At 34.5% G+C, this 115343-nt stretch carries 99 protein-coding genes and 4 pseudogenes (2 of these 103 running past the window's edge); 79 read left to right on the top strand and 24 right to left on the bottom strand.

Annotated features, from left to right (window positions below):
* From R8749_RS06990 to R8749_RS06945, 10 genes are all read right to left on the bottom strand, one after another.
* Positions 1-1805, bottom strand: partial view of a beta-glucoside-specific PTS transporter subunit IIABC gene (locus R8749_RS06990; RefSeq protein ID WP_317695355.1) — the 5' portion only. 10 nt of this gene lie to the left of the window's left edge; 1805 of the gene's 1815 nt are visible here — the first part of the coding sequence; the start codon lies at positions 1803-1805; its stop codon lies beyond the left edge, outside the window.
* Between the two features lie 11 nt (positions 1806-1816).
* Positions 1817-2647 carry a PRD domain-containing protein gene (locus tag R8749_RS06985; protein ID WP_317695353.1) on the bottom strand — a complete coding sequence of 277 codons (831 nt, stop codon included), beginning with the start codon at positions 2645-2647 and terminating at the stop codon, positions 1817-1819.
* A 364-nt stretch (positions 2648-3011) separates the two neighbouring features.
* Positions 3012-4268: an FAD-binding oxidoreductase gene (locus R8749_RS06980; protein ID WP_317695351.1), complete on the bottom strand. Its 1257-nt coding sequence runs from the start codon at positions 4266-4268 to the stop codon at positions 3012-3014.
* 1 nt (position 4269) lies between these two features.
* Complete coding sequence (locus R8749_RS06975) at positions 4270-4962, bottom strand: flavodoxin (RefSeq protein ID WP_317695349.1); 693 nt, start codon at positions 4960-4962, stop codon at positions 4270-4272.
* 171 nt (positions 4963-5133) lie between these two features.
* Positions 5134-5454, bottom strand: a complete 321-nt coding sequence (locus R8749_RS06970) for a carboxymuconolactone decarboxylase family protein (protein WP_317695347.1) — start codon at positions 5452-5454, stop codon at positions 5134-5136.
* A 1-nt stretch (position 5455) separates the two neighbouring features.
* The gene (locus R8749_RS06965; RefSeq protein ID WP_317695344.1) at positions 5456-6475 is read right to left on the bottom strand and encodes an aldo/keto reductase; all 1020 of its coding nucleotides are present in this window, start codon (positions 6473-6475) and stop codon (positions 5456-5458) included.
* Positions 6472-7161, bottom strand: a complete 690-nt coding sequence (locus R8749_RS06960; protein ID WP_317695341.1) for a carboxymuconolactone decarboxylase family protein — start codon at positions 7159-7161, stop codon at positions 6472-6474. Before R8749_RS06960 ends, R8749_RS06965 begins: the two co-directional genes overlap by 4 nt.
* Positions 7154-8092: an amidohydrolase family protein gene (locus tag R8749_RS06955; protein ID WP_317695339.1), complete on the bottom strand. Its 939-nt coding sequence runs from the start codon at positions 8090-8092 to the stop codon at positions 7154-7156. Before R8749_RS06955 ends, R8749_RS06960 begins: the two co-directional genes overlap by 8 nt.
* Positions 8080-8727 carry an NAD(P)H-binding protein gene (locus tag R8749_RS06950; protein ID WP_317695336.1) on the bottom strand — a complete coding sequence of 216 codons (648 nt, stop codon included), beginning with the start codon at positions 8725-8727 and terminating at the stop codon, positions 8080-8082. The genes R8749_RS06955 and R8749_RS06950 overlap by 13 nt, the downstream gene beginning before the upstream one ends.
* A 1-nt stretch (position 8728) precedes the next feature.
* The gene (locus tag R8749_RS06945) at positions 8729-9469 is read right to left on the bottom strand and encodes an SDR family oxidoreductase (protein WP_317695334.1); all 741 of its coding nucleotides are present in this window, start codon (positions 9467-9469) and stop codon (positions 8729-8731) included.
* Between the two features lie 109 nt (positions 9470-9578).
* Here R8749_RS06945 and R8749_RS06940 point away from each other — a divergent pair, with 109 nt between their 5' ends.
* The 13 genes and pseudogenes from R8749_RS06940 to R8749_RS06880 all read left to right on the top strand — a co-directional run bounded on the left by R8749_RS06940 (position 9579) and on the right by R8749_RS06880 (position 23084).
* Positions 9579-10457 (top strand): LysR family transcriptional regulator, encoded by an 879-nt coding sequence (locus R8749_RS06940; protein ID WP_317695332.1) that lies wholly within the window; start codon positions 9579-9581, stop codon positions 10455-10457.
* 214 nt (positions 10458-10671) lie between these two features.
* Positions 10672-11559, top strand: a complete 888-nt coding sequence (locus R8749_RS06935) for a LysR family transcriptional regulator (RefSeq protein WP_317695330.1) — start codon at positions 10672-10674, stop codon at positions 11557-11559.
* A 99-nt stretch (positions 11560-11658) separates the two neighbouring features.
* Positions 11659-12492, top strand: coding sequence for an SDR family oxidoreductase (locus tag R8749_RS06930; RefSeq protein WP_317695328.1), 834 nt, complete (start codon positions 11659-11661; stop codon positions 12490-12492).
* 49 nt (positions 12493-12541) lie between these two features.
* Positions 12542-13909: pseudogene (locus tag R8749_RS06925) on the top strand (NAD-dependent succinate-semialdehyde dehydrogenase).
* A 150-nt stretch (positions 13910-14059) separates the two neighbouring features.
* Complete coding sequence (locus tag R8749_RS06920; protein WP_317695326.1) at positions 14060-14836, top strand: carboxymuconolactone decarboxylase family protein; 777 nt, start codon at positions 14060-14062, stop codon at positions 14834-14836.
* The gene (locus R8749_RS06915) at positions 14823-15200 is read left to right on the top strand and encodes a nuclear transport factor 2 family protein (RefSeq protein ID WP_317695324.1); all 378 of its coding nucleotides are present in this window, start codon (positions 14823-14825) and stop codon (positions 15198-15200) included. Before R8749_RS06920 ends, R8749_RS06915 begins: the two co-directional genes overlap by 14 nt.
* A 13-nt stretch (positions 15201-15213) precedes the next feature.
* Positions 15214-15822 carry an NAD(P)H-binding protein gene (locus tag R8749_RS06910; protein ID WP_317695322.1) on the top strand — a complete coding sequence of 203 codons (609 nt, stop codon included), beginning with the start codon at positions 15214-15216 and terminating at the stop codon, positions 15820-15822.
* A 2-nt stretch (positions 15823-15824) separates the two neighbouring features.
* On the top strand, positions 15825-16481 hold the full coding sequence (locus R8749_RS06905) for an NAD(P)H-binding protein (RefSeq protein WP_317695320.1): 657 nt from the start codon (positions 15825-15827) through the stop codon (positions 16479-16481).
* 11 nt (positions 16482-16492) lie between these two features.
* Positions 16493-17314, top strand: coding sequence for an SDR family oxidoreductase (locus R8749_RS06900; protein WP_317695318.1), 822 nt, complete (start codon positions 16493-16495; stop codon positions 17312-17314).
* Position 17315: 1 nt separating this feature from the next.
* Complete coding sequence (locus R8749_RS06895; protein ID WP_317695315.1) at positions 17316-18353, top strand: zinc-dependent alcohol dehydrogenase family protein; 1038 nt, start codon at positions 17316-17318, stop codon at positions 18351-18353.
* A gap of 191 nt (positions 18354-18544) precedes the next feature.
* Complete coding sequence (locus R8749_RS06890; RefSeq protein ID WP_317695313.1) at positions 18545-19393, top strand: PRD domain-containing protein; 849 nt, start codon at positions 18545-18547, stop codon at positions 19391-19393.
* 118 nt (positions 19394-19511) lie between these two features.
* Complete coding sequence (locus R8749_RS06885; protein WP_317695310.1) at positions 19512-21398, top strand: beta-glucoside-specific PTS transporter subunit IIABC; 1887 nt, start codon at positions 19512-19514, stop codon at positions 21396-21398.
* 219 nt (positions 21399-21617) lie between these two features.
* Positions 21618-23084 (top strand): glycoside hydrolase family 1 protein, encoded by a 1467-nt coding sequence (locus tag R8749_RS06880; protein WP_317695307.1) that lies wholly within the window; start codon positions 21618-21620, stop codon positions 23082-23084.
* A 28-nt stretch (positions 23085-23112) separates the two neighbouring features.
* On the opposite strand, the gene R8749_RS06875 is transcribed toward R8749_RS06880, so the two are convergent.
* Positions 23113-24216 carry an SLC13 family permease gene (locus R8749_RS06875; protein WP_317695304.1) on the bottom strand — a complete coding sequence of 368 codons (1104 nt, stop codon included), beginning with the start codon at positions 24214-24216 and terminating at the stop codon, positions 23113-23115.
* A 143-nt stretch (positions 24217-24359) separates the two neighbouring features.
* Here R8749_RS06875 and R8749_RS06870 point away from each other — a divergent pair, with 143 nt between their 5' ends.
* Positions 24360-25514, top strand: coding sequence for an oxidoreductase (locus R8749_RS06870; RefSeq protein ID WP_317695301.1), 1155 nt, complete (start codon positions 24360-24362; stop codon positions 25512-25514).
* Between the two features lie 63 nt (positions 25515-25577).
* Entirely contained in the window at positions 25578-26150 is a 573-nt protein-coding gene (locus tag R8749_RS06865; RefSeq protein ID WP_317695300.1) for a methylated-DNA--[protein]-cysteine S-methyltransferase, read from the top strand.
* A 52-nt stretch (positions 26151-26202) separates the two neighbouring features.
* On the opposite strand, the gene R8749_RS06860 is transcribed toward R8749_RS06865, so the two are convergent.
* The 3 genes from R8749_RS06860 to R8749_RS06850 all read right to left on the bottom strand — a co-directional run bounded on the left by R8749_RS06860 (position 26203) and on the right by R8749_RS06850 (position 29413).
* On the bottom strand, positions 26203-28026 hold the full coding sequence (locus tag R8749_RS06860; protein WP_317695298.1) for a glycerophosphoryl diester phosphodiesterase membrane domain-containing protein: 1824 nt from the start codon (positions 28024-28026) through the stop codon (positions 26203-26205).
* A complete protein-coding gene (locus tag R8749_RS06855; RefSeq protein ID WP_317695296.1) occupies positions 28023-28829 on the bottom strand; it encodes a Cof-type HAD-IIB family hydrolase in 807 nt (268 codons plus the stop codon). The genes R8749_RS06860 and R8749_RS06855 overlap by 4 nt, the downstream gene beginning before the upstream one ends.
* Positions 28830-29044: 215 nt before the next feature.
* Positions 29045-29413 (bottom strand): EXLDI protein, encoded by a 369-nt coding sequence (locus tag R8749_RS06850; RefSeq protein ID WP_317695293.1) that lies wholly within the window; start codon positions 29411-29413, stop codon positions 29045-29047.
* A 246-nt stretch (positions 29414-29659) separates the two neighbouring features.
* On the opposite strand from R8749_RS06850, the gene R8749_RS06845 reads away from it, so the two are divergent.
* The 7 genes from R8749_RS06845 to R8749_RS06815 are packed head-to-tail and all read left to right on the top strand — an operon-like array spanning position 29660 to position 38299.
* Positions 29660-30106 (top strand): dCTP deaminase/dUTPase family protein, encoded by a 447-nt coding sequence (locus R8749_RS06845; protein ID WP_317695290.1) that lies wholly within the window; start codon positions 29660-29662, stop codon positions 30104-30106.
* 1 nt (position 30107) lies between these two features.
* Positions 30108-31475 carry a DNA repair protein RadA gene (gene radA / locus R8749_RS06840; protein ID WP_317695287.1) on the top strand — a complete coding sequence of 456 codons (1368 nt, stop codon included), beginning with the start codon at positions 30108-30110 and terminating at the stop codon, positions 31473-31475.
* A 52-nt stretch (positions 31476-31527) separates the two neighbouring features.
* Complete coding sequence (gene gltX, locus R8749_RS06835; RefSeq protein WP_317695284.1) at positions 31528-33015, top strand: glutamate--tRNA ligase; 1488 nt, start codon at positions 31528-31530, stop codon at positions 33013-33015.
* A 12-nt stretch (positions 33016-33027) separates the two neighbouring features.
* Entirely contained in the window at positions 33028-34440 is a 1413-nt protein-coding gene (cysS, locus tag R8749_RS06830) for a cysteine--tRNA ligase (RefSeq protein ID WP_317695281.1), read from the top strand.
* A complete protein-coding gene (locus R8749_RS06825; RefSeq protein WP_317695278.1) occupies positions 34437-34838 on the top strand; it encodes a Mini-ribonuclease 3 in 402 nt (133 codons plus the stop codon). The genes cysS and R8749_RS06825 overlap by 4 nt, the downstream gene beginning before the upstream one ends.
* Before the next feature lie 12 nt (positions 34839-34850).
* Entirely contained in the window at positions 34851-35591 is a 741-nt protein-coding gene (rlmB, locus tag R8749_RS06820) for a 23S rRNA (guanosine(2251)-2'-O)-methyltransferase RlmB (protein WP_317695276.1), read from the top strand.
* Positions 35592-35605: 14 nt separating this feature from the next.
* Positions 35606-38299: a transglycosylase domain-containing protein gene (locus tag R8749_RS06815; protein WP_317695274.1), complete on the top strand. Its 2694-nt coding sequence runs from the start codon at positions 35606-35608 to the stop codon at positions 38297-38299.
* A 60-nt stretch (positions 38300-38359) separates the two neighbouring features.
* Here R8749_RS06815 and R8749_RS06810 read toward each other — a convergent pair whose 3' ends face one another.
* A complete protein-coding gene (locus tag R8749_RS06810) occupies positions 38360-39355 on the bottom strand; it encodes a LacI family DNA-binding transcriptional regulator (protein ID WP_317695271.1) in 996 nt (331 codons plus the stop codon).
* A gap of 164 nt (positions 39356-39519) precedes the next feature.
* On the opposite strand from R8749_RS06810, the gene R8749_RS06805 reads away from it, so the two are divergent.
* From R8749_RS06805 to R8749_RS06795, 3 genes are read left to right on the top strand one after another with little or no spacing between them, the layout of a single operon-like run.
* The gene (locus tag R8749_RS06805) at positions 39520-40650 is read left to right on the top strand and encodes a thiolase family protein (protein WP_317695269.1); all 1131 of its coding nucleotides are present in this window, start codon (positions 39520-39522) and stop codon (positions 40648-40650) included.
* Entirely contained in the window at positions 40647-41876 is a 1230-nt protein-coding gene (locus R8749_RS06800; protein ID WP_317695267.1) for a hydroxymethylglutaryl-CoA reductase, degradative, read from the top strand. The genes R8749_RS06805 and R8749_RS06800 overlap by 4 nt, the downstream gene beginning before the upstream one ends.
* Positions 41873-43030, top strand: a complete 1158-nt coding sequence (locus R8749_RS06795) for a hydroxymethylglutaryl-CoA synthase family protein (protein WP_317695265.1) — start codon at positions 41873-41875, stop codon at positions 43028-43030. Before R8749_RS06800 ends, R8749_RS06795 begins: the two co-directional genes overlap by 4 nt.
* 27 nt (positions 43031-43057) lie before the next feature.
* Here R8749_RS06795 and R8749_RS06790 read toward each other — a convergent pair whose 3' ends face one another.
* Together R8749_RS06790 and R8749_RS06785 are read right to left on the bottom strand one after the other, a co-directional pair.
* Positions 43058-44050 (bottom strand): LacI family DNA-binding transcriptional regulator, encoded by a 993-nt coding sequence (locus R8749_RS06790; RefSeq protein ID WP_425613227.1) that lies wholly within the window; start codon positions 44048-44050, stop codon positions 43058-43060.
* Between the two features lie 11 nt (positions 44051-44061).
* Positions 44062-45501, bottom strand: a complete 1440-nt coding sequence (locus R8749_RS06785; RefSeq protein ID WP_317695261.1) for a sucrose-6-phosphate hydrolase — start codon at positions 45499-45501, stop codon at positions 44062-44064.
* Between the two features lie 156 nt (positions 45502-45657).
* Here R8749_RS06785 and R8749_RS06780 point away from each other — a divergent pair, with 156 nt between their 5' ends.
* The 3 genes from R8749_RS06780 (at position 45658) to R8749_RS06770 (ending at position 49992) form a co-directional block, all read left to right on the top strand.
* Positions 45658-47625 (top strand): sucrose-specific PTS transporter subunit IIBC, encoded by a 1968-nt coding sequence (locus R8749_RS06780; protein WP_317695257.1) that lies wholly within the window; start codon positions 45658-45660, stop codon positions 47623-47625.
* Between the two features lie 59 nt (positions 47626-47684).
* Entirely contained in the window at positions 47685-49346 is a 1662-nt protein-coding gene (locus R8749_RS06775; protein ID WP_317695254.1) for a glycoside hydrolase family 13 protein, read from the top strand.
* 61 nt (positions 49347-49407) lie between these two features.
* On the top strand, positions 49408-49992 hold the full coding sequence (locus R8749_RS06770; RefSeq protein ID WP_317695251.1) for a VanZ family protein: 585 nt from the start codon (positions 49408-49410) through the stop codon (positions 49990-49992).
* Between the two features lie 39 nt (positions 49993-50031).
* On the opposite strand, the gene R8749_RS06765 is transcribed toward R8749_RS06770, so the two are convergent.
* Together R8749_RS06765 and R8749_RS06760 are read right to left on the bottom strand one after the other, a co-directional pair.
* Complete coding sequence (locus tag R8749_RS06765; RefSeq protein ID WP_317695249.1) at positions 50032-50877, bottom strand: 3D domain-containing protein; 846 nt, start codon at positions 50875-50877, stop codon at positions 50032-50034.
* A 136-nt stretch (positions 50878-51013) separates the two neighbouring features.
* Positions 51014-51487 carry a nucleoside 2-deoxyribosyltransferase gene (locus R8749_RS06760; protein WP_317695247.1) on the bottom strand — a complete coding sequence of 158 codons (474 nt, stop codon included), beginning with the start codon at positions 51485-51487 and terminating at the stop codon, positions 51014-51016.
* Between the two features lie 86 nt (positions 51488-51573).
* Between R8749_RS06760 and R8749_RS06755 the strand changes: the two genes are divergently transcribed.
* From R8749_RS06755 to R8749_RS10815, 12 genes and pseudogenes are all read left to right on the top strand, one after another.
* Positions 51574-51870 (top strand): hypothetical protein, encoded by a 297-nt coding sequence (locus tag R8749_RS06755; protein WP_317695243.1) that lies wholly within the window; start codon positions 51574-51576, stop codon positions 51868-51870.
* Position 51871: 1 nt separating this feature from the next.
* Positions 51872-52666 (top strand): RecX family transcriptional regulator, encoded by a 795-nt coding sequence (locus tag R8749_RS06750; protein ID WP_317695240.1) that lies wholly within the window; start codon positions 51872-51874, stop codon positions 52664-52666.
* A 71-nt stretch (positions 52667-52737) separates the two neighbouring features.
* On the top strand, positions 52738-53778 hold the full coding sequence (locus R8749_RS06745; protein WP_317695237.1) for an SGNH/GDSL hydrolase family protein: 1041 nt from the start codon (positions 52738-52740) through the stop codon (positions 53776-53778).
* Between the two features lie 12 nt (positions 53779-53790).
* Complete coding sequence (locus R8749_RS06740) at positions 53791-54243, top strand: GNAT family N-acetyltransferase (RefSeq protein WP_317695234.1); 453 nt, start codon at positions 53791-53793, stop codon at positions 54241-54243.
* A gap of 89 nt (positions 54244-54332) precedes the next feature.
* Positions 54333-54866: a DUF402 domain-containing protein gene (locus tag R8749_RS06735; protein WP_317695231.1), complete on the top strand. Its 534-nt coding sequence runs from the start codon at positions 54333-54335 to the stop codon at positions 54864-54866.
* A 126-nt stretch (positions 54867-54992) separates the two neighbouring features.
* A complete protein-coding gene (locus R8749_RS06730; RefSeq protein ID WP_317695228.1) occupies positions 54993-55394 on the top strand; it encodes a pyridoxamine 5'-phosphate oxidase family protein in 402 nt (133 codons plus the stop codon).
* Positions 55395-55595: 201 nt separating this feature from the next.
* Positions 55596-56297 carry a GntR family transcriptional regulator gene (locus tag R8749_RS06725; RefSeq protein WP_317695226.1) on the top strand — a complete coding sequence of 234 codons (702 nt, stop codon included), beginning with the start codon at positions 55596-55598 and terminating at the stop codon, positions 56295-56297.
* A gap of 73 nt (positions 56298-56370) precedes the next feature.
* The gene (locus tag R8749_RS06720) at positions 56371-57546 is read left to right on the top strand and encodes an AgaS family sugar isomerase (RefSeq protein ID WP_317695224.1); all 1176 of its coding nucleotides are present in this window, start codon (positions 56371-56373) and stop codon (positions 57544-57546) included.
* A 36-nt stretch (positions 57547-57582) separates the two neighbouring features.
* Positions 57583-58740 carry an N-acetylglucosamine-6-phosphate deacetylase gene (gene nagA / locus R8749_RS06715; protein ID WP_317695222.1) on the top strand — a complete coding sequence of 386 codons (1158 nt, stop codon included), beginning with the start codon at positions 57583-57585 and terminating at the stop codon, positions 58738-58740.
* A gap of 253 nt (positions 58741-58993) precedes the next feature.
* Positions 58994-59668, top strand: a pseudogene (locus tag R8749_RS10900) (hypothetical protein); the annotation flags it as partial.
* A 156-nt stretch (positions 59669-59824) separates the two neighbouring features.
* A pseudogene (locus tag R8749_RS10820) lies at positions 59825-59935 on the top strand (maltodextrin glucosidase); the annotation flags it as partial.
* Positions 59936-61612, top strand: a complete 1677-nt coding sequence (locus tag R8749_RS10815) for a glycoside hydrolase family 31 protein (protein ID WP_486684823.1) — start codon at positions 59936-59938, stop codon at positions 61610-61612.
* Positions 61613-61692: 80 nt separating this feature from the next.
* On the opposite strand, the gene R8749_RS06705 is transcribed toward R8749_RS10815, so the two are convergent.
* Both R8749_RS06705 and R8749_RS06700 read right to left on the bottom strand, forming a co-directional pair.
* Positions 61693-63972, bottom strand: coding sequence for an ATP-binding cassette domain-containing protein (locus R8749_RS06705; protein ID WP_317695218.1), 2280 nt, complete (start codon positions 63970-63972; stop codon positions 61693-61695).
* Between the two features lie 13 nt (positions 63973-63985).
* On the bottom strand, positions 63986-64279 hold the full coding sequence (locus R8749_RS06700; protein WP_317695215.1) for a hypothetical protein: 294 nt from the start codon (positions 64277-64279) through the stop codon (positions 63986-63988).
* 218 nt (positions 64280-64497) lie between these two features.
* Between R8749_RS06700 and R8749_RS06695 the strand changes: the two genes are divergently transcribed.
* The 3 genes and pseudogenes from R8749_RS06695 to R8749_RS06680 all read left to right on the top strand — a co-directional run bounded on the left by R8749_RS06695 (position 64498) and on the right by R8749_RS06680 (position 68510).
* Positions 64498-65625 carry an AI-2E family transporter gene (locus R8749_RS06695; RefSeq protein ID WP_317695214.1) on the top strand — a complete coding sequence of 376 codons (1128 nt, stop codon included), beginning with the start codon at positions 64498-64500 and terminating at the stop codon, positions 65623-65625.
* Positions 65626-66920: pseudogene (locus tag R8749_RS06690) on the top strand (hemolysin family protein).
* A gap of 27 nt (positions 66921-66947) precedes the next feature.
* Positions 66948-68510: a peptide chain release factor 3 gene (locus R8749_RS06680; protein WP_317695206.1), complete on the top strand. Its 1563-nt coding sequence runs from the start codon at positions 66948-66950 to the stop codon at positions 68508-68510.
* Positions 68511-68618: 108 nt separating this feature from the next.
* On the opposite strand, the gene R8749_RS06675 is transcribed toward R8749_RS06680, so the two are convergent.
* Entirely contained in the window at positions 68619-68897 is a 279-nt protein-coding gene (locus R8749_RS06675; RefSeq protein ID WP_317695204.1) for a DUF1827 family protein, read from the bottom strand.
* 46 nt (positions 68898-68943) lie between these two features.
* On the bottom strand, positions 68944-71145 hold the full coding sequence (locus R8749_RS06670; protein ID WP_317695202.1) for an ATP-dependent Clp protease ATP-binding subunit: 2202 nt from the start codon (positions 71143-71145) through the stop codon (positions 68944-68946).
* 213 nt (positions 71146-71358) lie between these two features.
* On the opposite strand from R8749_RS06670, the gene R8749_RS06665 reads away from it, so the two are divergent.
* From R8749_RS06665 to R8749_RS06510, 32 genes are all read left to right on the top strand, one after another.
* The gene (locus R8749_RS06665) at positions 71359-71541 is read left to right on the top strand and encodes a hypothetical protein (RefSeq protein ID WP_317695199.1); all 183 of its coding nucleotides are present in this window, start codon (positions 71359-71361) and stop codon (positions 71539-71541) included.
* 144 nt (positions 71542-71685) lie between these two features.
* The gene (locus R8749_RS06660; RefSeq protein WP_317695197.1) at positions 71686-71952 is read left to right on the top strand and encodes a phosphocarrier protein HPr; all 267 of its coding nucleotides are present in this window, start codon (positions 71686-71688) and stop codon (positions 71950-71952) included.
* Complete coding sequence (gene ptsP, locus R8749_RS06655) at positions 71952-73682, top strand: phosphoenolpyruvate--protein phosphotransferase (protein WP_317695195.1); 1731 nt, start codon at positions 71952-71954, stop codon at positions 73680-73682. The genes R8749_RS06660 and ptsP overlap by 1 nt, the downstream gene beginning before the upstream one ends.
* 129 nt (positions 73683-73811) lie before the next feature.
* On the top strand, positions 73812-76346 hold the full coding sequence (gene mutS, locus R8749_RS06650; RefSeq protein ID WP_317695193.1) for a DNA mismatch repair protein MutS: 2535 nt from the start codon (positions 73812-73814) through the stop codon (positions 76344-76346).
* Positions 76336-78327, top strand: coding sequence for a DNA mismatch repair endonuclease MutL (gene mutL / locus R8749_RS06645; protein WP_317695191.1), 1992 nt, complete (start codon positions 76336-76338; stop codon positions 78325-78327). Before mutS ends, mutL begins: the two co-directional genes overlap by 11 nt.
* A gap of 31 nt (positions 78328-78358) precedes the next feature.
* Positions 78359-79225 (top strand): undecaprenyl-diphosphate phosphatase, encoded by an 867-nt coding sequence (locus R8749_RS06640; protein ID WP_317695189.1) that lies wholly within the window; start codon positions 78359-78361, stop codon positions 79223-79225.
* 29 nt (positions 79226-79254) lie between these two features.
* Positions 79255-79842 (top strand): Holliday junction branch migration protein RuvA, encoded by a 588-nt coding sequence (gene ruvA, locus R8749_RS06635; protein WP_317695186.1) that lies wholly within the window; start codon positions 79255-79257, stop codon positions 79840-79842.
* Between the two features lies 1 nt (position 79843).
* A complete protein-coding gene (ruvB, locus tag R8749_RS06630; protein ID WP_317695183.1) occupies positions 79844-80854 on the top strand; it encodes a Holliday junction branch migration DNA helicase RuvB in 1011 nt (336 codons plus the stop codon).
* A 4-nt stretch (positions 80855-80858) separates the two neighbouring features.
* On the top strand, positions 80859-81908 hold the full coding sequence (queA, locus tag R8749_RS06625) for a tRNA preQ1(34) S-adenosylmethionine ribosyltransferase-isomerase QueA (RefSeq protein WP_317695181.1): 1050 nt from the start codon (positions 80859-80861) through the stop codon (positions 81906-81908).
* A 14-nt stretch (positions 81909-81922) separates the two neighbouring features.
* Positions 81923-83071, top strand: a complete 1149-nt coding sequence (tgt, locus tag R8749_RS06620) for a tRNA guanosine(34) transglycosylase Tgt (protein WP_317695179.1) — start codon at positions 81923-81925, stop codon at positions 83069-83071.
* A gap of 35 nt (positions 83072-83106) precedes the next feature.
* A complete protein-coding gene (gene yajC, locus R8749_RS06615; RefSeq protein WP_317695177.1) occupies positions 83107-83523 on the top strand; it encodes a preprotein translocase subunit YajC in 417 nt (138 codons plus the stop codon).
* A 21-nt stretch (positions 83524-83544) separates the two neighbouring features.
* A complete protein-coding gene (gene zwf / locus R8749_RS06610; RefSeq protein WP_317695175.1) occupies positions 83545-84999 on the top strand; it encodes a glucose-6-phosphate dehydrogenase in 1455 nt (484 codons plus the stop codon).
* An 18-nt stretch (positions 85000-85017) separates the two neighbouring features.
* On the top strand, positions 85018-85968 hold the full coding sequence (locus R8749_RS06605) for a DHH family phosphoesterase (RefSeq protein ID WP_317695173.1): 951 nt from the start codon (positions 85018-85020) through the stop codon (positions 85966-85968).
* Positions 85969-85981: 13 nt separating this feature from the next.
* Positions 85982-87283 (top strand): DEAD/DEAH box helicase, encoded by a 1302-nt coding sequence (locus tag R8749_RS06600; RefSeq protein ID WP_317695171.1) that lies wholly within the window; start codon positions 85982-85984, stop codon positions 87281-87283.
* The gene (locus R8749_RS06595; RefSeq protein ID WP_317695169.1) at positions 87270-88253 is read left to right on the top strand and encodes a hypothetical protein; all 984 of its coding nucleotides are present in this window, start codon (positions 87270-87272) and stop codon (positions 88251-88253) included. The genes R8749_RS06600 and R8749_RS06595 overlap by 14 nt, the downstream gene beginning before the upstream one ends.
* A gap of 16 nt (positions 88254-88269) precedes the next feature.
* Positions 88270-90912 (top strand): alanine--tRNA ligase, encoded by a 2643-nt coding sequence (gene alaS, locus R8749_RS06590; protein ID WP_317695167.1) that lies wholly within the window; start codon positions 88270-88272, stop codon positions 90910-90912.
* Between the two features lie 21 nt (positions 90913-90933).
* Positions 90934-93270, top strand: a complete 2337-nt coding sequence (locus R8749_RS06585) for an LTA synthase family protein (RefSeq protein WP_317695165.1) — start codon at positions 90934-90936, stop codon at positions 93268-93270.
* 90 nt (positions 93271-93360) lie between these two features.
* A complete protein-coding gene (locus R8749_RS06580; RefSeq protein ID WP_317695163.1) occupies positions 93361-94332 on the top strand; it encodes an AEC family transporter in 972 nt (323 codons plus the stop codon).
* A gap of 14 nt (positions 94333-94346) precedes the next feature.
* Positions 94347-95546, top strand: coding sequence for an MFS transporter (locus R8749_RS06575; RefSeq protein WP_317695160.1), 1200 nt, complete (start codon positions 94347-94349; stop codon positions 95544-95546).
* 51 nt (positions 95547-95597) lie between these two features.
* Positions 95598-95963, top strand: coding sequence for a PTS glucitol/sorbitol transporter subunit IIA (locus tag R8749_RS06570; RefSeq protein ID WP_317695157.1), 366 nt, complete (start codon positions 95598-95600; stop codon positions 95961-95963).
* A gap of 3 nt (positions 95964-95966) precedes the next feature.
* Positions 95967-97136, top strand: coding sequence for an AI-2E family transporter (locus R8749_RS06565; protein ID WP_317695155.1), 1170 nt, complete (start codon positions 95967-95969; stop codon positions 97134-97136).
* 2 nt (positions 97137-97138) lie between these two features.
* Positions 97139-97645 (top strand): tRNA (uridine(34)/cytosine(34)/5-carboxymethylaminomethyluridine(34)-2'-O)-methyltransferase TrmL, encoded by a 507-nt coding sequence (trmL, locus tag R8749_RS06560; RefSeq protein ID WP_317695153.1) that lies wholly within the window; start codon positions 97139-97141, stop codon positions 97643-97645.
* 19 nt (positions 97646-97664) lie between these two features.
* Positions 97665-98111, top strand: a complete 447-nt coding sequence (locus R8749_RS06555; protein WP_317695150.1) for a DUF1149 family protein — start codon at positions 97665-97667, stop codon at positions 98109-98111.
* Between the two features lie 83 nt (positions 98112-98194).
* Positions 98195-100540, top strand: coding sequence for an FtsK/SpoIIIE family DNA translocase (locus tag R8749_RS06550; protein WP_317695147.1), 2346 nt, complete (start codon positions 98195-98197; stop codon positions 100538-100540).
* Positions 100524-101789, top strand: a complete 1266-nt coding sequence (locus R8749_RS06545; protein WP_317695145.1) for a M16 family metallopeptidase — start codon at positions 100524-100526, stop codon at positions 101787-101789. Before R8749_RS06550 ends, R8749_RS06545 begins: the two co-directional genes overlap by 17 nt.
* Positions 101789-102802, top strand: coding sequence for an insulinase family protein (locus R8749_RS06540; protein WP_317695143.1), 1014 nt, complete (start codon positions 101789-101791; stop codon positions 102800-102802). The genes R8749_RS06545 and R8749_RS06540 overlap by 1 nt, the downstream gene beginning before the upstream one ends.
* A complete protein-coding gene (locus tag R8749_RS06535; RefSeq protein WP_317695139.1) occupies positions 102769-103017 on the top strand; it encodes a hypothetical protein in 249 nt (82 codons plus the stop codon). The genes R8749_RS06540 and R8749_RS06535 overlap by 34 nt, the downstream gene beginning before the upstream one ends.
* A gap of 82 nt (positions 103018-103099) precedes the next feature.
* Positions 103100-104008 carry a helix-turn-helix domain-containing protein gene (locus R8749_RS06530; protein WP_317695137.1) on the top strand — a complete coding sequence of 303 codons (909 nt, stop codon included), beginning with the start codon at positions 103100-103102 and terminating at the stop codon, positions 104006-104008.
* Entirely contained in the window at positions 104008-104583 is a 576-nt protein-coding gene (gene pgsA, locus R8749_RS06525; protein WP_317695135.1) for a CDP-diacylglycerol--glycerol-3-phosphate 3-phosphatidyltransferase, read from the top strand. The genes R8749_RS06530 and pgsA overlap by 1 nt, the downstream gene beginning before the upstream one ends.
* Positions 104584-104651: 68 nt before the next feature.
* Positions 104652-106361 carry an ABC transporter ATP-binding protein gene (locus tag R8749_RS06520; RefSeq protein WP_317698537.1) on the top strand — a complete coding sequence of 570 codons (1710 nt, stop codon included), beginning with the start codon at positions 104652-104654 and terminating at the stop codon, positions 106359-106361.
* A gap of 4 nt (positions 106362-106365) precedes the next feature.
* Complete coding sequence (locus R8749_RS06515; RefSeq protein ID WP_317695133.1) at positions 106366-108147, top strand: ABC transporter ATP-binding protein; 1782 nt, start codon at positions 106366-106368, stop codon at positions 108145-108147.
* A 19-nt stretch (positions 108148-108166) separates the two neighbouring features.
* Positions 108167-109114, top strand: coding sequence for a glycosyltransferase family 2 protein (locus R8749_RS06510; RefSeq protein ID WP_317695130.1), 948 nt, complete (start codon positions 108167-108169; stop codon positions 109112-109114).
* A 34-nt stretch (positions 109115-109148) separates the two neighbouring features.
* On the opposite strand, the gene R8749_RS06505 is transcribed toward R8749_RS06510, so the two are convergent.
* Complete coding sequence (locus R8749_RS06505) at positions 109149-110366, bottom strand: glycosyltransferase family 2 protein (protein WP_317695128.1); 1218 nt, start codon at positions 110364-110366, stop codon at positions 109149-109151.
* Positions 110367-110732: 366 nt separating this feature from the next.
* On the opposite strand from R8749_RS06505, the gene R8749_RS06500 reads away from it, so the two are divergent.
* The 4 genes from R8749_RS06500 to R8749_RS06485 all read left to right on the top strand — a co-directional run.
* On the top strand, positions 110733-112004 hold the full coding sequence (locus tag R8749_RS06500; RefSeq protein WP_317695126.1) for a hypothetical protein: 1272 nt from the start codon (positions 110733-110735) through the stop codon (positions 112002-112004).
* A 58-nt stretch (positions 112005-112062) separates the two neighbouring features.
* A complete protein-coding gene (locus R8749_RS06495; RefSeq protein ID WP_317695124.1) occupies positions 112063-114000 on the top strand; it encodes a M13 family metallopeptidase in 1938 nt (645 codons plus the stop codon).
* A gap of 80 nt (positions 114001-114080) precedes the next feature.
* Entirely contained in the window at positions 114081-115163 is a 1083-nt protein-coding gene (gene serC, locus R8749_RS06490; RefSeq protein ID WP_317695122.1) for a 3-phosphoserine/phosphohydroxythreonine transaminase, read from the top strand.
* 2 nt (positions 115164-115165) lie between these two features.
* Positions 115166-115343 carry the start of a 3-phosphoglycerate dehydrogenase family protein gene (locus R8749_RS06485; protein ID WP_317695119.1) on the top strand. It continues 995 nt past the right edge of the window, so only the first 178 of its 1173 coding nucleotides appear in the window; the start codon lies at positions 115166-115168; its stop codon lies beyond the right edge, outside the window.

Genomic DNA, 115343 nt, shown 5'->3' with positions numbered 1-115343 from the left:
GAAGAATTAATTTCAGTGATAAAAACTTGTTGATCGTTTATTTCAATCTGATCATCTTTGGTATTAAGAGCAGCTAAAATTACAGTCGGATCAAATCCTTCATTGCGAATTAAGTCAAAGTCGACATTTATCAATGGGTCTCCAGAATTAACACGTTGATCTTGTTTTACTAAAGTGTTAAATCCTTTTCCTTTTAACTTAACGGTATCGATGCCCACATGAATTAGAAATTCCTGTCCATTATCATCGGTTAACCCAATTGCATGTCCGGTTGGATAAACCATGGTAACAGTGGAATCAACTGGTGCAACAATTGTATTACCGTTGGGTTCAATTGCGACGCCGCTTCCTAAACTTCCACTCGCAAATACTTGATCATTAACTTCGGATAAAGGAATTACTTTTCCGTCAATGACATTTTTTATCTTTTTAGGTTCATTTGTTTTAACAGGAGTATTTACAACACCGAAGAAATAAGTAAAAACAAATGAAAGTACGACAGCAATTACACCAGTTATACAAGCATTGATGAAGTTGTTAGGGTTTTTACCGATAAAAATCGGCAGCGTAAAGATTCCGGGAGCACCAAATGAGTAACGAACAACTTTGGTAATTCCGGCGTATAAACCAGCAATACCTCCGGCAGTCATTACACTAGCTAAAACTCGTTTATATTTCAAAGTTATCCCATAAAGAGCAGGTTCGGTAATTCCTGAAAAAGCAGTAATAGTTGCAGAAACAGCGACTTCACGAGCCTTAAGATTTTTTTCTCTAAGCGATACAGCCAAAGCAGCACCAGCTTGAGCCAAATTACTTGCTAATGACCCGGGACCAGAAATGCTTTCATATCCATACTTAGTAAAAGATGCGGTTGATAGAGGTAAAAGAGAAATATGCATTCCGACCATTACCATTAAAGGATTAAAAGTTCCAATTAATAAAGGAATTAGCCAAGGTGAGTACTTATCAAGGAAGTTAATAATTGCAAATAATCCGTCACCGAGCCATGAACCAATTGGTCCGATAATAATTAAAGCAACAGGTGCTGTTATTACCACAATCAATAATGGCTTTAAAATGGTTTTAACTACATTTGGAATAAATTTTTCTGCAAAACGATCTACATAACTCATAAACCAAACTACCAAGATAATCGGGATAACGCTGCTGCCATAAGAAACAAGCCTAATCGGTGCTCCAAATAATGAAATCGGATTTTTAGCAGCGATCATCGCAGAAAAGGCGGGATGCAGCATTACTCCTGCCATCATCATCGCTAAATATTGGTTGGTACGAAATCTTTTGGCGGCGCTGCTTGCTAACATAAATGGCAGGAAATAAAAAGCTGCATCTGCCATGAAATTCAATATTTGGTAATTTGTGCTTTGCTTATTCATTCCAAATAAAGTGAAAATTGCTAAAAGAACTTTGAACATTCCGCCGGCAATTAAGACCACAATAATTGGTGACATAATGCTCACAATTGCGTTTAAGACTCTTTTAAAAATGTTAGTTTCTTTTCTATCTTCATTAGAATTATTTTCGTTATTATCCTGAATATGATAATTTTTCATAATTTCTTGATAGTAACTTCCAACATTTCCCCCAATGACGATCTGAGCTTCTTCACCTGAATCTACAGCGCTTAATACCTCAGGCATTTTCTCTAACGCGGGAATATTAAATTTGCTTTTGTCAATTAAATTAAAGCGAAGACGGGTTGCACAATGGTATAAATTAGTTACGTTATGTACACCGCCGACGTACTCCATAATTTTGTCGGTAACTTCTTTGTTTGAGCTCATTTTTTTCTCCTTTAATGGGTTAAAACTCGGTGAATATGAATAATCAGATAAGCAATTTCTTCATTGGTAATTTTACGGTCATAGATTGTTTCAACTGTTTTTTGAATCTTCAGTGCCATTTTAGAAGCATCTGGATAGAGCTCATATGCCATTTTTAATAAATTATTATCATCTGAAAGCATCTTATTGCTTAAATAGCGTTCAGCAAAAAATTTTAAATGGGTAATGAAGCGCTCATAATTTAGACCATTATCATTAAGACTTCCTTTGGTTAAAACGCGCAGAATTTGCAGCATATTATCAACTAATTGAGTTGCTTCAATCACGTTTGTCTTGACTGAGGATTTACTGGTGTTGTTAATAATATGAAATGCAATATTTGCAGCTTCTTCTCTCGGCAGTTCAATTTTAAGCAGCTCTTTTACAACAGATAGGCCGTAATTACCGATTTCAAACATTTCAGGATAATAGGTTTTAACTTCCCAATAAATTCGATTACCTAAGACCTGTTTTGTGTTGTAACGAGCGACTGCAAAATAAAGATGATCAGTTAAAGAATAATAAACACTGCTTATTAACGTTTCATCTAATTTTTTTTCAGCATAGTCAACGATTTTTGCCGTGACATCAATATAAACGGGAGGAATTTTATTTAATGATTCAATCATTTCCTTTTTTCGACTATCGTCGATTGAAATGAATTTTTTGGAGATTTGTTCAGGCGAGATAAGATTATTTACTTTCTGGTGGTAACCGATCCCTTTTCCAAAAACTATAAATTCCTGATCGTTTTCTTTGACCATTACAACATTAACATTGAGTACTTTTGTAATCTTAAACATGTAATCCTTAATAAAAAAACAGGTAAAATTTAGTAAAAACTCTAAACTAAATAGAGTCCTGACTAAGTCTTGCCTGCATTACCAGTAACATTCGCTTATTGATATTTATTCACTTAACCGAGACTATATCATATGCTTTATTTATTTGCAATTCAATTGTTAAGATAGGTAAAGAAAGTCTCTAGAAGCATGATGAAAAATTTAATAAAAATAAATCACTGCAAATTATTAAGTTAAGTTGGATATTTATAAATTGATTAAGTTGATTGCAATTGTTTAAGATACATTCACTAATTGTTCTTTAGAATCATTTTCATTGAAGACTGCTTCTTCAATTCTTTGAAAAAGATACATTTTTTCTCCTCTACATGGTGATTCTCTCATCGAGAATATGATCACGAGCTACGCCTTTTTTACTAAGAATTTTACGAGTGCTTAAAACACCAGTACTGGGACCGACAATTACAAATAACGCCTGGTCAAATTCAGAATGACTAATTAATTTATTTAATTGTTCAAGATTAAAATGACCGATCTGATGATGGTAGATAAGATTATTGTTAGTCATTTTGGTGAGTTCTTCATCGTAGTACAAATCGGACTTTTGATGAACGCACCAAAGAATTTTGATGGGATGAGTATAATTAAACTTTTGAGCAAGACTTAAAAGAGGTGAGATGCCGGTTCCCATTCCAATGAAAACCATTTTTATATTCGGATGCCTTTTAATTGTCGGTGCAAAATGCCCGAACGGACCTTCTAATTCAACTTGATCTTGTAGATTTAATTGAGACAATTTCTTCGTGTCATCGCCAAGAACGCGGATGGTAAATAATACTTTACCTTTATCATTACTGGGTTCAGTCACCGAAAATGGTCGCGCTTCTTTAACCGTCTTACTTTTTAAAAAGTAAAAATCGCCAGCTTGATAATTTTTAAAGGGTTTTTCTAATTTTAAATTTAGCTGAAACGTCGTTTCATTAAGCCATGCCTTTTTAGTAACAATTGCTTTAGTTTGTTTAGGAAATAAAAGATTCCATAAATACCAGCCTAAAATGCCGAAAGTGTAGAGATCAAACAATGTCATAAATACAAAGTGAGCATTGATTCGGCCGATTAAATGGACGTGCAGCCAAATTAAGATAATGGCAATGAGGTTTAATCGATGAAGCCAGATGGTAATCTGATGTTTGAAAACATGTTCAAGGAATCTTTTTAACTTTGCAATAATTCTAAAACGGTCAACTAACCAGCCGGAAAGAAAAATAACTGCATAAATCATACTGCCAAGACTAAGATACCATGCCCAGTCACCGGTTAAATGGATTAGCTGCCCCATTGTAATTAAATTATGACGATGTAAAAAAGCGAGAGCGAGTGAACCAACTCCTAATATTCCATGCAAAAAATAAAGAGATGGCATACTCATTCTTTGAACCAGCCAATTTGGTCTGGTCGAAAGAAAAGTTGCAGATAACCACCAGCAATAGGCAGTAATTCCTGCGTCATAATAAATGAAATTTAAAAAGTTACCGGTTATTGCTTGGTTGAACAAGAAAATTAAAGGTAAGGGAAAGCAAAAGACTGCAAGATAAACTGCAGTTTTTTGTGAAAATTTCATTTTAGTAACCAATTGATTTCAGCCAAGAATTGACTTTGTTTTTAGCCCCGGCTGCTTCAGACCCAGCGATCTCAAATCCTTCAAGGAATTTTGACTTTGGAGCAGCCTTCTTCAAGATTTCAATGCTGTCGCCAAAACCTGACCCAGCATTTGTATCAAAAGGGACCACCTTTTTGTTTTTTAGATCAACTTGTTCGAGAAATGTAAGAACAATCATTGGTGGTTCACTCCACCAAATTGGATATCCGATAAAAATCGTTTCATATTTTGAAACATCCGGCATCTTATTTTTAATTTTCGGCCGATCATTGCTCTGTTGTTCTTTTTGAGCCTGAGCAGTGGTAGCATCATAAGTTTTTGGGTAATCTTTGGCAGGTACTATTTCATAAAGATCACCGCCGGTTCTTTCAGCAATAAAATTAGCAATTCGATGAGTATTACCAATTTTAAGGTTTGATCCGCCATAATTTTGACCGGTCCGAGAAAAGAAGACGATCAAAGGTTTGTTGCTTTCGGTCGGTGTTTTTTTGCTTGTTTGACTGGCAGAACTGCTCGAGCTGTTTGAGCTATTAGAACTGCTTTTTGAGATCGATTGTGTTTGAGGCCGAGCTTGTTGGTGCTGATAGATATTCCAGCCGATGATTACTGCACAAACTCCCACAATTGCAGCGATAATTCCAATTTTTTGATTCATTTTTGAACTCCTGTTTTTTGATTATTTGGTTAATATTTGCCATTAAAACTAAAGATAATAGTCTTAATTTTATTTATACATTTTCAAATAACCAATTCAAAAAAGGGGTTTATTTATTAGTTTTACTTATTAGTAATAAAAAACGCAGAAAAAATTCTGTGTTTTCAACGCTTAATCTTTAAAAATCTCTTTAGCCAAACTAAATGCTGACCACGCTTTCGGCCAACCGGCGTAAAAAGATAAATGGGTGATTAATTCAACCATTTCGTCTTTGGTGACCCCGTTTTCCTTTGCAATCTTCATATGAGCTTCTAGTTGAGGGGAAAGTCCTTGAGACATTAAGCTCGCACAAGTGATCATGCTTCGGTCACGAGCAGATAATTTATCTTCTCTTGACCACACTTCTCCAAATAACACATCATCATTTAATTCAGCAAATTTAGGAGCAAAATCTCCTAATTGTTCGCGTCCTGCAGTTTGTTTTTTTGCCATTTTATCTTCTCCTTTTATCTTGTAAAGTCTTGGTCGTTGGGGTTAGCGGCCCAACTAATCGATGCGTCTGATATGGTTCAGCAAGATAATTTAAATCATCTGCTGTTAATTTCAGATCAACTGCTTTAGCCGCACTAGCGAGATGATCTGGGTTAGTTGCTCCCATGATCGGAGCAGCCATCTGAGGTTGATGTAAAAGCCAAGCGAGGGCAACTTGAACTTGAGGGACATTGTACTTAGCGGCAATTTCGCCGACCCTTTTGACAATTGGTAAATCAAGCTCTTTATCGGCATCGTATTTGCCCTTTGCAACGGTATCAGTTTGATATCTTAAAGTATCACCACTCCATTGACGGGTTAAGCGCCCGGATGCTAAAGGACTGTAGGGGGTTAACGCAATGTCCTGATCTTGACAATATGGAATCATTTCCCGTTCTTCCTCGCGGTAAAGGAGGTTATAGTGGTTCTGCATCGAAATAAATTTAGTCCAATTGTGTTTTTCAGCAACGTTTTGCGCCTGTTCTAACTGCCAAGCAAACATCGCTGATGCACCTAAGTAACGAACTTTTCCGGTTTTAACTAAATCATGTAGCGCTTCCATTGTTTCTTCGATTGGAGTGTTATAATCCCAACGATGAATAATGTATAGGTCAACATAATCCATTTTTAGCCGCTTTAAACTTTGGTCAATCTGATACATGATTGCCTTACGGGAAAGGCCGTGTTGGTTCGGTTCATTACCAGGTGTGTAGAAGACCTTCGTAGCGACAACGATTTGGTCTCGTTTAGCTAATTTATTAAGAGCATTTCCGAGATATTCTTCGCTGTCACCATGAGAATAGATATTAGCTGTATCAAAAAAGTTGATTCCGAGATCTAATGCTTTAGCGACTACTGCTTCACTTTTTTGTTGATCGATCGCCCAAGGGAACATGCCCGATTCAGGTCGGCCAAACCCCATTGTTCCTAGACAAATTCTTGAGACATCGAGACCACTATGGCCTAATTTGGTATATTTCATTTTGTTTCTCCTAACTCAACAGCAGATTTGTGAATTACTTGGGCGCTGTTGACTACAAAAGGGAATCCAACATAAGGCAGAAGTTGAATAACCGACCATATCAGTTCACTTTCAGAGTTTCCAGCCTTAAGACTGCCCCGAGCGTGGGCTTTGATTTGAAAATCGACATTTAAAGCAATTAGTCCTAGTAAGCCGTAGCGTTCCCGGTCTTTGACTGATAAAGCTTCTCGACCGTAAAAATCGTTAAAGAAATGTTCTGTTAAGGCTTCAGGAATAAAATTGCCTGACTGATCTGGTAAATCATGAAGGAGGTTTTTGATTTCAGTTCCATAAATTTTGGCTTGGACTTTGGCGCCAAATTCAGGATCTTCATCAATAGTTATTTTTTTTAATTCAATGTTTTCTTCATCGAAAGCCTTTTGGACTTCGATTAAAGATTTTTGAACTCTTAAAATTCCAGTCCCTGGAGCGAGCTGATAAATTACTTCGACAATTACTTCCGGTTTAATCCCAGCTGCCAGAGTTTTTTTAGTTTGTTCTTTGATTGAGGTAGTAACACCTTGAACCGTTCCGGCAATTAAAGGGATGAGGAACCGATCGTTTTTAAGATGTACTGCACAATGAGTGTCGACGTCTTTTACCCAAGAAGAGATGACTTCTTGAAAATCAGCTTCGATATTATTCATTAGTTATTCCTTTCTGCATTTGCTTCCAATTTTGATGAAAAATCTTTTCTAAATCATTTTCTTTTAAGTTTGTCTGCGTTAGAGCATCTTCAATGGTTTTGGTTGCGCCAATTGGCGGAATCCCGAGTGGTGCATCGGTGCCGAATAAAACATGGTCAATGCCAAAGAAATCAACCGTTAGTTCCAAAGCTTTGGGATTACCTAAAAGAGCAGTGTCAACAAAGAATTTTTTGAAATCTTGATAATTCTGTTCGTTTTGGGTGTAACGAATTCTTTCGGCAAAAAAAGGAACCATCGCGCCTGCGTGATGAACAATAATTTTTAAATTAGGATATTGTTCAAAATATTGAGCCTGCACGATTGAGTTCATCGCAATGGTTAACTCATATTCCCAACTAAAAGTTACATTATTGTCAGGTTTTCGTTTATCAAACACCGGGTGAAGCCAAATTGGTTTGTTAATTTGATTCATTAACTCAAAAATTGGCTGATAAGCAGGGTTGGTGATGGAATGACCCAAAGCGCGAGTAAATAATTGAATACCCGCAAAAGTCGAATCTTTAGCAACATCTTCTTCAATTATTTGACATGCGCCATCAATATTATTCATTGGAATCATCGCCACTGCTTGTGGAAAATATTCTTGGTACTGACTAACTATGCTTTTTAACTCGGTATTAGCTTGGCGGCATAAATTTAATGATTCAGCTGGTCCAACATAATCTTCGGGATTTAAGTTAACTACTGAAATAATTTCTTGATGGCCTTTTGCAATGGTATCTACCCGTTTTTGTAAATTGGACAAAAGCGGATGTTCCATCCAGGCGTTTTCTTTAAGTGCATCCGGCACAATTTCTAACATTTTATTCTTAAAAAGCGGCGGCAGAACATGAGCAAAAACATCAATAAATTGTTCCATTAATTTAACCATGATGGGTGATCCCCATCAGTACCGGGTTTATTAATTCCAACGCTGGTATTTGGGTAAAGGGTTGGATCCTTAATTAGTTTGACTACAAAATCAGCCACGCTTTTACGTGATACTTCGGTACCTTTAAAATGTTCATTTCTTGAAGTAATCTCGTAATTGATCTCATCTTTATCTGTCAGCCAAGCCGGTCTAAATTCAGTAGTATTGATTTGATCTTCGTTTTCAATGAGTTCGTGGGACTCACGAAATCCTGGTAAATAGGGGGCGATTGCCTGTTCATTCCAAGTACCAAATTTACCAGGAACCTCATATAAAGCACCAAGTGCACTATAAAATAACAAGCGATTACAATCAGATTCTTTCATTGATTCAAGTATTTGTTTAGTTGAGGCAGCCAAATCAATGCCCCCAATGTTAGAATAAACTAGATCAACATTCCTCATTGCCCGTTGTAAAGTCGAACGATCTTGGACATCTCCGTCAATGATCGAAATTTTTGGTTGAGTCTGATATTTTGATAAACGAGTAGAGTTACGTAAATACAATTTAAGATTGTAAGAGGTTTCCTCTAATAATCGTTGGGTAACAATTTGAGCGGTTGCTCCGTTTGCCCCTAAAATTAAAATTGTTTTCATTTTAATCTCCTTGACCCAAAGGTCTTACTAAAATTTCATTAACATTAACATGTTGAGGAGTATCAATGGCGTATAGCAGAGCTTCTGCGACATCTTCAGGTTTAAGTGAACTATCGTCATTTTCGTGCCATGATTCAATTAAACCATTGGCCATCACTGGATCTGGATTACTGCGATATAGTTCAGTATCAGAAGCGCCTGGAGAAATAATAGTAGTTTTAATGCCGTTAGAATGTTCTTCTTTTCTTAAACCGTCCATGATTGCGCGAACAGCAAATTTTGTCCCGCAATAAACGGCATAACCAGGAAATACAACATGACCTGCTACTGAATCAGTTGTTATAATCTGTCCTGATCCTTGTTTATGCATAACAGGAATTACAGCAGAGATCCCATTTAATACGCCCATCACATTGGTTTGAATCATTGATTCCCACTCGTCATGATGATTAGCACTTAAATTGGCAATGGGCATAATTCCTGCATTATTGAAAAGCACGTCAATTCGGCCAAAAGTATTTACTGCTAAATCAATTAAACTTTGAACTGAATTTTGTTCACGCACGTCAGTTTTTTGAAAAATTGCCTGTTTTTCAAAACCTTCAGTTAATAATTGAAGCCGTTCAGTACGACGGGCGCCTAAAACTAAGTGAGCACCACTTTTTAATAATAATTTCGCACTAGCAGCGCCAATGCCGCTTGAAGCACCAGTAATGACGACAACTTTATCTTTAATTGTCATTTATTCACCTACTTTCTAATAAAAAGTTTATGGTTGATGTTAAACAATGTAAAATACTAATATCTGATTAGTAACAATGCTTATAGAGCATAGAAAAAAGGACAGACAAATGGAGCTAGAAGAATTACAAAATTTTGTCATGATTGCAGAGACCGGAAACATTACAAAAGCCGCTAAGAATCTTCATATTTCTCAACCTGCCTTATCACGTCATCTACAGTCGCTGGAAAATGAATTAGGAGTTAAGTTAGCCGACAGAGGCAGTCGGCAGCTTAGCTTAACTGATGATGGGACCTATCTTTTACAGCGGGCCAGAGAAATTCTAAGTATGGTTACCAAAACTAAAAATGATTTAAACGATCAAAAGTCAATCAGCGGGGATATTTATTTGGGTTGCGGAGAAACTCAAGCCATGCATCCAATTGCGAAGGCAATTAAATTAATGCGTTCCCGTTATCCAGAAACTCATATTCATCTCTATAGCGGCAGCGGCGACGAATTACGTTATAAGATAAAATCAGGATTTTTAGATTTTGCTTTACTAATAGATCCAACCAATACTGCTGGTTATAATTTTATTTCAATGGATTCTAAAGATACTTGGGGGATCTTAATGCATCCGACCAATCCTTTGAGCACTAAAAAAGTTATCACAGCTCAAGACGTTGAACAGATGCCAGCAATTTTTCCGCGTCAAAACTATAATTTTAGTCAAATCGAAAATTGGTTTGGTCATCCGATTCCGGCGGAACAAATTATTGGAACTTATAATTTATTGTTCAACGCAGCAGTGATGGTGGAAGAAGACGTGGGGATGGTTTACTGTATAGATCGCTTAATTAGAGTTGTTGATATTCCAAATTTAGTTTTTCGACCTCTAAGTCCTGCATTAAGTACAGAGATTAATTTTGTTTGGCGAAAAAATCGTACTTTATCTAATGCGGCTGATGCTTTTTTAAAAATAGTTCAGGAAGTGGTTAAAGGTTAAGGAGGATGGAAAAATGGCTATAGCTGCGGGATTAGTTTTGATAATTTTTAGCGTGATAGTCAATAAACGGCTCCAATACCGTAAACTAATCACGTCTGATCCCCACCAAAACATGATCAAACAAATGAGATTTTTAAAGCAATTGACCATTTTTTAACAGGAACCATTGTTTATAAGTTAGATTGAGATTTTTTTAGAAAGGGAAGCATCAATTATGTTTCAACAAATGAAGTATTTTATTTCAGTAGTTCAGCATCATAACTTTACGCGTGCTGCTGAAGAATGCAATATTTCACAATCAGCTATTTCTCAACAAATTAAAGAACTTGAGAATACAATCGGGACAAAATTAATTGAACGTAAAGGTCGGAGTTTTGAACTGACTGAAGCTGGGAAATACTTTTATCAAGAAGCACAAGAAATTGTTCGCAATGTTGATCGAGTAGTTGTTTCGACTCAAAGATTAGCAGAGCACCAAAAAGATGCGTATATTTTGAGACTTGGTTACTTAGTTAACTTTGGGGTACAGGAATTTTTGCAGGCAGTTGCTCAATTTTCAAAACAATATCCAGAAGTTAATGTTCAAATTACCAATGGGATGCATGAGACTTTATTTGGACTGCTACGAAGTGATCAGATTGATTTAAATTTTTCTGATCAACGTCGAGCACTATCAGATGAGTATAATAATGAATTTTTAACCGAAACTGACTTTATTGCGATTGTAGCTAAGGAAATTGTTCCAAAAGATCAGCTCCAAATTGATGCTGCAGAATTACGTAATTTACCATGTATTTTAATTGTTGATCCACCACAACGATCTGAAGATGAAAAATATTATCAAGAAGTCTTGGGAATAAAAAGTCAATTTAAAGTTGCTAAAACTTTTGATGAAGCTCAGCTTTTAGTGGCTGCTAATCAAGGATATTTAGTTGCTAATAGTCGAACAGCCCGTCAAATAGATCATCAAATTAATCGAGTTTTGCCTTTGTATAACGGGAATACACCTCTTCACCAAAAGTATTATGCATATTGGAAAAAGGATAACTCTGGCTATTATATTGAAACCTTTGCCGAACTTTTAAAACAACAATTTGATTGATGATAAGAAAATCTTATTAATAAATTTTGATTTTAAAATTGGTTCCCGGATTAAGAAGTTTTACGATATTTCCATAATAAACTTAGTGGAGGAACTACAATGAGTAAGACATGGTTAATTACAGGAATCAGCAGTGGGTTTGGTAAAGCTTTAACAGAACAGCTGCTTGCAAACGGAGATACAGTAATTGGAACCGTTCGTAAGGACAACAAAGACATTAGAGATTTACAAGAAAATTTTCCTGATACATTGGATGTCTCTCATCTTGATGTCACTAATCTTGATGAAATTCATCAAGTAGTGAAAGATGCATTTTCAAAACACAAACAAATTGATGTTTTAATTAACAATGCCGGATATGGACTTTTTGGAGCTGCCGAGGAATTAAGTGACGATGATGTTAATTTAATTTTAGCAACTAATTTAACGGGTTCTATTCAGATGATTCGTTCATTTATTCCATATCTTCGTAAGCAGGGTCATGGCCGTATTATTCAAATTTCATCATATGGCGGTCAGGTTGCTTACCCGGGTAATTCAATGTATCATGCAACCAAATTTGGGATTGAAGGTTTTTGTGAAGCAGTTGCCCAGGAGTTGAAACCGTTTAACATTGGTGTAACAATTATAGAACCAGGTGGTGCAAGAACTGAATTTCGTTACGGCAGTGCTCATGTTGCTAATTTAATGCCTGAATATGACCAAACTCCGACTCATGATTTTCTTAAAATGCTTGATCCAGCAAATGGTTTAGCACCTGGCGATCCTTCTAAAATGGCGAGTCGGATTATTGAAACCGTAGATCAAACCCCGGCTCCTTTGCATGTTGTCCTTGGTTCAAAAGCATTACGAGAGACAATTTTGCGTTTAACAGATAGATTACATGAATACCAGTCTGAAACAGACATGGCAGCATCTACTGATATTGAATAACGATCATAGATACAAATTCTAGTCAATTTTTTACATTGGAGGAAAAACAATGGCATATAAAACAATTTATCCTTATAGCAATGAAATTATAAAGGAATACAAAAACGCAACTGATGAAGACCTAAATAAGGCAATTACAGTTGGTCATCGGTTATATCAAGAGTGGCGTGAAGAAGAACCAAAGAGCCGCAGCAAAATTTTACAAAACATCGCAGATTTGATGAAGACAAAACGCGAAGATTTGGCAAAAGCGATGACTTACGATATGGGTAAGCTTTTGACCGAATCAGAAGGAGAAGTCGATTTATGTATCTGGATTGCTGAATATTATGCAGAACATGGGGCAGAATTATTAAAACCTGTAAAATTGGATACTAAATTAGGAGACGCTTATTATTTAAAGCAAGCTACTGGCGTGATTGTTGCAGTAGAACCTTGGAACTTTCCGCTTTATCAAGTAATGCGAGTTTTGGCTCCTAACATCATGGTCGGAAACCCGATGATTTTGAAGACAGCTTCAATTTGTCCAATGTCTGTTAAAATGTTTGCGGAACTTGTTGAAGAATCTGGTGCTCCAGCTGGAACATTAGCAAATTTGTTCTTAAATTATGATCAAGTGGCATCAGCGATTAACGATCCACGGGTTGCAGGGGTTTGCTTAACAGGCTCTGAACGCGCGGGAACCTCAATTGCTTCAACTGCTGGTAAAGCTTTGAAGAAATCTACGTTAGAATTAGGCGGCAATGACGCATTTATTATCCTAGATGATGCTAATTGGGAAGATGTAAAGAAAGTTGCTCCGCAAGCTCGTTTATACAATGCTGGACAAGTCTGTACTTCTTCAAAACGGTTTATTGTAATGGATTCGCTGTATGATCAATTTTTGGAAATGTTGAAGGATGCCTTTTCGAAAGTAAAAATGGGTGATCCGATGGATCCAGCAACAACGTTAGCACCGCTTTCTTCTAAAAGTGCCAAAGAAAAGCTCCAATCCCAGGTGGATTCAGCAATTAAAGGAGGAGCAAAGGTCTATTATGGCAATGAACCTATTGATTTGCCGGGACAATTTTTCATGCCAACCATTTTAACGGACATCGATCATGATAACCCGATCTTTAACTAAGAATTATTTGGCCCAGTTGCTTCTGTTTACCGAGTTAAAGACGAAGCTGAAGCAATTCAATTAGCCAACAATTCTAGCTATGGGTTAGGGGGTACAGTATTTTCAAGTAATCTTGAACATGCTGATCAAGTGGCAGCCCAAATTGAAACCGGCATGTCATTTATTAACGCCGGATGGTCATCAACTCCTGATATGCCGTTTGGCGGAATCAAGAACTCTGGGTATGGTCGAGAGTTAAGTGCTTTGGGAATTGAGGCTTTTGTTAATCAGCATTTGGTCATTAATCCTAAATAAAAATTAAGCTCCTAGTGCTAAGGCATCGGGGGCTTTTTTGCTGTCAAAAAATTGATAAGCAAAACTAATGGTTATTAACAATTTTTAGAATTGGTTTCAACAATTTCAAAATCTAAAATAACGGTAGTAAAAGAATAAGGAGATACAAAAATGGCAATCAGTGATCAAGCAAAAAAATATCATGAGAGAATGTTTCCAGGTTATGAATCGAAGTTTTTAAAAACCGATCCAGAATTCATTGAAAGATTTGATAATTTTGCATTTGATGAAGTTGTTAATCACGATGATCTCGATGACCGCACGCGTCTTATTTCTAATTTAGCGACCCTGATTGGTTGTCAAGGAATTGATGAATTTCAGATGATGCTTCCAGCAGCTTTAAATTTAGGAGTTACTCCAGTCGAAATAAAAGAGATCGTTTATCAAGCTGTTGCATACCTTGGAATTGGTCGAGTTTTTCCTTTTTTAAAAGCTACTAATACAATTTTTGAAAAACAAGGAATCGAACTTCCACTAGAACCGCAAGCTCAAACAACAACTGATAATCGTTTAGCAGCAGGCGAAAAAATCCAAGTTGAAATTTTGGGTGATCATATGAAAGGCTTTTGGAAATCAGGACCCAAAGAGAGTCAGCACATAAATTATTGGTTAACTGATAATTGTTTTGGAGATTATTATACTCGTAAAGGATTAAGTAAAGAACAGCGTGAAATGATTACTTTTTGTTTTTTAAGTGCACAAGGAGGCGTTGAACCCCAACTTACATCTCATGCTAAGACAAATATGAAAATAGGTAATGATAAAGAGTTTTTAATTAAAATTATTTCGCAGAATATACCATTTATTGGTTATCCAAGAAGTTTGAACACATTACGTTGTGTAAACAATGCTGCATCAGAGTTAGAGGAAGCCAATGGCAAAAACTGATGAGAAACAAATCATTGACCTTTACCGCAAGGAAAATGAAGCAATGGTTGCTAAAGATATTACAACTTTAAATAAAATTTTGGTGCCTTCAATGCACCTGCGTCATATGACAGGTTATGTTCAACCAAAATTAGAGTGGATTGACCAAATTCAAAACGGAGGATTTCAATACTTTTCATCAGTCGAAGAAAAAATTAAAGATATTAAAATAAATGATAATAATGCTAGTTTAATAGGACAGAATAAAGTTAAGGCAATTGTTAACGGTGGAGCAGTGCATACTTGGCCGCTGCAGATGAAAATGTATTTTGTTAAAGACCAAGGACGATGGTTTATAACTGATCAAGAAGCAAGTACATATTAAAGAAAGAGGATTTATGACAAAAAAAGTTTTAATTATTGGAGCGACAGGGACTGTTGGAACAGCGGTTACTAAAACGTTACTAGAAGAAACGGATGATCAATTGACGCTTTTCGCTCGTTCGGCGGCTCAGATTGATGCAAGTGATCGTAAGAAAATTATTGCAGGCGATGTTCTAAAAAATAATGATCTTGATCAAGCAATGAAAGATCAAGATGTAGTTTTAGCCGCTTTAACAGGTGACTTGGGGAAATTTGCTGAGAACATTGTTGAGGCGATGGATCGAAATCACGTTTCTCGATTAATTTTTATTTCTTCGATGGGGATCTATAATGAGATTCCAGCTTTGGTTGGAGCAAGCGGTAATCTTAGCACAAACCCAATCTTAAAAACGTATCGTGAAGCTGCCGATGTGATTGAAGGATCTGATCTAAATTATACGGTTATTCGGCCCGGATGGTTTACCAGTGGACCAGTTGAATATGAGGTTACAAGAAAGGGAGAACCCTTTGGCGGACACGATGTTTCAATTAGTTCGATTGCAGATTTAGTAAAAAAACTTGTTAGAGATAATAGCTTGTATGCAAGAGAGAGTGTTGGAATTAACACGCCAACAAAGAGGTAAAAATGAGAAAGATTGCTGTTTTAGGTGCTAATGGACAAATTGCCCGTTTATTTGAAGAACAAATATTAAATGCCCCACAATTTTCGGATGTTGAATTAACTTTATTTTTAAGAAATAAAAGTCGATTAGAAAATTTAGAGAACAACCCGCAAGTTAAGTTAATCGAGGGAGATATAAGAAATGAAGAAGAAGTTTTTGAAGCTTTAAAGGATCAGGATTTTATTTTTGTAGCGACAGTCGATCATGAATCAGATAATTCGATTACTAAAAACGTCATTCATGCAATGAAGTCAAATGGTAAAGGTCGAGTTGCGGTAGCTAATGTGCTTGGAATTTACGATGAAGTTCCTGGAGCTTTTGGCCAATGGAATGCTGAACAAATTGGTCCCAAAGGATTAGCAACAGCTCGTAATTCTGATCAGCTTCTAGCAGAATCAGGTGTTAAGTATACGACTTTACGTTTGCCGTGGCTTAATGACCGCGACGAAATTAAGTACTCAATTACAACACGAAATGAAATTTACAATGGAGTTTCAGTTTCAAGAAAAAGTGTTGCTGAGTTTATTTTAAAACTGATCGATGATCCAAATTTATATGTTAAAGAAAGTATAGGAATTGCAGATCCTGATACCCAGGGAGAAAACAGACCCGTTTATTAAAGGAGATTAAAATGAAGAAAAAAGTAATGTTAGTTGTTGGTGCTGGTCAAATTAGTATGGCGATTGCCAGAAGAATTGGCGCCGACCAAAAAATTATTTTAGGTGATAAAAATATTAACAATGCTCAAACTATTGCAAAAGTAATGGAAGAAGCTGGTTTTGATGTCGAAGCAATTGAGATGGATCTATCATCTCGTAGTTCAATTAAAAAGATGATAGATAAAGGTCAAGAATACGGTGAAATCTCAACTTTAGTTAATGGCGCAGGATTATCTCCTAGTCAGGCCTCAATTGAAGCAATTTTAAAGGTTGATTTATATGGTACCGCGGTATTGTTAGAAGAAGTAGGAAAAGTTATTGCCGAAAATGGCGTTGGGGTTACAATTACTAGTCAGTCAGGTCACCGCATGCCAGCATTAACGCCCGATGAGGATCGATTACTAGCCTTAACCCCGACTGAGGAGTTGTTGGATTTAGATCTATTAAAGCCTGAAAATGTAAAAGACACGCTTCATGCTTATCAGCTGGCTAAACGCTGCAATGAAAAACGTGTCATGGCTGAAGCTTTAAATTGGGCTAAAAGAGGAGCCAGATTAAATGCAATTGCTCCAGGAATTATTGTTACGCCATTGGCTTTAGATGAATTTAATGGCATTCGCGGTGATTTTTACAAGGAAATGTTTGCTAAATCACCTGCTGGTCGTCCAGGAATTGCCGATGAAGTGGCAAATGTGGCCCAGTTATTAATGACTTCAGCAGGTGCGTTTATTACCGGCTCAACTTTTTTAATTGATGGCGGAGCAACAGCTAACTTTTATTATGGAGATAAATAAGATGAAAACAGCAACTTTTATTGAACCAGGCAAGATTGAATTAAGAGATTACCCAATGCCTGAAATTAAATCAGAGCATGATGCAATTATCAAGGTTGTCAGAGCCTGTGTCTGCGGGTCTGATCTTTGGTGGTATCGGGGAATCTCTAAGCGAGAAAAGAATACTCCGGTTGGACATGAAGCTATCGGCATTGTCGAAAAAATCGGTTCGGCAGTCAAAAATGTTCAAGTAGGTGACTTTGTAGTTGTACCTTTCACCCATGGTTGTGGTCATTGTGCAGCTTGTCTTGCCGGATTTGATGGGAATTGCTTAACAAAAATTGATGACGAAGTAATTGGTTACCAAGGGGAGTATTTAAGATATAAAAACGCTTCTTGGGGACTAGTTAAAATTCCAGGACTTCCTAGTGATTATAGCGATGATGAGCTAAATGATCTTTTAGCTTTGGCAGATGTTATGGCGACAGGATTTCATGCAGCAGATAGCGCTGAGATTAAATCAGGGGATACAGTAGTTGTAATTGGTGACGGAGCCGTTGGACTTTGTGGAGTTATTTCAGCTAAGCTTCTAGGTGCTAAAAGGATTATTGCGATGAGTCGTCACGAGGATCGCCAGCGATTGGCAAAAGAGTTTGGTGCGACCGATATTGTTGCTGAACGTGGTGATGAGGGTGTTAAAAAGGTTATGGATTTAACTAATGGGAATGGTGCTGATGAAGTTTTAGAATGTGTTGGAACTGAACAATCAGTTGATACTGCAGTTAAAGTCTGCCGTCCTGGTGCCGTTGTTGGGCGCGTAGGAGTTCCTCAAAAAAATGAAATGAATACCAGTAATCTATTTTGGAAGAACATTGGTTTACGAGGCGGAATCGCCAGCGTTACAACTGATGATCGTAAAGTATTGTTAGATGCAGTTTTGAATGGAAAAATCCACCCTGGTAAAGTCTTTACTAAACGTTTTAAACTTGATCAAGTTGAGGATGCTTATGAAGCAATGGATCAGCGTGAAGCGATTAAATCGTTATTGATAATTGATTAATAACAAAAAAGTGTTAGGTTTTTAAATTCCCTAAAATCAAAAAAGTGTTGACAACGGTTTCACAGACTAATATAATATTGTTCGTAAAAGGTGTGTTACCGATTGAATTTGGGCATAAACCTATCTTTTAATGTATCGAATTTCATTAAAAGGTAGGCTTTTTGTTTGCCTTAGCCAGGGGGATTAAAAGATTGATTTTTGTTAAAAATTTTAATAATAATATTGCTCTGGTTAAGGATCAAAATAATACAGAATGGGTGGTGATTGGAAACGGGATCGGCTTTGGGAAAAAACCGGGAGATCAGGTTGACCAAAGTAAGATTTCTCGTCGTTTTGTAGCAGCAGATGAGGATAGTTCGGTACTTGATACTTTATCGGATATCTCTGATCAAACAGTTTTAATTACGAATGAAGTTGTTAAAATGGTTGAACCGATTTTAAATGCAAAATTTAATAGTTATCAATATTTGGTTCTAGCAGACCACATTGAATTTACAATTCAGCGTGCGGGGACCGCTTTAGATTTAGCAGACGGAACAACTCGCTGGAGTGTTAAAAAATTATTTCCTCAAGAATACGAGGCAGCCCAAAAAGCGGTTAGGTTGATTGAAAAAATGTCTAAGCTGAAGCTTTCTAGCGGTGAAGTAGTTTTTATCACATATCATTTCTTGAATTTAAGATCTGATGCTCCAGGACTTCACGATACCATTAAGATTACTAAACTAATTGAGCAAGTAGTTGAAATTGTTCAATATGAATACGGCATTAATTTAGATAGTGATTCGTTTAACTTTAATCGCTTTATTACTCATTTACGTTCTTTTATGATTCAGCATTTAAGAAAAGCTGAAGGGCAAAGCGATGATTTAGATCCAGCTATTTTAAAATTAATGATTGCTAAGTATCCCCATGCTTACAAAACTGTTGAACGGATCGGAGATTTTTTACAAAATAAAACAGGCTGGCAGCTGCAGCCGGATGAAAAAGTTTATCTAACTTTACATATTTGGCGTGTTACTCATCGCCATATAAGTGAATAATCATCACATTGGTGTGTTACTGATTCGATCAGGCATTAACCCGTTAATTGTTATTTTCTAGAATTATTTTAATTCTAGTATTTAGCAATGGCGGGTTTTTATATTTTAGGAGGAAAAAATGGCTTACGAAGAATTAAGCAAACAAATTTTTGACAATGTTGGAGGCGATACAAATATTGATACTGCCTGGCATTGCGCAACAAGACTAAGATTTATTTTAAAAGATGAAAGCAAAGCAAATACTGAAGCAATTGAAGCTTTAGATGGTGTTGTAACTGTTGTACAAGCGGGCGGACAATACCAAGTCGTAATTGGTAATAACGTCGGCGAGGTTTATGATGCACTAGTTGCTCTTGACCCTCGTTTGGGATCAGTTGATGAAGAATCAGCCCCAACTGAAAAAAAGAAATTAACAGCAAAGGGCGCATTTGATTCCTTTATTGGTTTCATTTCTGGTTCATTTACGCCATTTCTTGGTGCCATGGCAGGAGCCGGAATTTTAAAGGGTTTGTTATCGCTATTTGTCGTTTTACATTGGATGACACCTAATACAGGAGCTTATCAGGTTTGGTATGCAGCAGCGGACGGAATTTTTTATTTCTTACCAATAATTTTAGCTTTTACTTCTGCAAGACAGCTAAAAGTAAATCAATTTGTTACAGTCTCAATTGCAATGGCATTGGTTTATCCGACGATGGTTGCATTAACAAGCAGTCATAATCAAATAAATTTTTTTGGAATTCCAATTGTAGCAACAACTTATACGAGTACCGTTATTCCAATTTTGTTAGTGGTATTTTTGCAAAAGTATTTAGAACCGCTGTTTAATAAATTATGGCACGAATCGGTCCGTAATATTTTGACACCGCTTTGCGTGTTAATGATTTTAGTTCCTTTAACTTTTATCGTTGTTGGACCAATCAGTACAGCAATAAGTAACGCTTTAGCAGGTCTTGTTTTAATGCTTTATAAGAATGTTCGAATTATTTCTGGACTTGTTTTAGGCGGTTTCTGGGAAGTCTTCGTAATATTTGGTGTTCATTGGGCCTTTGTACCGGTTATGATGAACAATTTGACAAAATGGGGCTATGATCCTTTGGTTCCAATTCTTTTGCCAGCTGTTTTAGCCCAAGCAGGGGCAGCGTTTGCGGTTTTCTTAAAAACCAAAGACGAAAAAATGAAAGGTTTAGCTGGTTCTAATACAATTACTTCAATCTTTGGGATTACTGAACCAACCGTTTACGGGATTACTTTGAAAATGAAAAAACCATTCTACTGTGCAGCAATTGCAGGAGGAATAGGAGGAGCCATCGTAGCGGCTTCAGGAGTTCATGCAAATTCAGTTGGATTAGTTAGTGTGTTAACAATTCCGACATTTATCAGTAAAGGATTTGGTATTTCTTTAATCGGTGATGTTTTAGCATTTATTTTAGCAACAGTATTCACAATAATGTGGGGAGGCATCAATGATAGTAAACAACCTGCAGTTGCTGCATCAACCGCAGGAGTTAAATCAGAGAGTAAAAATCAGGTTAGTTCTACTCCTCAAAGTAGGGCAGAAACAATTCTTAGCCCTTTGACAGGACAAGTCATTTCTCTAAAAGATGTTAAAGATGAAGTCTTCTCATCTGGTGCAATGGGTGCTGGTATTGCAATCGAGCCGACTGAAGGGGTTGTTGTGGCACCTGCCGATGGTACGATTCAGATGGTATTTCCAACTGGACATGCAGTTGGACTTTTAACCGATAACGGAGCTGAAATTCTAATTCATATTGGAATGGATACAGTTCAATTAGATGGTAAAGGTTTTGAAATTTTAGTTAAAAAAGATGAACATGTAAAAGCTGGTCAGATACTAGTTAAGTTTGATATTCAAACAATTAAGGATGCAGGTTTACAAATTACGACGCCAATCGTTATTACTAACAGTAAGAACTACGATGAAGTTAATGTGATGGCTAAAGGCGAAGTAAAACAAAAAGATTTACTTTTGGACTTGGAGTAGTTAAAAAACACCCAATTTATAGGGAAAATGATGAAACATAAAGTAAGAAGAGTATTGGGAATTACAAGCTCATTGATAGCAATTATATAAAGGAGCACCAATTAAAAATGATGGTGTGACAATATTAGTTTATAAAGATGGAAAGTTTACTTTAACTAGTTCAATAGGTTCTTTGAAGTATTTTATTGCAGGAAAAAAGGAATGGAAGGATATTAAGTAATGTATTCAAAAGATGTGCCGACGGGATTTCCTAAAGGTTTCTTATGGGGAGGAGCGACGGCTGCTAATCAAATAGAAGGTGCTTGGAACGTTGACGGCAAAGGATTAACAACGGCCGAAGCAGTAAAAAAGGCCCAAAATCATTTAGTACTTTCGATGAATGATGTTTCAAAAAGCAGTATCGAAGAAGCAATTGCTGATCAGACTGATGAAATGTATCCTAAGAGGCGTGGAATTGATTTCTATCACCATTACAAGGAAGATATTAAATTATTTGCTGAAATGGGATTTAAAGTGTTTCGAATTTCAATCGCCTGGGCTCGAATTTTTCCTAATGGTAATGATGCTGAACCGAATGAAGCTGGACTAAAGTTTTATGATAATGTTTTTAAAGAATGTCATAAGTATGGAATTGAACCTGTAGTAACAATTTCTCACTATGAAATGCCTTTAAATTTAACTGTCCAGCAAAATGGTTGGGCAAGTCGAAAAACTATTGAAGATTTTACTCGTTATACAAAAGTTCTTTTTAATCGTTATCGTGGAGTTGTAAAATACTGGATGACTTTTAATGAGATTAATGCCATTATTGGCGGTTATACTGGAACTGGTGCTGTCGACAATGAATTATCTCTAACTGAACAAGGACAATTACGTTATCAAGCTGTTCATCATCAATTTGTTGCAAGTGCAATGGCTGTTAAGCAATGTCATGAAATTGATCCCGAAGCTAAAATTGGCTGTATGCTAGCTCGAATGCAGACGTATCCGAAATCATCTAATCCATCAGATGTTCGAGCAGCACAATTACAAGATCAGTTGAATCTGTTCTTTACTGACGTGCAAGTTCGAGGTGCATATCCGGAATATATGAATCGTTATTTTAAAGAAAATGGAATTGAAATTAAGATGGAGCCGGATGATGAGAAAATTATTATGGCAGGTAAGGTTGATTATCTTGGCTTCAGTTATTATATGACAAGTATCACTACTGCAAGTGAACATGTTGAAAAGTTTACTGGTAATTTTGTTGCAGGAAGCGAAAAAAATCCATATCTTGAAACAAGTGATTGGGGTTGGCAGATTGATCCGATTGGTCTTAGGATTACATTAAACGAGTTTTGGGATCGCTATCGAGTTCCGTTATTCATAGTTGAGAATGGTCTTGGTGCTGAAGATAAAATGACACTTGATCATAAGGTCCATGATACTTATCGAATTGCATACTTGCGCAAACACATTGAACAAATGAGAGAAGCAATTAAAGATGGTGTTAAATTGATGGGTTATACCACATGGGGCCCAATTGATTTAATTAGTTTTTCAACTTCTGAGATGTCAAAACGTTACGGCTTTATCTACGTCGATCAAGATGATGAAGGTAATGGAAGTTTGAAACGCTATAAAAAAGATTCCTTTTATTGGTATAAAAAGGTGATTGCTTCCAATGGCGAAGATTTAGATTAATTTAAAACGAGTCTCTATGGCTCGTTTTTTAGTACAAAATAATTAATAGGCAACCTAAAAATCCAAGGATTAAGAGCATTAAAACATTCAATCCTGTAAATTTAATAAGGTAATGTTTATTTTGACGCTTGAAATTAAGTTTGTATTGTTTATAAGCAAGAAGATTGGCAAGTGATGCAACTAAAGTTCCAAGACCTCCAATGTTGGTACCTAAAAATAAAGCATAAGACTTTTTAGTAAATGGTGCGAATAAAATAGCAGTTGGGACATTACTTAAAAATTGACTTAATCCAATACTTGAAAAATAGACTTCAATGGCATTATTTCCAATCGATTTTAATGAATTAACGAGAATATCAGCATGACTAATATTACTTACGGCAACGAAAAAACAAATAAATGTCAATAAAAGCGAATAATCAACATTTCCAAATATTTGCGGGGAAATTATTAAAGCACTGATAATAGCAATCAGAATTCCAATTGTTAAAGGAATTAATTTAAGGATGCTTAATAAAACAATTAATGAACTGATTCCTGCAATCCAGACTTTTTTAGAATTTAATTTATTTAATCCTAATTTCTGTTGAACGAGTGGTTGAGGCTTAATGAGATAAGTTAAAGACTCAAGGAGGATAAAACTTAATAGACAGATTGGTAATGCCATTTTGAGAAAGTTTATAAAGGATAAATTGTAGTGGACAAATAAAAATAGATTTTGAGGATTACCAATCGGTAAAAGGATACTTCCTAAATTAGCAGCGAGGCAAAGCAAAATAACTGGTAATTCCGGGGCAACTTTAGTTTGTTTAATGCTGATTTTCAGTAAAGGAATTAAAGTGATTATTGCGACATCATTGGTCAAAATCATTGAACTAAAAAAAGCAATTAAAATTAAAATTTGAATGAGGAGTCGTGTATTCACAATTTTATAAGTTAAATTATCAGCAATAAATTGAAAGACCCCCAAAAATTGAAATGATTGGACCATAATCATCAGAGCAAACAAAGATCCGATCGTTCGCCAATCAATATCACTATTACGAGGGCGACCTACAATAAGAGTAATAACAGCTACTGCTAAGCTGATCAATAGTAATTTGTCAGTAAAAGTTTTTTTTAATATTTTCATTGTTTCAATGACTATTTTAAGGTTTAAAATTTCAAAATTAAAGCGATTTTTATGTTTTAAAATCTATTTCAATAAAAGCGCTTTTTTATAAGCTGAATGATTTATAATTAAGTTGAAAATATAAAAATTGGATGGAGGAAACAATGCAAGAAAAATATCAGCCGCTTTTTGAAGAACTTAGATTAAATAATGGAGTAACTTTGACTGATCGATTAGGAATGTGTCCGATGTTGGTTTTTGCTTCAAATGATGACGGAACTCCATCTCAGTTAGATTTAGACTATTTTAAATTACGTAATGAAGTGGGACAAATTTTAATTACAGGTGCGACAACTTTTCAGCCTCATACTAAATGTGGACCTCATCAACTATCAATTGAAAATGATGAAGCAATTGAACCTTTTAGTAAGTTAGCAAGTGTTATGAAAGAACACGGAAATAAAGCGATTGTTCAGCTTCAGCATCCGGGTCGTGAAGCATCGGTCGGATATGCCGAAACTGGAAATGCTTATGCCCCTAGTGCAATTGATTTTCCTTTTTTGAATTATCCGGTTAAAGAACTCACAGATGGACAAATTAAACAAATTATTACTGATTTCGGCAAGGCAACTGAGCGCTTAATTAAAGCTGGTTTTGACGGGGTTGAAATCCATGGAGCCAATCATTATTTAATTCAGCAATTTTTCTCTGAATATTCTAATCGACGAACAGATTTTTGGGGCGGCAGCTTAGAAAAACGGATGAATTTCCCGATCGAAGTAACTAAAGAAGTTATTTCAGTCGCCAGAAAATTAAAACCCGATTTTATTGTCGGATATCGTCTTTCACCTGAAGAAATCCACGGAGAAAATGTTGGTTATACGATTGATGATACTCTTAAATTAGTTGATAAATTATCAGATTTAGATATTGATTATCTTCATACTTCAACGTATGGCGGTGGTAATTTTGGTAAAGATGCCTATAAAGCCTATGCATTAAAAGGGAACCAAACCAAGCCCGTTAATGCTCTTATTAAAGAGAAAATTGCCAAAAGAGAAGCAATGATTGTTTCTGGTTCAGTTAAAACGCCGGATGATGCATTAGATGCTTTAAATTATGGTGATATAGTTGCAATGGGAGTCGTAGCATTAAGTGATCCAGAGTTTACTAATAAAATTATTAACGATCAGATTGATCAAATTAATTTAAATGTTAAGGATCGGTTAAAAGAATTAGTGATTCCAGAAGCACTAGTTGAAGTTTATAAAGCCGGAGCACCATTACCGCCACTAGAAGGACTAGATTTAAGTAAATAAAAATATTCAAAAGGGGCTGTAAAATGCAGCTCTTTTGTTTTTTATATAAAAAGGGAAAATAAAATGAATGAGACAGGTGCTGCTAAAAAGATTGATCTATTGACTAAGTTAGTAGAAGAAATAAGCAATAAAAATTTTACTCCCTTATTTTATTCAATACTTAAAACTAAGTTGGGCCCAATGATCGTTATTACTGACAACCATGCGGTTTATTTACTAGAGTTTGTTGATCGAAAAGGGCTTGAGAGTGAAATCCATAACTTTAAAAAACGACTTAAAGCAAAAATTTTACCTCGAAAAATTTCAATAGTTAATGAACTGGAACATGAATTAAATGAATACTTTTCCACAGGTAAATCAATTTTTACAGTTCCAATTAAAATGACGGGAACTAATTTTCAAATTAAAGTTTGGCAAGAGCTTCAAAAAATTCCCACAGGTGAGACAATTTCATATCAAGAATTAGCAGTTAGAATCGGCAATAAAAATGCCAGCAGAGCGGTTGCAAGAGCAAATAGTACTAACAAAATCGCGCTTATTATTCCCTGTCATCGAGTCATTAATTCTAACGGTAATATTGGGGGATACGCTGGCGGAATTGAGCGCAAAAAATGGCTTTTGGTAAATGAAAAGTAGTCTACTATATTGTAAAAAAATTGAAGTTGTTATTTATGCTATATAGATAACCCTAATTTTCTATCGTTGAAAAGTCGAAAATAGAATTTTCCTTCGCATAAAGCCAAATTCTGTGCGCGTAAGTTGTACGTTTGTTATTGGTTTTAATGCTTTTTTTAAGTTTGGACAGTTCATTGGTTATAATTCCGTTAACTCCGATAAACTGCATGCGGTCCATGTCATCTGGATCATCGACAGTCCAGGCGTAAACCTGTTTGTTCTCATTTTTTGCTCCGAAAATAAAACTTTCATCGAGCGTTGCTTCTTCCATCGTGTAGGCGTTCGCTTTTGTGTTAGGAAAGATTAGGTTGTAAGGCATAATATAACTAACGAAAATTTTAGGAGCTTTCTGTTTGATTCCATCAACTATTCGATAGTCTAGTGAATGAACTCGATCATGATTATTAACAATTATTCTTCCATACTTTTTTAAAAAAATGTCTAACATATTTTTGCTGTCATGAGGAGTCGTCTTAATTTCAATCAGTAAATGTTGGTGAATTTTACGAGCCGTTTGATAATAATCGTCAAAACTAGCCATTGGCGCACTTTGTCCATTTTCTCGTACTTTTAGCTTCGTTAATTGTTTTAGAGTTAATTGATAAGGCTCTTTGTTAAGGCCAGTTAATTGCTTTAAATTGGCGTCATGCATTACAATAAATTGATGATCTTTCGTTTCGTGAATGTCCATTTCAACATAATCGGGTTTTAATTTAGCAGTTTTTTTAAGAACGGGAATTGTGTTTTGAACACCGTTATTTCCGTCAACCCCACGGTGAGATATTTCTAAAATTTTTGTGTTGTCGTGATTGTTAATAAAAAGTGCATAATTTCTAAAATTAACAATTGAAATTATTAGAATTATTAAGGCAGAAATCGTATAACTGCCTTTTCCTAATTTTTTTTTGAAATGTATTTCTGTATTTTTATAAAGTGAGGAATTTGTAATTTTCTCGTCTTGATAAAAGTCCACAACGACTATTAAAGCGCTAAGAGCTGAGGCCCAAATTCCAAGTAATAATTGAATAATTTTAATTAAAGAAAGATTCCCAATTGCAAAATAAAAAGCAATATTTTTTTCAAGCATTAGATCAAGAAGCCGCTGAAAAGAGACAATAAAACCAATTACTGCGAATTTAACTAGAGAAGCTATTAAAATCACCAATATAAAACGCACAATAATTTTCCAAAATCGAGGTCCAGTATTGTGCCAGCTGTTTTTAATAGCTTCTGTAATTTGGTTATTTTTGATAAAAATTAATGGTAACACTTGAATTAAGCGAATTGCCAAAAAGGTAATTATTAAAATGAAAGCAAGATAAATAAATGTCATCCACCCATTGCTTAAAAAGAAATCCTCGATAAATGTAGGTATTTTAACTTTGTCAAGCAGTGGGGAGCCCAATAAAATATTAGATAAAGGCACAACTATGATTAGGTAACAAATAAAAAAAGGGAAACTTGAAAATTTAAGATTATGAATTTTGCTCCAGCTTTTCTTAAGTATTTCCCAAATGGTTTGATCATAATCTTGTCGCAATTGATCAATTCCAATAAAAACAAAAGCAAATTGTAAATAAACTAACATCAAAATGATGATTAGCAGAGCAATTAGTTCCAAAACAGCCAGCGGATTTTTGGTGACTATTGAAGTGAAATTGTCGTAACCTAGATAAGGAATTTTATTGATCCAAAGTATTCCTTGCGCAGTTAAAGCGAGAGCAGGAATTATAAAAAAGTTAATCAAAATATGGAGAGTTAAAAATAAAATTAAAAATGTTTTTCCTTTTTGGAAAAAGAAATGGGTAGCATTTTTAACAAATTTCCAGCTTTTCATCTATGTAGTCCATATTTTTCAATTGCATGAGCGACTCCGTCATGGTTATTATCATTAGTTTCAACTTCAGCAGCTTGTTTAATGATAGAAATTGCATTTCCCATTGCAACTCCAATACCGGCTTGATTAATCATTGATAGATCATTTAGTTGATCACCGATTGCCATTGTTTCTTCAATTTCAATGTTTAATTTTTTGGCCAGAGCAGCCATTGCATTCCCTTTTGATGATTGTTTATTCAAATACTCTATATTATGTCTGGAAGAACGAATAACAGTTAATTTATTATAAAATGATAATGGAATTTTCTTTTCGATCTGATCAAGAACTTTTTGATCATCATTAGTCATGGCCTTGATATAATTAATGTCTTCAGGTAATTTTCCATGTTCTTTAATGTAAAGAGGGAGACGAGTCATATAATTTTCGAAACTTCCATGCCAATTAATTTGATGCCAAGTTGTATAAGCACTGCTTTCGGTTTGAAATTCAACATAAGTTCCAAGGTTTCGATTAAAAAGATCAATTTCTAAAACGCTAGAATAGGGAAGACTGAATTGTTGAATTGTGGTTCCATCAACTTTTTGAATTAATCCACCATTGTATGTTATTACGTAGTCTTCAGAATTTAAATCCAGCCGGTCAATTATAGAATATACACCTGTTAATGGACGGCCGCTCGTGATTACAATTTTAATCCCAGCATTACGGGCTTCAGTGATTACATTTTTGGTGTAATCGGTTATTTGTAACAAATCATTTAGAAGCGTTCCATCTAGGTCAATGCAAATTAATTTAGTCATAGTAATTCCCCCAATTCTCATAATATAACAGGTATTTGGGTAAAATAAAAATTCGATGAGGGGAGATCACCGAATTTCTTGGGAGTTTATAAGTTGTTAAGGTAATTAATTAAATCTCTTGGGAGGAGTTATTAACTAATTTCTACAATGTTAATACTACATTGTAGATGTGAAGAAATTTTGATTTATCTGTCAAATTATTGTAAACAAAAAAATCAAATATCTAATTCCTCAACAACTTCACCGGCGGTTAATTTGGTCTGAAGTTTTTGAATCATATTTTCATCAATATAATTGTTTAACGAAGATAAAGTAGGTACAACCTTAAAAATGAAATTAGATTTTATTTCACTTGGATCAAAATTAGATTTGTAGTGTGATTTATCGTTCCAGTAATTCCAGTTAACATCAGATCTTTCATAATAAACAAAATTTTTCCTTGGAGTTTGATAGATTCTTTTATAAGTTATTGTCCTATCATTATTAGATTTATTGATCGTACTATAAATTTTATAGCCTAAAAAGGATTTATATTCATTAATGCCGTCGTTACTAACTTTTAGCTGTACTTTTTTATATTCCATTTTATCAACCTCTTGCATAGCATTGTATACTTAAAGTAATTATAATTTATGGATTAGAAAATTAAAAAACTCGATCAGGGAGGCCGATCGAGTAATTTTTTGGGAGTTTGTAAATTATTTATGAAAATTAACTAGATCTCTGGGAGGAGTAGTAATTAATTTCTACACTTATTAGATTACTATCTGATTGTGAAGAAAGTTAGACCTAATTGTAAAAATAATATGTTGATTGGATAAAGGAGAATCATGCGAGGATTTAAGTTAGTAAGTAAATATCAGAATCAAAATATAAATTTGCCAGAACGCAGCAGTGTTGGGTCGGCAGGATATGATTTTGAAGCAGCATCAGATGTTACAATTAAAGCTCATCAAAGCGAACCAGTTTTAATTCCAACCGGGATTAAAGCTTATATGGAATCAAATGAGTTTTTACTTTTAGTAAATCGTTCCGGCAATCCGCGAAAAAAAGGATTGATTTTACCGAACGGAGTCGGGATTGTTGATAGTGATTATTTTGATAATCCTGGTAATGAAGGAGAGATTTTTTTCCAAGTATTAAACATAAAAGATGAAGACGTGACAATTAAAAAAGGTGAACGAATTGGTCAGGGGATTTTTATGCCGTTTTTAATGGCAGAAAATGATCTTGCTGATGGTAAGAGAATTGGAGGATTTGGTTCTTCCGGAGATTAAAATGGTAAAAACGAAAACTATCTATGTGTGCAGCAACTGCGGATACGAATCAGCAGTTCAATACGGGGTTTGTCCCAACTGTCATGAATTTGACACAATGGAGCCGCTGGTTAAAAAATCACAGGAAACCTTAAAGAAAAAAGCGAAAATTGGTGAACAAGCAGTTGCTAAGTCAATCGATGAAATTTCGATCAATGATCTTGCAAGATTAAAAACGGGGGTTGATGAGTTTGACCGAGTTTTAGGGGGCGGACTTGTTCCGGGCTCTTTGGTTCTTATTTCGGGAGATCCAGGAATCGGTAAATCAACAATTTTGCTGCAAATTGCCAGTAAAATTGTTTCTCAAGACCAAAAAGTCCTCTACGTGTCTGGCGAAGAGAGCGCATCTCAGATTAAAAGAAGGGCAGAACGTTTGGGGGTAAGAGGTAAGGAATTAATAATTCTTTCTACTAGTGATTTTGATGAAGTAGAGTCACTTCTTGGTGAGGTTAAGCCCGATTTGTTGGTGGTTGATTCAATCCAAACAATGGAACTTTCAGACATCGACGGAGCAGTAGGAAGTGTTTCTGTTGTGAAAGAATTGACAAGTCGTTTAATGAAGATTGCTAAAAATCAAAATATTACGACTTTTATCGTTGGTCATATTACAAAAGATGGCACTATTGCTGGGCCCAAAATCTTAGAGCACATGGTTGACACGGTAATTTATATTGAAGGGGACAAATTTCATCTTTACCGGATTATGCACACCGTAAAAAATCGATTTGGCTCTACTGATGAAATTGGTTTGTTTGAAATGCATGAAGACGGACTTAAAGAAGTTACCAATCCTTCAGAAATGTTTTTGCAGGAAAGACTAGAAGGGGCAAACGGTTCAGCAGTTGTTGTCTCAATGGAAGGGACACGCCCTATTTTAGTAGAAATTCAGGCGTTGTTAACCCCGACTCTTTTTGGCAATGCAAGGCGGACAGCAACGGGCATTGATTATAATCGAGTGTCTTTAATCATGGCAGTGCTGGAAAAAAGAGCCAATATTTTACTTCAAAATCAAGATGCTTATATTAAAGTTACTGGGGGAGTTCGCTTAGATGAACCAGCAATCGATTTGGCCTGTGCAATGGCGATTACTTCAAGTTTTAAAAATAAAGAAATACCCGCAAGTGTCTGCTTTATTGGAGAATTAGGACTTGCTGGTGAGGCCCGCAGTGTTAATCGGATTGAGTTAAGAATCGCTGAAGCTGAAAAATTGGGATTTAAAAAGGTATTTGTACCAGCAAACAACTTAAAAAATTATCATGACAAACCAAAAATTGAGGTGATTGGAGTAAAAACAATTGCTGAAACAATCAAAAAAGTTCTTGGATCGTGATAAGTGATATTATAATTAGAGATTTTTAAAAACACGGAGGATGTCAGTAATTTTGGAAACAGAAAAAGTTAGAGTACGTTATGCGCCAAGTCCAACAGGACATTTACATATTGGAAATGCGCGAACTGCATTATTCAATTATTTGTTTGCCCGTAACATGGGCGGATCTTTTGTAATTAGAATTGAAGACACTGATACAAAAAGAAATGTTGCTGATGGTGAAGCATCTCAGTTAGATAATTTATCGTGGCTTGGCATTGATTGGGATGAAGGCCCTGATGTTGGGGGAGAATACGGTCCTTATCGTCAGTCAGAACGTAATGAGCTTTATCATAAGTATATTCAAGTCCTGCTTGATAAAGGTCTTGCTTATGAATCCTATCTTACTGAAGATGAGTTGACTGCAATGCGTGACCGTCAGCAAGAAGAGGGCGTTATGCCTCATTACGAGTATGAATTTGAAGGAATGTCGGAATCTGAAATTGAATCGGTAATAGCTGAAAAACAAGCTAAAGGTTTAAAACCGGTTATTCGAATTCGTCTGCCAAAAGATCATATTTTTCAATTTGATGATATTGTGAAAGGTCATATCGAATTTAATAGCGATACGCTTGGCGGCGATTTTGTCATTATGAAAGAAGATGGGCAGCCAACTTATAACTTTGCAGTAGTTATTGATGACCATTTGATGGAAATAACTCATGTTTTAAGAGGTGACGATCACATTGCTAACACTCCTAAACAATTGGCCGTTTATGAAGCTTTAGGATGGGATGCACCAAAATTTGGACATATGTCACTTATCATTAACCAAGCTACCGGCAAAAAACTAAGTAAGCGTGATGAAACGATTTTGCAGTTTATTGAACAGTATCGCAGCTTTGGATATCTTCCAGAAGCGATGTTTAATTTCATCACTCTTTTGGGCTGGTCGCCAGTTGGTGAAGAAGAAATATTTACAAAAAAACAATTTATTAAACAATTTGATCCAAAACGCTTGAGCCGCTCACCTGCTAAATTTGATGAGAAGAAGTTAGAATGGATTAATAATAAATATGTTAAAGCAGCTCCTTTAAGCCGGATTGCTCATATGTGTCTATTGGATTTAATCAAAAATGGTAAAGTCGAAGAAAATCCGGATGAACAAAAAATTGCTTGGGTTAGATCTCTTGTTGCTCTTTTTAAAGACCAGATGAGTTATACCAACCAAATTTTGGATCTTTCTGACCAATTCTTTCACGATATTTCTGAACTAGGTGAAGGTGAGCAAAAAGAATTGCAGGACGCTTCTGCAACATTTGTCATTGATGATTTTTATAGTAAAATTAAGGATCTAACACCATTTACTTCTGTTGAAATTGCAGACGCTATTCAAAGCGTTAGAGAAGACACCGGTACTAAAGGACGTCAACTATATATGCCGATTAGAATTGCATCGACTCGTTTAATGCATGGACCTTTTTTAACGGACGAATTAGAAGTAATTGGTAAAGAGAAAGTTATTGAACATATTAAATTAACTTTACAACAAATGTCTTAAAGAGGCGTCTACTTGCTAAAAATCTACAATACTCTTAGTCGAAAAAAAGAAAATTTCACCCCAATCTCTAAAAATCAGGTTACGATGTATGTCTGCGGGCCAACTGTTTATAATGACATTCATATTGGTAATGCTCGTTCAGTAGTCGCTTTTGATACCGTGCGCCGTTATTTAATGTATCGAGGTTATCAGGTAAAGTATGTTTCCAATTTTACTGATGTTGATGATCGAATGATTGATCGGGCAGCTGAGGAAAATGTTACAGTTTTTCAGTTGGCAGATCGAGTTATTAAAGGTTATGAACATGATGTTTCGCAAATTAATGTCCTGCCAGTAACCGTTCGAACCCGGGCAACTCAATTTATCCCGCAGATAATCGATTTTATCTCTCGTTTAATTGAAAAAGGTTACGCTTATAAAAGTGAAGGGGATGTTTATTTTCGGACACGAAAATTTCAAACTTACGGAGAACTATCAGATCAGAGTATTGCTGATCTTGTCGTTGGAGCAAGTGAGCATGTTAATTTAGAAGAACAAAGCCGAAAAGTTGATCCGTTAGATTTTGCGCTCTGGAAAGGTCAAAAAGGTGATGAAATTGCCTGGGATTCGCCTTTTGGAAAAGGTAGGCCGGGCTGGCATATTGAATGCTCGGTCATGTCAATTTCTGAACTTGGTGAGACTATTGATATTCATGGCGGAGGGGAAGATTTAAAGTTTCCCCATCATGAAAACGAAAGAGCTCAAAGTGAATCTTTAACTGAAGAACCTTTTGTTCATTACTGGATGCATAATGCTTTTGTTACTACAGCAGGTGATGAAAAAATGAGTAAATCGGCCGGCAATTTTATAACTTTGCATGAAGCATTAAAAACTTATGATGCAAATTTTTTACGCTTTTTCCTCGTTCAGACTAATTATCGTAAGCCACTGCAATATTCAAAGGATTCAATTGCTCAAGCTAAACGAAATTATGATCGAATTGCAGAGACTTCTCGTAACCTAAAAGCTTACATTGACGGTATCGAGCCGACAAAAACTGATAAGTCCAATGGCTCTTCATTAGTAGAAGACTTTAAAAAACGATTTGTTGAAGCGATGGATGATGACTTTAATATTCAAAATGCCTTAACAATAGTTTTTGAATATTTAAGGTGGATCAATAAAGAAGTTATAAATCAGTTATCCAGCTTAGATGAGTTAAATAATATCCAAAATTTATTAATCGATTGGCTTGGCATCTTGGGATTAAGCGAACCAAAAACTGAAGAAATTACCGACCAGGAAATTTTAGATTTAATTAATCAAAGAGATGCTGCTAGAGAATCTAAAGATTTTAAATTAAGTGATGAATTGCGTGATCGGCTTTTAAATTTAGGAATTTCAATTGAAGATACTAATAATGGAACGAAGTATACGAAAAAATGACAAATGTTAATCAATTAAACGGGTTAATTCTTGCATACTTAGGTGATGCAGAAATAGAAGAAAAAGTTCGCTACTATTTAGTGATGAATAAGCATTGTTCGGTTAACGAACTCTATATGCTGGCAAAATCATATGTTTCGGCCAAAGCCCAAACGGCTTTTTTTAATTTAATGTCAAAAGAAGAAATTTTAACAGATGAAGAATTTAGCGCATTTAAGTTAGGAAGAAATGCAAAAAGTCATACTCATGCAAAAAATACTGCTATTTCGATTTACCGAATTTCTACTGGTTTTGAAGCATTATTTGGTTATTTAAAAGTTACAGGACAGGATGATCGGATTCAAGAATTAATGGATTTTTGTTTTAAAAATATTGATAATGTAGAAATAATTGAATGAGGGTAAATTCATTTGCAAAATAAAGAAGACCATTTAGAAACAAATCAAATATTTGGCCGGCATTCAGTAATAAATGCTTTAAAACAATTACAAGCCAGCCAAATTAACCAGCTTTTAATTCAAAAATCTTTAAAAGGCAGTTTTTTTAACGAAGTAATAAAACTGGCTAAAGAAAAAAGAATTCTAATCAAGTATGTGCCGAAAGAAAAACTGGATAAGCTGACTAATAATAGCACTCACCAAGGAGTGGTTTTAGAAAATGCTCCGTTTTCTTATTCCGAGCTGTCAGATTTGAAAGACAGCAACTTTCTTTTGATGTTAGATAACATTATGGATCCGCATAATTTTGGTTCATTGATTCGTTCAGCAGATGCAGCAGGAGTTCAAGGAATTATTATTCCAGAGCGGCGCAATGTTCAAGTTACTGATATTGTTTGGAAAGCTTCAACGGGAGCAGCATCTTTTGTACCTATTGTTCGGGTTACAAACCTTAGTTCAACTATTAAAACGTTAAAAGAAGATGGATTCTGGTTTTTTGGAGCTGACATGCAGGGTACCAATTGGTTAGATTGGCAAGTAAATGGTAAAATTTGTTTAATTGTAGGAAATGAGGGAAGTGGAATCTCGCAAGGGATTCGTGCTAAGATTGATGAATTTATTAAAATTCCGATGTTTGGTCATGTGGATAGTTTAAATGCATCAGTAGCTGGTGGGTCTTTACTAATGCTGGCGGCTGCCAAACGTAATCAATAACAATTTATGTTCAAATGGATAAACTAAAAGAATTTTTTATAAGTTTTGGAAACAATTTAAAAGCATTAAATAAGGAACAAATTTTTCATCAGATTGATTTAGGTTTACAAATCATTAGAAAAGTTGTTTTGAATTTTATGGCTCTGGGCATTTTAGCTCTAGGTCTTCTTTTTGGTATTGCAGTTGGTTATTTTGCGTCAATCTTAAATGAAGAATCGATTCCTACAGTTTCTCAAATTGATAAGTTAATTCATGATGTTGATCAAAGTTCGACCCTTTATTTTGCCGATAATTCTTCTCTAGGAGAAATTCAATCTGATATCGTTAGTTATAAGGTAAAATCCAACCAGATTTCTCCGTGGATTAAAAAAGCTATTGTTGCTTCAGAAGATGAAGATTTTTATATCCATCGAGGAGTAATGCCTAGAGCAGTTTTTCGCGCGGCACTTTCTGACATTTTTGGACTTGGGGCTCAAACAGGCGGCTCAACTTTGACTCAGCAATTGGTAAAAATGCAAATTTTGTCTTCTGAAACAACTTTTAAGCGTAAAGCTACTGAAATCTTTTTAGCGATGAGAGTAAGTAAGTTTTTTAGTAAAGACGATGTTCTAACTTCATACTTAAATGCAGCCTCATTTGGTCGAAATAACAAAGGTGAAAACATTAATGGGATTGGGGCTGCTGCTCAAGGCATTTTTGGAAAAAACTGTCATGACCTTTCGATTGCACAATCTGCTTTTGTAGTTGGGTTGGTTCAAAGTCCATTTGCTTATACACCATTTGATAATAAAGGTGCAATTGATAAAAATACTGTTAAATATGGTTTAAAGCGGTCAAAAATTGTTCTTTTTAGACTTTATCGTGATGGTAAATTAAGTAAAGAGCAATATCACAGTGCTTTGAAGGAAGATCTGAGCAAAGAATTTTTAAAACCAGCGGCTTCGACTAAACATATTAATAATAATGGTTATACATATAGCGCTGTTAAAGAAGAAGCACAAGATATTTTAGCGAATGTTTTAATGGATGATGATGGGATTGATTCTGATAAGGTTAAAGAATCGACTTATAAAAGATATTATGACGCTGCTAGGCTGAAATTGTCGCAAAATGGATATAAAATTTATTCAACTATTAATCCAAAGATTAATAACAGTATGCAGCAAATTTTGACAAATAGTCGCGATCTTTTTAGTGAAACTCATACTGATAGTGTGTATGATCAACAAAAAAATGATTTTGTCGAATTATCGGAACCGGTTCAACATGGGACAGTTGTTTTGGATAATAAAAGTGGTGGAGTTTTAGGGTTTATAGGAGGTGTAGACTTTAAACTTAATGAGTTTAATCATGCGTTTAACAATCGTCGTTCTCCCGGCTCTTCAATTAAACCGCTGTTAGTTTATGGTCCGGCTATTGATTCCGGGATTATCGGTTCTCATTCAGTGTTAGCAGATTTTCCGGCTAAATATGGTAATTATGAACCAAGTGATTATGATCAAACTTTCCAAAATCGTTTTGTATCAGCAACTGAATCCCTTGCTCAATCATACAATGTTCCAACTGTTAATCTCTATCAGGCTCTTCGTCAAAAAGATACAAATTTAGCTAAGAGCTACATGGATAAGATGAATATTGAGCTAACAGATAAAGAATACAATGAGCTCGGAATTTCATTGGGAGGAACGGATCATGGACTTTCGCCCCTTCAAGAAGCGGGAGCTTATGCAGCATTTTCTAATGATGGTGACTATCAAAGACCATATGTAGTTTCGAAAATTCTTGATCCAACTGGTCGAGTAGTCTATGAACATAAAACTAAAAAAGTTAAAGTATATTCAGATGCCACTTCATATATTATGAGAAAAATGATGCAGGAAGTTGTTCAAAATGGTACCGCGACTCTATTAGGTTCTAATTTAGAATTTGATTCGGATAAACTTTATGGAAAAACAGGTACAAGTAATGATAATCGTGATTATTGGTTCACAGGTTCAACTCCAGGAATAACGATTTCCTCATGGATTGGCTATGATAATCGATCAGGCAACTCATATAATTTACAAATGAGTGATTCAGATAGTAACTTACGTTATGTGGCTAGAATTTTAAATAGAATTTATGAAAATAATCCAGACTTCTTAAAGTTAAATGAGCAAAAATCTAAGCCAAAAAGTGTTAAAGAATATAATGTTCTTCTTAAAACGGGGACTTTACCTGGTACAATCAATACTAATTCTTCTAGCTTTACGATGAGGGGTCAAACTGTTGAAAGCCTTTATGCTAAAGGTGAACCAAAAGAAATATCTGTCAACTTTGGAATTGGCGGATATGCGAGTGATTATAGATTGTTTTGGGCAAATTACTTTGGACAATATAATGGCTATGGGATTGTATCGAGTGCATTTAAAGGGATGGAATATGATACGAGTAATCCAAAAGAATATTTCTCTTACTATGAGGCTCCTCGTAATAGTTCTTCTAATAACTATTATAATTCGGTAAATAATAATCAAGGTTATTATAATCAGAGTGGTAATGAAAATTACTATCAAAACTATAATCAAACTGGAAATTATGGCGGCTTAAATAATAGCAATGGATATAACCAGAATCAGCAAACTAACCAGTACGGAGGAGAGGATCAGAACAATAATCAAATAAATCAAAACCAATCAAATAATTATAATAATGGAAATGGTCAGTAAATATAGCTAAACAAAAAAGCAAATCAATTTTTAGATTTGCTTTTTTAATCTGAAGAACTATTAAATTCTGGTGCTGCCTCGATGGATAATATCATAGTCAAGAAAAACTTGTTTGTCTTGAACTTTTTCATTGTTCATGATTTTTGTTAAAATTCTCATAGCGACAGCTCCAATATCGTATAAAGGCTGAGAAATTGAAGAAATCATTGGACGAGCGTATTTTGTGACTACAGTATTGTTGCTGGTAATAATTTGGAAATCATCGGGAATAGATTTACCTAATTGAAATCCTTTGTTTAATAACATTATGGCAACATCATCACTGTAAACAACAGCTGCAGTGGCATCGCTGTCATAAATGTCTTGAAGCATTGGATTACTAATGCTGTTGTTGTCGCGATATTCAAAAATTAAATTTGGATCAAAGCTAACTCCGTATTTCTTCAAAGCATCTTGATATCCTGGAATCCGATAATCACTATTAATAGAATAATTTTTATCGTTGATAACTAATGCAACTTTTTGTTTTTGTTTCAAAAAGAATGATGTGGCATCGCAAATTGCTTTGCGGTAATTAATATTGACACTCGGCGTCCCTTCCTGATCTACAGATCCTGCTAAAACTACGGCAGTCCCATTGTCTTTGGTAGATTTTTGAAAATGTTCAGTTTGATCTCGGCCCATATAGATAATTCCATCAACCTGTTTGGCTAAAAGATTATCAACAATTTTATTTTCTTTTTCCGTGTCCTCACTTGAGTTTGCAATAATAATGTTATAGTTATACATTAAAGCAATATCATCAATTCCTACCGCTAAATTAGCAAAATAATCATTGGCTAGGTCTGGTAAAATAACACCAATTGTTGTTGTTTTTTTGCTAGCTAAACCCTGAGCAACAGCATTAGGGTGATAATTCAAGTCGTGGATAACTTTTAGGACTCGTTCTTTTGTTTCCTGTTTAACTTTAGGATTTCGGTTCATTACGCGGCTGACAGTAGCCATTGATACATTAGCTGCGTTTGCTACATCATAAATTGTTACTTTAGGTTGCATATTTAAATATTCTCCTGATTTTCTGTAAAAATGTAATATTTTTCATTGTAACTCAACTCAGCTAAAAAATAAAGCGTTTCCACGATTTTTTTGGAAGAAATTAAAATTTTTTAAAATGAAACTGAGAAAAATCAGAAATCAAATTTAATATATAAAATGAAAATATGCAGAAAAAAATAACAAAAATTATCGATGCTAAAAGAAGTCCGATCGGAAAAAAAGGTAAAAGTCTTGAGCAGTTATCGGTTCAGGAAATTTCTTGTCAGGTAGTTAAAGATCTAGATATTGATTTAACACTAGTTGATTCTTTGATTATGGGAACAGTCTTACAGACAGGTCTGGGTTCTAATGCTGCACGGCAAGTTGCTCTTAAATCAGGGATGAACGATACTTCTACAGCTCAGACTGTAAATATGGTATGCGGTTCTGGAATGTATGCACTTCATCTTGCTGATAGTAAAATTAAACTTCAAGAAGCTAATTTAATAATTGCGGGTGGTGCAGAAAGTATGTCCAACGCACCGGCATTTGGTTTAAAAAATAAGCCAACTCTTTTAAATGATGCTTTAGAAGATCCTTTTACTCATGATCATATGGGAGTTACGGCAGAAAATGTAGCTAATGAATATCATGTAACTCGAAAAGAACAAGACGAATTTGCCCTTTTGTCTCATCAAAAGGCAGGGAAATCTTGGGAAAAAGGAGATTTTAATAAAGAAATTGTTCCAATCAAATCGGGCAGTGAAATTCTTTTAAGTAGCGATGAATGTGTCAGAGTGGATTCTAGCTATGAAAAATTAAGTCAATTAAAGCCAGTTTTTTGTGAAAGTGGAACAGTTACAGCGGGGAACTCTTCACCTTTAAGTGATGGAGCTAGTTTCTTAGCCTTAGCCAGTGAACAATTTGTGGATGATTATAATTTAGATGCAAAAGCTGATATTGTTGATTACGTGGAAATCGGTTTTAAACCTGAATTGATGGGATATACTCCTTATTTTGCGATCAAAGAGCTACTAAAGCGAAATGGATTAAAGATTCAAGATGTTGATCTTTTCGAAATTAATGAAGCTTTTGCCTCTCAATGTTTTGCAGTCAGCCGCGATCTTTCAATTCCACTGGATAAACTTAACATCAGCGGCGGGGCGATTGCTTTGGGGCACCCGTTAGGATCCAGTGGAGCCAGAATTGTGACGACATTAGTTCATAATCTGCAACGAAAAAATCTGGAATTAGGAGTTGCATCTTTATGTATTGGAGGCGGGATGGCTTGTGCCATGCTGATTAAAAATAATTGAAAAAATTTTATGAACTTGCAAGATTAGAGCGGGTTAAAGAACTTTTAAACAGTAAACAAATAACCCATGATTTAGCAGATCGATTAGTAGATGCTGCAAATTTGACTGACCAAGAATTAGAAATTTTCACTGAAAACTCGATAAACCAGTTTCATATTCCAATTGGCTTGGTTCATGGGTTAAAGGTTAATGGGGAAAGTTATGAAATTCCGATTGCAACTTATGAGCCTTCAGTTGTCGCAGCTTTAAATAAAGCAACTCATTTTGTTAACGAAGACAAAGGAATCGTTGTTACTGGGACAAAGCTGCCGACTACCGGACAAATTTTTGTCACATATCAAGGTGAAGCAGAAGCAATTAAAAGTGATATCATCTCAAAAAAAGATTTATTAATTGCAAAAGGAAACGAAGCCGTCTCTCATTTAATTAAACGTGGCGGTGGAATTAAGCAATTAACGTTTGATTTTGAACAGGAAATTATGATTTGTACCGTTCAAGTTGATACAAAAGAGGCAATGGGTGCAAATTTAGTTGACACGATTGTTGAAAAAATTGCACCTCTAGTTGCAAAAATTATCAATGGTGATGTTATCAGTGCAATTTTATCTAATCTACCAATTGGCGAACCTTTTAAAGCAAGGGCAAATGTTCCGGTTTCACTAATTGGCATTGAAGCGGCGGAAAAGTTAGTCCAGCTTTCAACAATTTCAAGTTTTAACGAAGCAAGGTCAGTAACTAATAACAAAGGGGTTATGAATGGCTTAATTGGAGCAGTGATTGCAACGGGTAATGATGATCGGGCTGTCAGCAGCGCCATGTATAGTTATCATTCAAAACCGCTTAACCGCTCATTTACGAATTGGATTATAAAAGATCAAGAACTAATTGGAGAATTTGTTGGTTATTTACCTCTTGGAACGGTGGGAGGAGCAATCTCAACTCACCCTGACGCCAAAAAATGTCTATCGCTTTTAAACGTTCAAGATAGCACTGAACTAGCACATGTTTTAATGGCAGTGGGACTGGCAAGCAATTTTTCGGCGTTGTATGCGTTAGTTACGGATGGAATTCAAAAAGGTCATATGCGTCTGCAGGCAAAATCTATTGCTAAAAGTGTAGGGGTTAGAGATCAAGATCTTAGTTCAGTAGTAGATGAAATGGTAAAGCGGAAAAGCTTTGATACGATTACAGTACAAAAAATTTTAAAAGAGAGAAGAGACAAATGATCGGTATTAATAAAATAGCTTGTTATATTCCTCAAAATTACCTTAAAATGACTTCTTTAGCATCAGCTAGGGGAGTTGATCCTAAAAAGTTTTTAATTGGAATTGGGCAGGAAAAAATGGCTGTTGTCGGAGGAAATGAAGATTCGATTTCAATGGGGCTTAATTCAGCTCGTCGATTATTAGATTCATTAACCTCAGAAGAAAAAGAATCGATAAAATTAGTAATTTTTGCAACTGAAAGCAGTGTTGATGAATCCAAAGCAGGATCATTGTTTTTTCAGCAATACTTGGGACTTTCATCAGATGCGCGTTATTTTGAAATAAAAGAAGCGTGTTATGGGGCAACGGCGGGTTTGGATTTAGCAATTGATCGGGTGACACTGCACCCGGATGAAAAGGTTCTAATAGTAGCTAGTGATATTGCGCGCTATGGTCTTAATTCTGGCGGTGAGGTAACTCAAGGGGCTGGAAGTGTTGCAATGCTGGTTGAAAATAGTCTTGAAACGGCATTTGAAACCGTCTATCGACCATCCTACTATGCTCAAAATGTTCCTGACTTTTATCGCCCAATGGGTTGCGAAGAAGCTATTGTTGATGGACCGCTTTCAAATCAAACTTATTTGCAATTTTTTAAACACGTATTTGAGGACTTTTTTAAATCTAAACCAATTATGCCTGAAGATTTAAAAATGATTAATTTTCATATGCCTTATACCAAGATCGGTCTTAAAGCCTTAAACGAGATTAAAGATCAGATTAATATTGATAAATTTGAAGAATGGGTTAATTTGTTTAATCAAGGAAAATCATTAAATGCAGAAGTTGGAAATATTTATACGGGTTCCTTATATTTAAATCTTTTATCAAATGTTTTAGCAGGAAATCTCAATAAAGAAGATTTAATTGGAATGTATAGCTATGGATCAGGTTCACAAAGTGAATTCTATGTTTTAAAAGCTCATGCAATTCCTGATTTAAGCTCACTAAGCGATCTGTTAATTAATCGTCAGGAAGTTGAGATTAAGACTTACGAAAAAATGTATCAAGAACGATCTGATGAGTTAAATCAACAATTTAATTCAGAAGGCATTCGTTTAGGAGATTTTTACTTAAAAGAAGTCGTTAACGGAAATCGAATTTATGATCAAAAATAGCCAATAGCTGAATGTTATTGGCCATTTTTATCTGCTGGTATTACCTTTAATTAACTTGTTGGGTAAAATAAAATGTTTATTTTCGTAATGATCGTGATTGTCAATCTGTTTAAATAAGGTGTTGATGAGAAGTTCTGCAATATCGCTGATAGGTTGAGCAATCGTGGTGAGTTCAGGATAATAATCTTGAATAAATTTCGTTCCATCAAATCCGATCACTTTTAAATCATTTGGAATGGTGATTCCTAGTTCACGTGCGACATTAATTGTTAAGAGTGCGGTAAGATCATCAGTAGTCATAATTCCATCAATATTTTGATTTTTCTGCAATAATTCCCGAATCATCATATGTTTGATGTTTACTGATATTTCAGTTGACAGCGGTAGAAAATTTGGAGTTAACTGATGTTCAGCTAATGTTTTTCGAAATGCAATCTCTCTTTGATCTGTAGGCTGAAGATCCCGTCCGGCATGCACGTTCCCTAAAAAATAAATGTTAGAAGCCCCGCTATTAATAAGTTCTTCAGCAGCAAGAGCTGCTCCTTGGTAATTATCACTGCCGACAATCGGAATTGAGTCTGCTAAATAACGATCAAAAGAAACGATGGCTTGTTTGATTTCTTGATATTCTTTCAAACTTTTTGAATGGGTACCGACAATAATTCCATCGACTTGGTTAGATACCAGCATATTGAGGTAATCACGCTCTTTATTTTGATCATTTGAAGCGTTGCAAAGAATTGTTTTATAGTGTGATTTAAAAAGCTGATCTTCAATTGTAGCAATTAGTTCAGCATAAAAAGGATTGGTAATCGATGGAAAGATTAAGCCAATCAATTGAGTTTTTTTACCCTGCAGTGATCGAGCCAAAGAGTTCGGTTGATAATTGAGCTCTTTCATTGCAGTGTGCACTTTGTTACGCGTGTTTTCACTAATCGCACCGTAGTTATTAATAACTCGAGATACTGTAGTGGGAGAAACTCCCGCTTTTTTTGCAACGTCTTCTAATTTTGCCACGATTAACCTCGTAATTATTTTTTTAATTCCCAAACGTTGATTTGGTCATACGAACCGGTTAAATCAATTGTATTAGCATCTGGTTCAGAAAAATAACGTAAAGTTTGAACCTTTAAACCGTTGTTTATAAATATTTCGCAGATCGTATTGTCAACAAAAATATTTAATTGAATCTCTTGGTGGGCTGTTACAGTTGATCTTCTAATTTCACCGAATTCTTTATTTAACGGAAATTTAGTTCTAGAACGATCTACCGTAACTATACCATTTAGTGCATTGATTGTGATTTCTAAATAATTATGATCAGTTTTAAATAATTTTAGACTAGTCCGCTGATTGGCGGGAACTGTTAGTTCAAGTTCAAAATTCTTGCCTACTTGTTCATTTTGAAAATCTATTTTCTTTTGACGAAGCATTTTGGTTTCAGCAATTGGATATTGATAAAGCTGCTTATTTTTAATCGTTAATTCCTTAATAAGGCTTAAACTGCCAGTCCAGTCATCTTGATCATTTGGATAAATAAGATCGGGTAAATTAATCCAGCCAACGCTCAGACTGCGTCCATCGGGAGCTTTTAAAACTTGTGACGCGTATAAATCAAAACCTTCGTCAAGATTGTTGATACTTGATGGTTCTTTGACAGTGTTGTTATTCCAATCAAGATCTTGTCCGATAACGTAACAGTTGGGATATATATTTTGATAATCCAAGATTTGATGGTCTAAACCTTGAGGGCAAAAAATAATTACTGGCTGTCCGTTTACTTCGATTAAGTTAGGACATTCAATCATAAATCCGGTTGGATTGTCGGTGAAGTTTAAAAAGCCTGTAAAGTGAAGACTGTGTAATTCTTTTCCTTGATAAACGGCAATTTTACCATGTTCGTCTGATGTTTGAGAACCGATTATGACTTGATAATTGTCCTTAATTTTCATAATCTGGGGATCACGAAATTCAGAAGTGCAGTTAGTAGGAGGTTCTTTAATTAAAGGGACTTCCTCTTTTTTAATTTTGTCGTTTTTATCCATCCAGGCAGCATCTTGGTAAGCAAATCGTTCGCCTTGCTCGTTTCGAACGTTTCCTGTATACATTAATAGCAATTGTTCATCGATTGACAATGCAGATCCTGAATAAACCCCATGCGAATCGTATTTAGTATCTGCCTTTAAAGCAATGCCTTTATTTTCCCAGTGAATTAAATCTTTTGATGTTAAATGGTACCAAGATTTTAATCCATGAACGGCACCAAAAGGATAGTACTGATAAAACAAATGATATTCATAATTAAAAAAAGAGAACCCGTTAGGATCGTTTAATAGCCCGAAGTCTGGTTCAATGTGATATTTTGAATGCCAGATGGAATTTGATCCTCTTTCTTTTAACTCTGAGATGTATTCATTACTCCAGTCGGAATATTTTTTATAGCGTAGTTCACGTGTCCAATTTGTAATCATCTTTACTCCATTGATAAACGTTTTTATTTAATTTTAATTGTTTTTATAAACTTTTAAACCCAAAATTTAAAAATAATTGTTAAACGTTTGACATTTTCTGAAAATAGTATAACATATTTTGGTGGAAGGGCATACAATTTTTAAAAGGAGAGAAAAATGGATTATAAAAAAGTAGCCAAAGACGTCATCGATGCTATTGGAGCAGATAATCTTCAGGCAGCGGCTCATTGTGCGACTCGCCTTCGTTTAGTTGTAAAAGATGAAGGCAAAATTAATCAAAAAGCTTTAGACAGTAATTCTGATGTAAAGGGGACATTCAAGACCAATGGTCAGTATCAAGTTATTATTGGACCAGGTGCGGTGGATTACGTTTATGATGAATTAATCAAACAGACCGGGTTAAAAGAAGTAACTCCTGATGACTTGAAGGAAGCAGCGAGTCATGGGCAGAAAACCAATCCGTTCATGGCATTTATTAAGCTGCTGTCTGATATTTTTGTCCCAATTGTTCCAGCTCTTGTAGCTGGTGGTTTACTGATGGCCTTAAATAATGTCTTGACTGCTGAGAATCTATTTTCTGCTAAATCTTTAGTAGAGATGTATCCGCAGATTAAAGGTGTTTCAGAAATGGTTAATTTAATGGCTTCAGCGCCATTTACCTTTTTACCAATTCTGATTGGCTTTTCGGCAACCAGAAGATTTGGCGGTAATCCTTATCTTGGGGCAGCAATGGGAATGATTATGGTAATGCCAAGTCTTGTCAGCGGCTATAACGTTGCAGTTGCAATGAATACTGGCAAGATGCCTTATTGGAACCTATTTGGTTTCAAGGTTGCCCAAGCTGGATATCAAGGACAAGTTATTCCCGTTCTCGCAGTTGCATTTATTCTGGCCACGCTTGAGAAATTTTTCCATCGGCATATTTCAGATGCCCTTGATTTCACATTCACACCAATGCTTTCAATTATCATTACTGGATTTTTAGCATTTATTGTCGTTGGTCCCGTTCTTAGAGTTGTTTCTGATGGCTTAACAAATGGTTTAGTTTGGCTTTATAAGACAACTGGATTTATCGGAACCGGTATATTTGGTACATTCTATTCTTCTATTGTTATTACCGGACTTCATCAAAGTTTCCCAGTTGTGGAAACCCAATTGTTAGCGAATATTGCTAAAACTGGAGGAAGTTTTATTTTCCCAATTGCCTCAATGGCAAATGTAGCTCAAGGTGGGGCATGTTTAGCAATCTTCTTCTTGACTAAAAGCGAAAAAGAAAAAGGTTTAACTTCTTCATCTGGAATTTCTGCTTTACTAGGAATTACCGAACCAGCAATTTTTGCTGTTAACCTAAAATTGAAGTTTCCTTTTGTTTGTGCGATGATCGGATCAGGAATTGCGAGTGTTTGGATTGGTTTAATGCACGTATTAGCAAGTGCAATGGGATCTGCTGGGGTGATTGGATTTATTTCAATTCCGACAAAATATTGGGTTTCCTTCTTAATTGGCGTTGTAGTTAGTTTTGGAATTGCGTTTATCTTAACAATGGTTTACGGTAAACAGCATTACACCGTTTTTGCTGATGAAGAACCTGCTGCAGATGCTTCTTCAGTAACCACTGAAGTAAATGATTCAACTTTAGAAGATGCAGTAATTTTAGCACCAGTCAGCGGTACGCCTGAATCACTAAATAAAGTTAATGATCAAGTATTTTTGGCAGAAATTATGGGAAAAGGTGCAGCAATTGTTCCAAACGATAATAATGTCTATGCTCCGCTGTCAGGTACTGTAACCGCTGATTTTGAAACCCACCATGCTTATGGAATTACGGGTGATGATGGAGCTGAAGTTTTAATCCATTTAGGCCTTGATACTGTTAATTTAAAAGGAGAATATTTCACTAGCAATGTAGTGAAAGGCGAAAAAGTAAAAGCAGGAGATCTGCTTGGCACTTTTGATTACCAAAAAATTAAAGAAGCGGGTTATGATCCGACTGTAATGGTCGTCGTTACTAATACAATGGCTTATGGAGCCGTTGAAATGATTGACAGTAACGAGGTCAAATCAGGAGATCAATTGGTTGCGTTAACGGTTGGGACAAAAAATAATTCTAGCGCAATGAAATAAAAACAAGTTTAAAATAGAGATCAGTGATCTCTTTTTTAATTTATTCAGGAGGATACAAATTGGAATATAGTGATTGGTGGAAAAAAAGTGTTGTTTATCAGATTTATCCTAAAAGTTTTCAAGATACAAACGGTGATGGGATCGGTGATCTGCAGGGTATTATTGAGCATTTAGATTATTTAGAAAAGCTAGGCGTAGATGTTCTTTGGTTAAATCCAGTGTACAAATCTCCTCAAGTTGATAATGGATATGATATTGCTGATTATCGGGAAATCGATCCAATTTTTGGAACGATGGAGGATTTTGATCAACTTTTAGAATCTGCTCACGAGCATCATTTAAAAATCGTCATGGATTTAGTGGTTAATCATACATCTTCCAAACACCCATGGTTTAAAGAAGCAAAGAAAAGCCGTGAAAATAAATATCATGATTATTTTATTTGGCGTGAATCAAAGAATAATCAAGAACCTAATAACTGGGGAGCATCGTTTGGCGGATCTGCTTGGGAGTATGTTGATGAAGTTGCACAATATTATCTCCATTTGTTTGCTAAAGAACAGCCAGATTTGAATTGGGAAAATCCTAAAGTAAGATTTGAAGTTTATGATTTGATGAAATATTGGCTTAATAAAGGCATTGATGGTTTTCGAATGGATGTCATCAACTTAATTTCTAAAAGCAGTTATGATGATGTTACGCCAAAACCAGGACAGAAATACAGTGACTATCGTCCAAGAGTAGCAAATGGTCCAAAAGCACACGAATACCTGCATGAGATGAATCAAGAAGTTTTGAGCAAGTACGATATTATGACAGTTGGGGAAATGCCTTCAACTTCGCCTGCGGAAGCTTCAAAATATACAAATCCAAAAAATGAAGAACTTAATATGATTTTTGAATTTGAGCACATGGGGATTGATCGTGATCCAGTTTATGGTAAATATACCGATAAAAGATTTAAATTAATTGATCTAAAGAAAGTTCTTAGTAAATGGCAGATGGAATTAGCTGATAAAGGTGGCTGGAATAGCCTTTATTGGAGTAACCATGACCAGCCAAGGGCAGTTTCCCGTTTTGGCAGCGAAAAATATCGGGTAGAGTCTGCAAAAATGTTAGGAACTCTTCTTCATTTTATGCAAGGAACACCTTATATTTTTGAGGGAGAAGAAATTGGAATGACAAACGTTCATTTTCCTTCAATTAGTGATTACGATGATATTGATACTTTAAACGCTTATAAGGTCTTAAGAGAAACTCATGGATTGAGTAATGAAGAGGCGATGAAGGGAATTTATGCGCAGTCGCGTGACAATGCTAGAACACCAATGCCGTGGAATAGTCAAACTAATGGTGGTTTTACAGGTGGAAAGCCGTGGTTACAATTAAATCCTAATTATAATGAGATTAATGTTCAAAACACTTTAGCTGATCCTAATTCTATTTTTTACTATTATCAAAAATTAATTCAGCTTCGACACGATCTAGCAATTATTACAACGGGCAATTATACATTGTTAGATCCAGATAATCCGGATTTGTTTATCTATACAAGAGAACAAGATTCAGAAGGACTTTTGGTTGTCTGTAATTTTTCTGAAAAAGAAATTAATTACGAAATTCCACCAGAATACAAAAATGGTTCAATTTTGATTGGAAACTACTCAGATTCCGCTATGGGACATCTTAAACCGTATGAAGCAATTGTAATTAAAAAATGATGCTTTTTTTGCCGAAAACCTCTCAATCCAGTAAAATTACTGTAAAGAGAGGTTTTTATTTATGTTTGTTAATTTATCCAATGGCAAGAGTTTTTCAGGTGGATCGCTAAATCCTGAGATTATCTTACCGATTATTTTAATGATTGCAATTGTTCAGACAGTAAAATTAGTACGGAATCATTCGTCTATTGTAAAAATTATTCTGGTTTGGGCGTTTTATTTTTATCTTTATAAAGTTATTTCTCTCACATTATTTCCAATCGGTTGGTTTGACAGTAATAGTGCTATCCATAATTATCCATTCGGTATGCAAAATATGACTGAACTCAATCCGATGAAGTGGTTGAGTTATTCTAAATTTCAAATTTTTGGAAATATTTTGTTATTGATGCCTTTAACGTTTATTGGTGGAATAATCTTTCCTAAAATGCGAAGTTTATCCAAAGCTGTCACTGTTTCCTTTTTGGTTTCTCTTTTGATTGAGATAAGTCAATTGACATTAAATTATTTTTATTTAGGTAATCGGAGCTTTGATACGGGAGATTTATTGTTGAACACCATTGGAGGATTAATTGGATATTTGTTTTTAAAATTATTTTTTAAAGTTTTTCCTGCAAAAACCGTTAATAAAATTTTGAGCAAATAAAAAACTTAAAGAACTAAATCTTTAAGCTTTTTAATCTAATTAACTTATTACTCTTACAGTAACAGTTTGGCGGCCAAACTGAAGTGCTTGAGAATTTGGCATTGCAATATCCAATTGATTAGGATTTGAATAAGCAAATCCACCAGTATCACGAACTACATAATTTTTAGTTGTGCCATCTTGGAAAGTAATTGCTAAACGTGTTCCGCGAGGAAATACGCTTAAATTAGCAGCTACTGTGTCATACCCAAATGTATAATTTCCAAGAACTCTTGGATCATAAGCGGTAGCAACCATTGTACGACCAGCTGATTGAACAACTGGTTGACTCCAACTCATGTAATCTCCTTGAACCCATTGGTTAGCACCAATTTTGATAAAGTGTTTACCGTTAGTAGTGGTTGCTTCTTGGAAAACTTTCCAAGCACTGCGATGAGGTAAATATTGACCAGTCAATTTTGGTGAATTAGCAGGTGCTGAATAAACAGCAATTGAAGCATTTTGTTTGTAATTGACATACATTACACCGCTTAAACCTGAAGTTGCACTAATATCAGGTTTAACTCTTGACATATAGGCAGCTTGGACCCATTGGTTCTTTCCAACTTGATAGTACCATTTTTTATTTACTAAAGCTTGTCTTGAAACTTTCCAAGCTGTTCCATGCTGTAAAAATTTTCCAGTTGTTACAGGTTGATCTGCAGGTTCTTTATATACTGCAATTGAATAACCAGGATAATTAACATAAAATGTTCCGCTTTGAGCAGAATAGGCAACTGCAGCAGCAGCTTGAACGGTTTCTATCTTAGTTTCAGATACTGCATTTGCAATTCCTGAAACAGATGTAAGTGCGATTAAAGAAATGATTGTTTTTTTAACTCTCAAAAAATTCTCCTTTGTCGTCCTTTTGAACAACAATAGGTTATAACGATGACCACCTAAAAACAATCAAAACCGATAGACCGAAAACTTATTGTAATCTAAATGTTGGGGGATGTAACATCGTTGAAATATTGTAATATTAAATTTTTTCGGCGATTTTCCGCGTCAAATCAGCCTCCGTGGCAACAATCGATCCATTTAATTTAATCAAACCCACTACATATAGATTAAGATAGAAGAACTGATTTTCAGCGACATCGTTTAATGCCTCAACTTTTTGTTTATTGCTGGCACCTTCCTGACGAGAATCCGAATAAAGGCCAATGATCGGAATTCCTTTACCGTAAGCAACTCCAATTTCAGCTGCCACGCCGGGGTCGAGAATTACGCCGTCTAAGATAGCAACCACTAAATCACTTTTAACCAATTGTTCTGTATCGCCTTTTGCAATCATTTTTGAATCGGCATAAAGACTTTTATCGTTAATTTCTTGATTTTCCTGCGGTAAATATAATTCTATTGAAGGATCAATTGCGCGGATTTTTTCTGCTAGCTGAGCATTAAATGTTTGTTCAGCAATAGTAAATAGTGCGTTTGCAAAATATATTCTCATTTTTTAACTTCTTTCTTTTATAATGTAAATTAAAATTTAGTAAAATAAATGCTATTATAAATTATATCTAAAATATCGAGGTTTTTATGACTGAAAAAAATAGTTCAGATAAAAAGCATCTTTCCAAATCCAGCAGCAGTACCATAAAAATGTTGTCTTGGTTAATTGTAGGCCTATGTTTAATTTTTGTCATCATCGGTTTTACGCTCCACAAAAATGTTTATATGCCAATACTAGTAATGGTATTAGTATCGACAGTCTCTTTGTATAACTTGGAACGAGATGATCTTAAAAAATCTGATTATTACAATCTTTATTTGGCTGCAGCTTTAGATGTAATCGCATTGGTCCTTTATTTTTTGCAGTCAATGGGAAAGCTCTAAAATGTCTGTCATCACTAAAATAGTTAAATCAAAAAAAGGTAACGACTATGATCTCTATTTAGATGATCATTTTTTTTTAACTGTAAGTGATAATCTTTTAGTAGAGTTACAATTAATTAAAGGTAAAGATTTATCAGAAACAGTGGTTCGTCAGTTAAAAAGCCAGCAAGAAGTCTCGGTAGCTTATAATATTGCTTTAAACAAGCTGAGCTTTTCAATGCGGACGGTAGGCGAAATGCGACAAGCATTGAAAAAGTCTGATATTCCTGTAAACATAATTAATCAGGTGGTTGATCGTTTGATTGAACAGGGATATCTCGAAGACCAGAAATTTGCACATATTTATATGAAAGAATTAATTAAAACCAGTCATTATGGACCAAATACAATTCGTCAAAAAATGCGGCAAAAATTTTTATCAGAAGATTTAATTGAAGAAGAATTATTGAATTTTGATTCTGGTCTGCAGGAAGATCGAATTAGAAATGACATTATTAAAACGTTAAATAGAAAAATGTCTCGAATATCTGCTAATAAATTTATTGAGAAAGAAAAACTTAAGTTGGTTCGCTGGGGTTACGATTTAGATTTAATTAATCATATTGCATCTGAGTTTGATTTGAGCCAACTTAAAGAAGAAGAAAACGATTCGTTAGTAAAAGAGGGAGAGCGACTTTTAGCAAGGTATGAAAAATTGTCCCCCGCTGATAAAAAGCAGAAAATAAAGCAAACTTTGTATCGGAAAGGATATTCGGGCAGTAACATTAATTCTTTTTTAGATCGTTTCAATCTTTAATATAAATCTAATCTCAATTTGAACAAATTTTTATTTAAAAAATGAGATTATTAATAGTAGAAAAGGTTCAAATGGATGTTATGACAAAAAAAGGATTGCAATTATTATTACAATTAGCAACAAGAATTATGATCTGTGCTTTCTTGCTCTTTTTTTCGCTCACCTTGATTGCTCAATTTCATAAACCTCTTCATACATATGAAAAAACAAGTGTTAATCCGATTAGAAACCAAAAAATTGTAATTTTTGGCGATTCGGTTTCATATGGTGAGACAAGACAAAATGTGATTAGTAAATACAATTATTTGCCTTTAGCTGCAAAATATTTAGATGCCAAAAGTGTCAAAAATTTTTCGATTCCCGGATCTGGTATTATGGTAAACCTTGGAGAAGGGTATACTTGGCAAAATATTTTATATGCGATTAAGAAGAACAAGAATAAAGTAAAAGAGGCTGATATAGTTATTATTTCTGCAGGGCGCAATGATACAGTTGTTCCTAATTTACATAAATACCAGTTGGAAACAAATTTACAAAACGATATTAACGAGATTAAGAAGATTAATAAAAGCGCTAAAATATATGGTATTTTGCCTTGGGATGGGTTAGCAGAAGTTGATCAGGTTAAAAGTGATTATAAAATTAAAAAAAATCCAAATGGATTCACGTTGACCAAAGTTGCTGACATTCTTGCTGAAGTTTACCAAAAAAATAATATTTACTTTTTTGACCCAAGAAAATCAACTGAGGAATGGGAAAATACGAGAAGATCCCAATTTGGTGATGGCAGAACGCATCCGACGGATCTTACGTATAAAAAAATGGCTTCAACGATGATTAATTGGTTAACGATTGGTGGGACAATTAAAATTGATCATCAGGTAAAGATTAAGAGCAATGCAAGATTATATCAAACTGCCTATGATGCTTTGGTTAAAAATGAAAATGAGTCGAAACAAATAAGTTCAGAAAAAACAATGTATTGTTCCAATAATATTCAATATAATGGTAAATACATTATTACCGTTTATAAAAACAAAAGTGATTGTGAGTCTGCAAAGAATGGACTTTACGTTAATGCAGACGAAACAGATGTAATGGAGAGTAAATAATTTAACAAGCAGATGGATAAAATTACAATATTAACGAAAAAAACGGATGAATTATCTAGTGATGAATTACTACAAATCATGCAGGAAAGGGTAAAAGTTTTTGTTGTTGAGCAGAACTGCCCTTATCAAGAAATTGATGATAAAGACTTTCAAGCTCATCATATGATGCTATTTTTAAAAGACCAATTAGCCGCATACTGTCGAATTATTCCACATGATGATGTTCAGTACATGAGTATCGGCAGAGTTTTAGTTGTAAAAGAATTTCGCGGATATCATTTTGCCAGCCAAATGTTAAAAAAAGCAATTTTAGAAACGTTAAAAATAGGAAATAATAAAGATATAAAAATTGCTGCTCAAAGTTATCTTCAATCTTTTTATCATAGTTTAGGTTTTAAACCAGTTTCAGATGTTTATTTGGAAGATAATATTCCTCATTTAGATATGATTTATTCACCTTCTTAAAGATCTATTGGACAATATTTCAATAATAGATCAATAAGTATGATATAATTTTTCTTGGATTTAAAACTTGAAAGTGTGGGTCACGTTCCATGGTATTACCCAAAGAAGGTGATTATATCGCTATCCAAAGTTTTAAGCATAATGGACTTTTACATCGAACCTGGAAAGAATCAATGGTTCTTAAAGTCAGTGAAGACATTCTCATTGGTGGAAACAATCATACGCTTGTGACTGAATCCGATCGACATCGATGGATTACGCGTGAACCAGCAATTATCTATTTTCACAAGCATTATTGGTTTAATGTGATTGCGATGATTAGGGAAACTGGTGTGGTTTATTATTGTAATCTTGCTTCTCCGTATGTAATCGATCGTGAAGCGCTAAAGTATATCGATTACGACCTGGATGTAAAGGTTTTTGCTAATGGTGAGAAGAGGTTACTTGACCTGAATGAGTATGAAGAAAATAAAAGAAAATGGCATTATTCTAAAACGACTGATGAAATTCTAAAATATAATGTCAAGGTCTTGGTTTATTGGATTAACCATCAGTTAGGCCCTTTTTCAAAAGAATTTATTGATATTTGGTATGGACGATATATAGAGTTGCTTCATAAATGAAGATAGCTGATATGATCCGAACCTAGCTCGTAGGATGTTTTAAGTCCTACGGGCTTTATTTATTTAAAATTGGCTAATTATCTATATAAGATGTAGAATTAGATTAGAAAGTAGGAGGTATTAGAAATGGTAAAATTAACTTCCGACATGAAAGAAATGTTGAAAAGTCAGTTGAGCTTTTTATCAACAACTGATGGAAAAAATAATCCGCAAGTTGGTCCAAAAGGAACAATGCGTATTTTAGATGATGAACATTTACTTTATGATGAGCATACTGGTAAGCAAGCATGGGAAAATATTCATGTTAATCCTAAAGTTGCCGTAGCAGTTGCGAATCATGAAGCTTATAAAGGATATCGGTTCGAAGGAACGGCTGAGATTCATCAAGGCGACCAAATTTATGCAGACGCAGAAAAGTTTGCGAGTGATGGGCACTTGCCTCATCCAGTGGCAGCAATTGTAATTAATATTGAACGTATTTATTATCTTGATGCAGGTCCTAAAGCAGGCGAACTTGTAGAGGAATAAAGCTAAAAAAACACAGTTTTAATTTTATAAAACTGTGTTTTTTTTTACATAAATAAGGTTAATAAATTCTTTACAGGAAAACGGAATCATGTTATTTTATAGGTGGTAGTTACCAGTGATGATGGGGACATTACCATGGTGATAATTCCAACTGCTTTATTTGTCGTTTTTATTAAAATATTGAGGAGGTGATTATTACTAGTGCAGCAAGAAAGTTTATCTCAGCAGGTTTTTCTAGGAATGCGCGATATGATCATTAAAGAAAAATCTTCAGGTGATCAATTACCTTCTGAACGAGAGTTGATGAAGATGTTTAATGTAAGTCGAACCACTGTAAGACAGGCAATGAATAGATTAGAATTGTCAGGTTTAATTAGTAGAGTTCATGGAAAAGGAACTTTTGTTTCTTCCCAAACTGTATATTCGATTAATCTTGCAGATGAGTATAGTTTTACTGAACATATGAAACAATTGGGAATTCATCCTACTAGTAAAATTCTTTCTTTAAAAAAAGAAAAACAGGAGATCGATAGTCAAGTTGGAGATTTTTGGAAGATTAAACGAATTCGGTTAGCCGGAGATAAACCAGAATTATATGAGGTTACTTATCTTCCAATGGAATTGATTCCAGAATTAACGATTGAGGAATTGAATAATGCTTCTTTATACGGCTTGATTGAAGATAAATTTCATATAAAATTGACAACTGCTCATGAAAATTGTATTGCAAAGTTAGTCAACGAAAAAGAAGCAAAATATCTAAACTTAAATGTTGGAGATCCTTGCTTAGGATTGACGAGACACAGTTATGATGATCAAGATCGATTAATTGAATTTACTAACTCAACGGCAAATTCTAAGGATTTTTCCTATAAAACGGTTCATGTTTTAAAAAGAGAGTAAAGCCATCTCTTCATCTGGTTTTACGTCGGATGATAAATCATATATTTAATTTAAAAATTTATGGAGGAAACTAATGTTTAACAAAAGTGATTCAGAATTAAAAGAACAGGGCGCAGTTATTACTACGCGTGAAATTCAGCAGGAACCAGATTTGTGGTTAGAGACGCTTGATATATATCATAGAAACAAGGAAAAATTAGATGCATTTTTAGATCAAATTAAAGCTCAGAAAGATTCACTTCCGATTAAAGTTATTTTTACAGGTGCGGGCACTTCAGCTTATGTGGGTGATACAGTAGTTCCATATTTAAATCAGTTTGGTGATACCGATAATTTCGAATTTGAATCAGTTCCATCAACTAGCATTGTTTCTTATCCGCAGGCTTATTTGAATCCAGATCGTTTAACAATTTTAGTATCGTTTGCCAGGAGCGGAAATAGTCCTGAGAGTGTTGCTGCGGTTGATGTTTGTGAAAAATATATTAAGAATCTTTATCAAATTGCAATCACCTGTGCGCCAAAAGGTCAGTTAGCTTTAAAAGCAGAAAGAGAAGAGAAAAATTTCTTATTGCTTCAGCCGGCAAGATCAGAAGATCAAGGTTTTGCTATGACAGGTAGTTTCAGCTGCATGTCATTATCAACTATTTTGACTTTCGGCAAAGAAAATGCTTCTAAAAAGGACGAATGGGTTCACTTAATTGCTAAAGCTGGAGAAGAAGTTATTGAACGAGAAGCTGAGATTCAAAAGATTGTCGATCTTGATTATGATCGAGTTGGGTATTTAGGTTCAGGAGCATTAGCTGGCTTAACACGGGAAGCTCAATTAAAAATCTTAGAATTGACAGCAGGTAAAATTGCGACAATTTTTGATTCATCCATGGGTTTTCGTCATGGTCCAAAATCCTTTGTTGACAACAAGACAATTGTTTTTGATTTTCTGTCTCACAATGAATATACCGAACAATATGATGTTGATATTTTAAATGAGATGGCAGGAGATGAAATTGCGGCTGGAATTTACGCAATTGGAACTCAAAAAGATTCTGCTAAATTTAAAAACGGATTTTTCTTTAAATCAGAATTAGATCAGCTTCCAGACGGCTATGCTGCATTGCCTTATGTTATGGTAGCTCAGACATTTGCTTTACTGAGTTCAATTAAAATTGGCAATACTCCAGATACGCCATCACCAACAGGACAAGTAAATCGAGTAGTTGCTGGGGTTACGATTCACCCATTCAGTGCTTAGTTTGAATTATTTTTAATAAATTTAAAGGAGAGTAATATGACATATTACATACATGCAAATAAGTTTTTCTTAAATAACACGACAGAAAATGGGGGTTACTTAGAGGTCACTGATAACGGTGATTTTGGCGAGTACATTCCAGAGGACAAAAAACCGTCTGGCAAAATTGTTGACTACAGTGACAAATGGATTGCACCTGGTTTAATTGATACCCATATTCATGGGATTGCCGGGAAAGACGTCATGGATAATGATTGGCAAAGTATTGAGACAATGTCAAATGCATTACTTAAATGCGGCGTTACTTCATGGCTTCCAACAACAATTACAGGTTCATTTGAACAGTTGAATGATATTTGTAAAACAATTGGCGGACATTATGGTGAAGAAACAGGGGCTAAAGTTCAAGGAATTAATTTTGAAGGACCTTTCTTTACCGAAAAACATAAGGGTGCTCAAAATCCCAAGTACTTTACGGATCCCGATTTGAAGGAATTTGATGAATGGCAGAAATCTGCCAAGGGACATTTACGTCAAATTACTGTGGCACCTGAAAGAAAAGAAGCAGTAGAGTTTGTTAGTAAAGTTGCTCAAACTGGTGTGACTGTGGCATTAGGTCATAGTGATGCAACTTTTGAACAGGCTAAAGCTTGTGTTGAAGCAGGAGCAACAGTTTTCACTCATACTTTTAACGGGATGAGTCCACTTAATCACCGTGAACCAGGGATGGTCGGAGCTGCAATGAGTTTGGATAACGTGAATGACGAATTGATTTGCGATGGTCATCATATTAACCCTTATGTTGCAAAAATTTTAATTGATAAGAAAACACCGGAACATGTAATTTTAGTAACTGACTGTATGTCAGCTGGACTGATGCCGGATGGTGATTATATGTTAGGTGAACTGCCAGTAGTGGTTGGCGGTGGAACAGCAACTTTGAAAGAACCGCCTCATAGTTTAGCCGGCAGCATCTTGAAATTAGACTTGGCAATCAAAAATGTTGTGGACTGGAACCTTGTAACACCTGCAAAAGCTGTCATGATGGCTTCTTGGGTTCCAGCAGTTAGTGCTAAGATCTCTGAAAAATGTGGCGCAATTTTACCAGGCAGAGCTGCTGACTTTATTGTTTTAGATCAAAGTATGAATTTATGTGAAACTTATGTTGATGGAGTTTCTCGTTATAAGGCTTAATTTTTAGAAAAAAAAGCCACCATGTTAAAGCTATAAACCGCGAAATTTATAGAAAGCTAACACTAGCGACGTTTTATATAATACCACGAATGTTAAAAAAATAATTATTGAGCTATAATATTTTAATTATTTTTATATTTTAAGCAAAATTATGGTTATATTTAACGGCGCTGTTAGTGATGTTAATGAAAGGAGATACAATACGTAATTCCTTAATAAATCATGAACAGGCATTACGTGATGTAACCATATTATGAAAAAAAGATTTATTTTAAGATTTGCTGTAGCAATGGGAGCTGCAGCGTTAGCGATAGGAACTAATATGTCGATTTCAAAAGCACAGGCGGCAAGTGAAAGTTCAGTTACGGTTAATTTGCCTGACGATTATAAAGAAGAAATATCTTTTGTAAAAGAAGATATCCCCCATGTGATTTGGTATAAGGGATCTAAACCAAGCAACAAGCCAACGGTTATGAAGAATAGCAGTGCAAGTTCTGGAGGAGATCAAACTGTTGCAACGGGAAATATTAACAAGGATAAAGTACCAAACTTTATTACTAAAAAATCAACCATTAAATTTGATGTAACCGAAAATGATAAGAGTTATAAACTTCAAACCAAGAAGGTTACTTTAAAAGTTAACAAAAAGAAGGGGAGCATTGAATTTTACAAACGGGGTGAAAAGAAACCAATTTTCACTCAAAATGCCCCTTTTATCGAGGATAGTAACGTTGTAACGAGTTTAAAAGTAACGAATGATGCGGCTAAATATTTTGGCGGTGGAATGCAAAATGGAAGTTACGATCATACTGGAAACGTCATTAAAATCGAAAACTTAAATGATTGGTTAGATCGCGGCGTATCATCACCGACTCCATTTGTTTGGTCTAACGTTGGCTTTGGCGTTTTAAATAACACTTATACAAAGGGACAATATGATTTTCAAGATCCAACCAATGTCATTTTTAGCTTTTTAGACAGTAAAGCCGATAACTACTATATTATTGCTTCTAAACCACAAAAAATTTTAAAATCTTATTTCTCTTTAACTGGTAAACCTTTGTTATTACCAAAATTTGCATGGTATCCGGCACATTTAAATGCGTATAATCGTGATACTTGGATTGAAGTAACAGCTGATTCAGCGGGCGCTCGTAAATTTGAAGATGGTAAGTATTATAAAGAGTATCAGCCAATCAATCCGAAGAGTTTCAATGTTAATCGTCCTGATAAAATTAAAGTTAACGGCGAATATTTTGTTCCTTCAATTCGGCGGGGAACCGGCGAAGTAACGTTTGTTAAAGATTCAGCTGGAAATTACCATACCCGCAAAGAGTCGTTAAATGGTGAGAAAGATAATTATCAATTCTCAGCTCGTCAGATTATTGATCGATATAAGAAAAATAACACCCCTTTAGGCTGGTTCTTACCTAATGATGGTTATGGTGCTGGATATGGTCAAACTAAGAGTTTAGATAAAAATATTGATAATCTTCGTGAATTCTCAGAATTTGCAGCGAAGAATGGGGTAAAAACGGGATTATGGACGCAAGAAAATCTGCATCCGAAGAATCCAAAAAAGCCAAAAGCTGATGAACGAGATTTTAAGAAAGAAGTTCAAAAGGCACATGTTGCAGCAATTAAAACTGATGTAGCATGGGTTGGGGACGGTTATCAAGCAGGAATCGGTGCTTTACGTGATGCAGCACACTACATGGTTAAATATGGTAACAACGAACGTCCTTTTGCATTGACAGTTGACGGCTGGGCTGGAACTCAAAAGTACGGTGCAGTCTGGACTGGGGATCAAACTGGCGGTACTTGGGAGAATATCGGTTATCAAATTCCAACTTATATTGGAAGTTCACTTTCAGGGTTATCTAATGTTGGTGCTGATATTGATGGTATTTATGAAGGCGGCAAGCCAATTATTCAAACTCGTGATCTTCAGTGGAAGTCATTTACGCCAATCCAGTTAAATATGGATGGCTGGGGTTCTGAGAATAAGACCCCATTTACCTTTGGCGGACGTTATGCTGATATTAATCGCTTTTACTTGAAGTTAAAGAGTCAATTGCTTCCTTATATGTATTCGGCCGCTTATCGTAATACTTTTGAGGGAATTCCTTTATTAAAACCAGTTGTTTATAATAGTGATTTAAAAATTGCAAAACGACCTGATTTAACTCATGAATTTTTAATAGGAGATGACATTTTAGTTGCTCCAATTTATAAGGATACACAGGTAGATGTAAACGGAAATGATGTGCGGCATAATATCTATTTACCAGGAAAATCAACGACTTGGATTGATTATTTTACTGGTAAAGAATATGCTGGAAATCAAGTTGTGAATCATTTTGCGGCCCCACTTTGGAAAACACCCGTCTTCATTAGAAAAGGTGCGATTATTCCAGAAAATAATCCAAATAATAATCCTAGTGAAATTGATCAAACAACCCAATATGTCAATATCTATCCTGATAAAAAATCATCATCAACTGTAGTTTATGATGATGATGGAGTTAGTGAAGACTATCTAAAAGATGATTACGTTAAGACAAAAATTGATAGTAGTCAGGAATCAGGCAGTACAGTTATTAATATTAGTAAAACTAAAGGTAATTTTGAAGGCTTTGTGCCAAACAAAAAGACCGTCATTAGATTAAAAATTAATCAAGCTCCGAAGAAAGTTTTGGTTAATGGCAAAGAACTTGCAGCTTCTAGCTATAAGTTTGAAGCAAAGCATCAAATTCAAACTTTCTCTAATGATCGTGAATTATCAAATATTTTCGATGGAAGCTGGTTGACAATTAACATTCCGATTAGAAATGTTAAAACAACAGAACTCAAGGTCGAAGTTGTTCAATAATTTGAAAATCCTCAGCAATGAGGATTTTTTGTTTGAAAAAAATTTACAAATATTAGTTATTTAAAAAAACGTCCCTAGAATTAAGGACGAATTATCTGATTATATTGAGCTAGAGCTCGACCAGTTTTTGAATTTGTATTGTTTAATGAATTTTTGGGAGTTCCTTCATAGACGACCTTACCGCCGTAAATTCCAGCATCCGGTCCCATATCAATTAACCAATCGGCTTGGCTGATCACAGCTAAATTGTGTTCGATAATTATGAGACTGTTGCCCTCGCTAACTAAGCGATCAAATAATTTAGTTAATTTAGCAACATCCTGCATGTGAAGTCCAGCAGTTGGCTCGTCTAATAAATAGATTTCTCCTTCATTGTGTAATTCCTCCGCTAATTTTAACCGCTGGAGTTCCCCGCCTGATAATGTATCAAGAGATTGTTCCAAGGTTAGATAACTTAACCCAACTTGTTCCATATTTTTGAGTTTTTCTGCGATCTCGGGGATCTCCTCAAAAAAAGAAATTGATTTAACAATTGAATTGCTGAGAACTTCATAAATATTTTTACCGTGATATTGAAAGCTTAGGGCTTCATCGTTATAACGCATTCCATGACACTGTTCACAAACTTGAATAATCGGATCCATAAACGCCATATTGGTAATAGTGACTCCTTTTCCTTTGCAAAGAGGGCAGGCACCTTTGCCGTTATAACTAAAAAGAGTTGTTGATACGTGATTAGTTTTCCCGAATAGTTTTCTAATTGGATCTAATATTCCAAGATAAGTTGCAACTGTTGAGCGAATATTACCAGTAATGGATTTTTGAGTCATATCGATGTAGTCATAGTGCTCAGAAACTGTCTCTTTTAAGGCTGCAACAAGAGTAGATTTTCCAGAACCAGCCACGCCTGAAATTACTGTTTCTATCCCTAAAGGAATCTTAACCGAAACGTTTTTTAGATTATGGAGATTAATATCAGCAAGAACGATTTCTTTGGATGGCTTTCTAACGCTTCTAAACTCAAGTTCGTGATTCAGCCAACGATTCGTTAAAGTGTCTGATTGTCTTAGACTTTGATAATCGCCTTCAAAAGTAATTTCTCCGCCCTTTTCGCCGGGAGTAGGGCCAATTTCAACCACGTAATCTGCCAAAGTAATCATTTCTGGATTGTGTTCGACAATTAAAATTGTGTTTCCCTTATCTTTAAGTTTAATCAAAGCGTTTTTAATCAGTTTAATATCAGACGGGTGCAGTCCAACGCTGGGTTCATCAAGAATATAAACAAGATCAACTAGCGAGCTGGTTAAAAACTTGGCAATTTTAATTCTTTGAGATTCACCGCCAGAAAGAGTGCCAGTATCACGGTTAAGCGTTAAATACCCGAGTCCAATATCAATTAAAGACTGAATTTTTACTTTTAGCTCTCTCGTGACTTCTGAGGCCAATTTATCATCAATTTGATTGAGAAATTGAATCACATGGATCAGATCAAGATTACTGACATCTGCGATATTTAGTCCATTTATTTTGCATTTTAGAGCATCTTGATTAAGTCTTGCTCCGAGACATTCTGGGCATTCGATTCTTTTAACGACCTTGCTGATCGCTTCTTTGTGGTGCTCAGCTTCTTTTTTACCTAAAATTGACCGCTTAATTCGAGGAACCACCCCTTCGTAAAGTGCCGTTCTCGGCCACTTGCTAGGAGCATTTTTTATTTGCTGCTGTGGGGCATACAGTAAGAGATCCATTTCTTCTTTAGTGAAATTTTTTAAAGGTTTGTTATTATCAAATAGACCGCTATCAACATATCGGCGCCATCTCCACGTATCAGGTCCAAAACTGACAAAAGTAATTGCACCTTCGTTTAAAGATTTATCAGGATCGATCAGCTTCTTAACATTTAAATCGTCAACGTAACCGAGTCCCTGACATTTTGGGCACATTCCCTGAGGTAAATTGAAAGAAAATGTGTCTGAATATCCGACCCAGGGTTTACCAACTCTTGAAAACAAAAGCCTGAGCAAAGAATAAATTCCCGTGTAGGTTGCTAGAGTTGAACGGGCGTTAGACCCCATTCTTTTTTGGTCGACCACAATTGCGACCGGTAAGTGATCTATTTCTTGCACGTGAGGCTGACCGTATTTAGGTAAATATTGCTGAGTAAAGCTCGGAAAAGTTTCGTTAAGTTCTTTTCGAGAAGAAGCTGCAATTGTGTCGAAAACTAAGGATGACTTACCAGCACCAGACAAGCCCACGAAAGCAGTAATTGCATATTTTGGAATCCTGATTGAGACATTTTTAAGGTTATTTTGATAAGCGTTTTTAACGTCGATTGAGCCTTTTTCAAAAAGATCTGTCAAGTTTAAAAACCTCCTATTCGTTACTGCCGGTATCTTCAACAACTGCAAGGCTTGGCTTAATCAAATTTCCGATTAACAGCGAGATAAATAAAGCTGCAAAAGAGACTCCGACAAAGTAATTTACGACAACGTTGTGCGGGACAGTTTCTCTAACCAAAATGATGATTAAAAATCCAACGAAAACATCTATTATGAAATTCAAAATTTTATAAATAATTGGTTGTTCACTTTTAGATTTGTCATTGGTTGACCAAAGAACACGTAGATTTTCGCGCGGGTATTCAACCGCAATGCGAACAAAATACATAAAGATAGCGAACAAGAAAGCACACAGTAGTATTCGCCATAAAGAATGCGTATGAATGATGATTGAAAGAAATATTCCAGCGAACACAAAAGCAGAACATAGATATGGAATGATAAACATTAGAAGGTATTTAAAAAAAATGCGGATTTTCATTAGAGGTCTCTTTCGTTTTATTATTGTATTATAATTATAGTTCATAAGATAATTTGAAGGATACTATGTTTGCAAAAATAAAAAAATCCCCTTTGTTATATTGGTCATTAGAAGCTTTAATAGTGGTCAGCGCGATTTTTGTGTTTACAAAAATCAGTTTTATATTTTCACCGATAATTCAGTTTATTTCAATTGTGTTTGTTCCAATTGTGATTGCCGGATTTCTATTTTTTTTGCTGAATCCATTAGTTAAGTGGCTTACAAAACACAAAGTTCCCAAATCGTTAAGTATTTTTCTAGCAATCTTGCTTTTGATTGGCGTAATTGCTTCTTTAATTATTGCAATTGTCCCTAATATTGTAACGCAGGCTTCCCAAATTATTGGGCATTTGCCTCGAATAATTTCAGAAGCTCAAAAAAGTTATCATCAGGTGCTTCAAAATAAGTTTGTGCAGAAATATCACCTCTATGATAGCTTTAATAAATTTGATTTAAGAAAAGTTATTAATGGAGTTTTTAATTTTGCAACCACGAGTGGGGTGCAGGTGGTAACGAGTATTGGCGGCATAATCTTCACAATTTTTGCCATTCCGGTGATCTTAATTTATTTTTTAATTGACGGAGATAAATTTACAGGAAGCGTGACAAAACTTTTTCCTAAATCGCTTAGAATTTATGTCAGCGGCTTACTAAGTAAAATGGGTAATACTATTCAAATGTATCTATTTGGTCAACTAATAGAAGGTCTATTTGTCGGCATCTGTATTTTTATTGGTTATTCAATCATTAAAATGCCTTACTCATTTTTACTTGGTTTTATTGCCGGAATTTTTACTTTAGTTCCTTATGTCGGTCCGATGATTGCGATTATTCCGGCTTTAATCATTGCTTTAACCGTGTCATTTAGAGAAGTATTTGCAGTTATGATCGTAGTTACAATTGTTTCACAGATTGATGGTAATTTTGTTTATCCAAACCTAATTGCTCATAATCTTAAGATTCATCCATTGACAATCATTCTGTTGCTTTATGTGGCAAGTAACATTTTCGGATTTTTAGGTACAATGTTTATTGTTCCAGCTTATGGGATTCTTAAGACTTTGGTGGTATACATTTATACAGAAGTTAAGAATTACCGAGCGCGTAAGAAAAATCAACAATTATCTCTTTTTAAAAATGATCAAGGAGTTTAAATGAGCCGTTCAACCGGAGCAATAATTGAACAATTAATATTCATTGTTATTCTAACGATAATAAATGCAATTTTTTCAGCAGCGGAACTAGCTGTGGTATCGGTAAATAAGAATAAATTGGAATCAGGTCCCAAAGATAAGAAAACTAAAGCTTTGCTTAAAATAGTTCAGGATTCAAGTGACTTTTTAGCAATTATTCAAGTTGGGATCACCTTTGCAGGATTTCTTTCTTCAGCTAGTGCAGCGACTGGTCTTGCAGAGTACGTTCAGTTTATTTTTGGAAATGCTAAATGGGCTCACGAAGCTTCAATTGTTTTGGTAACCGTTCTTCTATCTTTTTTTACTTTAGTATTTGGCGAGCTTTACCCTAAACAAGTAGCAGTTCGTAATACGGAAGGAGTTGCACGGGCATTTGTGCTGCCGATCTCTTTTGTCGGTCAAATTTTTCGACCATTTGTTTGGTTGCTTTCTGAAACGACTAATATTTTGTTAAAACTTACAGGCCAGTATAATAAAAAAGAGAGTGAAGTTTTAACTCGTGAAGAAATGATTAATTTGATTGAAAGCGGTCGTCAAAGCGGGACTTTAGAATCAGATGAGTTTAGCATGATGGAAGGAATTTTTAGTCTTCAGACAAAAATGGCGCGTGAAATTATGATTCCGCGTACTGATACTTTTATGGTCAATATTGATGATTCTGCAGGAGAAAATATCAGTAAAATTTTAAAAGAAACGTATTCTCGTGTGCCCGTTTATCGTAAAACTCGTGATGATATCATTGGAATTATTACTGTTCGATCCTTACTAGATTGTGGATTTACTGATGGTTTTGATGATATGAAAATCGATCAGCTGATGAATAAACCGTACTTTGTACCAGAAACGATTCATATTGATAAATTGTTAGAAAATATGCGTGAATCTAAACAGCAAATGGCAATTTTGCTGGATGAGTATGGGGGGTCACAGGAATTTTAACAATTGAAGATTTAGTTGAAGAAATTGTAGGGGAAATTAATGATGAAAATGATCCTACCGATACCTTAATTCGTCAAGTTGACAGTAGTCACTATTTAGTTAAGGGTACAATGCCGTTAGATGACTTTAATGAGTTGTTTGGTGTAAGTTTTGAAGCAGAAGAAGTCGATACGATCGCTGGCTTTATCATTACAAAATTGGGCAAAATTCCAAACAACTCGCAGCATTTATCAGTTGTAGAATCGGGATTAAAAATTACGACAGGAAGAGTTTCCGGTTCGCGCCTGCTTAATTTACAAGTAGAAAAACTTCCGTAATCTAAAAAAAGTGAAACGAGAGAATAAATGGTAAGTGATTTAGAACAAGAAGTACAAAAAAGAAGAACATTCGCAATTATTTCTCACCCGGATGCAGGGAAGACCACGATTACGGAGCAATTTCTTTTAGCCAGTCATGTAATTAGAGCAGCAGGAACTGTTAAAGGTAAAAAAAGCGGCAAATTTGCTCAATCTGATTGGATGGAAATTGAAAAAAAACGTGGAATTTCAGTTACAAGTACTGTTTTAGAGTTTAATTATCATGATTGTAAGATTAATTTATTAGACACTCCTGGGCACGAGGATTTCTCTGAGGATACTTATCGGACACTATCAGCGGTTGATTCAGCGGTAATGGTAATTGATTCAGCCAAAGGTATTGAGGCTCAGACTAAAAAACTTTTTCAAGTTACAAAACAACGTGGAATTCCGCTTTTTACGTTTATGAATAAACTGGATCGAGAGGGCAGAAGTCCAATGGATTTGGTTGATGAAATTGAGAATACCTTAGGAATTGAAGGATATCCGATGAATTGGCCGATCGGGATGGGGAAGAACTTTCGGGGTGTTTACAATATTGCTGCTCAAAATGTGGAGTTAAATCTGCCAAATAATAAAGTTGAAGTTATTTCTTTAAAGGATGGAATCCCAGACGATCCCATGTTTAAAGAACCCATTTTCGAAGAAGCTTTTTCAGAAGTTGAGTTATTAAGAGAGGCTGGAAATAGTTTTGATCCTGAAAAGATTGCGGCCGGTCTTCAGACCCCGGTTTTCTTTGGATCAGCCTTAACTAATTTTGGTGTCAAAACATTTTTAGATGAATTTGTAAAAATGGCTCCAAGTCCCGCAGATCATCAAAGTGTCGAGGGAGAAGAAATTAAACCTACTAAGTCAGAATTTTCAGCTTTTGTTTTTAAAATTCAGGCCAATATGAATCCTCATCACCGCGATCGAATTGCTTTTGTGAGAATTTGTTCTGGTGAATTTGATAAAGGCATGGAAGTATTAAACGAACGTAGCGGGAAGCAATTAAAACTTAACTCTTCAACAGTCAATCCAACTGGAGAAAACGAACAGGTCGAAAAGGCAGTTGCGGGAGATATTATTGGACTTTTTGATAATGGAAATTACCAAATTGGAGATACGATTCATTCAGGTAAACAAAAATTAGAATTTCCAAAATTACCGACTTTTACCCCAGAACTATTTTGCCGGGTACGAGCAAAAAATGTTATGAAGCAAAAGTCTTATCACAAAGGAGTAAATCAACTTGTATCTGAAGGTTCGGTTCAGCTGTTTACTGAGGTGTCGACGGGAGATTATATCTTAGGAGCTGTTGGTCAGCTGCAGTTTGAAGTTTTTACTTTTAGAATGGAGAATGAATATAACAGCGAAATTGAATTAGTTCCCATGGGACAAAGAATTGCCCGCTGGATTGATTCAGATAATGTTGATGAACACGATTCGTCAAGTCGAAATATTTTAGTTAAAGATATTTACGGAGAATATCTCTTTCTTTTTGAAAATAACTTTGCTTTACGCTGGTACAATGATAAACATCCAGATGTTAAGTTAGTTGAAAAAATTTAAATTAAAAAGCGCAAGTCGATAATTTATCGATCTGCGCTTTTTTTGGGTGCGCCCTTCATGTTATCTAGGCGGTGTGAGAGGTATAAAGCTTAACAATCTACCTCTCAATTATATTTTTGCTGAGATTTCTGCTAATCCTTTTTGTTTAATGGTTGTGTAGATTTCTCGTTGCTTTTCATTTAATAACTCATCAGCAACTTGGGTTATTTCTGCATCTTGAATATTGCGATGTTTATTTTCTAAAACAATTTCAATCATATTCGGTCGTTCAGTATACACAACCATAGTTCGACCCAATGAGTAAACTTTTATTAGTTTTGCATCAGTATTAAGTAATTGGTTTTCTACTAAACGAGAGTAGGAATTCGTAGTATTTATTAATTTCATAATGATTTCTCCGATATAACAATATGTCCCTTGTAATAAAAACAATTTATTTTGTTTCAGCGGTATTTACTACAATGTTTCCTGCGTTTACTCTGACTTCAATTTTAGTGTTTTTTGGATGATCAAGGTAAAAATCGGCAACTTTATCTTCGACTTGTTCCTGGATGACTCTGCGTAAAGGTCTGGCACCCATTTTTGGATTATATCCCAATTCAACAATTTTTTCTTTAGCTGGATCAGTCACATGGATTGTAATTCCTTTAGTCATAACTTCAGAGTTTGTTTCGTTTAACATAATATTTACGATTTTCAGTAAATTAGTCTTTGAGAGACTATGAAATTCTACAATATCGTCAAAACGATTTAAAAATTCAGGTTTGAAATAGTCTGATAATTGGTCTAAAACAGAGTGAGTAGTACCAGACTTAGATGCACCGAAACCGACACTTGCTTCGGCACTTCCTTGACCAGCATTAGAAGTCATGATAATTATTGTATCTTTAAAACTGACCATTCGTCCTTGAGAATCTGTAAGTCTCCCATCATCTAAGATTTGTAGAAACATGTTAAGAACATCCGGATGAGCTTTTTCTACTTCGTCAAGTAAAATTAAGCTATAAGGATTGCGACGAACTCGTTCTGTTAATTGACCTGCCTCTTCGTATCCAACGTATCCTGGAGGAGAACCGATCAATTTAGACACTGAGAACTTTTCCATATATTCCGACATATCAAATCTAATCATCGAATCAGTCGAACCAAATAATGATTTAGCTAGCTGTTTTGCAAGCTCAGTTTTACCGACACCAGTTGGTCCAACAAAAAGAAATGAACCAATTGGCCGACCGGTTTTATTGAATCCAATTCGATTTCTTCTAATCGCACGAGCAACTTTATCAACTGCTTCATCTTGACCAATGACTTTTTCCTTAAGGTCGCTGGCAAGATTTTTAAGCTGCTGTTGTTCTTTAGATTGAAGTTCTCCAACTGGAATATTTGTCATTTTTTCGACAATCTTCTCAATATCTTTTGTAGTAACTTCCGGCCAATCTGCTAATTTATTTTCATCAGTTTTTTGACTAGTTTTTAATTTGGAAACCTGGTCGCGATAATATGCAGCTTTTTCATAATCTTCTTCGCGAAGAGCTTCGCTTTTTTTATCTTCAACTTCTTGAATCTTATTTTGAATAATTTGAGGATCAACGACATCTATCGTTAAATTCTTTTGAGAACCACTTTCATCCATTAAATCAATTGCTTTGTCGGGAAGATAACGATCTTGAATATAACGGTTTGAGAGTTTTACAGCGGCTTCGATTGCATCTTTTGAATAATGAACGTGATGATAATCCTCATAACGCTGCTGAAGTCCTTCAAGAATTTGAATTGATTCTTTAACTGTCGGTTCACTGACTAGTACAGATTGAAGTCTTCTTGCAAGAGCTGAATCTTTTTCAATTGTGCGATATTCATTGGATGTGGTAGCTCCAACAATTTGAATATCACCTCTAGAAAGTGCAGGTTTTAATACATTTCCTGCATCCATCCCGCCTTCAGCGTTTCCCGCACCAACGATTTCGTGAATCTCATCAATAAAGAGAATAATTGACTTGTCACTTTTTAGTTCGTCAATCAATTGCTGCATCCGCTGTTCGAATTGTCCTCTAATTCCAGTTCCCTGAACTAATGAAACGACATCAAGCCTAACAATTTTTTTGTCTTGAAGTTTTTGAGGAACGTTTCCTTTTGCAATTTGTTCAGCCAAACCTTCTACAACAGCGGTTTTTCCAACTCCTGCCTCACCAATTAGAACCGGATTGTTTTTTGTTCGGCGATTTAAAATTTCAATTACCCGAGCAATTTCTTTGTCCCGACCAATCACGGGATCAATCTTACCAACTCGTGCTTGTTGAGTTAAATCAACTCCGAATTTACCTAAAAAATTACCTAAAGTATTATTAGTTGGCTGTGTTGGATTAGGCGTTTGCTGCTGAGGATTTTGGGCCGAATTGTTATTGATACTGTTTTCAATGTTTTGAATATTTCCATTAATAGATGCCGCTTCTTTAAAAAAGTTCTCAAGGATATTTGTTGGATCAATACCTCTATTATTAGTGGCATCTTGAATTTGTTGTTCTTTTAATTGTTGGTAGCAAATTTGACATAAATCCAATTCGTTCTTTTGACCATTTTCATTAGTGAAAAGATGAATTGTTGCGGGTCGTTGCTTACAATTTTGACAAATCATATATTATTTGCGACTCCTTTCATAAGGCCTCAAAAAAGTTTGACCTTTCTTGACATAGTAAAGTATATAACGAAAAATTAAAAAAATACAGAATTTTTTAATTATTTTTAAAAGTTAAAATTTTTTAATTATTTTTTTGACTTTTAATAAAAATTTTATATTGTAATTTATATTAATCAAAGAACCGAAGAGTCATAAATTGCAGAGGTAAAAATGGAAGATTATAAAGAATTAATAAAAAAAATGATTGCCGAACCCGGAAAAGAATTTTTGGTGAAACATCAAGATTTTCCGGCTTTTCATCAAGCATGGGTTCAATATCCTAATCATGATGAGATCGTGGGTAAGGCATTAAAGGACGGAGATGTATTATATCGTTATGTACCAAAAGAATAATCAATAAGATATTTGTTCACATATAGTAAACGATTTCTTCATAATTAGATCACCTTTTTTCTATTGTTTATTTTCCAAAAAAATGATAACCTTTTCAATTGTAGGGTTAATCCCTAAACGTAAATTTAAAAGGAGTAAATAAAAATGGCATCTAAAGATTTTCATATTATTGCAGAAACAGGAATTCATGCACGTCCAGCAACTATTTTAGTTCAGACTGCAAGTAACTTTAAATCTGATATTAAATTAGAATATAAGGGCAAATCTGTAAACCTAAAATCAATTATGGGTGTAATGTCATTGGGCGTTGGTCAAGGTGCAGACGTAACAATCACTGCTGAAGGTGACGATGCAGATGACGCAATGAAATCTATTGTTGAAACGATGACTAAAGAAGGATTATCAGAATAGTGAGTGAGCTATTAAAAGGTATTGCTGCCAGTGATGGTGTTGCCGTAGCTAAAGCCTACCTGCTTGTTCAACCTGATCTTTCGTTCAGCAAAAAAAGTATTACTGACGTTGAAAAAGAAAAGGCTCGCTTAGATAGCGCTTTAGATCAATCCAAGACTGAACTTGAAAAAATAAAAGATCATGCTGAAAAAACAATTGGAACTGAAGAAGCTCAAGTTTTTGAAGCGCATATTATGATTTTAGCTGATCCTGATTTCATCGGTACGATCAAACAAGAAATTGAAGATCAAAAGGAAAATGCTGAAGCTGCACTTTCAGACGTATCTGGTAATTTCATTTCAACATTTGAAGCGATGACAGATAACGACTACATGAAAGAGCGGGCTGCTGATATTAGAGACGTTACTAAACGAGTAATGAGTCATCTTTTGGGAGTTAATTTACCAGATCCGACGATGATTAATGAAGAAGTTGTAATCATTGCTAAGGATCTCGCGCCTAGTGATACTGCTCAGCTTAATCGTAAATATGTCAAAGCTTTTGTTACTGATGTTGGCGGTAGAACAGCTCACTCAGCTATTATGGCCCGTTCTTTGGAAATTCCAGCTGTAGTTGGAACTGATAAAGCAACGGATCTTGTTCAAAGCGCGGGTGATGTAAAAATTGCGGTCAACGGAATTACTGGTGATGTAATTATTGATCCAACAGCAGATGAAATTTCTCAATTTGAAAAAGCTGGCAAAGATTTTGTTCAGCAAAAAGAGGAATGGGCTAAACTAAAAAATGAGTCGACAATTACTGCTGACGGAAAGCATTTCATTTTGGGAGCTAATATTGGTACTCCAAAGGATTTAGATGGAGTTCTTGATAATGGTGGAGAAGCCATTGGCTTATACCGGACAGAATTTCTTTACATGGATTCATCAGAATTGCCAACAGAAGATGACCAATTTGAAGCTTACCGCAAGGTTTTAGCTGGAATGAATGGGAAACAAGTTGTTGTTCGAACGATGGATATTGGGGGAGATAAACATCTTCCATATTTACCATTACCAGAAGAACAAAATCCGTTTCTTGGCTATCGAGCAATCAGAATCAGTCTTAACAAGCAAGATATTTTTAGAACTCAGCTTAGAGCATTAATCCGTGCTTCTCATTATGGTAGTCTGGGAATCATGTTCCCAATGATTGCTACAGTTAATGAATTTAAGCAGGCTAAAGCAATATTCCAAGAAGAGTTTGATAAGTTGAAGGCTGCAGGAACTCCAGTTTCTGATGATATCGAAGTCGGAATGATGATGGAAATTCCGGCAGCTGCAGTTTTAGCTGATAAGTTTGCAAAAGTTACTGATTTCTTTAGTATTGGAACTAACGATTTAATTCAGTATACAATGGCTGCTGACAGAGGAAATGATCGTGTGTCATATCTTTATCAACCTTATAATCCAGCAATTTTACGATTAGTCAAGAATATTATCGATTCTGCTCATAAAGAAGGAAAATGGGTTGGCATGTGCGGTGAAGCTGCAGGGGATCCAATCATGGACTGTATTCTTTTAGGAATGGGACTTGATGAATATTCAATGTCTGCTACTTCAATTTTAAAGATCCGTTCTTTGATGAAGAGGATAGATACGAGTAAAGTTGTTGAATTGGCTGAAAAAGCAGTTAATGAAAGTGTTACTAACGAAGATAACATTCAATTAGTTAAGAAATATATTGATATTTAGTTAGCTGATTAGAAAATAAATCAAAAAGAGAAACTGACAGTATTTTTACTGATTAGTTTCTTTTTTTGATTTAGGTAAAAAACAGTTGTTATAATGTAAGCTAATTAGATTTTTAATAGAAGGAGCAAAATGCCACAAAAAGTTTCAGATAGTCCAATGATGAGGCAATATCGCGAAATAAAAGAAATTTATCCCGATGCTTTCTTGTTTTTTAGAGTGGGAGATTTTTATGAAATGTTTTACGACGATGCTGTTAAAGGATCTCAACTATTAGAATTGACGTTAACCTCTAGATCAAAAAGCGCTGATGAACAGATTCCAATGTGCGGGGTACCCCATCATGCAATTGATAAATACTTGTCAGAATTAACTGAAATGGGTTATAAAGCTGCACTTTGTGATCAGGTAGAAGATCCGAAATCTTCAACTGGTCCAACTGTTAAGCGAGAAGTAACACAGGTAGTAACACCAGGTACGTACATAAGTGATCAAGATTTAACCAATAATAATTATTTATCTGCAATATTAATTGGAGTGCCAGAAATCGGTTTAGCTTATGCTGATCTTTCCACAGGAGAGCTAAAATATACTAAATTTTCAAATCTTAATGCAGCAATTTATGAAGTTTTGGGCTTAAATTCGCGGGAAATTGTCACCATTAATTCAAACTCTTCAAGAATAAAAAAGGCCTTAGCTAATCGTAAATTAACAATATCTGAAACTTCATTTAAACCAGAAAAAAAAGATGTTTCAAAAGATGCTTTAAATCTTTTGTTATCTTATATTAAAAATACTCAAATGCGCTCGCTTTCTAACTTGAATGATCCTAAGTACTACGAGCCCGAAGAATTTTTATCGATTGATTACGCATCTAAACAAAATTTGGAATTAACTCGTTCTTTAAGAGAAGGAAAAAAGTATGGTTCACTTTTTTGGGCCCTTGATAAAACATCTACCACAATGGGTTCGAGATTACTTCGCAATTGGATTGAACGTCCTTTACTGGATTCTTCGGAAATTCAAAAAAGACAAGGGTACGTTGGAGCACTTTTAAAAGAATATGTACTTAGAAGTGATTTAAAAGAAGAATTGAAAAAGGTTTATGATTTAGAACACTTAAGTTCAAAAATTGCTTTTGGTAATATTAATGCTCGTGAAATGACGATGCTTAAAAAAGCATTGCAGGAAATTCCAAAAATTAAGGCTTCATTAAATGACTCCAGTGAGCAAGTCTTAAAAGACTATAGTGATAGTTTAGAATCTTTATCAGATATAGCTGAACTTATTGAACGGTCAATTAAAGAAGATGCGCCGATTGTAATCACAGAAGGCGATATTATTTGTGACGGCTATGATGCTCAGCTTGATAAATACCGTGACAGCCTTACTGGTGGACGTAATTGGATTGCTCAGATGGAAGCTCATGAAAAAGAAAGAACGGGAATTAGCAAGTTAAAGGTTGGATATAATCGCGTATTTGGTTATTACATCGAAGTTTCGAGAGTGAACCAAGGTAAAGTACCTGATAATTATCAGCGTAAACAAACTCTAGCAAATGCGGAACGTTATATTACGCCGGAATTAAAAGAGCACGAAAATTTGATTTTAAGTGCTAGAGATAATTCTGCAAAACTAGAATATGAAATTTTTAATCAAATTAGGGATCAAATTAAAAATCGGCTGCCAGAAGTTCAAAAATTAGCAGCTCAAATAGCAAAATTAGATGTTTTAAATACATTTAGTGAAGACGCCGAAAAAAATCATTATGTAAAACCAGTTATAAATCAAAAAAGAGAAATTCAATTAGTAGAATCTAGGCATCCAGTTGTAGAATTGTCAGACTCAATGGTAGATTTTGTACCAAACGATGTTTTAATGCCAGAAGACAATGAAATTACGATCATTACTGGTCCTAATATGTCAGGGAAAAGCACTTATATGAGACAATTAGGATTGATTGTAATCATGGCACAAATTGGCAGTTTTGTTCCCGCGGATAAGGCCGAATTACCGTTATTTGATCAAATTTTCACGCGGATTGGGGCAAGCGATAACTTGTTAACCGGCGAAAGTACGTTTATGGTGGAAATGAAAGAAGCTAATCGAGCTTTACAAGAATCCACTAGTAACAGTTTAATTTTGATGGATGAAATCGGCCGAGGAACTGCAACTTATGATGGAATGGCAATAGCAATTGCAATTATTAAATATTTAAGTGAAAACGTTCATGCTAAAACATTGTTTTCAACTCACTATCATGAACTTACGCAATTATCTGCTCAAATGCGAAATCTTAATAATAAGCATGTTGGTGCGGTTTTAAAAAAGGGAAAATTAATTTTCATTCACAAAATGATGGATGGCCCTTCTGATCGTTCTTACGGGGTTCACGTAGCCCAGTTAGCGGGACTTCCTAAACAAGTGGTGAAAGATGCTTTCCATTACTTACGTGAATTTGAAAAAACTTCGACAATTTCTCCTACAAATCATTTCAGTCAGGAAAATCTTTTTTATCAAGATAACATAGATGATAATGATTTATTGCCGCTAAAAGAACTAGCTCAAAAGATTCAAGCAGTTGATCTTAATAATTTAACCCCAATAGAAGCAATGAATGTAATTGCCGATTTACAAAAAGAGGTGAATCAAATAGATGACGAATAAAATTCATCTTTTATCAGATGACATGATTAATGTGATTGCTGCTGGCGAAGTAATTGAGCGACCAGCTTCGGTTGTAAAAGAATTAATTGAAAATGCAATTGACGCAAACGCTAATGATATTAGAATTTTTGTAAAGCAAGCTGGAATTGACGAAATCAAGGTAACAGACAATGGCAGCGGGATTTCGCCGGATGAAATGAAACTTGCAATCACGGCACACGCTACTAGTAAAGTGGAGCGAACACGCGACATCTTTCAATTAAGAACAATGGGTTTTCGAGGAGAAGCGTTAGCAAGTATTACTCAGATTTCGCGATTTACAATTGAATCACAGACAAAAGGCCAATTGGGCAAGCTAGTTTCAGGAGCAGGAGCAAAGATTGATTCAGAAAAAGATATCAGTAAATCTGTCGGAACAACTGTAATTGTTAAAGACCTTTTTTATAACACCCCCGTTCGATTAAAATATTTAAAGAGCATTTCGACAGAATTAAGACATATTACTGATATTGTTCAAAGAATTGCAATGAGTCAGCCTGGCATTTCATTTTCGCTTTATTCTAATGGCAAAGAAGTTCTTAGAACTGTTGGAAATAATGATTTTAGACAGACTGTTGCTGGAATTTACGGGGTTGAAGAAGCTCGAAATCTTATTGATATTAAAGGGCAGGATGATGATTTTTCTTTAAATGGGCTGGTTTCTTTACCCAACTTTACCCGCGCAAATCGGAGAAATATTAATTTTAGTGTTAATGGACGGGCAGTTAAAAGCATTGAATTAACCCGCTATTTGTTAGAAGGGTACCGAACTAAGCTGATGGTAGGAAGGTTTCCAACCGCAGTTATCGACATTAAATTAGATCCGCATTTGGTAGATGTAAATATTCATCCCTCTAAGCAAGAGCTTAAAATATCTAAAGTTGATCAGTTGGGTGAGTTAATTGTTAAATCTGTTGATCAAAGTCTGGCAAAATTAGATTTAATTCCCGAAGCTAATACAGATAAAATTGGATTTTCTGATCTTTTGGAACCGGCTGCAGAAATGCAAAAACATTTTGAATCATTAAGTCATGAAACAGTCGATTATTTTACCCAAAATAAGAATCGTAAAGTTGAACATATTAAAGAAGATATTGTAGCTTCTGAAGATCCGTTGCCTCATTTTGAAATCGAAAAACCTAATCAAAATGATTTCTCAGAAATTCCCTTGTTTTTACCAGAAGAAAAACAGAAGATTGAACAATGGGATCAATTTTATTCTAAAGAGAAAAAATTAGCTCCTTTTGAGAACGATAAAGAAAATAAGCAAGTTGAATCGTTACCAAAAGATAACAACCTTTTTGCCGAAACTAACTCTCAAAATAGATTCCCGCAAATGGAGTATGCAGGACAAGTTCAAGGGACCTATCTGATAACCAATACTAAAGATGGTCTTTATATCATTGATCAGCATGCGGCTCAAGAGAGAATCAATTTTGAATATTACAGTAAAAAGCTCGGTCAAGAAGATTCAAGTGAGCAATCTTTATTAGTTCCAATTGTTCTAGAGTTCTCTAAAAGTGATTTCATTGAAATCAAAGAGAAAATGGATGTTATTGAAAGTTTGGGCCTTCATTTTAATGAATTTGGCGGAAATAGTTTTATGATTAACCAGTATCCTTCGTGGATTAAATCTAATCAGGTTAAAGATACGATTAAGGAAATGGTTGATTTTATTCTTTCAAATCATAAAATTAACCTCGAGAATTTTAGAATTAAGACCGCTAAGATGATGAGTTGTAAAAGGGCAATCAAGGCCCATCAATTTCTTTCGGATTCTGAAGCTAGAGAATTGATTCAAAAACTTTCAACCTGTGAAAACCCATTTAACTGTCCACATGGACGACCCGTTTTAGTCCAAATTACCAATCATGATTTAGATCGAATGTTTAAACGACTTCAAGATCCGCATTTACATGATATTGGATTGAGTGTAGATTAGTTATAATAAAATATATTAGATTGGAATAGCAATGTTACAAATTTTTCAAGCTGTGATTATTGGAATCGTCGAAGGGATTACTGAATTTCTTCCAATTAGCTCAACCGGACACATTGTTCTAGTTGAAAACCTGATGAAGATTCCTACAACCGTTGATCCACATGCTAAAGTTATGCCATTTGATGCTAATTTTTGGACGATGTTCAGTTATGTGATCCAATTAGGAGCAATTTTAGCGGTAATTTTCATTTATTTTCATCGTTTAAATCCTTTTTCAAGTCAAAAAGATGAGCAGCAGAAAAAAGATACTTGGCAGTTATGGTTTTACGTGATTGTTGGAGTGTTGCCTTCGGTTATAATTGGTCTACCGCTAAACAGTTGGATGGATGAACATTTAATGAATTGGATGGTTGTTTCTGCAACTCTGATTATTTATGGAATTCTTTTCATTGTGATTGAAAATTGGAATCGAAATCGGGGAATTAGACGTCGAAATCTTAAAGGCATGACTTATAAACTTGCATTTTTAATTGGCTGTTTTCAAGTTTTGAGTCTGGTTCCTGGGACCTCACGTTCAGGTGCGACAATTTTAGGAGCTTTAATTTTAGGCATGAGCCGGATGGCAGCCACTGAGTTTTCCTTTTTTCTTGCAATACCTACGATGTTCGGTGTAACAATTTTAAAATTAGGAAAATTCTTTCTTCACGGTGGAATGATGAGTGGCCTAGAAGTTGCAACTTTGGCAGTCGGATTTATCGTCTCCATGATCGTTGCCTGGCTTGCAATAGTATTTTTCTTGAATTATTTAAAGAAACATGATTTTAAAGTATTTGGCTGGTATCGAATTGCATTAGGAGTGATTGTAATTATTGCTGGTGCGGCGTTCCACCTATTTTAGTGTAAAAGTGTTAAACTTGTGAGGAACAAATGTTTGCTTTTTTAGAAGGAATTGTAGATCAAATTGAAGCAGGAGCAGTTATTCTTAATGTCAATGGAATTGGTTATCGCTTAAAAAGTGGTGATCCGTATTCTTTTAATTTAGGTGAAACGGTAAGACTTTTTACTCATTTGGTATCTACTGATACAGAATTAAGTCTTTACGGTTTTAAAACAATAGCTGAGCTTGAGCTTTTTGAAAAGTTATTAAAGGTCTCTGGGATTGGCCCAAAAAGTGCTCATGCGATTGTTGCTTCAAAAGACGCAGCAAATTTGGCTGAAGCAGTTGAAACTAATGATGTGAAAATGTTAACTCGTTTTCCAGGGGTTGGGAAAAGGACTGCTCAGCAGATTATTTTAGATTTAAAAGGAAAATTGGGAACTGTTGAGCTTAATAGTGATTTAAATAATTCAGAATCTCAAAATAGTTCATTACGTGACGCAATGGATGCTTTAGCAGCGTTAGGATTTACCGAAAGAGAAGTAAATCAAGTTGGGAAAACACTGCAAAAAGATTCTAGTGAACTTAGTACCCAAGAATATTTAAAAAAGGGGCTTAGTATTTTAACGGATAGGTGATATGGACCAAGACGAAAACGATTTATTAAATAGTTCGATTGCCGATGAGGAAGAAGAGCAAGAAAACAAAACGATTCGCCCGCAGACATTAGATAGTTACATTGGACAAGATAAGGTAAAATCTGAACTAGAAATTTATATTAAAGCTGCTCAGATGAGAGAAGAAGCAATGGATCACGTTCTTTTTTATGGACCTCCGGGTCTTGGAAAGACGACCCTCGCTAATATTATTGCTAATGAACTTCATGCGAATATTAAAACTACAAGCGGTCCAGCAATTGAAAAAGCAGGAGATTTAGTTTCAATTATTTCTTCACTTGAACCAGGAGATGTTTTGTTTATTGATGAAATTCATCGGATTCCCCGCTCAATTGAAGAAATTCTTTATAGCGTAATGGAAGACTATTATTTGGATATTAATTTAAATGGTCAAGAAGGCACTAGAATGGTTCATCTTGATGTTCCGCCATTTACCTTAGTTGGAGCAACAACAAGAGCTGGAATGTTAACTGCTCCTTTGCGTGATCGATTTGGAATTTCTGAGAGATTAAACTTTTACAATACAGTTGATTTACAGCAAATTATAATGCGTTCAGCTAATATTCTTGATTATGAAATTACGGCAGCTGGAGCTAAAGAAATTGCATTGCGTTCTAGAGGGACTCCGAGAATTGCTAATCGATTGTTACGTCGAATTAGAGATTTCGCACAAGTTGAAAATAAGTCAATCATTGATAAAAAAATTGCAGATCTTGCTCTAAAACAGCTCCAGGTCGATTCTAAAGGATTAGATTCCCTTGATCGAAAAATTCTCGAGTTAATGTACGACTTATATAAAGGGCGTGCTGTTGGAATAAGAACAATTGCTGCAAACCTTGGCGAAAAAAGTGAAACAATCGAAGAAATTTATGAACCTTATTTATTACAGGTAGGTTTTATTGCCAGAACACCGTCTGGTCGGATAATAACCCCAAAGGGAATTGCACATTTAGAAAAAATTAGAAAAGAATAGAATTTTGACAAGTGAAATAAATTTATTATCAACTGAAAGTTATGATTACGATTTACCAAAAGAATTGATCGCTCAAACACCAATTTCTGATCGTTCAAGTTCACGATTATTAGTACTTGATCGTAAAACTGGGAAAATGGAAGATGAGCATTTTTACAATATAATTAATTATTTGAATCCAGGGGACACATTAGTTTTAAATGATTCAAAAGTGATGCCGGCTCGTTTGATTGGCGAGAAAGAAGATACTCACGGACATATTGAGTTTTTGCTTTTGAAAAACACCAAAGACAATGATTGGGAAGTTCTTGCAAAGCCAGCCCGTCATCTCCACCCGGGTACTGAAGTATCTTTTGGCAATGGGATTTTACGCGCAAGAGTTAATGATTATTTAGGTGAAGGGAGATTTCTAGTAACTTTTAGTTACCAAGGAGTATTCTTAGAAATTCTTGATCAATTGGGTGAAATGCCTCTACCTCCTTACATCAAAGAAAAATTATCTGATAAAGATCGCTATCAAACAGTTTATGCCAAAAATTGGGGCTCAGCAGCAGCACCAACAGCAGGACTTCATTGGACTAAAGAGTTATTACAGAAAGTTTCTGAAAAAGGCATTAATGTTGCATATTTAACTCTGCATGTTGGGTTAGGAACTTTTCGCCCAGTCAATTCAGACAATGTCAAAGAACATCATATGCATAGCGAATACTATATTTTAGATGAAAAAACAGCTTCTTTGATTAATGAAACTCAAAAAAATGGAAAAAGAATAATTGCTAATGGCACAACTGTGGTTAGAACCCTTGAAACCATTGCGCATAATAACGATGGTAAAATAGTTTCGACAAACGGTTATACGGATATTTTTATTTATCCTGGATTTAAATGGGAAGCAGTTGATGCTTTAATTACTAATTTTCATCTTCCAAAGTCAACACTCGTAATGCTGGTGTCTTCGTTTGCTTCAAGAGATCAAATTTTAGCTGCTTATGAGCATGCAATTGAAAAAAAGTATCGTTTCTTTAGTTTTGGCGATGCAATGTTTATTGAATAGAGAATTGAGATAATATGGACTGGCCAATTAAATACCGTTTAGAAAAAAAAGACTCTCGTACACTTGCTAGAGCAGGAGAAATTGTCACAACTCGTGGTACCTATCAGACCCCAATGTTTATGCCGGTTGGAACCCAAGCAACCGTTAAATCAATGTCTAATGGAGATCTAAAATCTCTAGGTGCAGGCATTATTTTAGTCAATACATATCATATGTGGGTAAGACCAGGTGAGAATGTTGTCAAAAAAGCTGGCGGCTTGCATCAGTTTATGAATTGGGATCAACCCATTTTAACTGATTCAGGGGGATTTCAAGCTTTTTCTCTGGCTGATTTACGTAATTTTACTGAAGAAGGAATTAAATTTAAAAATCATTTAAGCGGTGATGAAATGTTCATGTCACCTGAAGTATCGATCAAAGTTCAAAACGATCTTGATTCAGATATTATGATGAGTCTTGATATTCTTGAACCGTTTTATAGCGATCATGATCAGATGAAAAAGGCAGTAGAACGGACAAGTCGCTGGGCAGAACGTGGTTTAAATCAGCATTTAAAAACCGGCCTGCCTGACCAGGGATTATTTGGAATTGTTCAGGGTGGAGGACACCGAGATCTTAGAGAACAAAGTGCTCGTGATTTAACATCAATGGATTTTGCCGGGTATTCGATTGGCGGTCTTTCAGTAGGAGAAACTAAAGATGAGATGAATGAAGTTCTATCTTATACGACACCGATTTTGCCAGAAAATAAACCTCGTTATTTAATGGGAGTTGGCACGGCCGATTCTTTGATCGACGGGGTTATTAGAGGGGTAGATATTTTTGACTGTGTCTTGCCGACTAGAATTGCTCGTAATGGTACAGCAATGACTCATCATGGTCGGGTCGTAATTAAAAATGCTAAATATCACGAAGATTTTAGTCCGCTTGATTTAGAATGTGATTGTGATACTTGTCGTAATTATTCTCGCGCATATATTCGCAGTTTGTTTAGTAATCATGAGATCTTAGGAATAAGATTGGTCAGTTATCATAACCTTTATTTTCTAACCCATTTAATGCGTCAAGTTCGACAAGCTATTTTGGACGATAATCTGTTAGAATTTAGACAAGAGTTTTTTGAAAAGTATGGTTTTAACAAAAAGAATGCTAAAAATTTTTAGTTATTTAGTTATATAGAAAGAAAAGAGGATTTAAATTGAATTTTAATATAATGGCTGCTAAAGCTAGTGGTGGTGGTTCTACAATGATGATGTTAGTACTTATTGCTGTAATGTTTGTTGCAATGTACTTTTTCACAATTAAGCCTCAGAAGAAAAGAATGGCTGAACAGCAAGAACGGCTTTCTAAAGTGAAAAAGGGTGATGCTGTAATTATTCGCAGTGGACTTCATGGTGTTGTTGATTCAGTAGATCAAAACAAGAATACATTTGTTCTTGATGCTAATGGAATTTTCTTAACTTTTGAACTTGGAGCAATTATGCAAATTGTTGATAATAATAAATTTCCAAAAGAGCATTTAAATACAAAAGAAGATACTGATACAGCTAAAGAAACAACTGAAGAAAATTCCGATGATTCGAACGAAGAAACAGCTTCTAAAGATAACGATTAGTATCCAGTCGGGAAGAGAAAATTGGAAAAAGAAAACAAAGCATTATTTATTATTTTTGGCGGTTCAGGTGATCTGGCAAGAAGAAAATTATATCCATCCTTATTTAGACTGTATTTAAATGGTGTTTTAAAAAAAGATTTTGCAGTTATTGGAACTTCTCGTCGCGAATGGCCTGATGAATATTACGAAAATATTGTAATGGATTCAATAAAAGAAGTTAACGGAGCTACTGATGAAAATACTCAATCTTTTGTAAAACATTTTTTTTATCAATCAAATGACGTTAATGATGTTGAACACTTTCACATTTTAAAACAAAGGGCAAGCAAGATAGCCCAAAAATTTAATGTTAATGGTCCGTGGATTTATTACCTTGCGATGGCGCCAACTTTATTTGGTACAATTGCCAAAAATTTGGCTCGTTCAGATTTCTTAGACTCGAACCATCCTAATCGGTTAGTTATCGAAAAACCGTTTGGGCATGATTTTGATAGTGCAAAAGAATTAAACGATGAAATTAAACAAGCTTTTTCTGAAGATGATATCTATCGAATTGATCATTATCTGGGAAAAGAGATTGTTCAAAATATTGTTCCTCTGCGCTTTGCTAATCCAATTTTGAAAGAGGTTTGGAACAATAAATTTATCAGTAATATTCAGATTACTTTGACCGAAGAAGTTGGTGTCGAACAAAGAGCGGGTTATTATGAAAATTCGGGTGCGCTGCGTGATATGGTTCAAAATCACATCTCTCAAATCATCACTCTCTTAACAATGGAGGAGCCATTATCATTAAATCCAAAAGATTTTGTTAACAACAAATATCAAGTTTTGGCCAGTATTAATAATTTTTCTAAAGAAGAGTTGAAGAATAATTTTGTTCGCGGACAGTATCGAGCGGGTAACGGATTTTTAGGATATCGTGAAGAAGAAGGGGTTTCAGATGATTCAAAAATAGAAACTTTTGCTGCTGGTAAATTTGTGATTCAAAATAATATTTTAAATGGTGTTCCTATTTATTTCAGGACTGGTAAACGGTTAAAGCAAAAACAAAGTCGAGTTGACGTTGTTTTTAAGTCAAAAAAAGACGGGATTTATAGTGAGGCTCAGTCTGATGTCTTATCGATTTTAATTGATCCGGTTTCGGGATATCGTTTGAAATATAATGGTAAGTCTATCGGTGATAATAGAAACCTTGATCAATTTTCAGGGGAGAGGATCTTGAAAGATGCTGAACATCATCAAATGCCAGAGGCATACCAACGACTAGTTCACGATGTTTTAAATGGTGATAAAACTAATTTTGTTCAATGGCAAGAATTATCAGCTTCTTGGAAATTAATTGATCAGATTATTGGTTTTTGGAATGAGGCTCCTTTAAGTGATGAATTTTTCTACGAAGCAGGATCAATGGGTCCCAAATCTGCAAATGAATTAGTAGCTCGGGATCAAAATTATTGGGTCTATCAGGGTTAAGGAAAAGAAGGTTTGATCATGAATGATCAAGTGCAACAAATATTAAAATTAATTTCAAGTCATCAACAGATTATTGTTTTACGTCATCAACATCCAGATCCGGATGCTTTAGGCTCTCAATTGGGTCTTTATGAAATATTAAAATTTTCATATCCCCAAAAACAAATAAAAATTGGGGGGACTAACGGATCGTCATTGAGCTGGATGGGTAAAATGGATGAATTAACAGATCAAGATTTTGCTAATTCTTTGGTGATTGTTACAGATACAGCTAATACCCCTCGAATTGATGATGAACGATATAATCAAGGTTTGGCTCTTGTTAAAATTGATCATCATCCAGATGATGATCAATATGGTGATGTCAGATATGTTATACCAGAGGCATCTAGTTCAAGTGAAGTATTATGGGATATAGTTAGTCAGTCAAAAAATGAACTAAAAATTAATAGTAAAGCGGCAAGATATCTTTATGCGGGAATTGTCGGTGATACTGGACGATTTTTATATTCAAATGCAAGTTCACATACATTTGAGGTTGTTTCAAATTTAATGACTCATGATTTTGATGCAAGTAAAATTGCTGCCCGTCTAAGTGAAATTACATTAGGTCAAGGCCGTTTACAGGGGTATGTTTTAGAACACTTAACAATTAGTCCGAGTGGAGCGGCAATGGCAATTATTTATCTCGATACTTTGCGTGAGTATCAATTAAATATGGATCAAGCTCATACGGTAGTATCTGTTCCCGGTCACCTTTCAAATGTTAAGGCGTGGGTTATTTTTGTTCAAAAAAGGGATTTATCTTTTAGAGTCCATTTACGTTCAAAAGATGCGCCGATTAATGAGATTGCCAAAAATCATCATGGAGGCGGGCATGTTTTAGCCTCAGGTGCAGATGCAGAAGATGAACGTGAATTATCACAAATTTATAAAGAATTAGAAAGAACGGTAGAGAATTATAAATAATAAAGATCATAAAATGTCAGCTTTTGCAGCTTATAATTTTAAGCCAGAAATACTATCGGCAATTGAGAATCTAGGGTTTAAAAAGCCAACTAAAGTTCAGGAACGAATTTTTTTTAGTGCGTTAAAGAAGAAAAACGTGATTGGAATGTCGGAAACTGGCAGTGGCAAAAGTCACGCTTTTTTGTTACCGATTTTTAATAATCTCGATTTTAGTAGTAAACAAATTCAAACAGTAATTATTTCGCCTAGTCGAGAGTTAGCTGAACAATTATATTCAATGGCAGAAGCGCTGAATAAATTACTGCCTGAACAAGCTAAAATTCAACTTTTAATTGGCGGAAAAGAAGTAAGCAGACTTCAGACAAAAATTGAAAACAATCACCCCCAAATTATTATCGGAACTCCCGGACGAACCGTTGAGTTAATGAATAGTTTAAGGGCAAATTACAGTTCATTTGTTTCTTTGGTAATTGACGAAGCTGATATGTCAATGGATTTAGGCAATGCCAAAGATTTAAATATAATATTGGAAGGTTTGCCCAAAGATCATCAAATTATGCTGTTTTCGGCAACTATCAATCAACAGCTTCAAGTAATGATAAAAAAATATCTTCATGGAGATGTTGAGCTGAAAGAAGTTCCTAACCATAAAGTTATTAATGAAAATGTTAATAATTACTTGATATCAACACGATCGCTGTCAAATGAAGAGTTAATTTATCGCCTAATTACTAGAAAAACTGAATACCTTGTGTTTATTTTTGCTAATACTAAGAAGAGAGTTGAAGAAATTTATCAATTTTTGAGTGAAAAAGGATTAAATATCGCTCAAATTCATGGTGATTTACCAAGTCGTCGACGTCATCAAATAATGAAGAAAGTTCTTCATCTGGATTACAATTTTGTCGTTTCGACCGATTTAGCAGCACGAGGAATTGATATTCCTGGAATTAGTTTAGTAGTTAATGATGATATTCCTGATAATCTCGAATATTTTATTCATCGAGTTGGAAGAACAGCCCGCATGGGACAAAAAGGGACCGCAATTACTCTATTTCATCGGGATGAAACCAAGATTAAAGAACTTGAAGCAAAAGGCATTAAATTCCAAGAAGTCAGGTTATCAAAGGGTGAATTGCTTAAAATTGATCGTCGTAATCGTCGAAAAAAACATCAAGATCAATTTAGTAAAAATAAGCATTATGATGTGGTAATTCCTTCTAGAATGCGTAAGATAAAACCAGGGTATAAACACCGAATTAAGTCTTATGGTAAAAGACAGATGAGAAAGAAGGGGCAGAGTGAAAGAGCTTAAGACTCTTTACAGTGACGTTTGGTATGATTTAGCACCTGATTTACAATTAAAGAACTTTCAGCAGATCTTACGATATTTTGTTAGTCCTTTAAGTGAAATTCAAGAAATTAAACAGGTTGAACATCGTTTTATGAATCAGCAGATGACACTTTGTGAGGTAGTTATTGATGGTTTAAGATATGTTTTTGTTCCTGGGATCAAAGAATTTCAAATGAGCTATGATCGGGATCTTTTTACTAAGAAGAATCAACTTCTTTTTGCAATTAATGACGGCAGTAAAGAACTTAAAGTTAAAGAATCTCAATATCATAAATTTTTTGATTACGCATACAAATACACGGTTAATCGAAGTGATACTTATAGAATTGATCCAATGCTTGTATCAGTAACCGCGTTACCAGTAAGCGGAACTCCAGTTGGATATTATAATATGTATGATGGAAGAAAAATTATTTCAACCGTTGTTAATAATAAATTTCAATCAGAGCTGGCAGAATTTTTTAAGACTAAAAAAGAAACGGCACATTTTTTTTGGCGGGAAAATTCATTAGAAAAAGTTGCCCAAGTTTTTAAAAAAAGTATTCTGCATCCCGATCAATTAATGGAAAACTTTTCTAAAAGAGGAGTTAATTTTATTGATGCACGAGAATATTATTACATAAAAAGCGGTGGTGCTAATACTTTCTTTCCTTGGGGAAATTCACTTGATCCGCAAACCGTAGATCGTTTGTATTATCTTCCGAATCAGTTTGGAATAAAAATAAGAAAAGATGATGATAACTATCTAATGACTGATAATCCATTTCGTTTTATGGATGGTGTGGTTTTACCAGAAGGCTACTTAACTAAATACATAAAGTATGCTAGTTTTTTTGATAGTGGTTTTGTTCCTGTTCATGATTACTTTAAAAAGCCAATTGAAGAATGGGAAATGGAATATCGGCCGGTTATAAGAATTAAAATTGATTAGTTAGAGGTATATATTTTTGAAAGAATTAACAAGTTCTCAAGTTAGACAAATGTTTTTAGACTTCTTTAAATCTAAGGGCCATGATATTGAGCCAAGTGCATCTTTAGTACCTGTAGATGATCCTTCGTTGTTATGGATAAACTCTGGTGTTGCAACGATGAAGAAATATTTTGATGGTACTGTAGTTCCGACAAATCCTCGCATGACTAGTGCTCAGAAAAGTATTAGAACAAATGATATTGAAAATGTTGGAAAAACGGCCCGGCACTTAACCTTCTTTGAAATGTTAGGAAATTTTTCTGTTGGTGACTATTTCAAAAAAGAAGCTATTTCTTGGGCATGGGAACTTTTAACGAGTCCAGAGTGGTTTGGTTTTGACCCGAAAGATTTATATATAACAGTTTATCCTAAAGATCATGATGCATATGAACTGTGGCAAAGTGTTGGTGTAAAAAAAGAGCATCTTTATAAGGATGAAGATAATTTTTGGGATATTGGTGGTGGTCCATCAGGGCCAGATACTGAAGTTTTCTTTGATCGCGGGCAAGAGTTTAATAACGTAGCTGAAGATGATCCTCAAAATTATCCTGGTGGTGAAAACGAAAGATATTTAGAGATTTGGAACATTGTTTTCTCAGAATTAAATCATTTACCTGATGGTACATACGTTGAACAGCCTCATAAAAATATTGATACAGGAATGGGACTTGAACGTGTTGTTTCTGTTTTTCAGCACGCTCATACCAATTATGAAACAGATCTTTTCCTACCCATTATTCATGAAATCGAGAAATTTACGAGTTATAAATATGGCAGCGACCAAAAAGTTGATTCTTCTTTCAAAATAATTGCTGATCATATTCGAACGCTCTCTTTTGCAATTAGTGACGGTGCAGAACCATCAAATTCGGGACGAGGGTACGTATTAAGACGTTTATTACGACGGGCAGTGCTTAATGGTCAAAAGCTTGGTATCGAGCATACTTTCTTGGCAGATCTAACCCCGACAGTTGCTCAAATTATGAAATCTTATTACCCTGATCTGACTACTAATTTGACAAGAATTAAAGAAGTGGTCAACCGTGAAGAAGCTAAATTTGCGGGAACATTGAATGATGGATTAAAACTGTTAAATTCAGTAATTTCATCACCTAAGGTTCAAGAAAATAAAATGATTTCTGGTCAAGATGCATTTAAGTTGTTTGATACTTACGGATTTCCGGTTGAGTTGACTCAGGAATACGCTGCTGAATCGGGCATTAACATTGATCTTGACGGCTATCAAAAGGAAATGACACAGCAAAAAGAACGAGCACGTAAAGCTAGAGGCGTCAAAGTTTCGATGGGAACTCAAAATTTAGATTTGCTTAATTATAAAAAAGAAAGCAAATATTTGGGATATACTCAACTTGATGTAACTAATTGTTCTTTAAATCTTTTATTACAAAATGATCAAAAAGTTGAATCGGTTAATGATGGAGAAGCAATGGCAATTTTTGATCAAACTCCTTTTTATGCCGAAATGGGAGGTCAAGTCGGAGATACTGGCTGGATTTATGATCAAAGCGGTCAGCTTGTTGCCAACGTTAATGACACAAAGCATGCACCAAATGGTCAAAATTTGCATTATCTTGAAGTTTTCGGTCAACTAAAGGTCGGTGAAGAATATCATTTAAAAGTAGATGCTGTTCGAAATGAAAGAATAAAAAGAAATCATACGGCAACTCATTTAGTTGATGAAGCATTACGTGATGTTTTGGGATCAGGCAGTCATCAGGCAGGCTCACTTGTTGCACCAGATTATCTTAGGTTTGATTTCACTAGTGACGAGAAGTTAACTGATGATCAAATTTTGCAGGTTGAAAAAATTGTTAATGAGAAAATTTTCGCTAATTTACCAGTAACTGCGCAAGAAATGCCTTATCAACAGGCAATTGATTCAGGAGCTGTTGCACTTTTCTCTGAGAAATACGGAGATGTTGTCAGAGTTGTAAAAGCAGGCGATTATTCTACTCAGCTTTGCGGCGGAGATCATGTCAGCAATACTTCTGAAATTGGAATGTTTAAGATTACTGAGTCTACAGGGATCGGATCCGGGGTTAGAAGAATTGTTGCTTTAACTGGAGATGGGTTATACGACTATCTGTTAAATGAAGAAAATCAAATTAAATCTGTGATGAAGGAAGTTGGGGTTGTTAAATTAAGTGAAGCAGCTGAGAAAACTGCTAATTTAAAAAACGAATTTAAAGCAGCCCAAAAAGAATTAGCAGAGTTAAAAGAAAAACATGCTAATGACGCAGCTAAGAATCTTTTTAAAAATGTTAAGGAATCTGGAAGATTTGCTTATACAGCGGGAATTATTCCCAATCTTGATCCTAAAGAAATGCGGGAAATAGCAGACCGTTGGCGCAATCAGAAAATTTCAGATATTTTAGTAATTGGCAGCAATAAAAACGGGAAATCTTCGTTATTGTTGGCATTTGCTAAAGATAAAGCGAGTGATGAGGTTAATGCGAAAACAGTGATTGGTTCATTTGCTGAAATTTTTGGCGGCCGTGGCGGTGGCAATCAATTAATGGCAGTCGCCGGTGGCAAAGAGACTTCATTAATTCAAGATGCGGTTGATCAAGCTGCAAAAATTATTGCAGATTTAAAATAATTTATTTTAAGAAGGAGAATAATGCTTGATATTGAAACATGGTTAGGCAAAAGTAATGCCTTCCTGTCAATTCTAGGCTTTTATATTAGAAGACGTCCTTGGCGTTTTTGGATTGTATTTCCAATTCTCTGGTGGCGCATCTTACTTTTAGTTAGAGCTATTAAAGAACCGGACTATCAGAAAAAAGTTTGGCACTTAATTTTAAAGAGCCCTTTAAAAGAGGAATCTTGGAAAAAATTACATCGTAATTCAAAGGGAATTTTAAAAACTTTTGAATTAAAAAATATAATTGGAAGAGTTCCGACTGATTTATTAAGGATCATTGTTCCAAGTCGTCTTAAGGTTTACGGATTAGCGATTGATTTACAAGGAGAAGTTAAAGGTTCGATTCAATTATTTGAAGAAAGTTATGCTAAATTTTCTTCAACAACGACCAAAATTGCTTCTCCTCATACCTACCGGGCATATTTAAGAAAGTTACCTGATAAAGAGTCTTTTACAATTTTTTCTGGTGGTAAATTATATTCTGATTACCGTTCTTTTTTGATTAAATCATGGTTAGTAAATATTCGTGATGTTGTAATAATCGGATTTGCTGCACTTTTTGTAACGTACATCAGTGAATTGATTGCAACTAATAAGTTTAGTTGGGAAATGACCCAAGATGTACTGGCCGATACTCATTTAATGGTTTTAAACATTTTACCGGTATTTATTGTCATTTTAATTGCTTATACAATCGTGGATAACGTTGGATGGGGAATTTTACTAGGTAGTATTGCTCCGGTTGCAATTGCGACAGTCAACTTTTTTATGTATAAGTATCGCAGTTATCCATTTTCTTTTTCAGATATTTTCTTGGCCAGTGAAGCTGCTGACATGGGAGAAAGATACAGCTACATTTTACCAAAAAAATATTTAGCAATTATTTTTCTTGGAATTTTACTTTGCTTACTAATTGCCTACTTTGTTAAAAGTATTGATAATGGAAAAATTAGACGTTTTGCAGCTTGTTTAATTCTTTTGTTCTCTGGCTCGTACGCATTAAATCATGTTTATTTAAATGATGATTTTTACAAAGGAGCTAAGGCGATTACCAGAGGAAACATCTGGAGTTTTCCTAATCGATACGCGACAAATGGAGTTTTCTTTTCGTTTCTTAATACTACTAATAAAGGAACATTGACTGCTCCTAAGGGATATAACAAAGAAGAAGCAGTTAAATCACTTTCTAAGTATAGCTACAACAATATTCCGAAAAACAAAAAAGTTAATATCGTTACGATTCAGTTAGAGGCATATAACGATTTTAGCAAGTGGTCAAATATCAAAATTGATCCGTCGGTTTATGCGGGACTCAATAAAATTAGAAGTAAATCAATGTCGGGTCACTTAACTACAACTATTTTTGGTGGTGGGACCATCGACACTGAGCGGAAGATGCTGACAGGATACCCTAGTATTGAAACAATTAATCAGCCGATGAATTCTTTCGTTGATTATTTCAACGAGCAAGGATATGTGACTCGTGCACTTCACCCAGGTTTTGGCTGGTTTTATAATCGACAGAATATCGATCTATATTTAGGTTTTGATAAATTTAGAGATAAAGAAAATTATTACGATAAGCATGTGGATGATAGTTTCATTGTGCCGGATGATAAGGTATTCCCTGATTTAATAAAACAATTTAATCAAGTTACAAAAAACGGAAAAATGATTTTTAATCAAACCGTTACTTATCAAAATCATGGCCCATATTCAACCGAATTTTCAGGCAAACCTTTAGTTCAGTGGCAAAACTCTTATAATAAAAAAGATTATGGGATTATTAATAATTACTTGACGGGAATAAAGGCTACTAACGAAGCACTTGTTAAATTAGTTGATAGTTTTGAAAAATCTAAAAAACCGATTGTTTTAGCTTTTTGGGGTGATCACAATCCTTGGGGCGGAGATAACAACAGTACATATAAAATGCTTGGTATTGATCTAGATTACGGCACAGAAAAAGGATTTCATAATTATTTTGATACACCTTATGTAATTTGGGCCAATTCATCCGCTAAAAAAATGCTTAAGACTGACTTTAAAGGAGAAGGTCCTAATATTTCTCCAATGTATGTTCTGCCAACGATTTTCGAACATCTTGGCATTAAAGGAAGTGCTTATATGCAGGCAACAATGGATATGAAGAAGGATGTTCAAGTTTTTGGATATGGAGACGCATATATTCGAAATAACAAACTTGTGCATAAATTACCAAGCAAGATTCAGAAAAAAGTTGATGAGTTTGAAAAGGTGGTTTACTACTTGAAAACTAATCATGTTAAGGATCAACGGGTCTGGAGTAAATAAAAAATCTGGAGATTAAAATTTCTGGATTTTTTTTATATAAAAATTCAAAAATTCAAAAAAGTGGTAATATTTTAACTATTGATAATTTCTTTGGGGGATAGAAATGTTAGCAATTTTTTTAAAGCAATTCAAGGAATTTTGGTTGTGATTGTAATGATTGGCGTTGGATTTTTTTTCGCTCAAAAGGGCTGGTTCGACGAAAAATTTACCAAAACAATTTCAAAGGTTGTAACAAATATTGCCTTGCCTTGCTATATGATTGCAACAATTTCAAATCAATTTACACCAACTGATCTTCAGCGTGATTTGCCGATGCTTGTTTTTCCAGCTTTATCGATGTTAATACTTTTTGCTTTTTCTTTTGTTGTAATTAAGATGCTTAGAATTCCAGATTATCGTCGTGGGTCGTTTTCATCGATGTTCTTTAACTCAAATACTGTATTTATTGGCCTGCCAGTTAATATTGCTCTATTTGGAACCAAGAGTCTGCCTTTTGTTTTGGTTTATTATATTGCTAATACAACAATTTTTTGGACTCTTGGAGTTTGGCTAATTCAAAGAGATGGTCAAATAAACACTAAATTATCTATTAAAGAGATCGTGGGTCGGATCTTTTCGCCGCCGCTCTTAGGTTTTATGATTGCAATTGTTTTAGTGATTTTGCCGTTTAACGTTTTTCACTATGTCCCTTTTTTACATCAAGACTTAGTATACTTGGGTAATTTGACAATTCCGTTGTCAATGATTTTTATTGGAATTTCTATTTCAAGGGTTGGAATTAAACGAATTCGAATTGATCGAAGCAGTGTTGGGATAATTGCTGGTAGATTTATATTTGCTCCCTTATTAATGAGTTTATTATTATTGCCGATTAATTTACCAGTCCTTGTAAAACAAATTTTTATTATTCAATCAGCAATGCCAGTAATGACTAATGCGCCAATTGTGGCTAATATGTATAATGCTGATGCCGATTTTGCTTCAATTATGGTTGCAGAAACAACTCTTTTATCATTGATTGTTATTCCAATCTTAATGACTTTAGTTCAATTAATACATTAAAGGAGAAAGTAATCTTGGAAGATGATGTTCAATCAAAAAAGAATCTTTTCTTTTTAACAATTAGTGTCTTCATGGTTTCGATGAGCTTAAGTGAAGTAACACCATTTTTGTCGCTTTATATTTCATCATTTGGTAAATTTTCTAAAGGAGCTTTAGGATTTTATAGTGCAGTTGCATATGCAGCAACATTTTTTGCAATGGCAATATCAGCACCTTTTTGGGGAAAACTAGCTGATCGTTCTGGACGTCGTTTGATGCTGATTAGAGCTTCTTTAGGGCTTTTCATTGCATTTACTTTAATGGGATTTGTTACTAACGTCTGGGAAATGATAATCCTAAGACTTTTTCAAGGCTTTTTTGGTGGTTACGTCAGTAATGCAAATGCTTTAATTGCAGCAAATACTCCAAAAAAACATGTTGGAAGAGCGCTGGGAACTATTGTTACCGGGTCAACTTCTGGTAGCTTTTTAGGCCCTCTTTTGGGAGGAGTTTTTGCTTCTATTTTTAGCTTAAGACATACTTTTTTTGTCACAGGTTTTGGCTTGTTTCTGGTATTCTTAGTGACAATTATTTTTATTAAAGAAGACTTTCATCCTCAGAAAAAAGAATCAATGCCTTCTGGCAAAGAATTTTTCGCAAAATTAGCTAATCGAAATTTAGTCATCGGGTTATTTATTACAACAATGATTATTCAGATGGTTAATCTCTCTATTAACCCAATTGTTTCTCTTTATGTTAAAGAGTTGATGAATAATAAAGGTCAGATTGCTCTAATGGCAGGAGTTGTTTCCGCAGCCCCTGGTATCTCCACAGCTTTAACGGCACCGATATTTGGTCGTCTAGGAGATCGCTTAGGTGCTGAAAAAATGCTAATTGCAGGTTTTGTTTTTGCATTTTTTGTCCAATTAGGAACCAGTATGATTGCTTCGATTGGGCTTTTAGTTTTAATGAGATTTTTAATTGGTATTAGTGATGCAGCGCTGTTGCCCTCGGTTAATTCGTTATTAACTCGTAACACTGATCAAGCACAAATAAGTCGAGTTTTTGCTTACAACCAAAGCTTTATGTCACTTGGAGCAATGGTTGGACCATTATTGGGATCACTAGTAGCTGGTGTTTTTGACTATCGCGGTATTTTTGTAGCAGGATCTTTGTTAGTTTTAGTTAATCTTTTGATTAATGTTTTTACTCAAAAAAAGATAATTAAGCCTTAAGTTAAATCTGATACAATTATAAGAAATAATTTTTTTAGGAGCTAAACGGTCGTGGATTTTAAAACAAGGGTTACTCGGATAGGAAATCATGCTCTCAATACTGAAGATCAGATGTTGGTTTTATTTGGAGAATCGGTTACGCAGGAAATTGCTGAAATATCAATAAGTCAAGAATTTTTAGATAATGAGATGAAGCGTAAGTTTACTTTAAAAAAAGGAGATCAGGTTTTGATCGGTGATACTGCTTTTGATGTTGAATACGTGGGCTCGTTAGTTCAAGAAAATATGAGAACGATTAATCATATCAATTTAGTTTTTAATCATAAAGGTGATCACCTTGAAAGTGCAGTTTATTTGGATGGGAAGATCGATTTCTCTAATTTAAAAATAGGCAGTGAAATCACTTATAGCGACTAAATTATGGATAAGCAAAAATCAAAAAAGAAGCTCTCGTGGTTTTACAGGCGTTTTTTAAATAATAAATTTACAGTTTTAATTATTAATATAATTCTCATTCTATTAGCAATTTTTCTTTTAATTCAGGTTCGAGGAATTTTTGAGCCTATTCATCAATTTGTTTTAGCAATTTTTGTTCCAGTATTAGTTGCGGGATTGCTTTTTTATCTTTTAAATCCAATTGTTGATTTTTTTGAGAGAAAATTTGGCATTAATCGAATAATTATAATTGCTCTTCTTTTTGTAATTATTTTTTTGCTGCTAATCCTTTTGATATTATTTGTAATTCCAAGTATTGTGAATCAAATTATTGCACTTGGGACTAGTCTTCCTCATTATTACCAGGTATTAATTAAATGGTTTGCTAAAAATTTTGATCCTCATACTGTAAAAGGTATTTCAGATAGCGTTTATAAATATACAATAAATTATTTTAAAACTTCTTCTTCTGAAATTGCCTCTTTTGCCCAGGATGTCTTAAAAAACATTACCGGTATTGTGGGAAAAGTGGCATCTACAATGGTCAATATTGTAACGATTCCTTTTTTACTTTTCTTTATGTTAAAAGACGGCAGAAAATTAAAAATCTCAATTGGCAGCTTAATGCCTGTTAAATATCGAAAAAGCGGAATTAGATTACTTGAAGATATTAACCGCCAAGTTTCGATGTATGTTCGTGGTCAACTAACGGTTGCTTTTTTCGTTGCTGTTATTTTTATCATTGGGTATCAAATAGTTGGTTTGAAATATGGTTTATTATTAGGTATTCTAGCAGGGGTATTTAATGTAATTCCGTTCTTTGGTTCTTGGCTTTCAGAAATTCCAACAATTATCGTAGCACTTTTTATGTCACCAATGATGGTTGTGAAGGTACTTTTAGTTTTTGTTGTTGAATGGCTTTTAGAAAGCCAATTAATATCACCATTAATAATGAGTGCCAATATGAAAATGCACCCTGTGACAACTTTGATCGTGTTGTTAACGGCTGGTAATCTTTTTGGAATATTTGGAGTGATTTTTGGAATTCCAATTTATGCTGTGGCTAAAATTATTGTCGGTCGTGTTTTTAATTGGTACAAAGCTCGAACTGGTGCATATCAGGAAATAGCTCTTGATGAAGATGGAAAGGAATAAAATTGACTAATAATATTGTTTTATTTGCACCTGAAATTCCGTCAAATACAGGTAATATTGCAAGAACTTGTGCCGGTACAGATGCGCATTTACACTTGATTCGTCCTTTAGGTTTTTCGCTGGATGAAAAACATCTTAAAAGAGCGGGTCTAGATTATTGGGATCAAGTTAATATTACTTATCATGATTCACTGGATGACTTTATGGAGTATCTGCCAAAACAAGCTCGCTTGTTTTTAGTTAGTAAGTTTGCTGATAAAATGTATACGGATATTGATTACACTATCGAATGTGATGACTATTTGATGTTTGGGCGCGAGACTAAGGGACTGCCTGAAAAATTTATGCGGGAAAATATGGATAAGTGCATCAGAATTCCAATGACTGATAAAATTAGATCTTTAAATCTCTCTAATAGCGTGGCAATTGTACTATTTGAAGTACTTCGTCAACAAAATTTTTCAGGACTTGAACTCACACATGAGTATCCGCATGATAAATTAAAATAAAAAATATTGAGGTAAAAAAATGCATTTTAGAAGACAACCGATTTTTGTTCAAGCGTTTCACTATGATTTATCAATGCGCAGTCCTGAGGACACTACAGGAATTGGAGTTCAGTTACAAAAACTTTATGATGACGAAATTGATCAGATGGGACTGAAGGTTCCAAAAGGAGGTTCAGTTATGAAGGTAATAATTCCTTTTGATTTTATTCCTCCCCAACAGAATTTTGATATTTCTGGAATTATGAATCAGATTGTTGTAATTGAAGGATTTGACGGTAAAGAAAGTGAATTACCTGAAGAAGCAGTTAAAAAATTATCGCGGCCAATTATTGAATTGATTGAGACTTTAACTTATGAAGTAACAACCCTTGTTCTAGATAAAGGAATTAATTTAAATTTTGTCGCTAAATCTGAAAAAGCCGAAGATGTCGACGAAGTAGACGATAGTGAAAGTGAATCTGAATAAACAAGAAAAAAACTTCTAAAAAGAAGTTTTTTTCTTGTTTATAATAATTAGGAAAGTATAAAAAATAAGTTTATAGTAGGATTATGACCAAGAAATCAACAACTAAAAAAGAACAAGAAAAAAACAAAAATTATACTGCGAATATTATTGGCATTATCCTTGCACTTTTTGGAATTTTTGGCATTACGCAGAAATTAACCGGACCATTTGGGATTTTTTTAGCCAATATAGCTCGTTTCCTTGTTGGTGACTTATTTATTGTGCTAGATGGATTATTGGTTATTTTAGGTGGGTATCTTTTTATAAAAGGCAAACTTCCTACCATCGGCTTTAAAAAAGCTTGCGGTGGAATTTTAATTTTTGTGGGTTTCATGCAGCTTTTTAGTGCAGTTATTTTTTCAATTAAACATATAGATCACAAATTCATTGGAATTACGATAAATAATGTCTTAAATGCAATAACTCACGGCAGTGTCAAAAATGAAGCGTTCTCTGGATTAATTGGATCATTAATTTATACAGCATCATATCGAATATTTTCTTTAATTGGGACTTGTATAATTGCAATTGTTTTTTTAATTTGGGGGTTCATGCTGGTAGAAGAAATTCCTATACAAAAATTGATCAGTATGTTTGGTCTACTGGGAAAATATTTTTATAATTTATTTGATCATTCAACAGAAGAAAAAGAACACGACAATCCTAAACGAGAAAATACAACAGTTGTCAATCAAAAAGAGCCTGAATTTGAGCAAAAAAATGATATTGATCCTTTTGCAGAAGCAGCATCTGATGCAAAGCAGGAAAAAAGGAAACCTGTTGAATCTCAGCCAGTCAAAGAACATGAGAGTGAAGAAACATTTTTTCAAAATTATCAAAGTAAAGAATATCCAGATTACATCATGCCGACAGTTGATGAACTAAAACCGACTAAGGCAGTTAAAGGCGGGTTAACGCAAGAAGAATTAACTGAAAAAGAAAATATCATTGTTGATACATTTAAAGACTTTAATATCGATGTTCAAGTAACTGGTGCTAGTGTCGGGAGTTCTGTTACTCAAATTGAAATTGAACCGCCTCATGGTGTGAAAATTAGTCGAATTTTAGGACTGAGTGATAATTTAGCTTTAGCCTTAGCGAATAAGGATATAAGAATAGAAGCACCAATTGCCGGAAAATCTCGAATTGGAATCGAAGTTCCTAATGCCAAATCTTCGCCTGTTTATTTTAGAGATGTATGGTCGGAGTTTTCAAAAACTAAAGATGAAAAGAATATCTTAGAAGTTCCATTGGGACGTGATATCAATGGTGATGTTATTTCGATGAATCTTGTTAAGATGCCTCATTTATTAATTGCAGGATCTACTGGATCTGGAAAATCAGTTTCAATTAATGAAATTTTGATCAGTATTTTAATGATGGCACGTCCGGATCAAGTTCAGATGATTTTAGTTGATCCTAAAAAAGTTGAATTAAATGTCTATAATGATATACCTCATCTTTTAACCCCAGTTGTTACTGATCCTAAAAAAGCAGCAGGGGCTCTAAATCAAGCAGTAGTAGAAATGGAAAGACGTTACGAACTTTTCAAACAGACTGGATCAAGAAATATTAATGAGTATAATAAAAACCTCCTTAAGGATGATGAAGAAAAAGAATTTTTACCTTATATTTTAATTGTGATCGATGAGTTGTCTGATTTAATGATGGTTGCCGGTTCCGAGGTTGAACAAGCGGTCATTAGATTAGCTCAGTTAGCCAGAGCAGCTGGAATTCATATGATTATTGCTACTCAGCGTCCTTCAGTGGACGTTATTACTGGACTTATTAAAGCAAACATTCCTTCGAGAATTGCTTTTGCTGTCTCTAGCGGGGTTGATTCTAGGACTATTTTGGATACAAATGGGGCCGAAAAATTAATTGGTCATGGTGATATGCTTTTCGATCCAATGGGATCATCAAGTCCAACCCGTGTTCAGGGGGCTTTTATTGCAACTGAAGATGTAGAGTCAGTGACTGATTTTGTTAAAAGGCAAGGAGATCCAGAATACGATGACAAATTTGATGTTTCTATTGATGATTTAACCGAGTCGACGGAGGTCGATGGCAGCGAAGATCAGCTTTTTGATGAGGCTGTCGATTTGATATACGATAAGTCGACTGCCAGTTCTTCAATGCTTCAACGCTACTTTAAAATTGGCTACAATCGAGCTGCTTCTTTAATTGATGATATGGAACGTTATGGGATGGTTGGCCCAATGAACGGATCAAAGGGACGAGAAGTTTATCAAACAAAAATTGATGCATATCGCTATCAAAAATCGGGTCATCAGGAACAAGCTACATTAGAACAGGTAAAAGAAGAACCAGATTCAATGGAGGAAGACTTTAAACAACAAAGTAATTTAAATAATGATGAAAACGATTAGAATAAAAAAAGGTGTCAATCTTTATGTAAACGAGAGAGATAAGTTTAATACAGCTATTTTTCAGGTAGACTTTGTTTTTCCAGCAGACTCGAGTTTTTTTGCTCATTTAAATTTACTCAGTGATTTAATAAAAAAGCATTCCACTCGTTTTCAGCTTCATCAGGATGTTATTGACTTTTTGGAAGATCACTACGGGGCAACATTAGATGTAGATTACGAAACATTTGGAACAAGTACTTCTTTTTCTTTGATGGTTGATTTTGTCCATCCAAGGTTGTTGAATGACGAATCATATTGTTTTTCAGATATGGTCTCGTTTATTGAAGAATTAATTTTCAATCAAAATGACCGAATTGAATCTCTTTTTGAAAATGAAAAAAAATACTGTAAGAATATTTTAAAAGACGAATTGACAAGTCCTGAAACCTTGGCGTTTTACCAAGCTCTTCCTCACTATATTTCCTCAGATAATTTAAAGAGACCTTTAAGTGGTACATTCACTCAACTGAATAATGTTGAGTTAGATCAAGTTTATGATTTATGGCAGAATATTTTACAAACAAGTTTTGTTAACATATATTACGATGGTTTTACCTTATCAGCTGATGATCAGAAAGCTATCAACCAATTTGCTCAGAGGTTTTTTCCGCGTGATGGATTTAATCAGATAAATCCTTACTATGTTGAGAATTATAAAAAAACAGACCAGATTAATGAAAAACACCATACTTTTAGGCAGAATATTTTTTTACAGCAGTATTATCTAGATGGTAATGCAAAATATCGGAATGAAAATTATGCAGCTTGGCTGATTTTTAACCAGATATTTGGTGGTGATTCGGAATCTTTTTTATTTCAGACAATTAGAGAAAAATTAAATTTATCGTATGAAGCTTTCAGCAATATTAGTTTTGGTTTAAATTGTTTCTACGTTTATGCTACTTTAAATGAAAAGAAATTTGAGCAGGTAAATCAAGAAATTGATAAAATTTTTGATAAAATAAAATACCAAAAATATTCTTTGAGTATGTTGGAAATGGCTAAAAAGTCAATTGAAAATCTTTTGTTGTACCAAAACGATGGACGCTTTTTTGATATCTCTCAGCAAAAGATGAAGTTTTTGACCAAAGACTACATTTCTAACGAAGATTTGATTCATCAAATTAAAAATGTGGAACCAAATGATTTAAGTAAATGTGTAAATTTTGTTCAGCCTGGAATAAAAATGTGGTATGAAGGAATGCAATAATGAATTTAGTCACTGAAAATAAGATTGGAATTAAGAAGTTAAAAAATGGGTTGACTGTAAAATTAATTGAGAAGCCAAATTTTAAAACTTTTAACGTTCAAATGATTGTTAACTTTGGTTCAAGTGATTCACTAATCGATCAAGTTCAAATTCCGCCAGGATCGGCTCATTTGATAGAACATTTATTATTTCATAAGAAAAATCATGATATGGACTATCTATTCTCGCAAATGGGAATTGATTCAAACGCTTATACTACTTATAATGTTACCAATTTTTTCTATACAACTTTAAAGAAAGATAGAGAATATTTTAAAAAATCTCTCGAATATTTATTCGAATTAGTGTTGGATGCTTACTTCACTAATGATTTAATAAAAAAGGAAATTGAAATTATTAGTTCTGAAATCAAGATTACAGAAGATGATACTGATTCTGATTTATATACGGAATTATTAGCAAATCTTTATCCCAAGACACCCTTAAGTTATGATATTTTGGGAACTGAAAAAACAATCAGAACTGTGGATAAAAATTTATTGAAACGCCTGCATGAAAAATTTTATCAACCTCAAAATATAGTGCTTTATGTATGTGGCCCAATCTCTTTTTCTGAACTTATAGAAGTAGTGGAATCGGTGGCAAATTTGGATGATCAGAAGGATATTGAGCTAAATTCTAACTATTATTATTTGCCAGTAAAAAATAAAAAATCAAATTTTAATAATAAATTATCTAAATTAGTTTACGGTTGGTCTCTTCCAAATCTTGACTTAAATTATCGAGATTCTATAATATTTTCATTATATTTAGAAAATATGCTGGGAAAAAGGAGTCAATTTTTTCATAGAATGTATAACGACGGAGTAATTAACGATGATTTTTATTATGAATTTGTTGTTGAAAAAAATTTTACCGTTCTTTTTTTCTCGTGTTTAACTGAAGACCCCAAAAAATTATTAATAGTACCTGGGAATCTTTGCATAGTGAAAAAATTTCAGAAGAAAAATTAGCTGTAACAGTTAAGAATTTTGTTGGAAAGTATATTCAGTCATTTGATTCAATTGAAGATTTAGCTTCGATTGAAACCGATGGGAAATTTCATTTAGAAGATGCAGTAGATTCATTAAAAATAGTAGATGGTTTAGAAGTCAGCCAAGTTCAGGAAATTGCAAAAAAAGTGTTTTCTCAAAACCAATTTGCAAGTGCGGGTAAAGTAATTTCCTAAAAAAGTTTATATTATTGATTTAGAATAAGTGTTTGGTTTGTCAGTATGTTAAAATAACTTAAAATAGATTGTTGGAGATGTCGTGGATAATATCGGAAAAATACTTCGGCAGGCACGAATTGATCAAGGAATGACGATTGATGACTTGCAGAAGAAAACAAGAATTCAAAAAAGATATCTGATTGCGATTGAAAATGGTGATTTTGATCAATTACCAGGACAGTTTTATGTGAAAGCCTTTGTCAAACAGTATGGAGAATATGTAGGTGTAGATACAGATCCGTATTTTGCTCAAAGCAATAAAACTGAAGATCCAGACCAGGAAACAGAAATTTATGATGAAGATGAATCCGAAATGGAAAAGGATCCAATTAGTTCGAGCCCGTATCTGACAAGACATCAAGATCATAGCCGTTGGCATTCGCTTATTCCACAGATTCTTGTGATTTCAGCGGTGGTTTTGGTTGTCTTTGTGCTTTGGTTTTTATATCAAAGTGGAAATAAGGGTAATCCTAAAATTACGGATAAAGGAAATGTAACAAAGGTTAAGGAAAGCTCTAGTTCTCAAATGCACAAGAGTAGTTCTGTCGCCTCAAAAAGTTCAAGTTCAAAAATTCAAAGTTCTAAATCTTCTTCTAGTAAAAATGAACAGACTAAAGTAAGTCTTAAAGCCCAAAGTGATTCAGCTGTGACTTTTGAAGTTACGGGTTTTAAAAAGTCAGGGAATACATTGGTCCTTAAGTCTCAGAATGGGAACTCTTGGGATCAAGTCCAAATTAACAATAATACTGCATACAGCGGAATGGTTTCTGATGGTCAAAGTCAGACTGTTCAGATTCCAGAAGGAGTGACGAGTTTTAGTGTAACTTTGGGAGCTACAACTAATTCAAAAATTAGTATTAATGGTCAAGATGTTGATCTTTCTTCTATTACAACGCAAGGTGTCAGTAATTTAACATTTAATGTTAAAGATGATCCAAAGGAGAATTAATGAATCTGCCAAATAAATTAACCATGTTTAGGATTGTTTTAATACCTTTTTATACAATTTTATTATGTATCCCGTCCAATAACAGTTTGACAATTTTAGGAACAAAAGTGAGCGTTTTATATTTAATTGCTACTATTATTTTCATCGTGGCTTCTTTAACTGATTTTTTAGATGGACAAATAGCAAGAAAAAATAATCTTGTAACAAATTTTGGAAAGTTTGCAGATCCTTTAGCAGATAAGCTGCTGGTAATTACTGCGTTTATCTTTTTGACAGTTAATAAATCTATTCCCGCTTGGGCTTTTGCAATTATTGTTTGGCGGGAGCTTGCGGTGACAGGATTAAGATTACTTCTAGCTAACCACGGAGAAGTAGTAGCTGCAGCAATGCCTGGTAAAATTAAAACATTTTCCCAAATGATAGCAATTATATTTTTAAATCTGAATAACATTGGATTTGCAGCAATTAATTTTCCTTTTGCTCAAATTGTGTTTTATATAGCTGTTTTCTTCACTATTTATTCAGGTGTAGAGTATTTCTACAAAAATCGTAGTGTATTTGCAGATTCATTTTAATAGTACAAAACTAATGGTCTTTTGATGGCTATTTTTTTTGAGAAAAAAGAGAATTTATCTTGAAATCCTTGAGCTTGATTTTAAAAAAATATTGGTTGGATATTACTATTGCAATAATTATGATTGTGATTGCAACTTTCTCAACATTGTTTCAACCAACCTTGATGAAAGATGTTTTTAGTGCAATTTTAAATAATAATCATAATCAATTAAAACAGTTAGGAATTTTTTTGATTTTTTTAGCAGTTCTAGGGTTAACTGCAGGAGTTGTTAACACTATTTTTGCTGCTCGCGTAGCACAAAATGTTGCTTACGATTTACGCGATAAACAGTATCGAAAAATTCAGAATTTCTCATTTAGTAATATTGAAAAGTTCACTCCCGGAAATTTGGTAGTGAGAATGACTAATGATGTTACTCAAGTTCAAAATCTAATAATGATGTTTTTGCAGACAATTTTTCGTGCACCAATTATGTTTTTTGGCGCTTTAGTATTTGCAATTATTACAATTCCTCAATTTTGGTGGATTATTGCGGTTGTTGTATCAATGATTGTCATTGTTTCTGCGTATGCTTTTTTCAGAATGGAAAAGTTTTTTAATATAACTCAACAATTGGTTGATAAGGTTAATGGTATTGCAAGAGAATCATTAATGGGCATTAGAGTAATTAAGTCTTTTGTCCAAGAAGATCAGCAAATTAATAAGTTTGAAGAAACTTCTGACCAATTAACAGACGTAAATATTAAAACTGGAAACCTTTTTTCCTTTTTAATACCGTTATTTTTCTTATTTGCTAATTTAGCAATTACTGGGTCAATCTTTTTAGTCGGTTTTATGGTTACAAAAGATTCAACCCTAGTTGCAAGAATTGCAAGTTTTGTAAATTATTTGTTTCAAATCATGTTTGCCATCGTAATGGCTGGATTCACTATCACTTTTGCCAGCCGCGGATTAGTTTCAATCAGAAGAATTGATGAGGTTTTTAAAACTCAGTCTGATTTAGTTTATCAAAATGATGAGCCGCAAGAGTTTGATGGCTCGATTGAATTTGATCAAGTTTCTTTTACTTATCCAGGTGATTTGAATCCAATTTTAAAAAATATTAGTTTTGACATCAAGCCTCGTGAAATGATAGGAATTGTCGGAGCCACCGGATCTGGAAAATCAACTTTAGCTCAATTAATTGCGCGAATATATGATCCAACTGAAGGTGTAGTCAAAGTAGGAGGACATGATTTACGAGCAGTTAGCGAAACGAGCTTAAGACAAAATGTTTCTTTAGTTTTACAAAAACCAATTTTATTTTCTGGTACTGTTGCTGATAATTTGAGGCAGGGGAAAAGTAATGCCAGTGTAGATGAAATGAAAAAAGCTGCTGAAATTTCACAAGCAGCCGAATTTATTAATAATCTACCAAATAAATTTGAATCAAAAGTAGAAGAGCGTTCGGCTAACTTCTCTGGTGGTCAAAAACAGCGCTTATCAATTGCTAGAGGTGTTATTGGCGAGCCAAAAGTTTTAATTTTAGATGATTCGACATCTGCTCTTGATGCCAAAAGTGAAAAAAAAGTTAAAGATGCCTTAAATCGAGAGCTTAAAAATACAACAAAAATTATTATTTCTGAGAAAATTTCGTCGGTTATTAATGCTGATCGTATTATTGTGCTAGATCACGGAAAAGTTTCAGGAATTGGCAGTCATCAAGATTTGGTGAAAACTAATCAAGTTTATCAAGAAATTTATGCAACTCAAAAGGCATTGCAGGGTGAGGTATAGTTAAGTGAAAGAAATTGCATCTAGTATTAAGCTTTTTTGGAGTTATTTTCGGCACTTCTTATTTCCACTGTTAATTGTTGTTGTTCTGATTGTTGTTGGAATTTATTTTGAGGTTCATGCACCTGCTTATTTAGGAGATGCAATTACTGCACTTACAAAATATTTAAATAAATTTATGAATCCCGCAACAAGAGCACTAGCTAATCGACAAGATTTTAACCACTTTTTAAAAATGATGATGCTTTTCTTTGCTGCAAGTGCTTTAGCACAATTTGTCGCTGCTTTTATAATGATTCATATTTCAAGCAAAACTAATGGAAATATGAGAACTTCACTTTTTGTTAAATTACAGCGAATGACTATTCATTATTTTGATACTCATCGTGATGGTGAGATTTTAGCACGTTTTACAACGGATTTAGATAATATTTTTAATGGACTAAGCCAAGGAATGTATCAGATCTTAAATGATATCGCTTTGTGGGCGGGGGTCATTTTAATGATGTTCAAAAAAGATGTAAAGTTAGCTTGGGTTACCATGGCTACCACGCCAATTGCTTTGATTATTGCAGCAGTTGTTATAAGTTTGGCCTCTAAATATGTAGATCGCCAACAAGAAGCGCTAAGTGATCTTAATGGGTATATTAATGAACAAGTAACCGGTCAAAAATTAAATATTGTTAATTCTCTTCAGGGAGAATCAATTTCTGGTTTTACAAAACACAATAAAAAAGTTAAAAAGCTGACATTAAAGGGAACAATTTATTCAAGTATGTTATTTCCTTTAATGCAGGGGATGTCGTTATTAAATACGGCAATCGTTATTTTTTATGGATCATATTTGGTAACAAGCGGTCAAGTTTCTGCAGCAATTGGAGTCGGTTTAATTGTGACATTTGTTGAGTATTCGCAATTGTATTATCAGCCAATCATGGATATTACATCAATGTATAACATGTTTCAGTTGGCATTTACGGGAGGTCGACGACTGCTTGAAATTTTTAATCAAAAAAATGAAAGAGATTCATCAAATGCAAAAGAATATCATCCTCTAAAAAATAAAATTAAATTCCAAGATGTTCGATTCAGCTATGTTCCGGGTAAAGAAGTCCTTCATGGAATTAACGAAGATCTGGAAAAAGGTAAAATGGTTGCCTTGGTTGGACCAACCGGATCCGGTAAGACAACGGTGATGAATTTATTAAATCGTTTCTATGATGTAGATTCCGGAGCCATTTTATTTGATGACCGTAATATTAAAGAATATAGTTTAAAAAGTTTAAGGAAAAACGTGGGAATTGTGCTGCAGGATGCCATTATCTTTTCTGGCAGTATTAGAGATAACATTAAATTTGGCAAACCAGAAGCTAGTGATGAAGAAATTTTCGAAGCTGCAAAATTAGCCAACGTTCATGATTTTGTGATTTCCTTACCAGAAGGCTATGATACCCAAATTTCAAATGAAAATCCGATTTTTTCTTCGGGTCAAATTCAATTATTGTCAATTGCTAGGACAATTTTGACAAATCCAGATCTCTTGGTTCTTGATGAAGCTACGAGTAATGTAGATACAGTGACTGAAGCTCATTTACAAGAAGCAATGAATAATGTAATTTCCGGGCGTACAAGTTTTGTGATCGCTCATCGGCTGAAGACGATCCGCAGTGCTAATAAAATTATTGTTTTAAAAGATGGAGATGTAATTGAAACTGGAACTCATTCAGATCTGTTGAAGAAAAATGGATTTTATGCTGAATTATATCGGAATCAAATGTTATTTGAGTAAGTTTCAATGAGGTAAAAAAGTGAGAAAAAGATTAATTTCGATTATTGTTCCCTGTTTTAACGAGGAATCAGCATTACCGGAATATTTTAAAGCAATGCAAAAGATGTTTTTGAACCTTGAAGAAAAACGGGAAAATTTTACTCACGAATATATTTTTATTGATGATGGTTCAAAAGATAGTACCTTAAATGAAATGGAAAGTTTAGCAGTTCAAGAACCCGATCAAGTTCATTTTATTTCTTTTTCACGTAATTTTGGTAAGGAAGCCGCTTTTTTAGCAGGATTAAGGGCTGCAAAAGGGGATTATATTGCAGTTATGGATGTCGATTTGCAGGATCCACCGGAAATGATTCCTGAAATGCTCAAAGGAATTGTTGATGAAGGTTATGATATGGTTGGCAGTAAAAGAGTGGATCGAAGCGGAGAACCTCTTGTTAGATCCTTCTTTGCTAAATTTTTCTATAAATTCGTTAATCGAATTTCAGACACTAAAATAGTTGAAGGAGTAAGAGATTATCGTTTAATGACAAGACAAGTTGTCGATGCGATTTTATCAATGCCTGAAACTAACCGTTTTTCAAAAGGAATTTTTAGTTGGGTTGGATTTAAAACTAAATATTTGCCTTACAAAAATGTAGTTCGGGAAGAGGGAAAGTCTCGTTTTACTTTTTGGAAACTTTTAAATTATTCACTTGATGGCATCATCGATTTTTCAGAGTTACCGCTAACATTGGCTTCTTTTGTTGGTATTATTAGTTGCTTTTTAGCAATTATAGCGATGATTTTTGTCATTGTTCGAAGGTTAATCTTTGGAGATCCGGTTAGTGGATGGGCGTCTCTTGTGACAATTATTCTTTTTATTGGGGGAATTCAGCTTTTTTGTATTGGAATTGTCGGAAAATATATCGGAAGAATTTACTTAGAGACAAAGCATCGACCAATTTATGTAATAAAAAAGAAAAAATAAAAGTTGATTAACGAATAACCGCTAATCAACTTTTTTAAGTTTGATAATTTTTATTTTCTTCAACTACTACTTGCTGATGATCAGCATTCTTTGTAATTTTAACCTCTTTATCATGAGGTGTTCGAACCCATTTACCTTGCTGCCGCCAATTTACTAGACCCCAAAATTGATCAATTAAATAGGTCCAGCTGTAGTAAGGAAGTCCGAGAAAAATAAATTTAAAAAACTTCTTTTCAGGAGCATCAAAAAGGGTAGCGTAGAACGGAAGTACAATAAACTGATAGATTCCAAAGAAAATGGTAATACCAGTTGATGGAATCAGCATTGAAACAAATTGTCCTAAAATTGCTATTTGGCCAGTATGTCCTAAAATGATAGTTAATAATTCATAGATAAACGCAAGGATAAAGGCAAAATACTGAACGACTTGAGCCATACTGAACAGATACATAATTTGATCAATATTACTAAAATTACCACTCTTTAAAAAATCATAAAATAATTTATAAAAATTTGTTAAACAGACATACCAATGTCCTTTTGCCCAACGAAATCTTTGAACCATCGCAACTTTTAATTTGTCAGGCTTTTCATCATAAATCTGGGCAAAATGATTCCATAAGACTCTTCCCCGATCTTCAACAATTTGAATTTCCATTTCAAGGTCTTCAGTTAAAGATTTATATTTGAATCCACCATTCCAAATTAACCAATCAACTCTAACTGCAAAGCCAGTTCCACCAATTGATGCTGGTAGGTGTAGGCGATATTTAGCCAGCTGGAAAAATCGATTGGTTGTCCAATAGTTAATCGCATAACCAGATGCTAAAATACTTTTCCAATTTTTAACCCCCAGGTAGGATTGAATTGCTTCAGGTTTATGGTGCCATAACCACTGCGAGTTAATTTCTTTTAAGATGTTGTTATCAACATGATTGTCAGCATCTAAAATAAATAGTAGATCATACTTTTTAACTAGTTTTTCAAATCCCAATGCTCTTAAAGCATATTGAATTCCTCCTGGTTTTCCTACACCTTCACGCGGAAACTTTTTTTCAATTGTGTCAACGTGTTCAATTCCGTACTGATCGCAAATTTTTCCAGTTTGATCAGTGGAATTATCATTAACAACGATTATTTTGTATAAAGAAGGATCGTATTCAAGATCTTTAAGTCCAGCTAAAGTATTTCCAATCACTGCTTCTTCGTTATGAGCAGCAATTAAAATTAAAAATCTAGCTTCGTCTGGCATAATCTGATAGTCTCTTTTTGGCTTTTTGAATCCAAAAAGAGAGAGAACAAAAAGGTAAATAAACTGAATTATAATCAAATACCCAAGCATTTTTAAAAACCATTGAAATGGGTACCTGATAAAAGATAACTGGCTAAAAAAGATTGAAGCAAAAATTATAATTGTTCCAATAATTAAAACCAAGTGATATTTTTTAATAAATTTTCCTAATTTCCTCATATTTAACATTGTACCTTGCTTTATATAAACTCTGATATAACTTTTCCATTTTTTTTAATAAATTCTTGCTAATATTTGGTTTCAATCTGGTTACAAAAGTTTTAGTTTTATTCTATGTGATAGAATATCCAACATGAGGAGTATGTTATGAAAAAAATTATAAAAAAAATTCTAATAGGACTAACGGTTATATTAATTTTAATTCCGTTTAGTAACACTTCCCAGCGAGTCAACGCAGCTAAATCTGATGGGTATATAAATTTAGCTGCAACAGATTCTAAAGATAAAGTTGATGTTTTTTATGTAAATGGTAATAAACAGACAAGTTTAATTAAACATCCAATTTTGTCTGTCGAGCAGCTTAGCCAGGAAGAAAGATCATTACTTTCGATTTCTGATAATGCGGCTGATGGAATTAATAAAATAAAGGATTATATTACATCTTCGACTGGAATGATTAAAAATTTAAAAGTATCTAGTATAAATAATGATGTATCCATTAAGAGTGTGCAAGCTGTTTTTTCTGATGATGATATGAAAAGTATTGCTTTTGTAAACAAATTTAATCTGCAAATTTTGGTACGTTTATCAAATTGGGAAGAATTAACGTTTTCTATTCCAGTAACTTTTTTACGTCCAAATACTAATAATGATTCAGCTCCAACTGTACAGTTTGATCCAGTATTTATGCTTCGGCCAACGATTTCTGCGAGCTCTCAGGGATATAGCTTAGTAAATGGAATTGTTGCGTCATATCTTAATAAGGATAGTTCAGTACTGATTCCTTCTGACCAATGGAAAATCACTTCAGTTAACGGTGTAATTAAGAATGATAATGTTCTAGATGTTTCAAAGCCTGGTATTTTTCAAGTTGATTACGAAATAACTAATCCGAACTCTGGTCAGGCAGCAAAAATTACCAGAAAAATAACAGTTGTCGATGAAAGCAAGGATAAAGATGATTATACACCAATGTATCAAGCAACTTTATATCCCGTTAATAAAGTAGGCTATATAAATTATGTTCTTGGTTATGGAGTAATGCTTTATGATGATTTTGGTGATGAAGCAAAACCGCTCAATCGATATCTTCTTCATGGAAGTTCTTGGAAAGTATTAAATAGTGTTCTTGATGAACATGGTGAAGAATGGTATAGCTTAGGAAAAGATCAATGGGTCAAACAAAAATATGTCACTTTTAATAAGAATTCTATCATTCAGTCAGTAAATTTTGTTGCTCAAATTACTTCTGAAGAAGGCAGTAAACTTTATAATGGTTACGGCGATTTAGCAGTATTTTCAGGTCGAATTTTAAGTAAAAATTCAAAATGGAAAGTAAAATCTACCGTTTTATCAGGAGACGTATTATGGTATAACTTAGGTGGAGATCAGTGGATTAAAGCTGAAGATGCCCAATAGTAATTAATTCGCATAAGGTTATCTTTATGCGTTTTTTGTTATCAAAAAGGAGTAATGAATGAAAAGAATACAAGATGTTATTGGTGGTGCTGGAAATCTTTTGACAGGACCAGAGACAACAGTTAATGAAAATCTATACTTAAACGTTAATGGAAAATGGTTAGAAACTGCTGAAATACCAGCAGATCGTCCTCGAACTGGCGGATTTTCAGATTTAAGTGAAGATGTAGAGAAAAAACTTCTTCAAGATTTTGCTGATTTTGCTAAAGATTCTTCTAAGGCGAGGGATCCTTATTTAAAAGAAGCAGTGAAGTTGTATCAACTTGCGGCTGATTTTACTGAGCGTGATCGATCAGGTGCTGAACCAGCAATGAAAGATTACAATTTTTATAAAGAAATTAAAGATCTTAATGATTTAAAATCTAAAATTAAACAAGTTGTAGAAGACGGAGTATTTGCCCTTACTTTTTGGGTTGCACCTGATATGAAAGATACAGCGCATAACTTATTATATGTTGGAGCACCTTCGTTATTACTTCCAGATAAACAATATTATGGGACTCCAAGTGAAGAAGCTTTAATGCCAATTTTTCGTCGGATGAGTCAAAATGTTTTGGCATCTTTTGGTGAGTCTGAATCTGACGCTGATAAAATCATTCAAAACACGATTGACTTTGATCATTTATTAGTTCCGTTAGTTAAATCTTCAGAAGAAAAAGCAGATTACACAGCTACTTATAATCCAGTTGATTTTGCTAAATTTAAAGATCAGACAGCTGATTTTGGTTTAGGTGATTTAATTTCAAATTTGGCTGGAGTAACGCCTGAAAAAGTAAGTTTAACAGAACCACGTTATTTTGATCAGCTTAATAAGGTTTTAAACGAAGACAATTTTGCTAAATTTCACGACTGGATGCTTTTAAATACCGCAATCGCAGCAACTCCTTACTTATCAGATCAGTTAAGAATTATGGGCGGCGAGTTTGGTCGTGCGATAACTGGAATTAGAGAAGCTAGCAATCAAGAGAAGAGCGCGTATCGTTTAACGAATAATCTTTTTGATGAAGTAATTGGCATTTACTATGGTGATAAGTACTTTGGATCTAAAGCCCGTGAAGATGTCAAAAAGATGATCAGAACTATGATTGATGTATACAAGAAGCGTTTAAATGAAAATTCTTGGCTTTCTAAAGATACAATTAAAGAGGCAATTGTTAAATTAGATGCGATTGAGCTGAAGATTGGCTATCCTGATCAGCCTCGAAAAATTTATCAAGAATTTAAAATTGATCCAGCTGCATCTCTTTACGAGAATGTTCGAAAAATTTCTCTTTTAATGCGAGATGATAATTTTAAAGACCTTAACCGGGATGTTGATCGAACTCGTTGGGCAATGCCGGGTAACTTGGTTAACGCTTGTTATGATCCGCAAGTTAATGATATTACATTCCCAGCAGCAATTTTGCAGGCACCATTTTATTCACTTGAACAATCTAGTTCAGAAAATTATGGTGGTATTGGGGCTGTTATTGCTCATGAAATTTCTCATGCATTTGATAATAATGGGGCAAAATTCGATGAATTGGGTAATATGAAAAACTGGTGGACTAAAGAAGATTACCAGGAATTTGAAAAACGCTGTCAAGGTATGATTGATGAGTTCAATGGAATCAAATTTGGCAACGGAACTGTGAACGGTAAACTAGTTGTCAGCGAAAATGTTGCTGATCAGGGTGGATTAAGCTGTGCATTAGAAGCTGCTAAACAAGATTCTGATGTTGATTTAAAGAGTTTCTTCAAAAATTGGGGCCGAATTTGGCAGACTAAAGATTCTCCTCAATTGGTTGAAATGCTTTTAGCTAGTGATGTTCACGCACCAGGGCCTTTAAGAGCAAATGTTCAAGCTCAAAATATAGATGACTTTTATAAGACATTTAATATTGTCAAAGGTGATGGAATGTGGCTTGATCCAGATCAAAGAGTATCTATCTGGTAAAACTGATTTTAATTAACTACTATGTATTTAGTAGTTTTTTTGTTATTCTAACTATTAATAAATAAAAGAAGAAGTTAGTGATGGACATATATAACTTTGGTGCTGGACCAGCAGCCCTGCCTATTGAGGTAAAAAAACAAATCTTATCGGATCTTTCAAAACATCAAGATGATCAATTAAGTATTTTAGAAATCAGTCATCGATCAGCCGAATTTGTTTCGCTGGTCAATCACGTGGAAGATACTTGTAAAAAAATATTTAATTTAGATGATGATTTTGCAGTCCTTTTTCTAAGTGGCGGGGCAACAATGCAGTTTGCATTAACTCCATTAAATTTTGCAGTAGAGAAAAAAAGAGTTGCATTCTTAAACTCAGGTCAATTTGCTGAACGAGCAGCCGAGCAGGCTGAGGGAATCAAAGGCATTAAAGCTGATTTCTTAGGATCTACTAAAGATGATCATTATCAAAGACTGCCGTTAATACCTTCTAGAATCGATAATTTAAAATATGATTACTTTCATTTAACGGTTAATAACACGGTAGAAGGGACCTGCTATCATCCTGATTTTTTACCAGAACAATTTGATCTGCCGGTAGTTGCGGACATGACATCTTGTTTAGGGGAAGAAAACTTTGATCTGAATAAATTTCAGATGGTAATCGCCTCTGTTCAGAAAAATTTAGGTACAGCTGGCACAACTATAGTATTACTTAGAAAATCTTGGGCGAAAACAGCTAATTTAGAAATTCCAACCATTATGCAGTACGAAACTTTTATTAATTCTAATTCATTGATTAATACTCCTCCAGTTTTTCCGATTTATGTAACTGGTAAAATGTTAGATTGGATTAATCTAAATGGCGGAATTGCTGAGATGGATCGATTAGCTAAAGAACGAGCAAATCTTTTATATGATTTTCTAGATAGTTCTAAGATATTTAAAGCGTCAGTTAAGAAATCTGATCGCTCACTAGCAAATGTCGTTTTTTCTACGGGGGATGAATCTAAAGATGCCCAAATTGCAATGGAAGCTCAAAAAGAAGGATTGCTTTCAATTAAGGGGTATCGAAGTTTTGGTGGCTTAAGAGTTTCTTTATATAATGGAATGCCCTTAGAAGGTGTCAAAGAATTAATTAACTTTTTAAGTAGGGGAGAAAGGTAAATATGTATCAAGTTAAAACGTATAATGTAATTTCGCAGGCAGGTTTAAAAGAACTTGATCCACAAGAATTTGCAATTAATAAAGAAGAAGATCCAGATGCAATTATATTGCGTTCAGAAAATCTGCTTAAAAAAGAGTTTGGTAATAATTTAAAAGCAATTGTTCGTGCCGGAGCGGGAT

The sequence above is a fragment of the Xylocopilactobacillus apis genome (assembly GCF_033095965.1).
GTDB lineage: Bacteria > Bacillota > Bacilli > Lactobacillales > Lactobacillaceae > Xylocopilactobacillus > Xylocopilactobacillus apis.
This window is presented reverse-complemented; position numbering and strand designations above follow the sequence as displayed.

Coding starts and splice junctions, on each gene's coding strand:
- R8749_RS06985 (WP_317695353.1), bottom strand. CDS start 2,647: ATGTTTAAGATTACAAAAGTACTCAATGTTAATGTTGTAATGGTCAAA.
- R8749_RS06980 (WP_317695351.1), bottom strand. CDS start 4,268: ATGAAATTTTCACAAAAAACTGCAGTTTATCTTGCAGTCTTTTGCTTT.
- R8749_RS06975 (WP_317695349.1), bottom strand. CDS start 4,962: ATGAATCAAAAAATTGGAATTATCGCTGCAATTGTGGGAGTTTGTGCA.
- R8749_RS06970 (WP_317695347.1), bottom strand. CDS start 5,454: ATGGCAAAAAAACAAACTGCAGGACGCGAACAATTAGGAGATTTTGCT.
- R8749_RS06965 (WP_317695344.1), bottom strand. CDS start 6,475: ATGAAATATACCAAATTAGGCCATAGTGGTCTCGATGTCTCAAGAATT.
- R8749_RS06960 (WP_317695341.1), bottom strand. CDS start 7,161: ATGAATAATATCGAAGCTGATTTTCAAGAAGTCATCTCTTCTTGGGTA.
- R8749_RS06955 (WP_317695339.1), bottom strand. CDS start 8,092: ATGGTTAAATTAATGGAACAATTTATTGATGTTTTTGCTCATGTTCTG.
- R8749_RS06950 (WP_317695336.1), bottom strand. CDS start 8,727: ATGAAAACAATTTTAATTTTAGGGGCAAACGGAGCAACCGCTCAAATT.
- R8749_RS06945 (WP_317695334.1), bottom strand. CDS start 9,469: ATGACAATTAAAGATAAAGTTGTCGTCATTACTGGTGCTTCAAGCGGC.
- R8749_RS06940 (WP_317695332.1), top strand. CDS start 9,579: ATGGAGCTAGAAGAATTACAAAATTTTGTCATGATTGCAGAGACCGGA.
- R8749_RS06935 (WP_317695330.1), top strand. CDS start 10,672: ATGTTTCAACAAATGAAGTATTTTATTTCAGTAGTTCAGCATCATAAC.
- R8749_RS06930 (WP_317695328.1), top strand. CDS start 11,659: ATGAGTAAGACATGGTTAATTACAGGAATCAGCAGTGGGTTTGGTAAA.
- R8749_RS06920 (WP_317695326.1), top strand. CDS start 14,060: ATGGCAATCAGTGATCAAGCAAAAAAATATCATGAGAGAATGTTTCCA.
- R8749_RS06915 (WP_317695324.1), top strand. CDS start 14,823: ATGGCAAAAACTGATGAGAAACAAATCATTGACCTTTACCGCAAGGAA.
- R8749_RS06910 (WP_317695322.1), top strand. CDS start 15,214: ATGACAAAAAAAGTTTTAATTATTGGAGCGACAGGGACTGTTGGAACA.
- R8749_RS06905 (WP_317695320.1), top strand. CDS start 15,825: ATGAGAAAGATTGCTGTTTTAGGTGCTAATGGACAAATTGCCCGTTTA.
- R8749_RS06900 (WP_317695318.1), top strand. CDS start 16,493: ATGAAGAAAAAAGTAATGTTAGTTGTTGGTGCTGGTCAAATTAGTATG.
- R8749_RS06895 (WP_317695315.1), top strand. CDS start 17,316: ATGAAAACAGCAACTTTTATTGAACCAGGCAAGATTGAATTAAGAGAT.
- R8749_RS06885 (WP_317695310.1), top strand. CDS start 19,512: ATGGCTTACGAAGAATTAAGCAAACAAATTTTTGACAATGTTGGAGGC.
- R8749_RS06880 (WP_317695307.1), top strand. CDS start 21,618: ATGTATTCAAAAGATGTGCCGACGGGATTTCCTAAAGGTTTCTTATGG.
- R8749_RS06875 (WP_317695304.1), bottom strand. CDS start 24,216: ATGAAAATATTAAAAAAAACTTTTACTGACAAATTACTATTGATCAGC.
- R8749_RS06870 (WP_317695301.1), top strand. CDS start 24,360: ATGCAAGAAAAATATCAGCCGCTTTTTGAAGAACTTAGATTAAATAAT.
- R8749_RS06865 (WP_317695300.1), top strand. CDS start 25,578: ATGAATGAGACAGGTGCTGCTAAAAAGATTGATCTATTGACTAAGTTA.
- R8749_RS06860 (WP_317695298.1), bottom strand. CDS start 28,026: ATGAAAAGCTGGAAATTTGTTAAAAATGCTACCCATTTCTTTTTCCAA.
- R8749_RS06855 (WP_317695296.1), bottom strand. CDS start 28,829: ATGACTAAATTAATTTGCATTGACCTAGATGGAACGCTTCTAAATGAT.
- R8749_RS06850 (WP_317695293.1), bottom strand. CDS start 29,413: ATGGAATATAAAAAAGTACAGCTAAAAGTTAGTAACGACGGCATTAAT.
- R8749_RS06845 (WP_317695290.1), top strand. CDS start 29,660: ATGCGAGGATTTAAGTTAGTAAGTAAATATCAGAATCAAAATATAAAT.
- radA (WP_317695287.1), top strand. CDS start 30,108: ATGGTAAAAACGAAAACTATCTATGTGTGCAGCAACTGCGGATACGAA.
- R8749_RS06825 (WP_317695278.1), top strand. CDS start 34,437: ATGACAAATGTTAATCAATTAAACGGGTTAATTCTTGCATACTTAGGT.
- R8749_RS06815 (WP_317695274.1), top strand. CDS start 35,606: ATGGATAAACTAAAAGAATTTTTTATAAGTTTTGGAAACAATTTAAAA.
- R8749_RS06810 (WP_317695271.1), bottom strand. CDS start 39,355: ATGCAACCTAAAGTAACAATTTATGATGTAGCAAACGCAGCTAATGTA.
- R8749_RS06805 (WP_317695269.1), top strand. CDS start 39,520: ATGCAGAAAAAAATAACAAAAATTATCGATGCTAAAAGAAGTCCGATC.
- R8749_RS06795 (WP_317695265.1), top strand. CDS start 41,873: ATGATCGGTATTAATAAAATAGCTTGTTATATTCCTCAAAATTACCTT.
- R8749_RS06785 (WP_317695261.1), bottom strand. CDS start 45,501: ATGATTACAAATTGGACACGTGAACTACGCTATAAAAAATATTCCGAC.
- R8749_RS06780 (WP_317695257.1), top strand. CDS start 45,658: ATGGATTATAAAAAAGTAGCCAAAGACGTCATCGATGCTATTGGAGCA.
- R8749_RS06770 (WP_317695251.1), top strand. CDS start 49,408: ATGTTTGTTAATTTATCCAATGGCAAGAGTTTTTCAGGTGGATCGCTA.
- R8749_RS06760 (WP_317695247.1), bottom strand. CDS start 51,487: ATGAGAATATATTTTGCAAACGCACTATTTACTATTGCTGAACAAACA.
- R8749_RS06755 (WP_317695243.1), top strand. CDS start 51,574: ATGACTGAAAAAAATAGTTCAGATAAAAAGCATCTTTCCAAATCCAGC.
- R8749_RS06750 (WP_317695240.1), top strand. CDS start 51,872: ATGTCTGTCATCACTAAAATAGTTAAATCAAAAAAAGGTAACGACTAT.
- R8749_RS06745 (WP_317695237.1), top strand. CDS start 52,738: ATGGATGTTATGACAAAAAAAGGATTGCAATTATTATTACAATTAGCA.
- R8749_RS06740 (WP_317695234.1), top strand. CDS start 53,791: ATGGATAAAATTACAATATTAACGAAAAAAACGGATGAATTATCTAGT.
- R8749_RS06735 (WP_317695231.1), top strand. CDS start 54,333: ATGGTATTACCCAAAGAAGGTGATTATATCGCTATCCAAAGTTTTAAG.
- R8749_RS06730 (WP_317695228.1), top strand. CDS start 54,993: ATGGTAAAATTAACTTCCGACATGAAAGAAATGTTGAAAAGTCAGTTG.
- R8749_RS06720 (WP_317695224.1), top strand. CDS start 56,371: ATGTTTAACAAAAGTGATTCAGAATTAAAAGAACAGGGCGCAGTTATT.
- nagA (WP_317695222.1), top strand. CDS start 57,583: ATGACATATTACATACATGCAAATAAGTTTTTCTTAAATAACACGACA.
- R8749_RS06700 (WP_317695215.1), bottom strand. CDS start 64,279: ATGTATTTTGTTCGCATTGCGGTTGAATACCCGCGCGAAAATCTACGT.
- R8749_RS06695 (WP_317695214.1), top strand. CDS start 64,498: ATGTTTGCAAAAATAAAAAAATCCCCTTTGTTATATTGGTCATTAGAA.
- R8749_RS06680 (WP_317695206.1), top strand. CDS start 66,948: ATGGTAAGTGATTTAGAACAAGAAGTACAAAAAAGAAGAACATTCGCA.
- R8749_RS06675 (WP_317695204.1), bottom strand. CDS start 68,897: ATGAAATTAATAAATACTACGAATTCCTACTCTCGTTTAGTAGAAAAC.
- R8749_RS06670 (WP_317695202.1), bottom strand. CDS start 71,145: ATGATTTGTCAAAATTGTAAGCAACGACCCGCAACAATTCATCTTTTC.
- R8749_RS06665 (WP_317695199.1), top strand. CDS start 71,359: ATGGAAGATTATAAAGAATTAATAAAAAAAATGATTGCCGAACCCGGA.
- R8749_RS06660 (WP_317695197.1), top strand. CDS start 71,686: ATGGCATCTAAAGATTTTCATATTATTGCAGAAACAGGAATTCATGCA.
- mutS (WP_317695193.1), top strand. CDS start 73,812: ATGCCACAAAAAGTTTCAGATAGTCCAATGATGAGGCAATATCGCGAA.
- mutL (WP_317695191.1), top strand. CDS start 76,336: ATGACGAATAAAATTCATCTTTTATCAGATGACATGATTAATGTGATT.
- R8749_RS06640 (WP_317695189.1), top strand. CDS start 78,359: ATGTTACAAATTTTTCAAGCTGTGATTATTGGAATCGTCGAAGGGATT.
- ruvA (WP_317695186.1), top strand. CDS start 79,255: ATGTTTGCTTTTTTAGAAGGAATTGTAGATCAAATTGAAGCAGGAGCA.
- ruvB (WP_317695183.1), top strand. CDS start 79,844: ATGGACCAAGACGAAAACGATTTATTAAATAGTTCGATTGCCGATGAG.
- tgt (WP_317695179.1), top strand. CDS start 81,923: ATGGACTGGCCAATTAAATACCGTTTAGAAAAAAAAGACTCTCGTACA.
- R8749_RS06605 (WP_317695173.1), top strand. CDS start 85,018: ATGAATGATCAAGTGCAACAAATATTAAAATTAATTTCAAGTCATCAA.
- R8749_RS06600 (WP_317695171.1), top strand. CDS start 85,982: ATGTCAGCTTTTGCAGCTTATAATTTTAAGCCAGAAATACTATCGGCA.
- R8749_RS06585 (WP_317695165.1), top strand. CDS start 90,934: ATGCTTGATATTGAAACATGGTTAGGCAAAAGTAATGCCTTCCTGTCA.
- R8749_RS06565 (WP_317695155.1), top strand. CDS start 95,967: ATGGATAAGCAAAAATCAAAAAAGAAGCTCTCGTGGTTTTACAGGCGT.
- R8749_RS06555 (WP_317695150.1), top strand. CDS start 97,665: ATGCATTTTAGAAGACAACCGATTTTTGTTCAAGCGTTTCACTATGAT.
- R8749_RS06550 (WP_317695147.1), top strand. CDS start 98,195: ATGACCAAGAAATCAACAACTAAAAAAGAACAAGAAAAAAACAAAAAT.
- R8749_RS06545 (WP_317695145.1), top strand. CDS start 100,524: ATGATGAAAACGATTAGAATAAAAAAAGGTGTCAATCTTTATGTAAAC.
- R8749_RS06540 (WP_317695143.1), top strand. CDS start 101,789: ATGAATTTAGTCACTGAAAATAAGATTGGAATTAAGAAGTTAAAAAAT.
- pgsA (WP_317695135.1), top strand. CDS start 104,008: ATGAATCTGCCAAATAAATTAACCATGTTTAGGATTGTTTTAATACCT.
- R8749_RS06505 (WP_317695128.1), bottom strand. CDS start 110,366: ATGCCAGACGAAGCTAGATTTTTAATTTTAATTGCTGCTCATAACGAA.
- R8749_RS06500 (WP_317695126.1), top strand. CDS start 110,733: ATGAAAAAAATTATAAAAAAAATTCTAATAGGACTAACGGTTATATTA.
- R8749_RS06495 (WP_317695124.1), top strand. CDS start 112,063: ATGAAAAGAATACAAGATGTTATTGGTGGTGCTGGAAATCTTTTGACA.
- serC (WP_317695122.1), top strand. CDS start 114,081: ATGGACATATATAACTTTGGTGCTGGACCAGCAGCCCTGCCTATTGAG.